At 69.8% G+C, this 110940-nt stretch carries 107 protein-coding genes and 12 pseudogenes (1 of these 119 only partly in view); 64 read left to right on the top strand and 55 right to left on the bottom strand.

The genetic code is table 11. From position 1 onward, the window contains the following. The 4 genes from ACFYZE_RS28725 to ACFYZE_RS28710 form a co-directional block, all read right to left on the bottom strand. Positions 1-990 carry the 5' portion of a DEAD/DEAH box helicase gene (locus ACFYZE_RS28725; protein ID WP_389000053.1) on the bottom strand. It extends 627 nt beyond the left edge of the window, so 990 of the gene's 1617 nt are visible here — the first part of the coding sequence; its start codon is at positions 988-990; its stop codon lies off the left edge, out of view. Between the two features lie 88 nt (positions 991-1078). Beyond that, positions 1079-1282: a cold-shock protein gene (locus ACFYZE_RS28720; protein ID WP_103845202.1), complete on the bottom strand. Its 204-nt coding sequence runs from the start codon at positions 1280-1282 to the stop codon at positions 1079-1081. A 258-nt stretch (positions 1283-1540) separates the two neighbouring features. Further along, positions 1541-2452, bottom strand: coding sequence for an NAD-dependent protein deacetylase (locus ACFYZE_RS28715; protein ID WP_389000049.1), 912 nt, complete (start codon positions 2450-2452; stop codon positions 1541-1543). Between the two features lie 159 nt (positions 2453-2611). Beyond that, positions 2612-4684, bottom strand: coding sequence for a SpoIIE family protein phosphatase (locus ACFYZE_RS28710; RefSeq protein WP_389000046.1), 2073 nt, complete (start codon positions 4682-4684; stop codon positions 2612-2614). 391 nt (positions 4685-5075) lie between these two features. Here ACFYZE_RS28710 and ACFYZE_RS28705 point away from each other — a divergent pair, with 391 nt between their 5' ends. Further along, positions 5076-6284, top strand: a complete 1209-nt coding sequence (locus ACFYZE_RS28705) for a PP2C family protein-serine/threonine phosphatase (RefSeq protein WP_389000043.1) — start codon at positions 5076-5078, stop codon at positions 6282-6284. Positions 6285-6502: 218 nt separating this feature from the next. Next, the gene (locus tag ACFYZE_RS28700) at positions 6503-7462 is read left to right on the top strand and encodes an aminoglycoside phosphotransferase family protein (protein WP_389000040.1); all 960 of its coding nucleotides are present in this window, start codon (positions 6503-6505) and stop codon (positions 7460-7462) included. A gap of 208 nt (positions 7463-7670) precedes the next feature. Here the strand turns inward: ACFYZE_RS28700 and infA are convergent, their stop codons facing one another. Both infA and ACFYZE_RS28690 read right to left on the bottom strand, forming a co-directional pair. Beyond that, on the bottom strand, positions 7671-7895 hold the full coding sequence (infA, locus tag ACFYZE_RS28695) for a translation initiation factor IF-1 (RefSeq protein WP_389000037.1): 225 nt from the start codon (positions 7893-7895) through the stop codon (positions 7671-7673). A 67-nt stretch (positions 7896-7962) separates the two neighbouring features. After that, positions 7963-8727, bottom strand: a complete 765-nt coding sequence (locus ACFYZE_RS28690; RefSeq protein ID WP_389000034.1) for a GNAT family N-acetyltransferase — start codon at positions 8725-8727, stop codon at positions 7963-7965. 414 nt (positions 8728-9141) lie between these two features. Here ACFYZE_RS28690 and ACFYZE_RS28685 point away from each other — a divergent pair, with 414 nt between their 5' ends. From ACFYZE_RS28685 to ACFYZE_RS28670, 4 genes are all read left to right on the top strand, one after another. After that, the gene (locus ACFYZE_RS28685; protein WP_389000032.1) at positions 9142-10287 is read left to right on the top strand and encodes a molybdopterin-dependent oxidoreductase; all 1146 of its coding nucleotides are present in this window, start codon (positions 9142-9144) and stop codon (positions 10285-10287) included. Next, positions 10284-10688, top strand: a complete 405-nt coding sequence (locus ACFYZE_RS28680; RefSeq protein WP_389000029.1) for a hypothetical protein — start codon at positions 10284-10286, stop codon at positions 10686-10688. The genes ACFYZE_RS28685 and ACFYZE_RS28680 overlap by 4 nt, the downstream gene beginning before the upstream one ends. A gap of 121 nt (positions 10689-10809) precedes the next feature. Next, the gene (locus tag ACFYZE_RS28675; RefSeq protein ID WP_389000026.1) at positions 10810-11406 is read left to right on the top strand and encodes a hypothetical protein; all 597 of its coding nucleotides are present in this window, start codon (positions 10810-10812) and stop codon (positions 11404-11406) included. A 53-nt stretch (positions 11407-11459) separates the two neighbouring features. Next, entirely contained in the window at positions 11460-12512 is a 1053-nt protein-coding gene (locus tag ACFYZE_RS28670; protein ID WP_389000023.1) for an NAD-dependent epimerase/dehydratase family protein, read from the top strand. Positions 12513-12594: 82 nt separating this feature from the next. Here ACFYZE_RS28670 and ACFYZE_RS28665 read toward each other — a convergent pair whose 3' ends face one another. Together ACFYZE_RS28665 and ACFYZE_RS28660 are read right to left on the bottom strand one after the other, a co-directional pair. Further along, on the bottom strand, positions 12595-13707 hold the full coding sequence (locus tag ACFYZE_RS28665; protein WP_389000020.1) for a sensor histidine kinase: 1113 nt from the start codon (positions 13705-13707) through the stop codon (positions 12595-12597). Beyond that, positions 13697-14422: a response regulator transcription factor gene (locus tag ACFYZE_RS28660; protein ID WP_389000018.1), complete on the bottom strand. Its 726-nt coding sequence runs from the start codon at positions 14420-14422 to the stop codon at positions 13697-13699. Before ACFYZE_RS28660 ends, ACFYZE_RS28665 begins: the two co-directional genes overlap by 11 nt. Before the next feature lie 113 nt (positions 14423-14535). Between ACFYZE_RS28660 and ACFYZE_RS28655 the strand changes: the two genes are divergently transcribed. The 4 genes from ACFYZE_RS28655 (at position 14536) to ACFYZE_RS28640 (ending at position 18276) form a co-directional block, all read left to right on the top strand. Then, on the top strand, positions 14536-15255 hold the full coding sequence (locus ACFYZE_RS28655; protein ID WP_389000015.1) for a glycosyltransferase family 2 protein: 720 nt from the start codon (positions 14536-14538) through the stop codon (positions 15253-15255). Further along, positions 15252-15932 (top strand): DUF2064 domain-containing protein, encoded by a 681-nt coding sequence (locus ACFYZE_RS28650; RefSeq protein ID WP_389000012.1) that lies wholly within the window; start codon positions 15252-15254, stop codon positions 15930-15932. The genes ACFYZE_RS28655 and ACFYZE_RS28650 overlap by 4 nt, the downstream gene beginning before the upstream one ends. A 116-nt stretch (positions 15933-16048) precedes the next feature. Next, the gene (locus tag ACFYZE_RS28645; protein WP_389000133.1) at positions 16049-16792 is read left to right on the top strand and encodes a class I SAM-dependent methyltransferase; all 744 of its coding nucleotides are present in this window, start codon (positions 16049-16051) and stop codon (positions 16790-16792) included. Next, positions 16789-18276, top strand: coding sequence for a glycosyltransferase 87 family protein (locus tag ACFYZE_RS28640; RefSeq protein ID WP_389000009.1), 1488 nt, complete (start codon positions 16789-16791; stop codon positions 18274-18276). The genes ACFYZE_RS28645 and ACFYZE_RS28640 overlap by 4 nt, the downstream gene beginning before the upstream one ends. A gap of 119 nt (positions 18277-18395) precedes the next feature. Here the strand turns inward: ACFYZE_RS28640 and ACFYZE_RS28635 are convergent, their stop codons facing one another. After that, the gene (locus tag ACFYZE_RS28635) at positions 18396-18824 is read right to left on the bottom strand and encodes an ATP-binding protein (RefSeq protein WP_389000006.1); all 429 of its coding nucleotides are present in this window, start codon (positions 18822-18824) and stop codon (positions 18396-18398) included. A 168-nt stretch (positions 18825-18992) separates the two neighbouring features. On the opposite strand from ACFYZE_RS28635, the gene ACFYZE_RS28630 reads away from it, so the two are divergent. Then, entirely contained in the window at positions 18993-19364 is a 372-nt protein-coding gene (locus ACFYZE_RS28630) for a VOC family protein (protein ID WP_389000003.1), read from the top strand. A gap of 169 nt (positions 19365-19533) precedes the next feature. Further along, complete coding sequence (locus tag ACFYZE_RS28625) at positions 19534-19908, top strand: VOC family protein (protein ID WP_389000000.1); 375 nt, start codon at positions 19534-19536, stop codon at positions 19906-19908. 141 nt (positions 19909-20049) lie between these two features. On the opposite strand, the gene ACFYZE_RS28620 is transcribed toward ACFYZE_RS28625, so the two are convergent. Next, positions 20050-20763 carry a DUF1990 family protein gene (locus ACFYZE_RS28620; protein WP_388999997.1) on the bottom strand — a complete coding sequence of 238 codons (714 nt, stop codon included), beginning with the start codon at positions 20761-20763 and terminating at the stop codon, positions 20050-20052. 15 nt (positions 20764-20778) lie between these two features. Next, positions 20779-20991, bottom strand: coding sequence for a hypothetical protein (locus ACFYZE_RS28615; protein WP_388999995.1), 213 nt, complete (start codon positions 20989-20991; stop codon positions 20779-20781). Positions 20992-21136: 145 nt separating this feature from the next. Here ACFYZE_RS28615 and ACFYZE_RS28610 point away from each other — a divergent pair, with 145 nt between their 5' ends. Next, positions 21137-21823 carry a DUF1990 domain-containing protein gene (locus ACFYZE_RS28610; RefSeq protein ID WP_388999992.1) on the top strand — a complete coding sequence of 229 codons (687 nt, stop codon included), beginning with the start codon at positions 21137-21139 and terminating at the stop codon, positions 21821-21823. A 143-nt stretch (positions 21824-21966) separates the two neighbouring features. Here ACFYZE_RS28610 and ACFYZE_RS28605 read toward each other — a convergent pair whose 3' ends face one another. Then, positions 21967-22920 (bottom strand): LysR family transcriptional regulator, encoded by a 954-nt coding sequence (locus ACFYZE_RS28605; protein ID WP_388999989.1) that lies wholly within the window; start codon positions 22918-22920, stop codon positions 21967-21969. A 96-nt stretch (positions 22921-23016) separates the two neighbouring features. Here ACFYZE_RS28605 and ACFYZE_RS28600 point away from each other — a divergent pair, with 96 nt between their 5' ends. Together ACFYZE_RS28600 and ACFYZE_RS28595 are read left to right on the top strand one after the other, a co-directional pair. After that, complete coding sequence (locus ACFYZE_RS28600; protein ID WP_388999986.1) at positions 23017-24237, top strand: nuclear transport factor 2 family protein; 1221 nt, start codon at positions 23017-23019, stop codon at positions 24235-24237. Positions 24238-24557: 320 nt separating this feature from the next. After that, complete coding sequence (locus tag ACFYZE_RS28595; protein ID WP_388999984.1) at positions 24558-25493, top strand: Gfo/Idh/MocA family protein; 936 nt, start codon at positions 24558-24560, stop codon at positions 25491-25493. A 213-nt stretch (positions 25494-25706) separates the two neighbouring features. Here ACFYZE_RS28595 and ACFYZE_RS28590 read toward each other — a convergent pair whose 3' ends face one another. The 5 genes and pseudogenes from ACFYZE_RS28590 to ACFYZE_RS28570 all read right to left on the bottom strand — a co-directional run bounded on the left by ACFYZE_RS28590 (position 25707) and on the right by ACFYZE_RS28570 (position 29931). Continuing rightward, positions 25707-26675, bottom strand: a complete 969-nt coding sequence (locus tag ACFYZE_RS28590) for a phosphotransferase family protein (protein WP_388999981.1) — start codon at positions 26673-26675, stop codon at positions 25707-25709. 179 nt (positions 26676-26854) lie between these two features. After that, positions 26855-27214: pseudogene (locus ACFYZE_RS28585) on the bottom strand (family 1 glycosylhydrolase); the annotation flags it as partial. A 23-nt stretch (positions 27215-27237) separates the two neighbouring features. Beyond that, on the bottom strand, positions 27238-28221 hold the full coding sequence (locus ACFYZE_RS28580) for an acetylxylan esterase (protein WP_388999978.1): 984 nt from the start codon (positions 28219-28221) through the stop codon (positions 27238-27240). A 775-nt stretch (positions 28222-28996) separates the two neighbouring features. Next, positions 28997-29440 carry a MarR family transcriptional regulator gene (locus tag ACFYZE_RS28575; RefSeq protein WP_388999975.1) on the bottom strand — a complete coding sequence of 148 codons (444 nt, stop codon included), beginning with the start codon at positions 29438-29440 and terminating at the stop codon, positions 28997-28999. Further along, positions 29437-29931 carry a MarR family winged helix-turn-helix transcriptional regulator gene (locus ACFYZE_RS28570; RefSeq protein ID WP_388999972.1) on the bottom strand — a complete coding sequence of 165 codons (495 nt, stop codon included), beginning with the start codon at positions 29929-29931 and terminating at the stop codon, positions 29437-29439. The genes ACFYZE_RS28575 and ACFYZE_RS28570 overlap by 4 nt, the downstream gene beginning before the upstream one ends. A 179-nt stretch (positions 29932-30110) precedes the next feature. On the opposite strand from ACFYZE_RS28570, the gene ACFYZE_RS28565 reads away from it, so the two are divergent. Then, positions 30111-30953: a phosphotransferase gene (locus tag ACFYZE_RS28565; RefSeq protein WP_388999969.1), complete on the top strand. Its 843-nt coding sequence runs from the start codon at positions 30111-30113 to the stop codon at positions 30951-30953. Between the two features lie 300 nt (positions 30954-31253). Here the strand turns inward: ACFYZE_RS28565 and ACFYZE_RS28560 are convergent, their stop codons facing one another. The 5 genes from ACFYZE_RS28560 to ACFYZE_RS28540 all read right to left on the bottom strand — a co-directional run bounded on the left by ACFYZE_RS28560 (position 31254) and on the right by ACFYZE_RS28540 (position 36114). Then, on the bottom strand, positions 31254-32399 hold the full coding sequence (locus ACFYZE_RS28560; RefSeq protein ID WP_389000130.1) for an RNA polymerase sigma factor: 1146 nt from the start codon (positions 32397-32399) through the stop codon (positions 31254-31256). A gap of 8 nt (positions 32400-32407) precedes the next feature. Further along, a complete protein-coding gene (locus ACFYZE_RS28555; RefSeq protein ID WP_388999966.1) occupies positions 32408-32815 on the bottom strand; it encodes a YciI family protein in 408 nt (135 codons plus the stop codon). A 434-nt stretch (positions 32816-33249) separates the two neighbouring features. After that, a complete protein-coding gene (locus tag ACFYZE_RS28550) occupies positions 33250-34227 on the bottom strand; it encodes an L-threonylcarbamoyladenylate synthase (RefSeq protein ID WP_388999963.1) in 978 nt (325 codons plus the stop codon). After that, positions 34224-34844 carry a putative quinol monooxygenase gene (locus tag ACFYZE_RS28545; protein WP_388999960.1) on the bottom strand — a complete coding sequence of 207 codons (621 nt, stop codon included), beginning with the start codon at positions 34842-34844 and terminating at the stop codon, positions 34224-34226. Before ACFYZE_RS28545 ends, ACFYZE_RS28550 begins: the two co-directional genes overlap by 4 nt. 244 nt (positions 34845-35088) lie before the next feature. Continuing rightward, positions 35089-36114 carry a zinc-binding alcohol dehydrogenase family protein gene (locus ACFYZE_RS28540; RefSeq protein WP_388999957.1) on the bottom strand — a complete coding sequence of 342 codons (1026 nt, stop codon included), beginning with the start codon at positions 36112-36114 and terminating at the stop codon, positions 35089-35091. Between the two features lie 98 nt (positions 36115-36212). On the opposite strand from ACFYZE_RS28540, the gene ACFYZE_RS28535 reads away from it, so the two are divergent. Next, positions 36213-36374, top strand: a complete 162-nt coding sequence (locus ACFYZE_RS28535) for a hypothetical protein (protein ID WP_388999954.1) — start codon at positions 36213-36215, stop codon at positions 36372-36374. Here the strand turns inward: ACFYZE_RS28535 and ACFYZE_RS28530 are convergent. The 3 genes and pseudogenes from ACFYZE_RS28530 to ACFYZE_RS28520 form a co-directional block, all read right to left on the bottom strand. Continuing rightward, positions 36332-36820 carry a hypothetical protein gene (locus ACFYZE_RS28530; RefSeq protein ID WP_388999951.1) on the bottom strand — a complete coding sequence of 163 codons (489 nt, stop codon included), beginning with the start codon at positions 36818-36820 and terminating at the stop codon, positions 36332-36334. The two genes, ACFYZE_RS28535 and ACFYZE_RS28530, sit on opposite strands and share 43 nt — an antisense overlap. A gap of 62 nt (positions 36821-36882) precedes the next feature. Further along, positions 36883-37422 carry a hypothetical protein gene (locus tag ACFYZE_RS28525; RefSeq protein ID WP_389000158.1) on the bottom strand — a complete coding sequence of 180 codons (540 nt, stop codon included), beginning with the start codon at positions 37420-37422 and terminating at the stop codon, positions 36883-36885. A gap of 184 nt (positions 37423-37606) precedes the next feature. Continuing rightward, a pseudogene (locus tag ACFYZE_RS28520) lies at positions 37607-38191 on the bottom strand (LamG domain-containing protein); the annotation flags it as partial. On the opposite strand from ACFYZE_RS28520, the gene ACFYZE_RS28515 reads away from it, so the two are divergent. Genes ACFYZE_RS28515 through ACFYZE_RS28505 form a run of 3 tightly spaced genes read left to right on the top strand, consistent with a single transcriptional unit; the run spans position 38132 to position 38861 of the window. Further along, the gene (locus ACFYZE_RS28515) at positions 38132-38374 is read left to right on the top strand and encodes a hypothetical protein (protein WP_389000156.1); all 243 of its coding nucleotides are present in this window, start codon (positions 38132-38134) and stop codon (positions 38372-38374) included. The pseudogene ACFYZE_RS28520 and the gene ACFYZE_RS28515 sit on opposite strands and share 60 nt — an antisense overlap. Positions 38375-38418: 44 nt before the next feature. Beyond that, the gene (locus ACFYZE_RS28510; RefSeq protein ID WP_388999948.1) at positions 38419-38547 is read left to right on the top strand and encodes a hypothetical protein; all 129 of its coding nucleotides are present in this window, start codon (positions 38419-38421) and stop codon (positions 38545-38547) included. Continuing rightward, on the top strand, positions 38544-38861 hold the full coding sequence (locus tag ACFYZE_RS28505) for an NAD(P)-dependent oxidoreductase (RefSeq protein ID WP_388999945.1): 318 nt from the start codon (positions 38544-38546) through the stop codon (positions 38859-38861). The genes ACFYZE_RS28510 and ACFYZE_RS28505 overlap by 4 nt, the downstream gene beginning before the upstream one ends. Before the next feature lie 171 nt (positions 38862-39032). Here the strand turns inward: ACFYZE_RS28505 and ACFYZE_RS28500 are convergent, their stop codons facing one another. Both ACFYZE_RS28500 and ltaE read right to left on the bottom strand, forming a co-directional pair. Further along, complete coding sequence (locus ACFYZE_RS28500; protein WP_388999942.1) at positions 39033-39890, bottom strand: aldo/keto reductase; 858 nt, start codon at positions 39888-39890, stop codon at positions 39033-39035. A 278-nt stretch (positions 39891-40168) separates the two neighbouring features. Continuing rightward, the gene (gene ltaE / locus ACFYZE_RS28495) at positions 40169-41206 is read right to left on the bottom strand and encodes a low-specificity L-threonine aldolase (protein ID WP_388999940.1); all 1038 of its coding nucleotides are present in this window, start codon (positions 41204-41206) and stop codon (positions 40169-40171) included. A gap of 322 nt (positions 41207-41528) precedes the next feature. Here ltaE and ACFYZE_RS28490 point away from each other — a divergent pair, with 322 nt between their 5' ends. The 6 genes from ACFYZE_RS28490 to ACFYZE_RS28465 all read left to right on the top strand — a co-directional run bounded on the left by ACFYZE_RS28490 (position 41529) and on the right by ACFYZE_RS28465 (position 50742). Beyond that, the gene (locus tag ACFYZE_RS28490; RefSeq protein ID WP_388999937.1) at positions 41529-42782 is read left to right on the top strand and encodes a glycoside hydrolase family 27 protein; all 1254 of its coding nucleotides are present in this window, start codon (positions 41529-41531) and stop codon (positions 42780-42782) included. 517 nt (positions 42783-43299) lie between these two features. Beyond that, entirely contained in the window at positions 43300-46716 is a 3417-nt protein-coding gene (locus tag ACFYZE_RS28485) for an NACHT domain-containing protein (RefSeq protein WP_388999934.1), read from the top strand. Between the two features lie 60 nt (positions 46717-46776). Further along, positions 46777-47106, top strand: a complete 330-nt coding sequence (locus ACFYZE_RS28480; RefSeq protein WP_388999931.1) for a trypco2 family protein — start codon at positions 46777-46779, stop codon at positions 47104-47106. Positions 47107-47309: 203 nt separating this feature from the next. Next, the gene (locus ACFYZE_RS28475; protein ID WP_388999928.1) at positions 47310-47834 is read left to right on the top strand and encodes a PadR family transcriptional regulator; all 525 of its coding nucleotides are present in this window, start codon (positions 47310-47312) and stop codon (positions 47832-47834) included. Further along, entirely contained in the window at positions 47831-48517 is a 687-nt protein-coding gene (locus ACFYZE_RS28470) for an ABC transporter ATP-binding protein (protein ID WP_388999925.1), read from the top strand. The genes ACFYZE_RS28475 and ACFYZE_RS28470 overlap by 4 nt, the downstream gene beginning before the upstream one ends. Then, positions 48514-50742 carry an FtsX-like permease family protein gene (locus ACFYZE_RS28465; protein ID WP_388999922.1) on the top strand — a complete coding sequence of 743 codons (2229 nt, stop codon included), beginning with the start codon at positions 48514-48516 and terminating at the stop codon, positions 50740-50742. The genes ACFYZE_RS28470 and ACFYZE_RS28465 overlap by 4 nt, the downstream gene beginning before the upstream one ends. 854 nt (positions 50743-51596) lie before the next feature. On the opposite strand, the gene ACFYZE_RS28460 is transcribed toward ACFYZE_RS28465, so the two are convergent. Further along, the gene (locus tag ACFYZE_RS28460) at positions 51597-53774 is read right to left on the bottom strand and encodes a SpoIIE family protein phosphatase (protein ID WP_388999919.1); all 2178 of its coding nucleotides are present in this window, start codon (positions 53772-53774) and stop codon (positions 51597-51599) included. 378 nt (positions 53775-54152) lie between these two features. Then, positions 54153-56327 (bottom strand): MMPL family transporter, encoded by a 2175-nt coding sequence (locus tag ACFYZE_RS28455; protein ID WP_388999916.1) that lies wholly within the window; start codon positions 56325-56327, stop codon positions 54153-54155. Between the two features lie 132 nt (positions 56328-56459). Here ACFYZE_RS28455 and ACFYZE_RS28450 point away from each other — a divergent pair, with 132 nt between their 5' ends. Together ACFYZE_RS28450 and ACFYZE_RS28445 are read left to right on the top strand one after the other, a co-directional pair. Then, the gene (locus ACFYZE_RS28450) at positions 56460-57086 is read left to right on the top strand and encodes a TetR family transcriptional regulator (protein ID WP_388999913.1); all 627 of its coding nucleotides are present in this window, start codon (positions 56460-56462) and stop codon (positions 57084-57086) included. Continuing rightward, on the top strand, positions 57083-57811 hold the full coding sequence (locus ACFYZE_RS28445) for an LmeA family phospholipid-binding protein (protein WP_388999910.1): 729 nt from the start codon (positions 57083-57085) through the stop codon (positions 57809-57811). The genes ACFYZE_RS28450 and ACFYZE_RS28445 overlap by 4 nt, the downstream gene beginning before the upstream one ends. A 106-nt stretch (positions 57812-57917) precedes the next feature. Here the strand turns inward: ACFYZE_RS28445 and ACFYZE_RS28440 are convergent, their stop codons facing one another. Then, positions 57918-58781, bottom strand: coding sequence for a class II glutamine amidotransferase (locus ACFYZE_RS28440; RefSeq protein WP_388999907.1), 864 nt, complete (start codon positions 58779-58781; stop codon positions 57918-57920). A gap of 844 nt (positions 58782-59625) precedes the next feature. Between ACFYZE_RS28440 and ACFYZE_RS28435 the strand changes: the two genes are divergently transcribed. The 4 genes from ACFYZE_RS28435 to ACFYZE_RS28420 all read left to right on the top strand — a co-directional run bounded on the left by ACFYZE_RS28435 (position 59626) and on the right by ACFYZE_RS28420 (position 63273). Next, positions 59626-60558, top strand: coding sequence for an alpha/beta hydrolase (locus tag ACFYZE_RS28435; RefSeq protein WP_388999904.1), 933 nt, complete (start codon positions 59626-59628; stop codon positions 60556-60558). Between the two features lie 16 nt (positions 60559-60574). Beyond that, positions 60575-61294, top strand: coding sequence for a helix-turn-helix transcriptional regulator (locus ACFYZE_RS28430; RefSeq protein ID WP_388999901.1), 720 nt, complete (start codon positions 60575-60577; stop codon positions 61292-61294). 464 nt (positions 61295-61758) lie between these two features. Further along, complete coding sequence (locus ACFYZE_RS28425; RefSeq protein WP_388999898.1) at positions 61759-62505, top strand: PP2C family protein-serine/threonine phosphatase; 747 nt, start codon at positions 61759-61761, stop codon at positions 62503-62505. Between the two features lie 171 nt (positions 62506-62676). Continuing rightward, complete coding sequence (locus ACFYZE_RS28420; RefSeq protein WP_388999895.1) at positions 62677-63273, top strand: GNAT family N-acetyltransferase; 597 nt, start codon at positions 62677-62679, stop codon at positions 63271-63273. Positions 63274-63552: 279 nt separating this feature from the next. Here ACFYZE_RS28420 and ACFYZE_RS28415 read toward each other — a convergent pair whose 3' ends face one another. Both ACFYZE_RS28415 and ACFYZE_RS28410 read right to left on the bottom strand, forming a co-directional pair. After that, positions 63553-63780: a hypothetical protein gene (locus ACFYZE_RS28415; protein ID WP_389000153.1), complete on the bottom strand. Its 228-nt coding sequence runs from the start codon at positions 63778-63780 to the stop codon at positions 63553-63555. A 277-nt stretch (positions 63781-64057) separates the two neighbouring features. Beyond that, positions 64058-64219, bottom strand: a pseudogene (locus tag ACFYZE_RS28410) (transposase); the annotation flags it as partial. Between the two features lie 230 nt (positions 64220-64449). Here ACFYZE_RS28410 and ACFYZE_RS28405 point away from each other — a divergent pair. Continuing rightward, entirely contained in the window at positions 64450-64992 is a 543-nt protein-coding gene (locus tag ACFYZE_RS28405; protein WP_388999893.1) for a nuclear transport factor 2 family protein, read from the top strand. A gap of 3 nt (positions 64993-64995) precedes the next feature. Here the strand turns inward: ACFYZE_RS28405 and ACFYZE_RS28400 are convergent, their stop codons facing one another. Beyond that, positions 64996-65169, bottom strand: coding sequence for a hypothetical protein (locus ACFYZE_RS28400; protein WP_388999890.1), 174 nt, complete (start codon positions 65167-65169; stop codon positions 64996-64998). Between the two features lie 404 nt (positions 65170-65573). Between ACFYZE_RS28400 and ACFYZE_RS28395 the strand changes: the two genes are divergently transcribed. Next, positions 65574-66374, top strand: coding sequence for a DUF6042 family protein (locus tag ACFYZE_RS28395; protein WP_388999887.1), 801 nt, complete (start codon positions 65574-65576; stop codon positions 66372-66374). A 153-nt stretch (positions 66375-66527) separates the two neighbouring features. On the opposite strand, the gene ACFYZE_RS28390 is transcribed toward ACFYZE_RS28395, so the two are convergent. Beyond that, a complete protein-coding gene (locus ACFYZE_RS28390) occupies positions 66528-67259 on the bottom strand; it encodes a hypothetical protein (protein WP_388999884.1) in 732 nt (243 codons plus the stop codon). Between the two features lie 743 nt (positions 67260-68002). Here ACFYZE_RS28390 and ACFYZE_RS28385 point away from each other — a divergent pair. Together ACFYZE_RS28385 and ACFYZE_RS28380 are read left to right on the top strand one after the other, a co-directional pair. Next, the gene (locus tag ACFYZE_RS28385) at positions 68003-69334 is read left to right on the top strand and encodes a hypothetical protein (RefSeq protein WP_388999881.1); all 1332 of its coding nucleotides are present in this window, start codon (positions 68003-68005) and stop codon (positions 69332-69334) included. A 25-nt stretch (positions 69335-69359) separates the two neighbouring features. Continuing rightward, positions 69360-69566: pseudogene (locus tag ACFYZE_RS28380) on the top strand (ornithine decarboxylase); the annotation flags it as partial. Positions 69567-69638: 72 nt separating this feature from the next. Here the strand turns inward: ACFYZE_RS28380 and ACFYZE_RS28375 are convergent. Then, positions 69639-70829, bottom strand: a complete 1191-nt coding sequence (locus tag ACFYZE_RS28375; protein ID WP_388999878.1) for an amidohydrolase — start codon at positions 70827-70829, stop codon at positions 69639-69641. 296 nt (positions 70830-71125) lie between these two features. Between ACFYZE_RS28375 and ACFYZE_RS28370 the strand changes: the two genes are divergently transcribed. Continuing rightward, positions 71126-72373: a ThuA domain-containing protein gene (locus ACFYZE_RS28370; RefSeq protein WP_388999875.1), complete on the top strand. Its 1248-nt coding sequence runs from the start codon at positions 71126-71128 to the stop codon at positions 72371-72373. A 296-nt stretch (positions 72374-72669) separates the two neighbouring features. After that, on the top strand, positions 72670-73101 hold the full coding sequence (locus ACFYZE_RS28365; protein WP_388999872.1) for an ASCH domain-containing protein: 432 nt from the start codon (positions 72670-72672) through the stop codon (positions 73099-73101). 497 nt (positions 73102-73598) lie between these two features. Here ACFYZE_RS28365 and ACFYZE_RS28360 read toward each other — a convergent pair whose 3' ends face one another. Beyond that, complete coding sequence (locus ACFYZE_RS28360; protein WP_388999869.1) at positions 73599-74240, bottom strand: carbonic anhydrase; 642 nt, start codon at positions 74238-74240, stop codon at positions 73599-73601. Positions 74241-74564: 324 nt separating this feature from the next. On the opposite strand from ACFYZE_RS28360, the gene ACFYZE_RS28355 reads away from it, so the two are divergent. Further along, positions 74565-75815, top strand: coding sequence for a SpoIIE family protein phosphatase (locus ACFYZE_RS28355; protein WP_388999866.1), 1251 nt, complete (start codon positions 74565-74567; stop codon positions 75813-75815). A gap of 911 nt (positions 75816-76726) precedes the next feature. Here ACFYZE_RS28355 and ACFYZE_RS28350 read toward each other — a convergent pair. Both ACFYZE_RS28350 and ACFYZE_RS28345 read right to left on the bottom strand, forming a co-directional pair. Further along, a complete protein-coding gene (locus ACFYZE_RS28350) occupies positions 76727-77896 on the bottom strand; it encodes a cytochrome P450 (RefSeq protein ID WP_389000127.1) in 1170 nt (389 codons plus the stop codon). A gap of 140 nt (positions 77897-78036) precedes the next feature. Beyond that, entirely contained in the window at positions 78037-78381 is a 345-nt protein-coding gene (locus ACFYZE_RS28345) for a substrate-binding domain-containing protein (RefSeq protein ID WP_388999863.1), read from the bottom strand. Between the two features lie 75 nt (positions 78382-78456). On the opposite strand from ACFYZE_RS28345, the pseudogene ACFYZE_RS28340 reads away from it, so the two are divergent. From ACFYZE_RS28340 to ACFYZE_RS28330, 3 genes and pseudogenes are all read left to right on the top strand, one after another. Beyond that, positions 78457-78789 (top strand): annotated as a pseudogene (locus tag ACFYZE_RS28340) (hypothetical protein); the annotation flags it as partial. A 115-nt stretch (positions 78790-78904) separates the two neighbouring features. Next, the gene (locus ACFYZE_RS28335) at positions 78905-79060 is read left to right on the top strand and encodes a hypothetical protein (RefSeq protein ID WP_389000150.1); all 156 of its coding nucleotides are present in this window, start codon (positions 78905-78907) and stop codon (positions 79058-79060) included. Further along, positions 79057-79257 carry a hypothetical protein gene (locus ACFYZE_RS28330; RefSeq protein ID WP_389000147.1) on the top strand — a complete coding sequence of 67 codons (201 nt, stop codon included), beginning with the start codon at positions 79057-79059 and terminating at the stop codon, positions 79255-79257. The genes ACFYZE_RS28335 and ACFYZE_RS28330 overlap by 4 nt, the downstream gene beginning before the upstream one ends. A gap of 21 nt (positions 79258-79278) precedes the next feature. Here ACFYZE_RS28330 and katG read toward each other — a convergent pair whose 3' ends face one another. Next, positions 79279-81471 (bottom strand): catalase/peroxidase HPI, encoded by a 2193-nt coding sequence (gene katG, locus ACFYZE_RS28325; RefSeq protein WP_388999860.1) that lies wholly within the window; start codon positions 81469-81471, stop codon positions 79279-79281. Positions 81472-81984: 513 nt separating this feature from the next. Then, positions 81985-82566: a PadR family transcriptional regulator gene (locus tag ACFYZE_RS28320; protein WP_388999857.1), complete on the bottom strand. Its 582-nt coding sequence runs from the start codon at positions 82564-82566 to the stop codon at positions 81985-81987. 147 nt (positions 82567-82713) lie between these two features. Between ACFYZE_RS28320 and ACFYZE_RS28315 the strand changes: the two genes are divergently transcribed. Continuing rightward, positions 82714-83106 (top strand): nuclear transport factor 2 family protein, encoded by a 393-nt coding sequence (locus ACFYZE_RS28315; protein ID WP_388999854.1) that lies wholly within the window; start codon positions 82714-82716, stop codon positions 83104-83106. A gap of 534 nt (positions 83107-83640) precedes the next feature. On the opposite strand, the pseudogene ACFYZE_RS28310 reads toward ACFYZE_RS28315, so the two are convergent. Both ACFYZE_RS28310 and ACFYZE_RS28305 read right to left on the bottom strand, forming a co-directional pair. Beyond that, positions 83641-84355: pseudogene (locus ACFYZE_RS28310) on the bottom strand (hypothetical protein); the annotation flags it as partial. A gap of 240 nt (positions 84356-84595) precedes the next feature. After that, complete coding sequence (locus ACFYZE_RS28305; RefSeq protein WP_388999851.1) at positions 84596-85399, bottom strand: maleylpyruvate isomerase N-terminal domain-containing protein; 804 nt, start codon at positions 85397-85399, stop codon at positions 84596-84598. Positions 85400-85688: 289 nt separating this feature from the next. On the opposite strand from ACFYZE_RS28305, the gene ACFYZE_RS28300 reads away from it, so the two are divergent. Beyond that, complete coding sequence (locus tag ACFYZE_RS28300; protein WP_388999848.1) at positions 85689-87113, top strand: hypothetical protein; 1425 nt, start codon at positions 85689-85691, stop codon at positions 87111-87113. A 293-nt stretch (positions 87114-87406) separates the two neighbouring features. Here the strand turns inward: ACFYZE_RS28300 and ACFYZE_RS28295 are convergent, their stop codons facing one another. Beyond that, positions 87407-87985, bottom strand: a complete 579-nt coding sequence (locus tag ACFYZE_RS28295; RefSeq protein ID WP_388999845.1) for a TetR/AcrR family transcriptional regulator — start codon at positions 87983-87985, stop codon at positions 87407-87409. A 91-nt stretch (positions 87986-88076) separates the two neighbouring features. Between ACFYZE_RS28295 and ACFYZE_RS28290 the strand changes: the two genes are divergently transcribed. Next, positions 88077-88523, top strand: coding sequence for an anthrone oxygenase family protein (locus tag ACFYZE_RS28290; protein ID WP_388999842.1), 447 nt, complete (start codon positions 88077-88079; stop codon positions 88521-88523). A 324-nt stretch (positions 88524-88847) separates the two neighbouring features. Then, a complete protein-coding gene (locus tag ACFYZE_RS28285; RefSeq protein ID WP_388999839.1) occupies positions 88848-89273 on the top strand; it encodes a DUF4267 domain-containing protein in 426 nt (141 codons plus the stop codon). Between the two features lie 446 nt (positions 89274-89719). Here ACFYZE_RS28285 and ACFYZE_RS28280 read toward each other — a convergent pair whose 3' ends face one another. After that, a complete protein-coding gene (locus ACFYZE_RS28280; RefSeq protein WP_388999836.1) occupies positions 89720-90190 on the bottom strand; it encodes an ATP-binding protein in 471 nt (156 codons plus the stop codon). Between the two features lie 166 nt (positions 90191-90356). On the opposite strand from ACFYZE_RS28280, the gene ACFYZE_RS28275 reads away from it, so the two are divergent. The 4 genes and pseudogenes from ACFYZE_RS28275 (at position 90357) to ACFYZE_RS28260 (ending at position 92238) form a co-directional block, all read left to right on the top strand. Continuing rightward, positions 90357-90653 carry a hypothetical protein gene (locus tag ACFYZE_RS28275; RefSeq protein ID WP_388999834.1) on the top strand — a complete coding sequence of 99 codons (297 nt, stop codon included), beginning with the start codon at positions 90357-90359 and terminating at the stop codon, positions 90651-90653. 33 nt (positions 90654-90686) lie between these two features. Continuing rightward, positions 90687-90941: pseudogene (locus ACFYZE_RS28270) on the top strand (sugar nucleotide-binding protein); the annotation flags it as partial. A gap of 222 nt (positions 90942-91163) precedes the next feature. Further along, the gene (locus ACFYZE_RS28265) at positions 91164-91775 is read left to right on the top strand and encodes a hypothetical protein (protein ID WP_388999831.1); all 612 of its coding nucleotides are present in this window, start codon (positions 91164-91166) and stop codon (positions 91773-91775) included. 262 nt (positions 91776-92037) lie between these two features. Beyond that, on the top strand, positions 92038-92238 hold the full coding sequence (locus ACFYZE_RS28260; protein ID WP_388999828.1) for a cold-shock protein: 201 nt from the start codon (positions 92038-92040) through the stop codon (positions 92236-92238). A 651-nt stretch (positions 92239-92889) separates the two neighbouring features. Here the strand turns inward: ACFYZE_RS28260 and ACFYZE_RS28255 are convergent. Both ACFYZE_RS28255 and ACFYZE_RS28250 read right to left on the bottom strand, forming a co-directional pair. Continuing rightward, positions 92890-93069 carry a hypothetical protein gene (locus ACFYZE_RS28255; RefSeq protein ID WP_388999825.1) on the bottom strand — a complete coding sequence of 60 codons (180 nt, stop codon included), beginning with the start codon at positions 93067-93069 and terminating at the stop codon, positions 92890-92892. A 46-nt stretch (positions 93070-93115) separates the two neighbouring features. Next, positions 93116-93538 (bottom strand): Hsp20/alpha crystallin family protein, encoded by a 423-nt coding sequence (locus ACFYZE_RS28250; protein WP_388999822.1) that lies wholly within the window; start codon positions 93536-93538, stop codon positions 93116-93118. A gap of 248 nt (positions 93539-93786) precedes the next feature. Here ACFYZE_RS28250 and ACFYZE_RS28245 point away from each other — a divergent pair, with 248 nt between their 5' ends. Beyond that, a complete protein-coding gene (locus ACFYZE_RS28245) occupies positions 93787-94497 on the top strand; it encodes an HdeD family acid-resistance protein (RefSeq protein WP_388999819.1) in 711 nt (236 codons plus the stop codon). 78 nt (positions 94498-94575) lie between these two features. Beyond that, positions 94576-94998 carry an Hsp20/alpha crystallin family protein gene (locus ACFYZE_RS28240; protein WP_388999816.1) on the top strand — a complete coding sequence of 141 codons (423 nt, stop codon included), beginning with the start codon at positions 94576-94578 and terminating at the stop codon, positions 94996-94998. Positions 94999-95539: 541 nt separating this feature from the next. On the opposite strand, the gene ACFYZE_RS28235 is transcribed toward ACFYZE_RS28240, so the two are convergent. Together ACFYZE_RS28235 and ACFYZE_RS28230 are read right to left on the bottom strand one after the other, a co-directional pair. Then, the gene (locus ACFYZE_RS28235) at positions 95540-95692 is read right to left on the bottom strand and encodes a hypothetical protein (protein ID WP_388999813.1); all 153 of its coding nucleotides are present in this window, start codon (positions 95690-95692) and stop codon (positions 95540-95542) included. A gap of 582 nt (positions 95693-96274) precedes the next feature. Beyond that, positions 96275-96655 (bottom strand): STAS domain-containing protein, encoded by a 381-nt coding sequence (locus ACFYZE_RS28230; RefSeq protein WP_388999810.1) that lies wholly within the window; start codon positions 96653-96655, stop codon positions 96275-96277. 241 nt (positions 96656-96896) lie between these two features. Here ACFYZE_RS28230 and ACFYZE_RS28225 point away from each other — a divergent pair. The 6 genes and pseudogenes from ACFYZE_RS28225 to ACFYZE_RS28200 form a co-directional block, all read left to right on the top strand. Beyond that, positions 96897-97094: pseudogene (locus ACFYZE_RS28225) on the top strand (DnaJ domain-containing protein); the annotation flags it as partial. A gap of 145 nt (positions 97095-97239) precedes the next feature. Next, positions 97240-98598 (top strand): annotated as a pseudogene (gene dnaK, locus ACFYZE_RS28220) (molecular chaperone DnaK); the annotation flags it as partial. Then, positions 98595-99146 (top strand): nucleotide exchange factor GrpE, encoded by a 552-nt coding sequence (gene grpE, locus ACFYZE_RS28215; protein WP_388999807.1) that lies wholly within the window; start codon positions 98595-98597, stop codon positions 99144-99146. The pseudogene dnaK and the gene grpE, both read left to right, overlap by 4 nt. 83 nt (positions 99147-99229) lie before the next feature. After that, a complete protein-coding gene (locus tag ACFYZE_RS28210) occupies positions 99230-99622 on the top strand; it encodes a DUF2267 domain-containing protein (RefSeq protein ID WP_388999804.1) in 393 nt (130 codons plus the stop codon). Positions 99623-99667: 45 nt separating this feature from the next. Continuing rightward, a complete protein-coding gene (locus tag ACFYZE_RS28205; RefSeq protein WP_388999801.1) occupies positions 99668-99790 on the top strand; it encodes a hypothetical protein in 123 nt (40 codons plus the stop codon). A gap of 108 nt (positions 99791-99898) precedes the next feature. Then, a complete protein-coding gene (locus tag ACFYZE_RS28200; protein ID WP_389000124.1) occupies positions 99899-100294 on the top strand; it encodes a DUF2267 domain-containing protein in 396 nt (131 codons plus the stop codon). A gap of 63 nt (positions 100295-100357) precedes the next feature. On the opposite strand, the pseudogene ACFYZE_RS28195 reads toward ACFYZE_RS28200, so the two are convergent. From ACFYZE_RS28195 to ACFYZE_RS28185, 3 genes and pseudogenes are all read right to left on the bottom strand, one after another. Beyond that, positions 100358-100861, bottom strand: a pseudogene (locus tag ACFYZE_RS28195) (YhjD/YihY/BrkB family envelope integrity protein); the annotation flags it as partial. 122 nt (positions 100862-100983) lie between these two features. Further along, a complete protein-coding gene (locus ACFYZE_RS28190) occupies positions 100984-101496 on the bottom strand; it encodes a phosphatase PAP2 family protein (protein WP_388999798.1) in 513 nt (170 codons plus the stop codon). A 181-nt stretch (positions 101497-101677) separates the two neighbouring features. After that, positions 101678-102742, bottom strand: a complete 1065-nt coding sequence (locus ACFYZE_RS28185; RefSeq protein ID WP_388999795.1) for a YihY/virulence factor BrkB family protein — start codon at positions 102740-102742, stop codon at positions 101678-101680. A 269-nt stretch (positions 102743-103011) separates the two neighbouring features. Here ACFYZE_RS28185 and ACFYZE_RS28180 point away from each other — a divergent pair. From ACFYZE_RS28180 to ACFYZE_RS28170, 3 genes and pseudogenes are all read left to right on the top strand, one after another. After that, a pseudogene (locus ACFYZE_RS28180) lies at positions 103012-103220 on the top strand (ATP-binding protein); the annotation flags it as partial. A gap of 195 nt (positions 103221-103415) precedes the next feature. Next, entirely contained in the window at positions 103416-104240 is an 825-nt protein-coding gene (locus tag ACFYZE_RS28175; protein WP_388999792.1) for an aldehyde dehydrogenase family protein, read from the top strand. After that, positions 104182-104775: an aldehyde dehydrogenase family protein gene (locus ACFYZE_RS28170; protein WP_388999789.1), complete on the top strand. Its 594-nt coding sequence runs from the start codon at positions 104182-104184 to the stop codon at positions 104773-104775. The genes ACFYZE_RS28175 and ACFYZE_RS28170 overlap by 59 nt, the downstream gene beginning before the upstream one ends. Here ACFYZE_RS28170 and tnpA read toward each other — a convergent pair. Then, the gene (tnpA, locus tag ACFYZE_RS28165) at positions 104669-105037 is read right to left on the bottom strand and encodes an IS200/IS605 family transposase (RefSeq protein ID WP_055626711.1); all 369 of its coding nucleotides are present in this window, start codon (positions 105035-105037) and stop codon (positions 104669-104671) included. The genes ACFYZE_RS28170 and tnpA overlap by 107 nt on opposite strands. Positions 105038-105110: 73 nt before the next feature. Then, positions 105111-105269, bottom strand: a pseudogene (locus ACFYZE_RS28160) (DUF6461 domain-containing protein); the annotation flags it as partial. Between the two features lie 406 nt (positions 105270-105675). On the opposite strand from ACFYZE_RS28160, the gene ACFYZE_RS28155 reads away from it, so the two are divergent. Further along, positions 105676-106890, top strand: coding sequence for an SMI1/KNR4 family protein (locus ACFYZE_RS28155; RefSeq protein WP_240362508.1), 1215 nt, complete (start codon positions 105676-105678; stop codon positions 106888-106890). A 40-nt stretch (positions 106891-106930) separates the two neighbouring features. Here ACFYZE_RS28155 and ACFYZE_RS28150 read toward each other — a convergent pair whose 3' ends face one another. Together ACFYZE_RS28150 and ACFYZE_RS28145 are read right to left on the bottom strand one after the other, a co-directional pair. Further along, positions 106931-107527, bottom strand: a complete 597-nt coding sequence (locus ACFYZE_RS28150; protein WP_388999785.1) for a transposase — start codon at positions 107525-107527, stop codon at positions 106931-106933. Beyond that, complete coding sequence (locus ACFYZE_RS28145) at positions 107524-108336, bottom strand: transposase domain-containing protein (RefSeq protein WP_388999782.1); 813 nt, start codon at positions 108334-108336, stop codon at positions 107524-107526. Before ACFYZE_RS28145 ends, ACFYZE_RS28150 begins: the two co-directional genes overlap by 4 nt. Before the next feature lie 171 nt (positions 108337-108507). Here ACFYZE_RS28145 and ACFYZE_RS28140 point away from each other — a divergent pair, with 171 nt between their 5' ends. Both ACFYZE_RS28140 and ACFYZE_RS28135 read left to right on the top strand, forming a co-directional pair. Continuing rightward, the gene (locus tag ACFYZE_RS28140) at positions 108508-109080 is read left to right on the top strand and encodes a YrhB domain-containing protein (RefSeq protein WP_388999779.1); all 573 of its coding nucleotides are present in this window, start codon (positions 108508-108510) and stop codon (positions 109078-109080) included. Between the two features lie 1184 nt (positions 109081-110264). Then, positions 110265-110828, top strand: a complete 564-nt coding sequence (locus ACFYZE_RS28135; protein WP_388999776.1) for a cysteine hydrolase family protein — start codon at positions 110265-110267, stop codon at positions 110826-110828. The last annotated feature ends 112 nt before the right edge of the window (positions 110829-110940 follow it).

The following is a 110940-nucleotide window of genomic DNA, read 5'->3' as shown; positions in this document are numbered from 1 at the left end:
GACCTGGCCGCTCTTGAACTGCTCCAGGGTGCGATTGCGCTGCGGCTGGGAGCGGCCTCCGTGCAGTGCCGCCGCGCGGACACCGACGGCCAGGAGCCGCTTGGCGAGCCGGTCGGCGGACCTCTTGGTGTCGAGGAAGAGGATGACCCGGCCGTCACGGGCCGCGATGCGCGTGGTGACGGCCTTCTTGTCGGTCTCGTCCAGGACGTGGAGCACGTGGTGCTCCATCGTGGTGACCGCTCCTGCGGACGGGTCCACGGAATGCACCACGGGGTCGGTCAGGAACCGCTGCACCAGGCGGTCGATGTTGCGGTCCAGGGTGGCCGAGAAGAGCATGCGCTGTCCGTCGGGCCGTACCTGCTGGATCAGCTTCGTGATCTGCGGCAGGAAGCCCATGTCGGTCATCTGGTCGGCTTCGTCCAGCACCGTGATGCGTACGTGGTCGAGCACGCAGTCCCCGCGTTCCACGAGGTCGTTGAGCCTGCCGGGGGTCGCCACGAGCACCTCGGCACCGCGCCGGAGCGCAGCGGCCTGCTTGGTGATGGACAGTCCTCCGACCACGGTGGCCAGCCGGAGGTTCACCGCCGTCGCGTAGGGGGTCAGCGCGTCCGTCACCTGCTGGGCGAGTTCACGGGTGGGCACCAGGACGAGGGCGAGGGGCGCTCTGGGCTCCGCGCGCAGTCCGGCCGTGCGGGCCAGGAGCGCCAGCCCGAACGCGAGGGTCTTGCCCGATCCGGTGCGTCCCCGTCCCAGCAGGTCACGGCCGGCCAGTGAGTTGGGCAGCGTGGCGGCCTGGATGGGGAAGGGGGTGGTCACCCCTTGTGCGGTGAGGGTCTTCAGCAGCCCCGCGGGCATGTCCAGACCGGCGAAGTCCTCGACGGCGGGAAGTGCGGGTGTCGTGCTTTCCGGCAGCCGGAATTCGCTCGACGAGGACGCGGACGGCGGGGGTGAGGAGGTACGCCGGTTCGGCTTCTGGGGCCTACGGGGCATGCAGTTATCTGCCTTCCTGGAAAACAGCACAAACCGGGGTCCGCACCATGACGGTGCGGACCCCGGTGAGCGGATACGCGTCCGGCGATCAGGCGGGGAGGATGTTCTCCGCCTGCGGGCCCTTCTGGCCCTGCGTGACGTCGAACGAGACCCGCTGGCCCTCCTGGAGCTCACGGAAGCCCTGGGTCTGGATGTTCGAGTAGTGCGCGAAGACGTCGGGGCCGCCGCCGTCCTGCTGGATGAAGCCGAAACCCTTTTCGGCGTTGAACCACTTGACGGTTCCCTGTGCCATGACCTTTTCCTTCTGTAGGCAGAGGCCCCATCCGGAGATCCCGGAAAACAAATAATGCGCCTGAAGGATAAACATTCCCGTCAGGCGCACATGGGTTCATGGGTACCACAACTGCAACACCGAGACTCTAGCACGGCTCGGTGGCCCGTGGTGGACGATCGAGGCGCGCCGGGGTCTCTCAAAGCCCTCGATGATCGTGACGTTCGCCTGGCCGCCGCCTTCTCTTCCACCCCGGGGTGCGGTGACGCCCCACCACCGTCACGACTTCTCCGAGGCCGCCGCCCGGTCGTCGATGGGGATGCGCAGCCGGCCGGCCAAGGTGGTGAGGGCCGCTCCCAGCGGGAGCGCGACCCGGGTCAGGGCGTGCCGGTCGCCCCGGGTCGGATCCCGGTTGACGATGAGCACCGGCTTCCCGTCCTGGGCCGCCTGGCGGACGAACCGCAGCCCGGACATCACCGTGAGTGAGGAGCCCAGGACCAACAGCGAGGCCGCTTCACGGACCAGCTTGCGGCAGTGCTCGACCCGCTGCGGCGGAACGGCTTCGCCGAAGAACACCACGTCCGGTTTGAGGGTGCCGCCGCAGACCGTGCAGGGCAGCACGCGGAAGTCCCCGACCTGTTCGTCGGTGAGGTCGGCGTCACCGTCCGGGTTGATTCCCGCGGCCGCCGGCTCGAAGCCCGGATTGGCCTCCTCCAGCCTCCGGGCGAGTTCCCGGCGAGGGCTGAAGGCGCCGCAGGAAAGGCAGACGACCCGGTCCAGGCTTCCGTGGAGTTCCACGACGCCCTCACTGCCGGCGGCCTGGTGCAGGCCATCGACGTTCTGGGTGATCACACCCGAGAGCAGGCCGTGCCGCCCGAACGCGGCCACGGCCCGGTGCCCGGCGTTGGGGCGGGCGCGGCCGAAGGTGCGCCAGCCGAGGTGGCTGCGCGCCCAGTACCTGCGCCGGGCCTGGGCGCTGGCGGTGAAGTCCTGGTAGGTCATCGGGGTGTGCCGGCTCAGGCTCCCACCCTCGCCCCGGTAGTCCGGGATGCCCGACTCCGTGGAGATGCCCGCCCCGCTGAGCACCAGCACACCGCCGGTGCTCAGTGCATCGGCGACCGGCTCGAGATCCGTGGTGCCCGGCGGCAGATCCTCGGCAGGGGTCCAGCTCAGGGTGGGGCGCATGCGCATGTCATCAGGGTACGGAACAGGCCGCGTTCGGTGGTTCGCGCGATCAGCAGCGGCCGGCCGCCCCACCCGCGGCCCGGACCCTGCGACAACCCCGTCGACGCTGCCGGGGCAGACCCGCAGCGCAGCCGCGCGCAGCGGGACAGCCGGATGCCGTGACCCTCAGCTTTGAGCTCGCGCGACGAGCAGAGCGACGTCGTCCTCGCCGCCGGGTTGCCGGAGCATGCCCAGGAGGCGGTCGCAGACTTTTCCCAGATCCGAGCCGCGCACCTCCGTGAGGGCGCCCAGAAGGGCGTCCAAACGGGTGTCGATGGGTTCGCTTCGGGTTTCCACCAGGCCGTCGGTGTAGAGGGTGAGCTGATCGCCGGGGCGGAAGGCGATGGTGGTGGTCTCGAAGGGAACGCCTCCGACGCCCAGGGGCACGCCGGTGGGCAGTTCGAGGAGCTCCGCCGGCCGGTCGGGACAGAGCAGGGCCGGGGGCATGTGGCCGGCGAGGCTGATGTGGCACTGGTCCTCGTCGGGGTCGTAGACGCAGTAGACGCAGGTGGCAATGGTCTGCTGGACGCTCTCGGTCAGGTGATCGAGGTGGCGGAGGGCTTCTGCGGGGGCGAGGTCGAGTTCGGCGAAGGCGCGGGTGGCGCTGCGGAGCTGGCCCATGGTGGCGGCGGCGTTGATGCCGCTGCCCATGACATCGCCGACGACCAGGGCGGTCTTGCCGGCGTGCAGGGGAATCGCGTCGTACCAGTCGCCGCCGACCTCGCTCGTGGCGCCGGCGGGCTGGTAGCGGCAGGCGATCCGAAGGCCGGGAAGGTGTGACGGGGGCTCGGGGAGCAGGCTGCGCTGAAGGGTGAGGGCCGTGTGACGCTGGGCCTGGTACCCGCGCGCGTTGTCGATGCACACCGCCGCGCGGGAGGCCACCTCGGAGGCGAGGAAGACGTCGTCGTCATCGAAGGGCGCGGGGTTGTGCGTGCGCTTGAGGGCGATGGCGCCGAGGAGCTCGCCGCGGGCCACGAGCGGTACGGCGAGGTAGGAGTGCACACCGGCCGCCGCGAGGAGGGAGGCGGCCTCACTGTCGCGGGCGATGCGCCGCAGATCGCCAGGGGAGGTGTGGGGCACCAGAACCGGCTTCCGGGTGCGCACGCACTGGGTGATGAGGCGGTCACTGCCGTAGGTGGCGAGTCCCCCCGGTGGGCCGACCGCGCGGACCGCGTCTGTCGGGTGGGCCGCACCGATGGCGAGGACGCAGAAGCGCGTCGGACCCGCGTCCGGCACGGTCCCTCCGTAGAGCAGGCTGTGGAGTACGTCGACGGTGGCCATGTCGGCCAGATCCGGTACGACGGCCTCCGCCAGCTCATGCGCTGTCGTTTCCAGATCGAGGGTGGTGCCCACGGAGGCCGAGACCTTGGCGATCAGGGCGAGGCGCTGCCGTGCCTGTGCCGCATCGATGGCGGCTCGGTGGCGCTCGGTGATGTCGATGACGAAATAGGCCATGCCCAGCACCCGCCCGGCGGCATCCTCCAGCCGGTAGTAGGAAACGGACCAGGCATGATCGTGATCGGGGTCGCCGGGGGGACGACAGACGATGTGCCGGTCCACGACCGGTTCCCCCGTTTCGAGGACGCGGCGGAAACGTGCCTCGACATTCCCCCTGTCCAGGAAGGTCAGCACCTCGCCGGCCGGCCGCCCCACCCGCCTGGCGGCGGGCAGGCCGGTGATGCGTTCCAGGGCCGGATTCACGGTCACGTAACGCAGCTCCGTATCCAGGACGGCCAGTCCGATCGGGGACTGGGACACCAGACGCGCGGTCAGGGCGACGTCCCGCTCGACCCGCCGCACGGTGGCCTGGTCCGCGGCCAGACCGAGGGCATAGGTCTCACCGCGGTCGTCCAGCAGCCGCATGTTGCGGAACTCCACCAGGCGGGTGCTGCCGTCCTTGTGCCGGATCGGGAACGCCCCGGCCCAGTCGGCGCCCGATCCCATGACCTCGGCGAAACGCTTGACCACCTCGTCCCAGTGCTCCTCGTGGACCATCAGCCGCGCGGCGAACCGGCCCAGTGCCTCCGCCGCGGTGTAGCCGAACAGTTCCTCGGCCTGAGGACTCCAGAACACCACCTGCCCATTCGCGTCCAGCACCACAGCAGCGACACTCAGGAGGTCGAGCAGGCCACTCGGTGGAGCGGCAGCACTGGCCACCGGCCGGTCTTGTCCCGCTCCGGAGGAGTCCGCTGTGCTCATGCGCCGACCTCCTGCCCCACTCGGTACCCCGGACCGCGCCGAAGCGCGGCCGCTGCCTCCCTTCATAGTCGCCCCGGGCCGAGGCGGCACGTCCTGGATCGACCGACGGGCCGGGACCGGACGGGATGTGGCGACGGGGGAGAGCTTCGGCTCACGACTTACGATTCGCGATTCCCCTCCCTCGACGCCCACGGCGGTCCGGTCGTCGCGCCCACCGACGGACACGATCACGACCACCTGCGTCACCTCGCTGCAGCTCGGCGCACGGGGTGTGCCCGGTGGAGCTCGGCTGACCGCCCTCCGGCCGACGTTCTCGGCCTCGCCGCGATCGTCCCTGACGTGAGAGAGGACTGGATCGGTGTGAGACTGGGGGCACGGAAGGGGTGATCCCGTGTCGGACCCACCGCACGCGTCCGCTGGTCCCGACACCGCCGTCGACGAGCATCGGCTGGATGAGCTGATCATCGAGGCGCAGACGGCCCTACCAGTCGAACTGTCCGCCCTGGCGAACCGGTGCGCCTCCGCCCTTGGCCTTGACACCGTGTCGATCTACCTCGCCGACCTGCAGCAACGGCTGCTCATCCCCCTCGATGAGGCGTTGAAGCCGCTGCCGGTGGACCGTTCGTCGGCCGGCTGGGCGTACCGTACGGTCTCCCCGCGGGTGGCCGACGCCGACGACGGCTTGATCGTCTGGATGCCTCTGGTGGACGGTGCGGAGCGGCTGGGCGTGCTGGCGGTGCGGACCGCCAGGCTCGACGGGGTGCGGATGCGCCGCAGCCGGATGCTGGCCCATCTGTTCGCCATGCTGATCACCTCCAAGCGCGCCTACAGCGACTGGCTCGCAGCCCGAACCCGCACCGCGACCATGCGGTTGCCCGCCGAGATGCTGCGGGCCTTCCTGCCACCCCGCACCGTCGGCAGCAAGTGGTGCGTCTCCACCGCGGTCGTGGAACCGGCGTACGAGATCGCCGGCGATGCCTTCGACCACTCGGTGGTCAAGAACGTCCTGCACACCATGATCCTCGACGCCATGGGTCACGATCTGACCGCCGGCCTGACCACGTCGGTGGCCATGGCGGCGGCGCGCAACGCCCGCCGCGGCGGCGGCGACCTGGCCGACGTCGTCGGCTCCGTCGACCAGGCGCTCGCCCAGTGGCTGCCCGACCAGTTCTGCACCGGCGTGCTGTGTCGGCTCGACGCGGAGGTCGGGCTGCTGCACTGGGTCAATTGCGGTCACCCCCCACCGCTGCTGATCCGTGGCGAAAGGGTGCTCGCCGGAGCGCTGGACAGCCCCCCGCAGCCGCCGATCGGCCTGGCCGGCTCACTCGCCCCGCTGCCCCGGAAGGTCCACGAGACGGCACTGGAACCCGGCGACTGCGTCCTGCTCTACACCGACGGTGTCGTGGAGGCTCGCGACGCGGACGGAGCGGAGTTCGGCCTCGACCGGTTCACCGACTTCATCATCCGCTCCTCTGCCGCCGGCCAGCGCCCGGCCGAGGTGCTGCGGCTGCTCATCCACGCCATCCTCGATTACCAGCGCAACCAACTGCGGGACGACGTGACGATCCTGCTCTTCGAATGGCACCCTCAGTTCCGGTGACGCCGTATTGACTGATCATTTCAGAATGAGGTGAGCTGCGGGTCCTGTGCCGGCCATCGGCTTGAGGGCGGTGCCGAGTTCCGACAGACCCGGCGAAGCCGAGCAGTCGTGTTCCCTTCGGCCCGCAGCGCGGCAAGTGGCGCACCGTCACGTCCTGCTCCTGCGGGTCCCGGGTTGCCCGACAACCGAGCGCGCCCGTGCGGCTATCGTGGCTCCGCGTGACCCATACCGAGATCGAGATCACCGCAGAGCTGATCCGGGACCTGCTGCACGACCAGCACCCGGATCTGGCCGGTCTCCCTTTGAAGCTCGGTGCGCGTGGCTGGGACAACCAGCTGTGGCGGCTCGGTGACGACCTCGCCGTCCGGCTGCCCTGGGCGACGCTGTCCGCGGACGCGCTGCTGCGCAAAGAGCACGCCTGGCTTCCCGCTCTCGCCCCGCGTCTTCCCTTGCCGGTCCCCGTCCCGCAGCGCCTCAGCGAGCCCTCCGAGCGGTTTCCGCGGCCTTGGCTCGTCACCACCTGGGTGCCGGGAACCCCCGCCGACCGTGCCCCCGCCACGCGAGCAGGGGAGGCGGCCGACACCTTGGCCGCCTTCCTGACCGCCCTTCACCGACCTGCCCCCGACGGGGCGCCGAGCGGCCGCGACCGTGGGGGGCCGCTGACCGACCATGCCGAGCCGTTCGCCCAGGCGCTGGCCTCGGCCACCGAACTGGGGCTGATCCCCGACCCGGACGCCGTCCGCGCGGTCTGGGAAGACGCCGTCACCGCGCCCGACTGGACGGGGCCGGCACGGTGGCTTCACGGCGATCTCCATCCGGCCAACGTCCTCACCGCGGACGGCACCTTCTGCGGCGTGATCGACTTCGGCGACCTCTGCGCGGGCGATCCGGCCTGCGACCTCGCAGCCGCGTGGATACTGCTGCCGGACGGCGCCGTCGACCGCTTCTACGACGCTTATCAGCCTGCCCCGGACCCGGCGACCCGACGCCGCGCCCGTGGCTGGGCGGTGTTGAAAGCCCTCGCCTGCATCTTCATTGGGGAGGCAGGCGTCCACGGCCGTCCGGGTGGCAAGCGCACCTGGGGCCCACCTGCCCAGGCAGCGCTGCGACGCCTCACCGCGACGACCCACCGCCCCAGTTCCCCAAGCGCTGTGGATGGGACCCGGCCCGCCACCTGACGGCGCGGTCCGCGCGGCGCCGGTCCTCGAGTCGTACTGCTGGGCGGTCAGCGTCCAGAGGAATCGGGCGGGGCCGGCGCAGGCGCCCGCTCCCGGATCGCGCGCATCGAAGCGTCCAGGCGCATCGGTCACGACAAGGCCCGCTGGTCTGGCGGGAACGGCGTCCGAAGCGCGCGCCCGGGAGTCTCCCGGGCGCGCTTCCCGCTGCTCAGGTCCGGTACCGGTAAAGGATCCGGCCGCGGGTCAGGTCATACGGGCTGAGTTCCACGATCACGCGGTCGAACGGGAGGATCTTGATGTAGTTCTTCCGGATCTTCCCGCTGATGTGCGCGAGCACGTGGTGCCCGTTCTGCAGTTCCACCTTGAAGGTGGCGTTGCGCAGGCATTCGAGGACGGTGCCTTCGACTTCCAGGCCCTTCGCTGTACTTGCCAAGGTGTCTCGCTTCTCGATTCGATGGGTCGGGTGGGCCGGTCGGGTCGTTTCGGTGCGTCAGCAGGCGTCAGCGGCGCACCAGTTCCAGGTAGCTGCTCGACCGCCGCGCGCCGACGCCCTCTACCAGCGCGATCGCCGCGGTGTTGGATTCGTCCACCTCGGCCCAGGCCGAGTCGATCCCGTCCCGGTGCAGCGCGCCCAACGCATGGGCCAGCAGCGCCCGTCCGATGCCGTGTCGGCGCTGATCGGCCCGTGTCGCAAGCAGCCCGATCCGTGCCCGGCTACGCACCGGCACCACCCGGACCAGACCGACGTACTCACCGTTCCGGACCGCGGCCGCGTACTTCGACGGGTCCACCAGCGTCGACCCCGCCGGGCGGGGCAGCACTTCGGCCGGCATGGTGTGCCAGCCGACGGTGGCTTCGACTTCCGCGCGAATCGCGCGGTCCAACGCGCGCAGCAGGTTCGCATCCGCCTCGCCGGCGGGCAGAGTCGTCACACCTGCCGGGAGTTGCAGCGCGCCGAGCCCGGTTTCGCGCGGGTCGGTGGGCAGAACGTACTCCCACTCACGGCGCCCGACGGTGAAGCCGAGCCGCTCCCAGCTCGACTTCAGGGCGTGGTCGGCCTCGCCGACCAAGGTGTGGAGCGGCGCAGGCAAGTCCGCCAGCATCGCGGCGGCGAGCTGGTTGAAGACCGCGTCCTGCCACACGTCGATGCTGATGAAGAGCCGCCCGTCGGGCCGGTGGGAGACATCGCCCTGGCCGACGATCCGATCGTCGGTCACGGCCTCCCACTGCGCCTCCGCGACCCGCGTGATCACCACAGTGTTCATAGGTGTTCGCCTTTCAGGAGTGCCTTGTTGGAGAGGCGCTCCCGACGACACCTAGATCAGTCGCACACCGTGACGGAAAGGGGGAGCACCCACCTCGATACAGCGTTCACGGGTCTCACCTCCTCCGGCGAAGTCACGGTCGACCGCAAGTTACCAGCCGGATCATCATCCCGCCCAACCTTTTTCCCGGCCACGTGATCAGAACTCAGGAACGGACGAACCAGGGTGTGCATCGAACGCCTCTCACAGCCGCTCGTCGAGGGCCGCCACCGGGGCGTGCATCGGAAGCAGGTCTTGGAGCGGCTCGGTGTCCGGGCAGACAGCCCGTCTCGCAAGATCGGCAGCGCTCGCTGGGTGGGACGTCCGTGTTCCGTAAGACTTCGATGGTTCCGTGACGGCCGGGCGCCGAGTGGGATGGAGGGCATGAAACTGGGTCTCCTTCCGCCGGTGTTCAAAGGCAGACTGCACGATGCCCGCACGGCGACCTCCATCGGCCGGTGGCTGGGGATGGCGTTCGCCGTCTGCTTCGTCACCGGACTGGTCAGTCACTTCATGCAACACCCGCCGGGCTGGCTGGCCGACAGACTCCCGAGCCGCCCGGCGTGGGGTTACCGGTTCACTCAGGGACTTCATGTCGCCTCCGGCATCGCGGCGATCCCGCTGCTGCTGGCGAAGCTGTGGACGGTGTATCCGCGGTTGTACGAATGGCCGCCGGCGCGGTCGGTCAAGCACGCCCTGGAGCGGCTGTCCGTCGGGGTGCTGGTGGCCGGCGCCGTCTTCGAGCTGGCCACCGGGCTGTTGAACACGGCCCAGTGGTACCCGTGGCCGTTCTCGTTCGTGCCCGTGCACTACGCGGTGGCGTGGCTGGTCATCGGGGCGCTGCTGCTGCACGTCGCGGTCAAGGCGCCGGAGATCAAGGCGTACTGGACTCGTCGGTCGCCCGGGACGCTCGCCCTGCCCACGCAGGACGGCCCCGACCGGCGCTCGCTGCTGGCAGCGGTGGGCGCTGCTGTCGGTGCCGTCACACTGACCACCGTGGGCCAGTCCTTCACCCCGCTGAAGGGCTTCCTTCTGTTCGCGCCCCGCCACCCGGACAAAGGCCCGCAGGCGCTGCCGGTCAACCGGACTGCCGACGCTGCGGGGGTCGGCCGGATCACTGCCCTGGAATACCGCCTGGTGGTGACCGGCCCGCAGCCGTACACCCTGACCCTGGACGAGCTGCGCGCCCTGCCGCAGTACGAGGTCGAGCTGCCGATCGCCTGTGTGGAGGGCTGGAGCAAGTCGGCGCGCTGGACCGGCGTACGGATCAGGGATCTGCTGGAGCGTGCGGGGGCGCCGGAGCATGCGCGGGTGCGGGTGGTGTCGCTGCAGTCGAGGGGCGGTTACCGGGTGTCGGAGATGGGGCCCGAGCACGCCCGCGACCCGCTGACCCTGCTGGCCCTGCGCCTGAACGGCGAGGAACTCGACCCGGACCACGGATGCCCGGCGCGGCTCATCGCTCCCGATCGGCCGGGCGTTCTGCAGACCAAGTGGGTGGGCCGACTGGAGGTGCAGGCATGAAGACGCTGCGCGCGCTGGCGGGTACGGCGGGTGTCGCACTCATGGGGGTCGGGGCGTTCTTCCTGATGGACGTCCGCGACCTGGCGGATGTGCTGGTGTGGTTGGGCGGGGCGGTCGTCCTGCACGATGTGCTGATCGCCCCGGCCGTGCTGCTGGTCGGGCTGCTCCTGGTGCGCGGCGGTGCGCGCGGACCGGTCCGCGGGGCCCTGCTGGTCGCGGGTGCGCTGACGGCGGTGGCGTTGCCCGTGCTGCTTCGGCCGGGTAGGACGGCCAACTCGTCGGTGCTGCCGTTGGATTATCCCCGCAACTGGCTGATCGCACTGGTGGCCGTCGCCACAGTGACGGCGCTCTGGCTGGCCGTGCGCGGGTTCGGGCGCGGTCGCCGTCGGCCCGGTGGGTGACCTTCCCTGGTCCGGCGACGGACCAGCGGTCTTACGGGTGTCTTACGCGTTGCGGGCGGGCACGGCGCAGCACCGGAGGGCCGCCTAGCGTGACCGGATGCGATTCCTCCGCACTTGTCGCGTGACGGCCCTGGTGACCGCCGCCCCGCTGTCGCTGGCCGCCGCCGGTCTGATGCACCCCCGGCATCTGACGGCGGCGACGGCAGGTCACTGGGCCGGACTGCACATCGTCCTGCTGCCGGTCTTCCCCTTCCTCGTGCTCGGATTGGTGGTCCCCTTGTGGGGCAGGCCGCGCCGCGATGCAGAAGGGGCCTTGACGGTGGTCTCCTGGGCCGGATGCCTCTGTTTCGCCGCGTACTACTCCGGACTGGACGCGGTGGCCGGCATCGCCGCCGGCACTGTGGTGGACCACGGTGTACGCGGCGCCACCGGACGACTGTTCGCCACCGGGGACGATCTGGGCCGGACCGGGGTGTACGGGCTGGCCGTCGCCTCGCTCGCCACCTGCGTGGTGCTCTGGCGGCGCCATGGTGTGCGGGTACTGCCGGGTGCCGTGGTCCTGTCGGCCGCCTGCTGGTCATTCGTCGACAGCCACATCTTCTGGCCCAAGGGCGTGCTGACCATGCTCGGCTTCGCTGTGGCCTTCGCCCTCCTGGCGGTGGCGACGTCCCGGACCGCCGAGGGCACGCGGGATGCGGAAAGGCTTACGAACCCCTGACATCCTCACACCGAGCGGCCCGCCGCCAGGTGCACCGCATTACGGTCGGTGGCATGTTGATCCTGGTCACCGGCGGTGCGGGTTTCATCGGCTCGCACATCGTCAGCGCCCTCATCGATGAGGGGCATGAGGTGCGCGTCCTCGACGCGCTGCTGCCCGCCGCCCACCGCACGGTCCCGCCGATCCCCGACGGGGTGGACTGGCGGCATGCCGACGTCCGTGACGGGGAGGCGGTGGCCGACGCCCTGCGGGGCGTCGATGCGGTCTGTCACCAGGCCGCGATGGTCGGTCTCGGCAAGGACTTCACCGACGCCCCCAACTACGTGGGCTGCAACGACCTCGGCACCGCCGTACTCCTTGCCGCTATGGCCGAAGCAGGCTTGCGGCGCCTGGTGTCGGCGAGTTCGATGGTGGTCTACGGCGAGGGACGCTACGAGTGCTCGCGGCACGGCGCCGTACGGCCGGGGCCGCGCCTCGTGGCGGATCTGGAAGCGGGAAGCTTCGAGCCTCCGTGCCCGCATTGCGGTGAGCCACTGGCCGCGGGCCTGGTGGGCGAGGACGCCCCGGCCGATCCACGCAACGTGTACGCGGCCACCAAGCTGGCGCAGGAGCACCTGGCCGCCGCGTGGGCGCGGGCGACCGGCGGCCGCGTCGCCGCCCTTCGCTACCACAACGTCTACGGCCCGGGCATGCCGCGGGACACCCCCTACGCGGGTGTCGCCTCCCTGTTCCGGTCAGCGCTCGCGCGCGGCGAGGCTCCGCGCGTCTTCGAGGACGGCGGGCAACGGCGGGACTTCGTCCACGTTCGGGACGTCGCCGGCGCCAACCTCGCGGCGCTGGACGGTGTGGACGGTCTGCCGGAGGGCGGCTTGCGGGCGTACAACGTCGGCAGTGGAGAGCCGCACACCGTGGGTGAGACGGCCGCGGCGCTGGCCGCGGCGCACGGCGGACCGACACCGGTCGTCACGGGGGAGTACCGGCTCGGCGACGTCCGCCACATCACCGCCTCCTCTCAGCGGCTGCGCGACGAGCTGGACTGGAAGCCGCAGGTCGCCTTCGCGGAAGGCATGGCGGAGTTCGCGGCGGCGCCCCTGCGGGCCGGGTGAGCTCGTCCGGTTCCCGGGTGACCGCGCCGGAACGGCCCGGGCGTTTCCCGCCGGGCCGTCCTGCGTCCTCGTCGTCCTCGGATCAGACCGCTGCCGGCAGGTGCACCTCGAACCGGCAGCCGCCCGGAACGTTGCGCACCGCAGCGCGTCCCTGGTGGGCCTCCACGATGCCGCGCACGATGGCCAGGCCGAGCCCCGCGCCGGCCGGCGGGGTGCGGGCGTCAGTGCCGCGCCAGCCGGTGTCGAAGACGCGGGGCAGTTCCTCCGGCGGGATGCCGCCGCAGCCGTCCGTCACCGACAGCACGACCCTGTCGGCCTCACGGCGGGCCGAGACGGCGACCGTGCCGTCGGCGGGCGTCCGGCGGATCGCGTTGACCAGCAGGTTCGCAAGGACGCGGGACATCTCGCGGCCGTCGACCTCCACCGGTACGGGCTCGACTCCGTCGCCCACGAGCCGTACTCCGTGTTCCTTGGCCAGCGCGTCGACGCCGGCGATGGCGTCGCCGACGAGGTCGTAGACCGACATCCGGGCGGGGGACAGTGCGAGCACACCCGCCTGGATACGGGAGAGTTCGAACAGGTCGCTGACCATGGCGCTCATACGGCCGACCTCCGCGCGGATGCGGGTGTGGTAGTCGCGGGGATCGTCGACCATGCCGTCCTCGAGGGCCTCGGTCATCGCCTGCAGACCGGCCAGCGGGGTGCGCAGGTCGTGGGAGATCCAGGCGACGAGTTCGCGTCGGGAGGCTTCCAGGGTCCGTTCCCGTTCCCGGGAGGCGGCTAGCTTGGCGCTGGTGGCAGCCAACTGGCGACTGAGGTGGGCGAGTTCGGCCGTGGGTGCGAGGGCGGGCGGGGTGAAACTGCCGTCGTCTCCGAGGGCGCGGGTGGCCTCGGCCAGCTCCCGACTGCCCTTCACGACGCTGCGGCCCAGGATGAGCGTCACGACGAGCGAGACGACCGCTGCCATGGCGCACACCATCGTCACCACCCACAGGTCGTGGTCGGACAGGAACATCGCCCAGGACACCAGCATGGTTCCGGCGAGCATCGCAGCCACGGTGACGGCGGCGACCACGGCCAGGGAGACGGCGACGGACCGGTTGCGCAGCGCCCGCAGGGCCGCCGCTCCCAGCAGTCCGGAGACCCCCGCGCCGATCGCCGCGTACAGGGCGATGAGGAGTGTGTCACCGATCATGGCCGGCCTCGGCTTCCTGCGGCCGGGGAGGGTCGAAACGGTAGCCGACGCCCCACACCGTGCTGATGAGGCGAGGGTGGGCCGGGTCGTCCTCGATCTTCTCGCGCAGTCGCCGCACGTGCACGGTGACCGTCGACAGGTCGCCGAACTCCCAGCCCCAGACCCGCTGCATCAACTGCTCCCGGCTCGTGGCCTGCCCGGGGTGCCGGATGAAGTACTCCAGCAGGTCGAACTCGCGGATGGTCAGGGCCAGCTCCGAGCCGTCACGGGTGGCGCGCCGGGCCGTGGGGTCCAGCGCGAGAGGGCCGGCCCGCAGCCAGGGCTCCGCCGTCTCGGACCGGACGGCCGTCGACGCGCCGGCCCGGCGGAGCACGGACTCCACCCGCAACACCAGCTCCCGGGGGCTGAACGGTTTGGTCACGTAGTCGTCCGCGCCGACCTCCAGACCGAGGATGCGGTCCTCCTCGTCGCCGCGCGCGGTCAGCATGATCACAGGGAGAGGGCCGGCCGCACGGATGCGGCGGCAGACCTCCAGCCCGTCCATGCCGGGCAGCATCAGGTCCAGCACCACCAGGTCGGGCTCATGGCAGGCGGCCTGGGCCACGGCGGTGGGTCCGTCGGGGGCGACGTCGACGGCGAAGCCCGCCCGGGCCAGATATCCGGCGACGACCTCGGAGACGGTCGGGTCGTCGTCCACGACGAGTACGTGTTTCACACGACCGAGTCTCGCACCCGGGTTCCGCCGCGAACCGACGCACCGAACGACGTCAGCGATCCGTAAGGAGGCGACATCCTTTATGTCTGTTTTGCGTCCGTACTGTGAGTGAGGTGATCGAGACATCCCCTTCTTCTGTGGACGTCGTGCTGCCCTGCCTCGATGAAGCCGAGGCCCTGCCGTGGGTGCTGGAGCGGATTCCGCCCGGTTGGCGCGCGATCGTCGTCGACAACGGCTCCACCGACGGTTCCCCGGACATCGCCCGTGACCTGGGTGCGTACGTGGTCAGCGAGCCGCGGCGCGGCTTCGGCGCCGCCTGCCACGCGGGCCTCACCGCCGCCACGGCCGACGTGGTCTGCTTCTGCGACTGCGACGCCTCCCTCGACCCCGGCCTGCTGCCGACCGTCGCAGGCCCCGTTCTCGACGGCGCAGCGGATCTGGTCCTGGGCCGTCGCCGCCCCACCGCACGCGGCGCCTGGCCCGTCCACGCCCGCCTGGCCAACCTGGAGCTGGCCCGTCTCGTCCGCCGCCGCACCGGCGTGCGCCTGCACGACCTTGGCCCGATGCGCGCCGCCCGCCGGGAGGCGCTCCTGGCGCTGGCCCTGACCGACCGGCGCTCCGGCTATCCGTTGCAGATGGTCGTCCGTGCCGCCGACGCCGGCTGGCGGGTGGCGGAGACCGACGTGCCCTACCGACCTCGTACGGGCCGTTCGAAGGTCACCGGCACCTGGCGCGGTACCTGGCAGGCCGTGCGCGACATGCGTGCCGTCCTGGCCGAGCGGCCGTCTGCGGCCCCGGCCGTCGACGCCGGCGTTGCGGGAGGTGTCCGATGAACGCTCGCGCCACGACCACCAGGACCACTACGACCACCACGACCGCGGGTTCGAACACCTTGCTGGTCATTGCGAAGGCGCCGGTGCCCGGGCGCGTCAAGACCCGCCTCACCCCGCCCTACACCCCGCAGGAGGCGGCTGCCCTGGCCGAGGCCGCTCTGACCGACACGCTCAACACCATGCTCCAGGTCCCCGCCCGCCGCCGGGTGCTGGTCCTCGACGGAGCCCCTGGTCCGTGGCTGCCACCCGGCTTCGAGGTCCTGCCGCAGGCGTCCGGCGGCCTCGATGAGCGGATCGCCGCCGCCTTCGCCCTCTGCGACGGCCCCTCGCTCCTCGTCGGCATGGACACTCCCCAACTCACCCCTCACCTGCTGACCGGCGTCGGCCGCGACGGGCGCGACGCCTGGTTCGGCCCAGCCGCCGACGGCGGATTCTGGGCCCTGGGCTTCGCCGATCCGACCCGCGCCGGCGCCCTCGTCAGGGGTGTCCCGATGTCCACCGACCGCACCGGGGCCATCCAGCGTCGCAGGCTCACCGAGGCGGGACTGGCGGTCGGTGAACTCCCGCTGCTGCGGGACGTGGACACCGCCGCCGACGCCGCCTCGGTGGCCGCCTGCTGCCCGCCCGGATCCCGGTTCGCCGCCACCCTGGCCTCGCTCGCGGAGACCGTCCGGTGAGCGGCACCTCCCACGGGACGCGCACTGCCGGCACCGGACGGACGGAACTGGTGGAGCGAAGCGCGTCAGAAGAGAACGCCCTGCACGTCACGCTGCCTTCCCAGCCCCAAGCCCCCCTGCAGCGCGCTGACAGCCAAGTGTCCGTCGAGCCGGGGGAGCCCTGGACGGACGACCCCTACGGCCGTGCCCTGCGCGTCGGCCGCGGCCCGCTGTATCTGCGCCGTATGACACCGCCCATCGAGGGGGTGGCCGAGCTACTGCCTCTGGACGTCGAGCGCTTCTGCGCCGCGCCCGACCCCGCGGACACAGGCGTACTGCACCGTTGCACCGGCCCCGTCCTGGACGTCGGCTGCGGGCCGGGACGTCTGGTGGCCGCCCTGGCCACCCGGGGCATACCGGTGCTCGGAGTGGACATCAGTCCGGCCGCCGTCGCCCGGACCCGCCGCCGAGGCGGTACCGCCCTGCAGCGGTCCGTCTTCGACCCGCTGCCGAGAGAGGGCCGCTGGGGGACCGCCTTGCTGATGGACGGCAACGTCGGAATCGGCGGCGATCCGGCGGCGCTGCTCGCCCGCCTGCGCCAACTGCTGCGACCCGGCGGGCGCCTGCTGGCCGAAGTCGCCACGCAGGACGTGGACGAACGTCTCACCGTCCGCGTCGAGGACGCCCACGGCCGACACGGACGCCCCTTTCCCTGGGCCCGCCTCGGCGCCACCGCCCTGCTGCACGCCGCCGACGCCACCGCGTGGATCCTCACCAGCCGGTGGACGACCGGCAACCGCACCTTCGTGGAACTCCATCGCCCGAATCCGGGGCTCGACGCCCCACGCGCCATGCCCCATGGAGGGCCGGCCCGCCCATGACCGACACCGCTGCTCAGCACCGGCACGATCCCGGACGTTCCGTTGCACCCCCGCCCTCACGTCCCACCGCACGGGCGACCTCGCGGAAGACCCGGGTCCGAATCGCTGCGAACGCCATCCTGCTTGCCGCCCTCACCGCCATCGTCGTCGCCACCCTCCGTGCAGGCGACAGTCACAGCGCCCCTGGCCGCCTGCTCGGCGGATACGCCGTCGCCTGGATCCTGTTCGCGGCGGCCGTATGGACCGTGCGCAAGGTCCCGGCCCGCGCCGCTACCGTCCTCGTCCTGACAGGTTCGGCCGCACTCGCCCTGGGCGGGCTCACCGCCCAGCCGCGCACCAGCGACGACATGTACCGCTACGCCTGGGACGGTCGCGTCCAGGCAGCCGGAATATCCCCGTATGCCTACCCGCCCGCCGCACCTGAACTGGCCCGCCTGCGCGACCATTGGCTGTTCCCCACACAAGAACCCTGCAAGGGATGGGGGCTCACCCACACCGGCAGTGGTCTCTGTGTCCGCATCAACCGGCCCACCGTCCCCACCATCTACCCGCCCGTCGCCGAGGGCTGGTACCTCGCCGTCCACACGCTGTCCCCGCCGGACAGCCGCCACAAGCCGCTACAGGCGTCGGGCGCCGTCCTGGCCTTCGGCACGACCCTCGCCCTGCTGCGAGTCCTGCGCCGCCGCGCCGACCCGCAGCGGGCTCCAGCTGGGGCCGCACTCTGGGCCTGGTGCCCGGCTGTCGCTCTGGAAGCGGTCAACAACGCCCACATCGACACCCTGGGCGTTCTCCTCCTCGTGCTCGCGCTCGGCACCGCCACAACCGGGATCCGCCGCGGCGCGTTGCTCGGCGCGGCGATCGCCGTCAAACTCCTTCCCGTCCTCGCCCTGCCCGGCGCCTTGTCCGGGCAACGCAGCCCCGCCCAGGTCCTGCGCGTCGTCGCGGCCGCCGTCGCAGCCATCTGTCTCGCCTACCTGCCCTACGTGACGGCCTCCGGCGCGGACGTCCTGGGGTACCTGCCCGGCTACCTCCACGAGGAGGGTTACGAGCCCGGTGACGTACGCCGTTTCGCCCTGCTGCGACTCCTGCTGCCGGGCGCCGCCGCCGGCGTGACCGCCGTCGCGCTGCTCACGCTGATCGGGCTGCACATGTGGTGGCGCGGGGACCCTGCCCGCCCCTGGCGCGGCGCGCTGCTGCTCAGCGGCACCGCCCTGCTCCTCTTCTCCCCGAGCTATCCCTGGTACTCCCTGCTCGTGATCGCTCTCGTGGCCATGGACGGCCGCTGGGAGTGGCTGACGCTGACCCTCGCCGGCACCGCCCTCTACCTCGCAGGCCGCCTCCTGCCCGGATTCCCCCTCCAGGCATGGGCGTACGGCACCGCAGCAATCGTGATCACCGCGGGCGCGTGCCTGCGCTCCGGCCGGGCACGCCGAATCCTGCAGCGCCATGCCCGCAGCCTTCGGTTCGGCGGCGAACGGATCTGACGGTGCCGCGACGACCGACGCGCCTATCCGGGCGCTACCGGCCGGCTGTCGCCGCGGCTCTTCCGGTCCCCCTGCTGTCCTCGGCCGACCTCACGCTGGACCGCATGCCCCCGCGCCGTTCAGGAGTCGTCCGACTCCCGGTCGGAAACCGGCGGGCGGAAGCAGGCATGGACGATCTTGCCATCGGGGCAGGTTCGTGCCTGCCACTCGTCGGCGAGGGCGTCCACCAGCAGCATGCCCCGCCCGCCGAGTTGCTGGGTGCTCGGTGGACGAGGGGTGGGCAGGTCGGTTGAGTTGTCGTGCACGGCGACGTGGAGACAGCGCGTGTCCCAGGTCAGCATCAGCTGGGCTGAGCTGTGCGCGTGCAGGTGCGCGTTGGTCACCAGCTCCGAGACGGTCAGGAGAACGGCGTCCACCGTCTGCGGTGCGCTGTCCGTCCAACCCAGCGACTTCAGATGTGCGCGCGCCCAGTCCCGGGCCGTCTTCACCTCGCTGTTCAACGGCAGGGAGCGCGCCCACCCCACCGCCTTCACCGACGAACCGCTCACGGTGTCCTCCCTGTGGTCGACGTGCCGATGCCGAGTACCCGCTCGGCACGCCTTGACGCAGGCCGGCCGTGCCTCGACGCCACGTAACCTCGGCTCGCTGCGGGATCGTCGGCCCCAGTCGCCTCTAGGGTGTTCGTCGCGGAAGTCCACGATCGGCCCGGAGATGCCATGCCCCTGCAGATGAAGTTGGTCGCGATCACACTTGATTGCCCTGATCCGCCGGCTTTGGCGGCGTTCTATCAGCAGGCCACCGGCCTTGAACCGCACCCGAAGTCGGACGCCGACTTCGCGGGTCTCAACGGTGAGTACGGACTCTTCATCGGTTTTCAACGGGTTGACGACTACCGGGCTCCGAGCTGGCCCGACCAAATCGTTCCCCAGCAGCTTCACATCTGCTTCAAGGTCGAGGACGACTTGGACGAAGCCGAAGCCCGGCTGCTGGAACTGGGTGCGGGCAAGCCGGATCACCAGCCTCATGGGGACAGGGCGCGGGTCCTCACCGATCCGGCCGGGCATCCCTTCTGCATCACCGCGCGCTGATTGCCGGTATGCAACTCGGGGACGGCTCACGCTGCGGGCTCCGGCGGAGTTCCGGCGCCGCCGGAGCGGGTGCGGGAGCGTGCCGCCGCGCATGCCCACCGCGGTGGCGGGTACGACCCCTCCCGTACGGGGCGTCGCGGACGCGTCCGAAGAGCGAGGGGTGTGGGAAGTGATCCGAAAGCTGCAGGCGGTCGCGCTGGACTGCGCTGATCCGGTACGGCTCGCGGAGTTCTACGCGGAGCTCCTCGGCGGCCGGGTGGTCGCGGACGCTGAGGATGCCGACTGGGTCGAGGTGCACGGATTCGAGGGGATACCGCTGGCCTGCCAGCGGGTGGACGGGTACCAACCGCCCGAATGGCCGGGCCAGGAGCGCCCGCAGCAGCTCCACCTGGACTTCGACGTGGACGACCTCGACGGAGAGGAGAAGCGGGCGCTCGCCCTCGGTGCGACCGTGCTGGAGCGGACGGACCAGCTCCGCCCGGGGGCCAACTGGCGGATCTACGCGGACCCGGCCGGCCATCCGTTCTGCCTCTGCCTCCACTGAGCCCGTCAGGGGATGGGCCGTCCGGTGTGGGATCGCCGCCAGGCAGTCCTCCGCGGCCGGCCGCGCCGCGAGCACGTCCTGGCCCGGATGAGGGGTTGGAAGATCCCCCGCGACTGCCGTTCGAGGGTGACGAACACGATGTCACCCGGGGGCCACCCGGTGGATCGCCAGGGCATCCAGCCGACGTACCTTCGCGTCGGAGGGCGCGTACACCAAGTGCTCGACCATGGCCGGACGGCCGGGCAAGGGGTCCTCACCGGACAGCGCCGTGCTGACGAAGTGCTGCAGACGTTCGCTGCACCTGCGGTAGAACCGCAGTTGAGTGTGGCGGCCGAACAGCCGCCAGCCGAGGGACGTGACCCGATCCAAGGTGGGGGCACCTTGCGAATGACATGAGACCAGGAATTGCACCTCGCCCGTGTCCTGCTTCTTCACGACCTCGTAGGTGGTCTTGCCGCGCTCCAGGTGGCCCTCCAGGGTCTCGTAGGCCCAGCCCCAGACGCGGTCCGTGTCGTCGCGGGTCTCGTCCACCACTTCGGTGACGCGCACACCGCAGTAGAAGTGCATCCCGTGGAAACGGGCCTCGAGCAGCATGTCACGGCCGAGCAGCGGCGCGGCCGGGTCGTACAGCGCTCGGACGATCTCCGGCGGCGAGAACTCGTAGTCGCGCACCAGGCGGCAGGCGTGCTCCCAGCAACCGCCGGGTTCCGGCGGGCCTGGCCGCTCCGCCGGCAGCGCGGTGCGGTAGGTGTCGATGTTCCAGGTCGGCCGGCGAACCTCGTCAACCGAGTAGTTGACGCGTGCGTCTACCAGCCCTCGCCACACGCGCGCGGCATGGGGCCGTCCGAAGGTCAAGTCGCCCAATGGAGATCACTTCGGTTCCCGCAGCGCTTCGCCGATCAGCCACAGCATCGGCGGCCAGAGGCCTACGAAGAGCGCACGCCGCTCGGCGTTCCCCCGCTGCTCCTGGTCGATGGTTTTCGCGCGCACCCACAGCGTCAGACACAGACCGATCGCGCCGAGCGAGGCGAGATGCAGGTGATCACTGCGCGCGCCCGCTCGGCGCAGGAGCCGGAGCACCATGTGCGCCTCCAGATTCGTCCGCCTGTGTGTCGACTGCGCCATTACCGGCTATACCAGGGTATTCACGTATTCATTCTTGTTTGTCATGTTTTTGTGATCCGAAGGGGCGCGAATGTCGCGATCGCACTGTCCTCGGGTACTTGCCGTGCTGGCGCGCTGGCTCCTGGGGACCGTGCTGGTCACCTGGCGTTATCTCTGGGAGACGACTCCCTTGTACCGGGGTGGCGAGTGCCGGGGTGACGAGCGGGACCGTCCGCCCCCGCTGCCCGGTGAGACGGTCGACGGCCGGGTGCAACGGGTTGAGGACGGCTGTGGATCCCTGTTCCATCGCCTTTTTCGTGTACGCATCGTCGAGGCCGAGATCGACGCCGGCCGGCTCATCGAGCTGATCTGCCGGGATTTCAAACGTTTCATCCCCTCCGAGGTCGTCACCATCCGGGCGGGTGAACTCCGCGTGCAAGGCCTGGACGTGGCGGACGAGCTGCTGGTGGAGATGCCGGGCCCCTGGAACGGACCCGTCCGGGTCGTACACCGCGACGCCGAGTCCCTGCACCTGGCGACTCTGCGCGGTCACATGGAGGCCGGTCAGGTCCAGTTCCGGGCGCGCAACGACGATGACCTGCTCGTGTTCGAGATTGAGCTGTGGGCACGATCCGGCAGCCGCTTGGTGCACCTGCTGTACACGCGCCTGCGTCTGGCCAAGGAAGTTCAGCTCAACATGTGGGTCCGTTTCTGTCTGTCCGCCGTCACGGCCTCGGGTGGCCGGCTCAGGGACGGGGTGCACATCTCCACCCGCTGGCTCGACTCTCCTGCCACGGCACGTCCGTCCTGAACCACGGGGAGCACCCCCGGAACCGACGTGCAGCCCGGAACACGGCCCTGTTCGGCATGGCCGATGAGGTCGCACCCATCATCCTCAGCGACCTCTTCGGCATCCCCAAAAACCGCCCATTCCGTGTGCCTTCCGTGGCCGGGTCAGGGGCGTTCCGAGCGGTCTGTCCACCTCTTGGCGGGGTGCTGCCGCTGCGCGGCTCGACCAGGACGAGCCGAGCCGAAGGCTGTCGCGAGCTGGTCGAGGAGGGGCGCCGTGGACGGGTGGGCATCGCGACACGGCGTGATCGTGTAGATACCGCGAGTCGGAGGGTCGAGGAGGGGCACTGTGGTGACGTCGGTCCGCAGCGCGCCCGCCAGTACTCCGGGTATCAACGCGATGGCGTGGCCGGTGGCGACCAGGGCCATCTTGCCGAGCAGATCGGCCGCTGTGAGGTCGATACGGGCGGTGACTCCGGCGCGGGCGGCGTGCTGGCGCAGCAGCGTCGCCGAGCCGTCGTTGTCCTCGACCCAGGTCTCATCGGCCAGCGCCTGAATGTGCACCGGACCGTGCCCGGCGTGCGGGTGGCCGACGGGCAGCACGACGACCATCTCGTCCATGCCCAGGAACCGCCGTTCGACACGCGGGTCGTTGGGCACCCCCGGTGGCGCGTCGGTGACGACAGCGACGTCGAGAGTGCCGGCGATCACACGGTCGTGCAACTCCGGGCTCAGCTCGGGCAACAAGCTCCACCGGAGGGGCCCGGCCGCCTCCAGCAGGCGGCGGATCGCCGTCGGCACGATCCCGGCGGCCAGGGACGGCGTGGCGCCTACGGCCAGTGGCCGACTGGGCGCATCGTGACGAACGTCCCGTACAGCACGCATGGCGCGGTCCGCTTCGTTGAGCGTGGCCAAGGCGTGGTGAAGGAACACCTCCCCAGCTGGCGTGGTGCGCACACCGCGCACATGCCGCTGCACCAGCGGCACCCCGAGTTCACGCTCCAACCCGGCGATCTGCCGGGAGACGGCCGACTGCGTGTAGCCGAGCTCGACGGCCGCTGCCGACAGCGATCCCAGCCGACACACCGTCACGAACGTCCGCCATGCAGTCAATGCCATGCCAGGAGTATGCCTGCTCGGTATGCGGATACCGCATCCCTGCTCTGCAAGATCTGCGCTTGTCGCAGACCTCTGCAGGACACCACGCTGGGACGCATGACACCGCACTCAATCGCCGTTCTCGGCTTGGGCCGTATGGGCACGGCGATCGCGACACGACTCATCGACCAAAACTGGGACGTTGTCGGCTGGACACGCTCCGGGCGCACGGCAGGCGCTGTCGAGACGACCGACGACCCGAACGCTGCCGTGGCGAAGGCCGACATCGCGCTGCTGGCGTTGTTCGACGGTCGGGCCTGCCGGCAGGTCCTCGACCAGGTCCGCGACTCGCTGCACACGGACACGATCGTGCTGAACACCAGCACGATCGCCCCCGCAGAGGCGGCGAGCCTGGCCCGGCAACTCGGCACTCGTTACGTCCACGCACCCGTGCTCGGCTCCGTGCCGGCTGCCGCCGTCGGCGCCCTGCAGGTTCTGGCCGCCGGCGACCAAGACGCGCTCGATCGAGTGGGATCGGTTCTGGAAGTGCTCGGCACCGTGCGGCGCGTCGACGACGCCGCAACTGCCGCCGCGCTCAAGCTGATCGCCAACAGCAGCCTTGCCGGCGCCGTCCTCACACTGCGCGACTCGCTGCGGCAAGCCGACGCTCTGGGCCTTACCCGTGCCCAGGTGCTGGACGTGCTCGAACTCGGCCAGCTCGGCGGGCTCGTGGCCCGCAAAAGGTCCTTCCTCACCGACACGCCGACCGCCGGCACGACCGAGTTCACGATCGGCGCGCTGGCCAAGGACATGGCACTGCTCGCCACCGCGTCAAACACCCCCCTGCGCAGCGCAGCCGACCTCGCCGACACTCCCGCCGAACCTGAGGCCGACATCGCCGTCGCCGCCACGGTCCCCGCCGTGGATGTCGCCGTGCTCGAACCTCTGCGCGCCTACATCCGCGGACACGCCACTGGCGACCCCACCCATTTCCGCGATGCCTTCCTGCCCACTGCCCACATCGAGGGCATCCGGAACGGCGCATTCGTCTCCTGGCGCCTGGGGGAGTACTGCGCTCTCTTCCACGGCCGGCCGGCCCCGGACGAACCGACCCGCTCACGCCGCATCGACGCCATCGACGTCCACGGCACCGTCGCCACCGCGTCCATGACCCTCTGGCACGGCGCGGACACCTTCACCGACATGTTCCTGCTGGTCCACGTCGACGGAAGCTGGCGCATCGCCAACAAGGCCTATCACCGACACTCCCGAAGTGACGGGGAGAGCCCCGGCCGTCGAGGGGATGAGCGCCGCCCCTTCGTCGGTGAGCCTGCGTAGGGCGGCGCCGCTCCCCAGGTCCACTGGGGCACCGGCTGCTCCGCGGCGGCTTCGCGTTCGGTCCACTCGCGCAGCGCAGGCGCGCCCCGCACGTCGTCTTCACCGCCTTCACCAGCGGCCACGGCCGGCTCGCCAGACGCGAGCCGGCGCTGGCCCAGGAGTCGTCGGGGAGGGCTGCCGCGCCGGCGCCGGTGGTACTTCGCGACCCCGACAGCAGGGGGTGAGCTGCCGTGTGGCCGGTACATGTGACACGCTCGGCCAGGACCGGTCGCTTCAGGCGCCGGTCGACACCTTGATCGTCAACGTGGAGAGGCAACGGCATGCGCATTGGGCTGCTCGGTACCGGCCCGTGGGCTCAGGCGGCCTACGCACCCGCTCTGAGCGGGCACGACCGACTGGACTTCGTGGGTGTGTGGGGACGCCGGGCGAGCGCGGCCAGGGAGCTGGCCGACCGCCATGGCACGCGGGCGTACGACGACGTGGACGCGTTGCTCGCCGACGTGGACGCCGTTGCCGTGGCCCTGCCGCCGGACGTGCAGGCCGAGTTCGCACCGCGAGCCGCGCGGGCGGGGTGTCACCTGCTGCTCGACAAGCCCTTGGCCGTGACGGTGGCGCAGGGACGGGCAGTGGTCGACGCCGTGCGGGAAGCGGGCGTGGCATCGGTGGTCTTCTTCACGACCCGCTTCCAGACCGAGCCGGATGCCTGGATCAACGAACAGGCGGGCGTCGGGGGCTGGTTCACCGCACAGGCGCAGTGGCTGGGCGCGGTCTTCACCGGTGACAGCCCCTTCGCGGCATCGCCTTGGCGGCGGGAGAAGGGCGCCCTGTGGGACGTCGGGCCCCACGCGCTGTCCGTGCTGCTGCCGGTACTTGGTGACGTGAGGCGGGTGGCAGCCGCTGCGCACGGTCCCGGGGACACCGTCCATGTGGTCCTCGACCACGTCGGCGGCGCATCCAGCACCATGACGTTGAGCCTCACGGCACCGTCCGCGGCGGCGGGAGCGGCCGTCGAGCTGCGCGGAGAGGCCGGAGTGGCGTTGCTCCCGGAGAGTTCGGGCGGCGTGGTTCCGGCCCTCGGCCGGGCAGCGGACGCCCTGTGCGCCGCCGCCCGTTCCGGCCGGCCACATCCCTGCGACGCCGCGTTCGGTCTGCGGGTGACCGAGATACTCGCGGCGGCCGAGCACCTTCTGCGCTCGTCCGCGCAAGGCGCTCCCAGGGACGGACGGCTGGTGCACGAACCGGCGGCGCAGCGCTGAACTTCGTTGTGCGCAGGCCGCATCCGTCACTCGATGCGACACTCAGTACGGTGGAACGGCCGCTGTGTCGCGCCCGCTGTGCCGCCACTCAGCCCGTGCCCGGCCTACGGTGGCGCGAAGCTTTCCTGGACGACGGCTGTCGTCCCTTCCAGGGCCGTCCAGGCGTCGGCGCACCAACCGTCCGGGCGGGCGGCAGCATCGCCTTGCAGGCCGCTAACCCAGGCTCTGCAGCCGTGTCACGGCCTCGGCGAGAGTGCCGCGGCAGAATGCGAGGTGATCGGGACCGTAGCCGCGCGGCCCGCATTCGACGACGAGCAGCAGGCCCAGGTACAGGTGGTAGAGGGCCAGTCGGTGCCGGAAGGCGGGACTGAATTCGAGGTTGCCTCCGGCCTCGACGTAGCCGGCGACGAGGTCGCTGTCGGGGTCGGTGTCGCCGCCGAAGGCCAGGGAGACCAGCTCGGCGGCGGGGTCGCCCCAGAACGCCCGTTCGTGGTCGATGAGTCCGGTGATCCGGGCGGGCGTCCCGTCGACGCCGGGGTCGACGAAGATGTTGCCCGGCCACAGGTCGAAGTGGACGAGCCGGGGCTCGGCGACTTCGTCCAGGGCGTACCGGCCCTCGGCCACCAGCGTCCGAATGTCGGCCGGTGGCACGTCCAGCGGGGACTGCCAGCGATCGGCGTCGTCGAGGAGCGCGTCCACCATCGCGGTGAACGCCGTCCGCCAGTCGGGGGCGGAGAGCCCGGATTCACCGGCCGGATAGCCGAACCGCCCGTCCTCCGGGGCCAGGGTGTGCAGACGCGCGGTGATCGCACCCAGCTCGCGGCGAAGCACCGCTCCCGTGGAGGGGTGGATACGGTTGGGGACCCTGTCCCACAGGATCCCCTCCAGGACTGAAAGGGCGAGGAACTCATCCCCGGCGTACAGCAGTTCGTGCGTCGGCACGCCGCCGTCGGATAGGGCGGCGAGCCGCCGGTAGACCATGGCCTCCGTGGCGAGGATGCCGCGCTCGTACCGCAGGACAGCCGCGCCGGCCGGAGGGGCGACCTTGACGACGGCTGGTCGGCCGTCGTCGAGCAGGACGCGGTAGGCGCTGTTGAACCAGCCGTCGGTCAGCTCGGTCTCAAGGCGGCACCCGATGCCCACAGTGCCGCGCAGCAGAGCATCGAGCTGGGTGGGGGACATGTGGCGCTTGGTCCGGCTCTGCACGGCGGCACCCTTTCGGTTGCGGTCGGGTCATTGACTGGAGTCGCGGACGGCACCGAGGCGGTTCCCCGACGTCCCCTGGCGCGGACACGTCGGCGACCTCGGGGCGTGGCGGGCCGTGCAGCCGGGACGCATCGGCAAGTAGCCGTCCGTGAACTTCAACGGGCAGGTTCCTCCGTACGCGCACGGTGCGCGGTGATCAGGCCCCGGTACCAGTGGTAGCTGTCCTTGGGGGTGCGGGTCAGCGTGCCGTAGTCGACGTGGACGAGGCCGAATCGCTGGTCGTAGCCGCGTGCCTACTCGAAGTTGTCCAGCAGCGACCAGGCGTAGTAGCCGCGTACGTCCACACCGGCGGCGATGGCGTCGGCCACGGCGGTGAGGTGGTCGGAGAGGTAGGCGATACGGTCGGCGTCGTGAATGCGGCCGTCGGGTGCGACGGTGTCGGCCTCCGCCGAGCCGTTCTCGGTGATCCAGATCGGCGGCGCCTGTGGGTACCGGGCGTGGAGGTCGCAGAGCAAGAAGTCTGGCTGCGGCGCAAGGGTCACTGCTCGGGTGCGAGCCTGAGCTCGGCCAGCCAGTCCAGTTGGACGGGTGGATTGGAGCCGTAGCCGCCGCCGTGGTCCGCGAACGGCCAGACGGTCATGGAGCGGTCCTGGCCCGCGTAGTGGTTGAAGGCAGCGTAGACGGTGGAGGGCGGGCAGACGGGGTCCATCAGGCCGACGCTGAACAGTGCGGGAGCAGTGGCCCTCTGGGCGAAGTGGACGCCGTCGAAGTAGGCGAGGGTGGTGAAGGCGTCCGTGACGCGGTGGCGGCTGTGCCAGCGCAGGTACGCGGCGATCTCCTGGTAGGGCCCGTCCCCGGCGGCCTCGACGGCCCGGCGGTAGTGGCAGAGGAAGGGGACGTCCGGCAGGACGGCCGCCACCCGGTCTGGCACCAGCCCTGCGACGGCGAGGGAAAGACCGCCGCCCTGGCTCGCGCCGGTGACGATCACGCGCTCGGGGTCGAGGCCGGGCAGCTCGGCCACCGCGTCCACCGCGCGGACGCAGTCGGTCATCAGCCGCCGGTAGTAGTGGTGCTGGGGCGAGTCGATGCCGCGGGTCATGAAGCCTGAGGCCCACTGCGTTCCGTCGCCCTCGCCGCGGTCGGGGGTGTCATGGCCCTGGCCGCGGGTGTCGACGACGAGCTGTGCGTAGCCTGCGGCGGACCAGAGCAGGTGCTCGGTGGGCAGGCCACGGCCGCCGCTGTAGCCGATGTAGGTGACGACGACCGGCAGCGGCCCCTCGGCGCCGCGTGGCCGGATCAGCCAGGCGGCCACCGGCTCGCCCTGCCAGCCGGGGAACCGCACGTCGTCCACCTCGACGGTGCGCAACAGGTACCGGTCCGTCACCGGCTCGGCTTTGACGGCCTCGCCGTGGCGACGCGCCTCGGCGAGGGTTCGCGACCAGAAGGCGTCGAAGTCCTCCGGGGCTCGGCACTCCGGGCGGTAGCCGACGAGTTCGTCGAGTGGCATGTCTGTCAGCGGCATGGCGTTCCTCGGATGTCGGGAAGGGGCGGCCCGCCGCCTTTACAGGCGGGCCGCCGGTTTCGGTGGCCCGCCGGTCTCGGTCCTCTCTGTGATGGGCAAGGAATCCAAAGCATGCGGCGGCAGCACGATCGTCGAAGCGCTTCGAAAGTGACATGGAGCCGACTGCCTGTCAATCGGCTGGTAATCGTTTCGTCGTCTCGTCGGCGCCTCTCAACTGCTTGAGCCCTGGAGAAGTCTGATGACCGGCAAGTCAGGACCTGTGCCGGGAGAGCAGGAAAGGAGTTGCGTCCGACCGCTTGGTGGGTGTGAAACCCCGAGTTGACGTGAACGCTCGTCGAAGCGCGTCGACTCATTCTGGTGACCTTTCGCCCGCCTCCGAGCGCCCCACCGCGCCTCCCCCTCCGCACCGCTCAAGGTGCGCGGAGACGTGCCTTCCTGTCAGAGCTCTCCGCGTCACAGAAGGGCCACTGATCGCCATGACCACCTCTGTGAACCGCAGATCCGTCGTGCGCACCGCCGTCGGCGCCGGGGGCAGTCGCCCTGAGCACGCTGCTCTCTGCGTGCGGGAGCGGCTCACACCAGAAGACGGGGCCGGCACCGAGTCGGCCTCAAGGTGGCGCTTCCCGCACACCTGCCGAACACGTCCCTCCGCCCGCTGTAGTGGGATGAGGAGGGCGAGTGGTGTCGGATCGGCTCACGGCTGCGGCCGGTGGGGGAGTGCTTTGCCGTGAACGGACGCTGCCGCAGCCGTTGCCGGGCTGAAGCAGGTGTTCGGTCAGGCGGTCAGCGCCGCGAGCTCCGCGTTGGCGCGCTCGGTGACCAGGGAGAGGACGCGGCCGGCGGCGGCCAGGTCCTCGGCGGGTATCCCACCCCAGATGCGGGCGGTGATGGGGGCGGTCTCCGCGCCGACGGCCGCGATGAGCTCGCGCCCTGCGTCCGTGGGGCGAAGGTGCGCTCCACTCTCGACGAGCAGCTGCTTGGCCAGCAGCTCGTCGAGAGTGGCGCGGATATCGGCCGGATCGGCCTTGAGGGAGCCCCGGACCTGGGTGACGACATCGTCCGGCGTCTGCGGAGCGTCTGCGTTGATGGCGGCGCGCAGGGCGATCTGCTGCTGGAACGTGATGCCGTGCCGGGCCAGGACGTGCTCCAGGACGCCTCGGGCGGCATAGTGGGCCAGGCCGAGGACGCGGGCGTCGGCGGCGGGTGCAGTGGTGGTCATGGTGTTCTCCCCTGAGTGCTGTCGGCGTTCGGTACGGCTGGAGCGAGAGGTGCGTCGAGCAGCGTCATCAGTTCGTCGGTGAACGCGCGCGTCCGCGGGGCGTCGAGGCCGCCGAACGGCTCCAGGAACTGCTGAAGCAGTTCCTGGACCACCGCGATGGCCTGCCGCGTGACGGCCTGGCCCTGCTCGGTGAGGGAGAGCTGCACGGCGCGTGGGTCGCGGGGGTCGCGGGTGCGCTCGATCAGGCCGGCCGACTCCAGCGCGCGCGCCAGCTTGGAGACGTACAGCGCCTCCAGGCCGGTGTGGTCGGCGAGTCGGCGTTGACTGGGCCGCTCGCCTGCGCGCTGCATGCCGTGCAGCGACGCGACCAGTGAGTACTGCGCGTGGGTGAGGCCCAGCGGAGCCACCGCGCGATCGACCGCGACGCGCCATTTGTTGGCGAGCCGCCATACCAGGAAACCGGGCGTGGGGCCCGGCGAACCCTTGCTCATGGCGAATAGATTACATGGCATCTATGTACATGGCTACTATTTTTCGCTGGATATGACGGCGCACCGCACGCGGCTCCGCGACGGACCGCCGGCCCTTACGAATCCCGGTGCTGACCGGTGACGTGCTCAACTACTCTCGTCCTGGGCCCTTCACCAGCCCGGAAGCGGGGGAGGACGGTATGGAGCCATTGGAACTCCGTCGCGCAGCCGAGGCAGGACGGGCGACCGCCTCGGAGCTGGGCCTCCAGGTCGACGATGTCGTCGTCATCAACGACTCGGACCGCGTCGTACTGCGCCTGGTCCCGTGCGACGTTCTGGCTCGGGTCGCACCTCCGGGGCATCTGCCTGGTTCTGAGTTCGAAGTGGAGGTTGCCCGCCGTCTCGCCGAAGTCGGCGCTCCGGTGGCTGAACTCGAGCCTCGGGTCGACCCTCGAGTTCATGTGCGTGATGCCTTCGCCATCTCGTTCTGGGTCTACTACGAGCCTCTGGGATCGGAGATCCCCCCGGCCGACTACGCGGACGCGCTCATGCGGCACCATGCCGCCCTGCGCCAGATCGATCTGGACGCACCGCACTTCACCGATCGAGTCGCTGGGGCGCTGAGAGAGGTGAACGACCGGGAGCAGTCCCCCGAGTTGCTCGATCATGACCGGGAACTCCTCCGCAACGCACTCAGTGGACTGAGCGCCGCCATCAGCACGGAGCAAGCCGGCGGCCGGCTGTTGCACGGCGAGCCGCATCCGGGCAACCTCCTCAACACGAGGAGAGGGCCGCTTTTCGTAGACCTCGCCACGTGCTGCCGTGGGCCGATCGAGTTCGATCTCGCCCATGCGCCCGAAGAAGTGGGGAAGCACTATGCGGGAGCTGACCACGGCCTGATCGACCGGTGCCGCGCCCTGAGCTGGGCGATGTTCTCGGCCTGGCGCTGGCGCCGAGACGATCAACTGCCTGACCGGGACCACTGGAGAGCGGAGGGGCTCAACCAGGTTCGTGCTGCGCTCGATCGCTGCGGACTGGGCTGAACTCGAGAGGGGCCGCTGGGTCCACAACCGGCAGCTCGATCACACGCTGCTGTTCGGTGAGTCAGAGACACCGCGCGACCTCGGGAGGTACTGCACGCGCCCGGGTGGCCCTGGCGGACGGTCACGAGGATGTGGCGCACGCCCTGACCTACGCCTTCGGTGAGGCAACCTGCCCACAGTGCGAACGGCGCCTTTCCGTCGTCGGACGGGTCGTCGCTCGCTCGAGCCGAGCAGCCGTTCTCTCCGGTTGTGCGGTTGGTCGCGTGGAACCAGGCGCTGGGTCCATCCGTGCGCGGCCCGTCAGCGGCATCGGCGGGCGTTGAGCCGGGCGGCTTGGCGCGTCAGGTGGTCGCGTTCGGCGAGGTTGGGTGCCTTGTGGGCCGCCTCGGCGTAAAGCCGTGCCGCCGTCGCCAGGTCGCCGTCGCGCTCGTGGAGGTACGCCGCCACCGCGGCGTGGCGGGGCAGGGAGGCGTCCAGCGCCGCGAGCGCCGCCAGCCCGGCGCGCGGTCCGTCGGCCTCCGCGACGGCGACCGCGCGGTTGAGCCGCACGACCGGGCTGTCGGTCAGCCGCGTGAGCTCGTCGTACCACTCGACGATCTGCACCCAGTCGGTCTCCTCGGCGGTGGGCGCGTCAGCGTGGAGTGCCGCGATGGCGGCCTGGGCCTGGAACTCGCCCAGCCGGTCGCGGGCGAGGGCGGCCTGCAGGATCCCGACGCCCTCGGCGATCAACGCGGTGTCCCACCGGCCGCGGTCCTGCTCGGCGAGCGGCACCAGGCTGCCGTCGGACGCGGTCCGGGCGGCGCGCCGGGCGTGGTGGAGCAGCATGAGGGCGAGCAGCCCGGCCACCTCGGGGTGGCCGACGGCGGCCGCGACCTGCCGGGTGAGCCGGATGGCCTCGGCGGCGAGGTCGACGTCGCCGGAGTAGCCCTCGTTGAAGACGAGGTAGAGGACGCGCAGCACGGTGGCGACGTCGCCGGGCCGGTCGAAGCGTACGCCGGCGACGGTGCGCTTGGCCCGGCTGATGCGCTGCGCCATGGTCGCCTCGGGCACCAGGTAGGCCGCGGCGATCTGGCGGGTGGTCAGCCCGCCGACGGCGCGCAGCGTGAGCGCGACCGCCGATGCCGGGGTCAGCGAAGGGTGGGCGCACAGGAAGTAGAGCTGGAGCGTGTCGTCCACCGCGGGCGCCGGCCCGGGCGCCGGCTCCTCCTCGACGCGGTCCTCACGCCGGCGGCGGGTGGCGTCCGAGCGGGCCGCGTCGAGGAACTTGCGCCATGCCACGGTGACCAGCCAGCCCTTGGCATCCCGCGGCGGCTCTGCGGGCCAGACGCGGATCGCCTCGACCAGAGCGTCCTGCACGGCGTCCTCGGCCGCCGCGAAGTCGGCTCCGCGGCGGACGAGGACGGTGAGCACGCTTGGCGTGAGGCTCCTGAGCAGGACCTCGTCCATCGGTGACGTCACTCCGTGATGGTGGGCAGCGCCGCCAGGAACGGGCGCACCTCCAGCCACTCGTGGATCGGCTTGCCGCCCGCTCCAGGGGCGGCCGACAGTTCCCCGGCCAGCTCGACGGCGCGCTCGTAGCTGTCGACGTCGATGATCATCCAGCCGGCGATGAGGTCCTTGGTCTCCGCGAACGGTCCGTCGGTGACGGGCGGGCGCCCCTCACCGTCGTAGCGGACCCACGCTCCCTCGGGGGCGAGCGCCTGACCGTCGACGAACTCGCCGGTCTTCTCCAGCCGGGCCGCGAAGTCCTGCATGTACTGCATGTGCGCCGAGATCTCCTCCGGCGTCCACTGGTCCATGGGCACGTTGTTGACCGGGGCCGGAGCGCCGCGGTAGTGCTTCAGCAGAAGGTACTTGGCCATCGGGGGTTCTCCTCGGTGCTCGTGCGACCCATTGTGGTCGCGTTCACCCCGGGGACGGAGCCGGAACCGGGTTCTCGACATCGCCGTCCGATTTTTTTTGGACTCTCATGGATGAGCTTCGGTGAGCCTCGGCGAGCCGTCTCGTGGTGTCCGGGTCCACAGCGGCGTTGGGGCAGTACGGCGTCGCGGGCTGGGACATGCGCCACCTGCTGTGCGCAGCGGTCGGCTTTGCCCTGCTGGTCGTGTCCGCGTCACGACTGCTGCCTCCGGCACCTGGCGTGCCGCGCTCGGCCTGCCCGCGGACCTTTGCCTGGCTGCACGACCCCGTCGGCAGGGTGCGGCAGGCCGGCTACGGCCCCGTCAGCAAGAAACCGGCCACCTTCACCACGGCCGCAGTCGAGAACGCCTTGCTGACGGCACCGCGTCGTCGCTGGTCACGCGCTGGTCCGGGGGCCCGCGGCGCGGCGGAGCCGGTTTGCGATCGCCAGTCCCAGCCCCTCCTCCACGGGCAAGGAGGCGACGATGAGATCACACCCTCGCTGGTCGAACTCGCGCAGGAACCCGTACAGCCCGCGCGCGTAGGCGGCCATCGAACCGGGAACCGTCACCACGGCGTGCGCCTTCACCGGAACATCGGCGAAGGAGGGCGGAAGGAAGACGCCCACCTGGTGCCCCACCTCCTGCGCAGTCTCCGCTTCGGCGACGACCTTCTCCGGCTCGACGAGGACGACCCGAGCACGCGGTGCGTAGTGAGACGGATGCTGGCCCGGCACCCGAATGTGGCTGGTCGAGGGGACCGCAAGCGGGCGCCCCAGCACCGCTTCGAGGTCCTCGCGCGTCACCCCGCCGGGCCGAAGGATGCTCGGGACATCGCCCGTGGCGTCGACGATGGTCGACTCGACGCCGACCTCGCAAGGGCCGCCGTCCAGCACGAAGTCGACAGCATCGCCGAGCTCGGCACGGACATGGTCCGCCGTGGTGGGGCTGACCGAGCCGAAGCGGTTGGCGGACGGGGCCGTGACACCGCCGCCGAAGGCTGACAGCAGCGCGAGTGCGACGGGGTGGTCGGGCACGCGCACGGCCACCGTCTCAAGGCCACCGGTCGCTGCGAGGGGCACGCGGGAACCGCGCCTCAGGACCAGCGTGAGCGGCCCCGGCCAGAAGTGCTCGGCCAGCAGGCGCGCCGCTTGGGGCACGTCCTGGACCCAGTCGTCCAGATGCTTCGCGCCGCCGATGTGGACGATCAGTGGGTGGGACGGCGGGCGTCCCTTGACCTGGAAGATGCGCGCAACAGCGGCGGGGTCCTCGGCGTTGGCGCCCAGTCCGTAGACGGTTTCGGTCGGGAGGGCCACCAGACCGCCGGCGCGCAGCACAGTGGCCGCCTTCTCGATGTCATTGGTTCTCGCCGTCACCCTCGCAATCCTAGGTGCCTCGACGACCGGCGAGGCACGATCTTCGCCCGGCACCTGAAGTGAGGCCGGGCCGTCGGGGCCGGCGGCAGTCGGTAGGCGGTGCCGGCCAGGATGCCGCTCATCGAGGACAGGTCCCGACCCATCTCGATGGCGGGACCCTCCTCGACGGCGGCGGCCGGCAGCCGGTCGTCTGCGAACCACGGGACGGGACGCGCCCGGAGAAGGTTCGGACACCGACGCCTTCGCCGGGCGCCCACGGCCGGGCGGAGCCGCTTCCGGCGGCCGTTGCCGGCCGGACGTACTGTCCACACGGCCAGCTCGGTCAGCCGCTCGATCTGGATGCCCCCCACCGTCAGCGTCTCCGCGAGCTTCGCGAACTGCCGCAGGTGGTCGCTGCCCGAGTGGGCACGCAGGTGCTCCTCGCTCTGCCACACCTCGTGCATCACCAGCAGCCCGGGGTCGTCCAGACCCTGGTGCGGCACGTAGGTGAGGCAACCGTCCTCCTGCCGGGTGGCGGCCACCAGCGCGGGCAGCGCGTCCCGCAGTTCCTGCTCCTTGCCGGGACGCGCCTGCATGCGCGCGACGAGGACGATGGGCCCGGTCTCAGGGTGGGGCATGGGATTCTCCGTAGGTCGTCGGGTGGCCCAGGGGGGCCGGATGCGGCCGTGCACACCCGCGGGGACCGCCGCACGGCCGGCCGCGGTCCGGAACAACTGTCGTCACCGCGGATCGGTCAGACGAATGATGCTTGTTGCTGATGCCCATTGACGCAGGTCACCAGCGCCTGCGGGCAGCATTGCGCGGCCGGGCCGGCATGTACGACGGGCCACGGTGATGCGGGGCCCGTCGGTGGCGGGCGGCTCAGAAGCCGGTGAGAGTGATCTTGCCGATGGCGGTGCCGGACTCCATGACGCGGTGTGCCTCGCGGAGGTTCGCCGCGTTGATCCTGCCGAGGTCCTTCACGGCGGTTGTGGTGATGATGCCCGCGTCCACCAGGCGGGCGATCTGGGTGAGGATGTGCTGCTGCCGGTCCTGGTCGGGAGTCTGGAACATGGAGCGGGTGAACATGAACTCCCAGTGGTAGGAGATGCTCTTGGCCTTCAGCACTCCGATGGGCAGGGAGTCGAAGTCGTCGATGGCGACGATCCTGCCGAAGGGCCGCAGGGTTTCGGCGTAGGCGCTGAGGTTGCCGTCGGTGTTGGCGGTGCTGAACACGTGTGTCAGTCCGTTCGGGGCCACCTCGGCGATCTGGGGGACCAAAGGCTCGCGGTGGTCCACGATGTGCCGCACACCCATGCGGGTGGCGAACTCGACGGTCTCCGGACGGGAGGCGGTGCCGATGACGGTCAGGCTGGTCAGGGCGCGGGCCAGCTGGGCCGTGATGGAACCGACGCCTCCGGCCGCGGCGGTGATCAGCAGGGCGCCGTCCTGGTTCAGTCCGCCGTTCTCCAGGCCGAGGTGTTCGAACAGACCCTCCCAGGCGGTCAGCGAGGTCAGCGGCAGGGCTGCGGCTTCCGTGAAGGACAACGTGGCGGGCTTGAGGGCCACGATGCGCTCGTCGACCGTGTGGTACTCGGAGTTGGCGCCGGCCCGGTCCAGAGCGCCCGCGTAGTACACCTCGTCGCCGGCCTTGAACTTCTCGACCTTCTCGCCGACCGCGACCACGGTGCCCGCCGCGTCCCAGCCGAGCACCTTGATCGCGCCGCCCGGGTCGTTGTTCTGCCGGATCTTGTAGTCGACGGGGTTGACCGCTACGGCTTCGACCTTCACCAGCAGGTCGTGCGGGCCGGGCTCGGGGACGGGCAGTTCCACGTCGACCAGGCTGTCCGCGTCGCTGACGGGGAGGCTCTTGCGGTAACCGACGGCCCGCATGGTGCTCTTGTTCATGGGGAGAATCTTCGCCTTCCGTGTGCTGCTCGAATGGGCAAGTCGTTGTGCACGGGCGCGCCGCCGCGTCGTCGCGTGGCGTGTCACACGGTCTGGGGTTGGTCGTGCTTCGCGAGGTAGCGGTCGGCGGCCTGCAATGGGGTGAGGCCGTCGACGTTGATCAGGGCATCGATCGCATCGATCTCCTCGACACCGTCATCGCCCAGGTGCAGGCTGTTCAGCCGGGCGAGCGCACCCGCCGCCTGCCGACGGGGGAGTGAGCCGCCAGGCGGCTGGGCGGAGCGCGACGCGCCCACCACGTGTCGGCCGCCCGCTCACTCAGGGCCGCGAGGAAGCTGACGATGTCGGCTGTCGACTGGTCGAGCCAGTTCAGGTCCTCGACCAGCAGCACGACGGAACCTCGCGCCGCGGCTTCCTCCAGCAGCTCGAAGCTGGCGAGCCCGGTGATGAAACGGTCGGCCGGTTCCCCCTCCGCTCCGAACGCGACCTTGAGGGTCATGCGCTGGCGCGGCGGCAGAGCGTCGATACGGTCGAGCAGGGGCAGCAGCAGTTCGTGGAACCCCTCGAAACCGGACGCTTCGGCGCCACGGCTACCGTGACAGGAGAGAATCGTGAAGCCTGATGAGGAGCTCGGTGGGCCCCCTGTGTGGTGAGGCGGGTAGGACGAAGCCCGGCGCAGCGCGCCGGGCTTCTGCTTCGCCTTCACGGCCACACCTCGCCCGCATCACCCGGTCGTCGTTGGGTTGTGGGACAGCGATTCGCCGAAGGTCACACCACCCGTGCCGCGGCGATCGGCCGGTCGGCGACCGTCAGCGTCTCCGCCGTGGTCTTGCTGGTGTTGACGCTCCACCGATAGCGCGAGAACTCCCCAGTGGCGTCGGAGGCGTAGAACATCATGTGACCGATGCCGACGCCCTGGAAGTTCTCGCCGGTGACATTGCTGACCATGCGGCTGTCGGGGTACGCCGGGTAGTTGGACAGGCCGTACACGCCGTGCGGGTCGGACGTGCAGTCGATGACCTCGACGGCGTACTGCGTCTCGCCGGTGAAGTCGGCGGTGCCGGTGAAGGTGCCCTTCACCTCGCGGACCATCACGATGTGGCCGGTGTTGTCCGCGACCTGACCGTTGTAGTCGATAGCGATCAGGTCGCCCGGCCGCAGGTCGGTCACCTTGCGGATGCGCCGGAAGCGGGGGCCGGCCGTACCGTCGGCGAAGGCTTTGCGGTAGTCCGCGGCCTCCGGGATGGTGTCCTGGAAGTACTTCGTGAAGTAGTCGTCCGTCGCCCAGCCGTAGGTGTGCTTCAGCACCCGCGTGAGGAAGGACGAGCAGCGGGCGTGGGCGATCCACGTCGTCGGGAGTGCCCCATGTCACGGACGACGGGGAGCCTATCAAGTAAACGTTGTTGGCGCGGGCCGTCCGGCCGCTGATGACGGCGACCTCGTCGGCGGTCAGTGCGCGGCCGTAGGCGCGAACGTCATCGACGGCGCCGTTGAAGCGGTTCGCCGGGGCGCTGTTCCACTTGGCGCGCCCGATGTTGAAGCCTTCCGTCGCAGCCCAGGACAGGGTCGAGTCCGCGCTGCCCTCGAGCGTGCCGTTGACGTAGAGGTGGATCTGCGTGCCGTCCCAGACACCGGCCAGGTGCGTCCAGAGGCCCCGTGTGGCGGGGTTGGCCGCCAGGGCGGAGACCTTGGTGCTCTGGTCGGCGCTGCGCACTTTGAATGCCCATGTGCCGGCTGTGTCGTCGTACTGGAGGAGGAAACGGCTCACCATCGAGCCGTCCTGGCTTACCGCGGTGTACATGGTGGAGAGACTGGCCGCGTCCGAGAGACGCACCCACGCCGAGACCGTGAACGGTGCCGTCGTGTCCAGGACCGAGCCAGTGGCCGCGTACGCGCCCGACGTGCCGTCCAGGCTCAGCTCCCCGCCGGCCCGAAGCGTGGTCCACGTTGCGCCCGAACCGAGGGTGACGGAGTGTTCGTAGCCCGACCTGTCGGCTGCCGTGCCGTCCAGCGGCCAGTGACCGACCAGACCGTCCGGCAGGTGACCGGCCGCCAGCAGACGCTGGTACTGCACCATCTGCTCGGCCTGCAGTACATGCGGCGCCGACACCGGTGTGAACGGTGTGTCCAGTGGCGCCTCGGCCGCAGCCGTACCGGCGCTCTGTACCACGCCCGCCAGCGCTCCGACTCCCACGAGCGCGGCCCCGCCCAGCAATCCGCGTCTGCTCACCACTCCGGCCATCGCGTCCCCCTCCCCTAACAGGCCGATCGTGCTGTGACCGGCCCGCCCTTTGAATGATCGGGATGAGTCTAGCCAGGTGGGCGAACGCGTGGCTGACCGGTCATCCGCTCTCTGCCGCCCAGCAGGCCATCGACAGCGACTGGACCATCCGCACCGCGCGTTCCGCCGTCCTGGCTTCGACGAGACGGTGACCGCCGACGCGACCGACGCCCTGCTCGGCTGGGCCCGCTGGGTCGTCTCCACGCTGCCGGTGACCTTCGAGACGGAGAACTTCGTCGACGCCGACAGGTTCGACGCCGTGCGGGGCGCCACGCTCATCAACGCCGGTCGCGGCTCCGACGTCGCCCTCGCCGCCCCCGCCACGCGATGGACACAGGCGCGGTGCGCACGGCCGCGCTCGACGTGCGGGGTGAGGGGCCGCCCGAATCCGACGACCCGGTCCGGAGACTGCCGCCCACCGTGGTCGCCTCGCACTCAGCGGGCATCACCGCGCCGGGGCACCTGACCCCTGATTCGCCGCCTGCTGGGAGGAGTTGAGCAAAGGCGCCTTCCCGAGCGCGCCGTGGTTCCTGCCCAAGGCTGAAAGGGCCGACGGGCGACGGCTGCCACCGGCTCGGCGATTCTCGTGGACGCCGGCTCGGTGGCCGAGCCGGCGTCAGGGGCTGGTCGCAAAGTGTCACACGGCGTCCAGCTCGGCGATTTCCTCGTCCGTCAGCTTCAGCTCGGCAGCCGCCGCCGAGTCACGGATGGTCTCCGGCCGGCTCGCGCCGGGGATCGGAACGACGATCGGCGACTTCGCGAGCATCCAGGCCAGGCAGACCTGCTGCGGACTCACCCCGTGGGCCTCGGCCACGCGCGCGAACGGTGCGTAGGCGGAGCCCAGTTCGCGCGCACGGGAGATGCCGCCCAGGGGGCTCCACGGCAGGAACGCGATGCCGAGCTCGTCACACAGCTGAAGCTCCGGCTCACTGGAGCGGAAGGCCGGCGAGAACTGGTTCTGGACGGAGACCAGGCGGCCGCCGAGGATCTCGCCCGCCTGCCGGATCTGGTCGGGGTCGGCGTTGGAGATACCGGCCATGCGGATCTTGCCCTCGTCGAGGAGTTCCCGCACCGCACCGACCGATTCGGCGTAGGGGACCTTGGGATCGGGACGGTGGAACTGGTAGAGCCCGATGGCCTCAACGCCAAGGCGGCGCAGGGAGGCTTCACAGGCCTCCTTGATGTGCTTGGGGGAGCCGTCCTGCGTCCAGCTGCCGTCTCCGGGACGCAGGTGGCCACCCTTCGTGGCGACGAGGACATCCCCGCCCAGCGCGTGGGAGGCGAGAGCCTTGGCGATCAGGGTTTCGTTATGACCGACTTCACCGGCGTCCCGGTGATAGGCATCGGCAGTGTCGATCAGCGTCACGCCGGCGTCGAGCGCGGCGTGAATGGTGGCGAGGGAACGTGCCTCTTCGGGGCGGCCCTCGATCGACATGGGCATGCCGCCCAGGCCGATCGCACTGACCTCGACGTCACCGATGCGGCGAGTGTGCATGTGCTCGAGACCTCTTTCGGCTCACGGAGAACTGATGCCGACCAACACCTGCGGCAGGGGCCCTGCGGCAACGTCGGCACAACCCAGCGTCGTGGAGCAGCAGCCAGGGGTCCAATAGAAGAAAGTGAACGCATTCAGCAGCGAGTCATCTGAATGGGGCGACCTTCACAACGCTCACCGATTGCAGCACGAGCCGGACCGCGCACAGCGACCATGCCGCTGGGCGAGATCCGGCTGCGGAACTCTCGCGGCGACGCGGGTGCGTGCACCGCTGCCCGTCAGGCGGTGCTGTCGGCCAGGGTCTCGCGCACCACGATCGCCGCGCGCTCCGCGTCCTCCCGCGAGACGTCCAGGTGGAACACGAACCGGAACTGCGGTCCGCCCGTGCACAGCACACCCCTGGCGGCCAGCCGCTCCACCAGGTCCTGCGGAGTGACGCCCGCGACGGCCCGTGCGAACACCATGTTGGTGCGCGCCGCGCCGACCTCGAGTCCCGGTACGCCGTCGAGGGTTTCGGCGAACAGCGCGGCGTTGGCGTGGTCCTCGGCCAACCGTTCGACGTGGTGGTCCAGCGCGTACGACGCGGCCGCCGCCAGTACTCCCGCCTGCCGCATGCCTCCGCCCAGAACCTTCCTCCACCGCAGGGCCTCACTGATGAATTCCCCGGAACCGAGCAACACCGAGCCCACCGGTGCCCCCAAGCCCTTGCTGAAACACACCGACACGCTGTCGAAGTGTTCCGCGATCTTCCGCGCTCCCTCGTAGGGATCGCCGCCGCCGGCCACCGCGGCGTTGAACAGCCTGGCCCCGTCCAGGTGCGTCGCCAGTCCGTGCTTGCGGGCCACAGCCGTGGCCGATTCCAGATACTCCGGAGCGATCACCATGCCTCCGAACGTGTTCTCCAGACACAGCAGCCGGGTCCGCGCGAAATGCGGATCGTCCGGTTTGACCGCCGCCTCGACGCGCGTGAGGTCGAGTGTCCCGTCCTCCTGGTGCGGCAACGGATGCGGCTGAATCCCGCCGAGCACCGCCGCCCCGCCGCCCTCGTGGGAGTAGACATGTGCGTTCCACCCCGCGATGTACTCGTCACCGCGCCCGCAGTGACTGAGCAGTGCGCACAGATTGCTCTGGGTGCCCGACGAGACGAAGAGCGCGGCGGGGAAGCCGAGCAACTCCGCCAACCGTTCCTGCAAGGCATTCACCGCGGGATCGTCGCCGAACACGTCGTCCCCCACGTCGGCCCGCGCCATGGCGGTACGCATCGGCTCGGTGGGGCGGGTGACGGTGTCGCTCCGCAGGTCTATGACGTTGTCCATGCCTCCTTCCTACCGGGCCACCGTCCGCGGAGCGTCGGCGGGGCGGCCGATCCGCGTCACGTACTGGCCCAAAGACCCGCACAGGCGCGGCGAGGGGAACGGTCAGGACTACTCTCGCAACCCAGTCGCACGCCACGAGCCGCTTCACACCCACGGCCTGCCCGGTCGAGGATCGTGTGACCGGCCCGGTGTGCGAGCTCCCGCCCTGATCCGTCACCGTTGTGCGCACCCGCACGGAACGCGTTGTGCGCACCCGCACCGAAAGCGATCAGCGATGACCCGGCAGCCACGCCCGATCCCCCCGCACCAGGCGCGTCCGCCGATGGGGTGGAACAGCTGGGACTGCTACGGCACCACCGTCACCGAGGACGAGGTGCTCGCCAACGCGGAGTTCATGCGGGACCACCTGCTGGCGCACGGCTGGGACACCGTCGTGGTGGACATCCAGTGGTACGAGCCGACGGCCCGCGCCCACGGCTACAACCCGGACGCACCCGTGGTCCTGGACGCGTACGGCCGCCAGCTCCCGGCGCCGAACCGGTTCCCCTCCGCCGCACAGGGAGCAGGCTTCGCGCCGCTGGCCGGGCGGATGCACGGTCTCGGTCTGCGGTTCGGCCTGCACATCATGCGGGGCATCCCGCGCCGTGCCGTCGCCGCCCGGCTGCCTGTCGCGGGAACCGGCTTCACGGCCGACGAGATCGCCGACACCGGCTCGGTCTGCCCCTGGAACTCCGACAACTACGGCCTGAACCACGACCACCCGGGCGCCCAGGCGTACTACGACTCCCAGGTCGCCCGGTTCGCCGAATGGGGCGTTGACTTCATCAAGGCCGACGACATGCTCTTCCCGTACCACGAGCGGGAGATCGCCGCCTACGCCCGGGCCATCGAGCGTAGCGGGCGGCCGATCGAGCTGAGCCTCTCGCCCGGCACCGACGTCTCGCTGGCCCGTCTGGACCATCTGCGGGAGCACGCCACGATGTGGCGGATCTGCGACGACCTGTGGGACCGGTGGGAGGACGTCGAAGCCCAGTTCGCCCGCACGGCCCGCTGGGCTCCCTGGCAGAGCGAGCGCGGCTGGGCGGACGCCGACATGCTGCCGCTCGGGCATATCGGCATCCGTGCCGAGCGCGGCGAGGACCGGCTGTGCTCCCTCACCCGCGCCGAGCAGACCAGCCTGCTCACCCTGTGGCTGATCTCGCGCTCCCCGCTGATGATGGGCGGCGACCTGCCCACCAGCCCGCCGGAGACCATCGACCTCCTCACCAACGACGAGGCGCTGGACGTGCTGTGGCACAGCAGGGACAACCGGGAGGTCCTGCGCGAGCGGGACCTCGTCCTGTGGACGGCCGGGGACGTGGACGGCCGCACCCGTTACGCCGCGGTGTTCTCCCTGGCCGACGCCCCGAGCCAGGTGGCCGTACCCCTCGGGTCCATCGGCGCGGGCGCCGGCGACCACGTGCGGGAGGTATGGACGCGCAGGGACATCCCGCACGACGGACGTGACCTGCGTCTCGAACTGCCCGCTCACGGCGCGGTCCTGATACGCCTGACTCCGTCCGGCATATCCGCCTGAGCCGAGCCACGGCCGGGGCCGGACAGGCCACGGCGGGCCATCACCCGTCGACGCTGGTTCGGCGGGGTGGGGCCGAAGATCGGGTTGGCCGGCAGTCCGGCCGCGGCCCAGTCGTAGATCCGCGGTCCCTTCGCGCCGTCGCGCAGGACAGCCGCTGTCAGGTGTCACCGGGTGATACGTCGATGAGCTGTCGATGCGCCAGATCCCGGTCAGGACTTGATCCGCTGGGATCTGGGCACGGCGACCGCGCAGCCGACGTCAAGCTGCGCGCGCAGGCGGCGGAAGTGCCGGTCCCGGCCGCAGGCCTCGTCCGCGATTGATCCAGGCGGCGGCAAGCCCCCAACTGCCCCTGCGGACGCCTGAATCGCCGACGTCACGGTGGTCGATGTCCTAGAGTGGGAGCGGGCGGACCAACAGCGAAAGCGGTGGCGGGATCAGGGCCGGCCCAGCCGACCGCTCGGGCGACTCCACCACCGCAGGCAGCCACCGAACACTACTTCTGCGGAGAATGTGACCCGTGGGACCGGAACGCTTCCGCATCGCCGCCGTGCTGGGCACCCGCCAGGGCAGCGGGTATCTCCTGACACCCCGTCTCGTCCTCACCGCCGGACACGTGGTGCAGAACCGCTACCTGGCGAAGGTCGCGGCGCTCGGCGGTGTCGGAGAGGTCGAATGCCGCGTGGTGTGGTCGCGGCACGACCGCGAGTGCGACGCCGCGCTACTGCTGGCCAAGCGAGACCTGATCCCCGCCGAACTCGCCGAGCAGCTGGAGCCGGTGCGCTGGGGCGTGCCCTCGGGACTCGCGCCGATGGAATCCTGCCAGGCCATCGGCTTCCCGCAGATGCAGCGCGACGGCGAGGACGGACTCGACACGGAGCAGATCGTCGGCACGTTCAAGCCCGGTTCGCGCATGGTCCGCTCCCGATACGTACTCGACAGCCCGTACACGCCGCCTCTCGCGCGGACAGAAGGCGCCTCACCGTGGGCGGGCATGTCCGGTGCGGCTCTGTTCGCGCAGGGAACGATCATCGGTGTGGTGGTGGCCGACCCCGTCGACTGGCAGCACGGTCGCCTTGAGGCCGTACGCAGCCGCGTCCTCTTCGGAGACCCGGAGTTCGTGGAGCGGCTGGTGAAACACACCGGTCATCAGCCGACCGTGGACGAACTCACGGATCCCGAGCACAACCCGCACGCCGAGTTCGAGCGCCGGTACGCGGCGTACGTGGCCGAGTTCTACAACGAACTCAGGATTTTCGGGCTCGACTTCAGCCGCCAGGAACACGCGCAGTGGCCGCTGGACACGGCGTATCTGAGCCTGGAGCTGGCGCCCCACCACAGGCGAAGGCCCGGATCGGAGGACACGGTCGGCGAGCCCGGCGGCCGGTTCCACGATCCGGTCGGCGGCGGCCGACAGCGCGTCGAGACGGCGTTCGCACGCCGGACCCGTATCCTCCTGCGCGGCCACGCCGGTTCCGGCAAGACCACCTTGGTGCAGTGGCTGGCTGTGACCGCAGCCCGGCGGGAGTTTCCCCTGGCGCTCGGGCACCTTCAGGGCTGCCTGCCCTTCGTTCTGCCCCTGCGCACCCTCACCCGACGCGACGCGCTGCCGGAACCACAGGACTTCCTCTCCACCGTCGGCAATCCACTGCACTCCCTGCAGCCCGAAGGCTGGGCCGACCAGGTCCTTCAGTCCGGGCGCGGCCTCCTGCTCATCGACGGCGTGGACGAGATCCAGGAGGGCGACCGACAGCGGACCCGGGACTGGCTCAAGCAACTGATCACCCTCTACCCCGACTGCGTCTTCCTGGTGACGACCCGGCCCTCGGCCGTGGACGACGGCTGGCTGAGCAGCCGGCAGTTCACCGAGCTGAACCTGCTGCCGATGAACCGTCAGGACGTCACCGCGTTCATGCATCGCTGGCACCAGGCGGCCGCCCGGACCGTCGAGCGCTCGGATGACCGGGCCCAGCTGGCGGAGTACGAGCAGGTACTGGCCGATGCCCTGCCCCGTAAGAACGACTTGGGCCGCCTTGCGACCAACCCCCTGATGTGCGCGATGATCTGTGCGCTGAACCGCGACCGCAATTCCTACCTGCCACAGAACCGGCTGGAGCTCTACGAGGCCGCGCTGAGCATGTTGCTGGTCCGTCGCGACGTGCAGCGAAGAGTCGCCACGCATCTGCAGATCAACGAGAGCGCACAGCTGTGGCTGCTGCAGCAGCTCGCCTACTGGATGATCCGCAACGGCCATGCCGAGGCCGACCGCTCCAACGTGCTGCGGGTCGTCGCCGACGCTCTGCGCTCGATGCCTCAGGTCGCCGCGCCCGAGCAGGCCGCAGACGTCCTGGACCACCTGCTGCTGCGCAGTGGAATCCTGCGCGCGCCATCTCCCGACACCGTCGAGTTCATCCACCGCACTTTCCAGGACTACCTCGGGTCCAAGGCCGCCGTGGAGGGCCAGGACCTCAACCTGGTGGCCGCGCACGCCCACGAGCCGCAGTGGGAAGACGTGGTGCGGATGGCGGTCGGGCACGCCCGCGCGGACGAACGCGCAATACTGCTGCGTCGCCTGCTGGAACTGGGCGACATGGCCGCCTCACCGCAGCGCGAGCGGCTGCACCTGCTCGCCGCAGCGTGCCTGGAGCACGCGACGGCTCTCGCCCCCGAGGTTCGCGCCGAGGTCGAGAGGCGTGCGGCAGCTCTGGTTCCACCCGAGAGCCCGGCGGACGCCGAGCTGCTCGCTCAGGCCGGAACGGTCGCACTGGACCTGCTTCCCTCACCCGAGGGGCTCACGGCGGGGCAGGCCGGCGCGGTCGTCCGGACCGCCCGACTGCTGGGCGGGGAGCACGCCTATCAGGTGCTGCACTCCTTCCGGGCGCATCCGGACCAGAACGTCCGACAGGAACTCGCGGACGCCTGGGACGGCTTCGACGCCCGGGCATACGCAGAGGGCATCCTCGTCCACACACCGCTCGCGGGAGTGCGCCTCACCGTAAGCAGTTCGGCGCAGCTCTCCGCACTGTCCACGATCGGTTCTGTCCCCGCGCTCGCCTGCGTGGGCGACTTCCCGGCAGAGGCGCTCTCGCCCGTGCTCCGCCGCGCCCGCCCGGACGACTTCACCCTCGATGCCAACGACGTGCTGCGCGGCCTGGAGTTCCTGGCGGTGGAACTGCCGGAGCTCTCCGCGTTGTGCCTTTCCGACTGCGGCGGCCTAACGGACTACTCGGCGCTGCGTCGCCTCCGTATGAACACCGTCGTACTCCGGAACGTGCCAGGCGGCCCCGACCTGTCCCCGTTGCAGGACGTGGAGACACTCCAGGATGCGACCTTTCGATGGGATCGAGGCGGGGCGGCACGCCGCCTCACATTGGCAGACGTCCCCTTTCCGACAGATCTCCGACGCCTCCGGCTCCTCGGCAACCTGGTCGTCGCCGACCTCCATGCCATCCGTCGCTGGCCGCACCTCACCTCGCTCACCCTGTCCGGCGCACCGGTGCCGGCCGAAGAGCTGGCCGCGCTCAGCCGGCTCCCCTCGCTGAAGGACGTGGACCTCGCCATCGAAGACCTCTGCCCATCGGACCTCGCACAGGTGGTCCGTCTGCCCGGCGTCACCGGCGCGCAGGTGACCACCTGTGCGACCGGAGACCTCTGCACCGCAGATCTCCTTCCCCGGATGCTTCCTTCGCTTCAGAAACTCCGCCTGCACGTACAGTTCACGCAGGCAGGCCCCAGGTCGGCGACCGTGGACCTCTCGGCGCTCGCCGGCATCGCCGACGTCTCGGTCACCCTGAGCTGGGCATCCACAGGCGATCTGCGGGTCACCGGAGCCGAGTGCCTGCCGCCTGGTTCGGTACGCCAGGTGCTGAGGTACGACCCCACGGCCGATGCGCCGAAGCCACCGTCTCCGTGGTGGCGCCGCCTCAGCGGCCGGTGACGAAGACGGGACGCGGCGGCATGCCCTAGCGTCGATCATCAGTCAACGACAGGAGGGGCAGTGCCGGACTTCCAGGACATCGAACTCGCCACTGCGGTGAGGGCGATCAGGGACGGGCTGATGCAGGCGGCAGCGGCCGGGGCCGGGGAAGCGGTGCGCTTCGAAGTCGGCCCGATTCAAATGGAGTTCACGGTCGAACTGCGCCGCGAGGCCGGGGCCAAGGGTGGCGTCAAGGCATGGGTGGTCAACGCCGACGCCGATGCGAGGGCCTCCCGGAGCCGTACCCATCGAATCGCCTTCACCCTCACCCCCAAGGACGCCGCCGGGGGCAGCCTGGAAGTCGGCAACGACAACCACGGGGGCACCAGCCGCTTCCACTCCGTGGAGTGATCGCCCTCCTGCGCCGCGGGATCGCCCTTGCGGACTCTGCATGACGCCGTCTGCCCGTGCGTCAGGAGCGGGTCCCCGTCGGTGAACGGCCTACCACGAGGCGGGGAGCAGCAGGCGACGACCACCGGCCCGTCGACGAAGCCGATGGCCGTACTCTCCGCGTATATACACTCAGAGTATATCTCTGGTGTATGGTCCCTCTCATGAGTGTTCCTCTCACCCTGTTGGGGCTGTTGGAGCGGGAGCCGAGCCACGGCTACGACCTCAAGCGTGACTACGACGCGTTTTTCGGCCGCGGCAAGCCGCTGCCGTACGGGCAGGTCTATACGACTCTTGGCCGGTTGGCGCGGGACGGGAAGGTGATTGCCGGCGAGGCGGAACCCGGGGACGGCCCCGAGCGCAAGCGCTACGTGATCACCGAGGCGGGGGCGACGGAGTTCGAGGCCTGGCTCACCGAGCCGGTGGCACCCGAGCCCAATCTGCAGACCGTGCTGTTCACCAAGGTGGTGCTGGCCCTGATGCTCGGGCGGGATGCCCAGCAGTACCTCGACACTCAGCGGGCCGCCCACCTCGAGCGGATGCACGAGCTGACCCAGCTGCGCCGCACCGGCACGCTCGTCGACGCCCTGCTCGCCGACCACGGCCTGTTCCACCTGGAGGCCGACCTGCACTGGATCGAGCTGACCGCGGCCCGGATGGATGCGCTCGCCGAGGCGGTGCGCGCGTGACCGCCCTCATCGAGGCCCGCGACCTCACGCTTTCCTTCGGTGAGACCCCTGCCCTGCGCGGTGCCGACCTGGCCGTCGAGGCCGGCGAAGTGTTCGCCGTGATGGGCCCGAGCGGCTCGGGCAAGTCCACCCTGCTGCACTGCCTGGCCGGCATCCTCATCCCCGACTCGGGCGAAGTGCACTTCGACGGACGCCGCATCGACACCATGAACGAGGATGACCGCAGCGCGCTGCGCCGCGACACCTTCGGGTTCGTCTTCCAGTTCGGCCAGCTTGTCCCCGAGTTGACCGCCGAGGAGAACGTCGCCCTGCCGCTGCTGTTCTCCGGCGTGCGCCGGGCGGCCGCGCTCGCTGAGGCCCGGCCCTGGTTCGCCCGGCTGGGCCTGGACGGCCTGGAGCGGCGTCGCTCCGGGGAGTTGTCGGGCGGTCAGGCGCAGCGGGTGGCACTGGCCCGCGGCCTGGTGACCCGGCCCAAGGTGCTGTTCGCCGACGAGCCGACCGGGGCGCTGGACTCGCTGACCGGCGAGCACGTGATGGACCTGATGGTGGACGCAGCCCACAAGGAGGGCACCACCGTCGTCCTGGTGACTCACGAGCCCCGGGTCGCCGCGTACGCCGACCGGAAGGCAATGGTCCGGGACGGCAAGGCCGGCCTGCTCACGACCGGACGGATCGCCTCATGATCGCCTTTGCCCTCCGCCTGGCGGTCGGCGGCGGCCGGGAGGCGATCGCCCGCCTGGTCATGATCGCCGCCGCGGTGGCCGTGGGGGTCGGGCTGCTGCTGTCGACTTTCGCCAGCATGAACGCCGTCGAACGGACGAACCAGCGCCAGGTGTGGCTCGACACCGGCGCCGAGAGCCGTACGGCATCGGCGGACCCGTTGTGGTGGCGGCCGCACGGGGACTACTACGACGGCAAATCCCTCACCGAGGTCGATGTCGCCGCGACCGGCCCGACCTCTCCCGTCCCGCCCGGCCTGACGCACCTGCCGGCGCCCGGCGAGTACTACGCCTCTCCCGCGCTGGCCGAACTGATCCGCGAGACCCCGACCGACCAGCTGGGCGACCGCTTCCCGGGCCGGCTCGTCGGCACGATCGGCGACGCCGCTCTGCCCTCCCCGGACTCACTGACCGCCGTCATCGGCCGTACCCCGGCGCAGATCAAGGGTGAACCAGGGGCGAGAGAGGTCACCACCATCGCCACTGCCCGGCCACTCTCCTGCGACAACCAGTGCTGGGACAACGCCGTGCGCGGTGACGCCATGACGCTCATCTCCTCCGTGGTGGCCGGCGCGCTGATCTTCCCGGTGCTGATCTTCATCGGCACCGCGACGCGTCTGTCCGCCGCCACCCGCGAGCAGCGCTACGCGGCGATGCGGCTGGCCGGTGCCACTCCCCGGCAGGTGGCGGTGATCTCGGCGGTGGAGTCGACGCTGGCGGCCGCGGCCGGGACAGTGGCCGGTTTCGGGCTCTACGCCGCACTGCGCCCACTGGTCGCCACCATTCCGTTCACCGGGCAGCAGCGGTTCTTCCTCTCGGATCTGACACTCGGCGCACCGCAGGTCCTCGGCGTCGCCGTCGGTGTGCCGGTGGCGGCGGCGATCGCGGCGCGGCTGGCGCTGCGCCGGATCACCATCTCCCCGCTCGGCGTGACCCGCAGGGTGACCCCGCGCCCGCCGCGCGCCTGGCGGCTGATCCCACTCTTGGCGGGCCTGGCCGAGCTGGCGTACTTCATCCACCGCCGCCCGATGACCGGGAACGGTCAGGCGGCGGCCTACCTCCCCGGCTTCCTGGTGGCGATGCTGGGCCTGGTGATCGCCGGGCCGTGGCTGACCATGACCGCTGCCCGGACGGTGGCCCGGCGAACCCGACGCCCGGCCACACTGATCGCGGTGCGCCGGCTCGCCGACGACCCGAAGGCCGGTTTCCGCGCGGTCAGCGGTCTCATCCTGGCCCTGTTCGTGACCACCGCGACGCTCAGCATCATCGGCACCATCAACCACCACCGCGGCACACTCGGCGGCGACCGGCAGACCCGGACGGTGGTGGAGGACGGCGACCCCGGCGAGGCGCCGTTGGCCGGCACCATCCCGACACGGCTGCTCAGCGAGATCCGGACGATTCCGGGCGTCCGCGGCTTGGCCGCCGTGCACGCCAATCCCGGCGGCGTCGGCAAGGTCCTGGTCCCGGGCGATCACCCCCCGTTGGTACCGGCGCTTGTCTCCTGCTCCGATCTGGCGCAGATCCCGATGGTCGGCCGCTGCCCGGCCGGGGCGAGCGTCGCGCCCGTCGACTTCTTCGCCTTCGGCAGCCTGGTCTCGCAGCCGGACCGCCAGTGGCCTGCCGCCGAGATCACCCCGGCCGCCGTCGCAAGGCTGCCCGTGCAACTGGTCTACGTGGCCACGGACGGGTCGACGGCGGCCAGGGAGCGCGTGCGGACCCTGCTCACCATTGCCTATCCGCAGCAGCAGGCCCGTACGGTCGGCGACTGGGGCACTACCCTGCAGCAGGAGCTCGCCAGTTGGCGGCAGCTGGCCAACGTGGTGCTGTTGACCACGTTGCCCATCGCGGGCTGCAGCCTGGCGGTGAGCGTCGTCGCGGGCCTGTCGGACCGCAGGCGCCCGTTCGCGATCCTGCGGCTCTCGGGCGCGCCGCTGCGGCTGCTGCAGCGCGTGGTCGGCCTGGAGAGCGCGCTGCCGCTGCTGGCGGTCTCCGCGATAGCGATCGGCACCGCCTTCGCCGCGTCGGCGATGTTCCTTACCTCGCAGATGCACTACGGCCTGATCTCACCGGACGCGGCGTACTACGCCCTGGTCGCGGTCGGACTGGCCGCCGCGCTCGGGATCATCGCCTCCACCCTGCCCCTGCTCAGACGCATCACCGGCCCCGAAGCCGCCCGCAACGGCTGACGCGCCTCCCGCTACGGCCCCGGATGCCGCGGCGTCCAGGGCCGTAGCAGCGACGGCGAACCGGTGGACGACTGCCCGTCGTCGTGCCGCCGGACCGGCATCGGTGACGCCGTCGAGGGTGATGTAGCCGCCGTCCCCACCCTCGTGGCTCCAGTAGGTTCCTCCGCAGCTCAGGGGGCGTTCGACCAGGCCGAGCCCGTATCGCCCGCCGGGCCGGAGCTGTTGGACCTCCGCGCTCACGGCGACGGTCTGCTTCAGCTCGGCCGGCTGCCGCGCCGGAAGCAGGCGGCCTGCGAGCAGTGCGCGGAGAAGGGTGTTCTGTCCCGAGTGGTCGTGACGAACGAAAGGTTCTCGTGGTCCACCGGTATCTGGTCGGTGACGTCCACCCGGGAACCGGGCCCGAACAGTTGGTAGGCCTGGGCGTGCGGCCGGGGGAGGGAAGTGGGGCGATCACGCGGTCGGGCCGATGATCCTCACGATCGGCCTTGCCATCGCCACCCTTGGCGTCTGGCTACTGGGACCGTATGACGTCAGGCGACCTGGGCCCCGGACCATTCCCCTGCAGGGATGGCGCCCGAGGTGGCGCTACGGCCAGCAGGAGTTGACCCGAATCAGCCAATGCGGTCTGCGCTGCCGGCTCCGGCATTGAGCTCTGTTCACCCTGAAGTCGCAGGGCCAGGAGCTGATGTGATCGAGGCGGGCACGCGGCTGCCATGGCGGCGGTCGGCCTCGCGTACGACATCCTCGGGCGCGAGCGGCGGGAGCTGAGTGCGCGTGGGCGGTACCCGGGGCGCCCTTGCGGGAGATCGCCGGCAGGATGCGGCACCTGCCCAGGCCGACATACGGCAGGGACGCTATGCCTGCAGTTCGGCCCAGACGGCCTTGCCGGTGTCGGTCCACCGCACCCCCCAACGTGTGGTGAGCTTGTGGACAACGTGCAGGCCGCGCCCGCCGTCGTCGAGCAGCTCACCATGGCGCAGACGTGGTCGGCCGTTGCCGGCGTCGCCGACCTCGCACGACAGGCGGCCTCTGGCCCTCACCAGCCGCACCGTGACAGGCCCGGTGCCGAACCGGACGGCGTTGGCGACCAGTTCGCTGATCACCAACAGCGCACTGTCCCGGGCCTGGTCGCTCATCTCCCATCGCCGCAGGAGTGGGGAGGCCAGGGCACGGGTGCGGGAAGCCGTGTCATCGCGGGCGGGCAGCTGCCAGGTCGCGGTGTCCCGGCTGCGGCGGCCGGCCATACGGGCCAGCAGCAGGGTGACGTCGTCCCGCAGGCGCCCCTGCGGGGCCAGAGCGGAGATCACGCGACGCGCGGCCAGCTGCAGATCGTCCCAGGGATGCACCTCGCGCACCACGTCCGTCAGCCGGCCGATGCCGTCGTCGATCGAGGCCGCTGGATCCTCCACCAGGCCGTCGGTGTAGAGGGCGAGAAGCGAGCCCGGCGGCGCGGCGAACTCCTGCACGTCGAACGGCTCCCGCACAGCGAACTCCGCTCCCAGGCCCGGGTGGGGCTGCGCCGCGATGGTCTTGGCGGATCCGTCGGGATGGACGAGGACCGGGGGGAGGTGGCCGGCATTGGACATCACCATCTTGTTGTCGACCGGATCGTAGACCGCGATGCAGCACGTCGAGCCCAGCGCGCTGTAGCCGGCGGCCAGGCCCGCCTCCGTGTCGTCCAGGAGCGTGACCGTCTCGTCCAGGCGCTCCAGCACCTCCCCGGGGCCCAGCCCCGCCGACAGCAGCGCGCGTGCCTCCATGCTCAGCTGGCCCATGGCCGCCGCGGCCCCCAGCCCATGCCCGACGACGTCACCGACGACCAGCGCGGTACGGTCACACGGCAGGGGAAAGCTGTTCACCCAGTCACCGCCGACGCCCGCACTGTCGGGGTTGGTGGGCTGGTAGACGCTGGCGACCTCGATGGTGTCGCTGCCGGCCCGCGGCAGCAGTCGGCGCTGCAGCGCCAGGACCTGGGCGTGCTCACGCTGATGCTGGCGGGCCAGATCCACATGACGGGCGGTCTTGGCCACGAGTTCTTGCAAGTCGAGCAGTTCACTGTCGCGGAAGAGGCGCTCCGGCCGCCGCCAGACCTCGGCCACGCCCAGCACGATGGGCCCTGGTGTGCCTTCTGGTCCTTCCACAACCAGCGGAATGCAGGCGACACTGACCGGCCGGTCGCCGGGCACCAAGGCGCGCACCAGCTTCGGATCGTCGAGTACACGCTCGATCGCCTCACGGTCGAGAATGACGATGGCCTGCGGCACGTCGTCGCGCATGACCGCACCGGCCAGGAGACGGCTTGCTTCGCGGGGCAGGTTGTCGCCGGGAGTCAGGTACCCCTCGGGCCAGGCGCGGTCCGGCACCAGGGCCGCGCGCCGCAGTCGGATGCGCTCCTGCGCCTGCTCGGTCACGGCCTCGCCCGTCCACACCGCGTAATCGAGGTCGACGGCGGCCACGTCCCCCCACGCCAGCAGGGACTGGGCCAGGGACTGCGCGGTCTCGCCGATGTCCAGTGACGTCCCGATCGCGGCCGCGGAAGCGTACAGATGCAGCCGCTTGGCCATGGCGATCAGGGAGACCGTCAGACCTTCCTGCGGTGATGCGGCCGGCAGGATGCTCATCGAGACCACCAGCTCTGTCCCGTCCTCCCGCCGCAGGCGCTGGACCCGGGCGACGTGCGCCTCCCGCGTCTCGAGCACCTTCTGCAACCGCTGCGTGACCGTCGGTACGTCCCCGGGCGGCAGCAGATCGGCGAAAGCGGTCCCCGGCGCGGCGCTCACCCCCTTGAAGGGAGCAGCGTCCAGATTGCAGCCGGTGATCCTCAAATCCCGGTCGAGATTGACGGCGCCGAGGATCTGTTCCTGATCTCCGCTCTCCATGCCGGCATCTGCGGGCCGACGGGCGCGGTGGTCGTCCGGCGAAGCGGCAGGACCTGTGGCCGCCCTTTTTCCGGCCCTGGGGATGTAATCCGCCAGGGCGTCTCTGATCATGTCGAACGGCGAATGGCAGGAAGAAGGGGGTGTGGGGTCCATGCAGATCACCCAGCTTGCTGACTCCGGCACACGCCGGAAAGCATTCCCGAGTCCATGCGATCAAGCCCCGAGATCCTTTACCGCACACCTCCTGAATAACACAAATACTCTGATCACCGAAGAGGTAAAAGCGGTAAAGGGCTGAACGGTACTGACCGGCCGATACCCCGGACCGGGCAGCAGATCGTCAACCACCCGGTTGGCGGCCCAGTGCGAGTAGTACCGCTGCCAGGCGCCGTTCTCGACCACCACGTACTGCGCTCGCGATCCCACGACAGACGAGGCCGGCGTCGCTGGACGACGGGCGGCGAACGCTTTTGAGGCGACGAGCTCGGGCTGGTCTCTTCGGTCCCCGGAGGACGGGCCGCATCGTGCGGATCAGGCGTGCAGATGGGGCAGGCGGCGCTCGAGCCGGTCGGGGAGCCACCAGTTGGCGCGGCCGAGGAGAAACATGCTGGAGGGAACGAGGACGAGGCGGACGAGAGTGGCGTCGAGGACGACGCTCACGGCGAGGCCGAGGGCGAGCATCTTGACGACGACCGTGGGCGAGCTGGTGAAGGACAGGAAGACGGCGGTCATGATGAGGGCGGCGCTGGAGATGACGCGGCCGGTGGCGGCCAGGCCGGCGCCGACGGAGCGGGTGTTGTCGGCGCTGGTGTGCCAGAGGTCGGCGATACGGGAGAGCAGGAAGATCTCGTAGTCCATGGAGAGCCCGAAGACGATGGCGAACATCATCATCGGGACGTACGACTCGATGGGTACCGGCTCGTGCAGGCCGAGCAGGCTGCTGCCCCAGCCCCATTGGAAGACGGCGGTCAGCACGCCGTAACTGGCCGTGGTGGTGGCCAGGTTGAGCAGGACGGCCTTGAGCGGGATGACCAGGCTGCGGAAGACGGTCATCAGCAGAAGGAAGGCTGCGGCCAGGACGGTCGCGATGATGACGGGCAGGCGCTGCCGGACGGTGTCGCGGAAGTCGATCTGGGCGGCCGTGGTGCCGGTGACGTAACCGTGGGCAGTCGTGCCGTGGAGGGCGCTGGGGAGGGTGTCGTCGACAAGCGTGGTCACCAGGGCGGTGGTGGACGCGTCCTGGGGGCCGTGGACAGGGGTGACGGTGGTGGTCAGGAGCCTGCCGTCCGGTGTGGACGTGGGCGTGGTCACCTGGGCGACGTCGGGGGCGCTCCGCAGGGCCTGCTGCAGGGTCGTGGCGAGGTCGGACGTTCCGGAGCGGTGGGTGCCGAGGTCGATCACGACGGTCAGGGGGCCGTTGGCCCCGGGGCCGAAACCGGGGCCGGTCGCCTGGGCGATGAGGTCGTAGGCGGTGCGGCTGGTGGTTCCGGCGCGGTCCGCGCTCGCGTCGACGTGGCCCAGCCGCATGGACAGGGCGGGGACGGAGAGCAGGGCCAGAGCCGCTGTGCCGGCGGCGAGGCAACGCCAGGGGTGCCGGGCGATGCGGGCTGCATAGCGGTGCCATCCGTCGCGATCGCCGGAGGTTTCGGCTATGGGTCGGCGAAGGGCGATGCGGTCGATGTGACGACCGGTCAGGCTGAGAGCGGCGGGGACTAGTGTGACGGCGGCGGTTGCCGTGATCGCGACGGCGAGGGAGGCGGCGAAGCCCAGTTTGCCGATGAAACCAAGGCCGCAGGCGCAGAGGCCGAGCATCGCCACGATGACCGTCACCCCGGCGACCAGGACGGCGCGGCCGCTGCTCGCCGTGGTGCGCGTGGCGGCCGACACCGGGTCGTGACCGTCCATCAGGTCCTGCCGGAACCGGGTGGTCAGGAAGAGGCCGTAGTCGATGCCGACGCCCAGGCCGATCATGGTGGCCAGGGTGGGGGCGGAGGTGGCGAAGGACACGGTGCCGGCGACGACGCCGACGACTCCGAACCCGGTGCCCACCGCGATCAGCGCGGAGACCAGCGGCAGCAGCGCGGCGAGGACGCTGCCGAAGGCCAGCAGCAGCACGAGCAGGGCGGCGACGATGCCGACGAGTTCGCTGGCACGGTCGTCTGCGGGCTGTCTGGTGACCTGGTCCAGGTCCCCGCCGTACGCGACCTTCAGGCGGGAGTCGCGGGCCGGTTGTGTCGCCCGGTCGAGCTGGCGGGTGTAGTCGTGGCCGAGGGCCTTGGCCTCCACGTCGAACCGCACGGTGGTGTAGGCGGTGTGTCCGTCGTCGCTGACCACCGGAGCGGACACGGAGGTCACATGCGGGAGGTGGGCGAGGCCCGACAGCGAACTGCTCACCGAAGGACTGGACGTCACGGCACCGCTGGGGCCGTGGAAGACGACATGGCCGCTGGAGCCACCGGCGGTGCGTGAGTGAGCGGCGAGCAGGTCCGCGCCGGTGCTGGACTGTGTGCCCGACAGGCTCACCTGGTCGCTGAATGCAGGAGCCACGGCGTGACGGCCGGCCAGTGCCGCCGTCAGGGCCAGCAGCCAGGCGGCCATGACCAGCACCGGGTGGCGTGCGCACCAGCCGCCGAGCCGGGTGAGGCCGCCTGCTGGTCGGGCGGAAACGGAAAGAGCAGGCGTGTCGGTGTCGGATCCCGCAGGCATGGACGGCTCCCGGCAGAGGGTCGGAGGGTTGCAGGCGCCGACGTTAGACCAAAACTGTCACGACTGCCATTTGTCTCGACTGACTTTTGACATGTATGACGTTTGGCAGGACTGACAAGATATGCTGGTGTCATGCCCATTCAGCCTGAGTCGTCGCCGGTCCCGGGACTGCGGGAACGCAAGAAGGACCAGACCCGGCAGCGGTTGCGCACCTGTGCCGCCGAGCTCTTCGCCGAACGCGGCTTCGCCGACACCACCGTCGCCGACATCGCCGCCTGCGCGGACGTGTCCACCCGCACGTTCTTCCGGTACTTCGACAGCAAGGAGGACCTGCTTCTGCCCGACGGCGTCGAACTCTTCGCCGCGGTCGAACGGGCCTTCGGGCATCGCCCCGTGGACGAGCCTCCCTTCGACGCCGTCTGCAACGCGCTGCTGGCCGCCGCCGCCCCTTTCCAGAACAGCAGCCTGACCGCCCTCACTCACCCCCTGGACGGAACCGAACAACTGATCGCGGCGCGGATGATCCAGGCCTTCACCGAGTTCGAGGACCGTCTCACCCGCCTCGTCCTCGACCGGCTGGCACCCAACACGCCGGACGCGGATCTGCAGGCCGCCGTGGTAGCCGGCGCCGCCCTGGCAACCGTCCGCGCCGTTCTGCGCACCCAGCGCAGCCGCCGCGCCGCGGGCACCCACCGGCCGGCCGCCATGCTGCCCCAGGCCTTCCAGATGCTGCGGCAGATGGGGACCGCAGCTCCATGAGCCGCCGACGACTCCTGCTCGTCACCTCCGCGGCCTTCGCCGTCATGGCGCCGCTGGCAGGCAACGCGGTGCTCACGCATCGGGCCGAACAGCGCATCGACCGCGTCGCCGCATGCCGCCTCGCTCCCGTCGCGCAGGTCAGCGCGACGCTCGACAGCCCACTGGCGGCCGTGAACATGCTGGGCGGAAGCGTCGGCGACGTCGACCTCCAGGCCGACGGCCTGCGACGCAACGGGATGGCCCTGCACCTCGATGCGCACCTGCGCCAGGTCACGACAGGCGGTGCCACCCATGGCGGAAGCGCCACCGTGACCATCCCCTACCCGCAGCTGACCAAGCGCCTGCCCCACCCGGACAGCGGCCCCCCGTGGACTCCCGGCACCGACGGCACCGGCCTGATCCTCACCGGCACCGCCGGGACCCTGGGTGTGCCGGTCACCGTCCACACCGACATCGCAGTGCACGCCGGCACACTCGTGGTCACGCCCACCGAACTCACGGTTCTCGGGCGCACCCTTCCCGTCGCCACCGTGCGCGACGACGTCCGCGACACCTCGCTGGCCGAGCGCCTGAAGCCGCGTGTCATACGTTTCCCCACGCTTCCCACCGGCGTGCGCCTGACCGGCGCGCGCGCCGCCGACGACGGCCTCGCGCTCCACCTCCACCTGGCATCCGGGGCCGCCGGCACCCGTCCCAAGGCCGAGGGCGCGTGTGCGGCGAGGTGAGCCACAGCAGGCCCGACCTGCGCGACTTCCGGCCGGCCGCCCGCTCTGGCGATGCACGACGGCGCTCAGCGACGTCTGTCGGCTCAGCCCCGTTGCCCGAGGCGCATCACCTTTGTGAGGCTGCGGCGTCAGGGCGCAGGTCGTCGAGGGTGAGACGGTGGGCGGGGGACTGCGGGAGAATGACGTGGCTGGTGGTGTGCCGGCGCCGGTCGACATGGAGCAGCTCGCCCGGTTCCATGAGGCGCCAGTCGGGGTTGTCGTCCATGCGCTCGCTGGCGATGACGACGGCGGCGTGGTGGGCCAGATCGGCCGAGTGGACGCGCATGTGCCCATGACTGCCGCTGTGGTCGAGGTGCCGGGTGCCGTGGTGCCCGCCTACCGGCCGCTGGAGTACGTACAACTTGTGCGTCTCCGGGTAGCGCAGTGCCCACAGCCCGTCCGGGGTGGTCAGGACGACGTTGAGGGCGTAGACGGGCAGGTTCCGGGCCACCCATTGTGCGGCGTGCCGGATGCCGGCGCAGATGTCACCGCCCTGGTGTTCTATCTCCCGAGTGATGAGGGCGAAGAACCGCTCCGAGTCGGTGTCGCCCTGAACCCGCGCCCGGTCGCTTCCGAGGTGGTTGTCGAGCCTGTCGAGACCCTCGATGACCCCGTTGTGCGCGAACAGCCGTCCTTCCTGCTCGAAGGGATGGGTGTTGCGGAGCTCCAGATCGCCGGTGGAGGCGAAGCGCACGTGGGCGAGGAAGGTCACCGACTCCACCCGCCGGGCTTCCTCCGCGAAGGCCCGGTCCGCGTAGGCGGCGATCGGTGCCTTGTGGACCTGCGGGCTGCCGTCTGACCGGAAGTAGCCCAGTCCGGTGCCATCGGGGTCGCGATGGCTCTGGTCGCTGAGGCTGTCCGGCGCGTCCAGCAGCCAGAACGTCGCGTGGGTACGCCGGGGTGCACTGGTCAGCCCGAACAGGCGGCACATGCCGGTCACCTTTCCTCTCCACACAGTGCCCGAGGCGTCTTCCGCGGCCTCCGGACGTCCCTCGGTCGGGCCAGGTGGCGGCCTGGCCCGCCCGGGTGCTCGGCCTCTGTTCGATGGATCGATGCGCGGCCAGGCTCCTTCGAGCGCTCGGCCGAAGTCGCGGACGACCGCGTCGCTGTGGCCGGTGGCGAGGAGTTGGCCGAGGCCGACAGCTGCGGCGACCGGCCAGTCGAAACTCCAGCCACGGCGAGGAAATCGAGCTGCTTGCGCGGCGGCGAGGCGAGGGCGCCAGCAGGGGCAAGTCCACACGCCCCGACCGGACTGCCGGGGCGGCGCCCTGGCCGCCGGGCGTGAGCCGCGGCGTGATGTCGGCCGGGGAGCCGGGCGGTTGGCGGCGGCTGATGGGTCCGGAGCCTGCGCCTTGTCCTCGAGATGTGAGTCGCTGACATCGGAGCATCCCTTCGAACGGAATGGCCCGTCCCGATCGGGTTTCCCGTCCGCACCTCGCCATGCGCCGTCCACCACGATTGCCGAGGCCGGCGGCCTGCGGATCCACGAACGACACCGGCCGGATCCGCCACCCTGCTCTGGGCCCGCGCTGAGCGACCGGGACCCGGTCGCCGCGGTCATCGGCGTGGTCCGGCAGACCAGGACCGTGCGCGAGCGGGTATGCGGTGACAGGGCCGCCAGGCGGCCACTACCGGGCTGTTGACCTCCTCCAGCATCCCCGGCACTCAGTGGCTGGCCGACCAGTTCCGCACCCGCGTGCTGTGCCGGACCGTGAGTCAGATCACAAGGAAAAGGTGACAGGCTGTTGTCGCGGACAGCTGCGACTGTCGTCGGCATGACGATCACAGATGAGGACTGCCTCCCCGAGACCCTGGCGTTCAACGAGCAATTCGAGGCGGCCGCCGCGAGCCGTCCGACCCGCGGGCAGACGCCGAGCGCAGCCGCGCTGGCGGTACTGCGGCGCAACCGGCTCGGCGGCGACACGCCACCGGTGAGACTGCCGCACGGCCAGGACCGCGTCGTTGAGGGCGGAAGGAGGATGCGGGTTTTCGTGCCGGACGACATCAACGGCGTGTACCTGCACATCCACGGAGGTGGCTGGGCCTTCGGTTCCGCGGACGGACAGGACGAACGGCTCTGGCGGCTCGCCGAGCAGGCACGTCTGGCCGTGGTGAGCGTGGACTACCGCCTCGCGCCGGAACACCCGTTCCCCGCCGGGCCCGACGACTGCGAAGCGGCGGCCCGATGGCTGGTGAAACACGCCGCGGCCGAGTTCGGTACCGAACGGCTGCTGATCGGCGGTGAATCGGCCGGTGCCCACCTCAGCGTCGTGACACTGCTGCGTCTTCGCGACCGGCACGGCATCACCGGCGCGTTCCGGGCGGCCCATCTTCTCTTCGGCCCCTACGACCTGTCGATGACGCCGAGCCAGCGGAGGTTCGGCCGCCGACCGCTGCTGAGCAACACCGACACGCTACGGGGAAGCTATGAGCTGTTCACGCCAGGGATGGGAGAAGAGCAGCGCCGCTGTCCGGAGGTTTCGCCCCTGTTCGCGGACCTGAAGGGGCTGCCGCCCGCCCGGATCGTCGTCGGCACCGAGGATCCGCTGCTGGACGACTCGCTCTTCCTGGCCGCACGCTGGCAGGCCGCAGGTGCGCCTGTGCAACTCGCTGTCGTCGCCGGCGCGATGCACGGCTTCACCCTGTTCCCGCTGACCGTCACCGAGCGGGAACTACGGCGGGAGCGGGACTTCCTGGCCTCCGCGTGACGGTAGCGTCGGCGGCATGAACCGAACCGCCCGGCTGTACGCGTTGGTGGAAGAGTTGCGCGCGGCGGCGCCGCGGCCGCTGACAGTCGCGGCGCTCGCCACGCGGTTCGAGGTCAGCGCACGCACGGTACAGCGCGACCTCCAGACACTGATGCACACCGGTGTCCCGGTGCACTCCACACCCGGGCGAGGCGGCGGCTGGTCGATCGACCCGGAGATGACCCTGCCCCCGATCCATCTGACCCCCGACGAGGCCTCGGCGCTGACCGCGGCGCTCGCCGCGGCCGACGCCACCACCCCCTACGCCGGCGCGACCCGTACGGCGGCTCAGAAGATCGTGGCCTCCATGGCCGGCCCCGCCTCGGCGGCGGCACGAGAACTCGCCGCGCGGATCGTCGCCCTGCCGACACATGGCGACTTGTCGATCCGTACGGCGGTGGAGCAGGCTCTCGCGAACAACACGGTGCTGCGGCTGTCCTACACCGACGCGGCAGGACACGAAAGCACCCGTGTCGTGGAACCGGCCGGACTGCTCACCGCCAGCGGCCGCTGGTACCTCATCGCCTGGTGCCGCACACGCCGGGCCGGCCGGGGCTTCCGGCTGGACCGGATCGCAGCAGCGGTTCCAACCGGTGAACAGGCAGAGGCCCGTGGCCTGACCGACCTACTACTCGGCTCGGCCGCTGCCGGCGCAGTACAACCCACCGCACTGGCCTCACTCACACCCGCGCCATGAGAACTGGCCTCAGCTGCCTGGTCCCACCAGCACGACCAGTGAGTCGGCCCCGCAAGGCTTGCCGGCGTACTCGGCACAAGGTGCGGGCGGGCCGTCGACGATGTCGTCCGCAGTCGACAGGACGTGCTCCAGGGCGACAGCTCCGTGTCGGACGCTGCGACGGGCGGACGTGCGATGACGTGCGACGGGCGGACGTGCGATGACGACCCCCGGAGACCTTCTGCGAACCTTCTCCATTCGATCTTGTCGCCGAAGGGCGCGGTGACCTCGTGACACCTGCGCGTCACCACCCCCACCGGGTTGTTCACAGGCTACGGGCGAACGACGATGAAATAGCCCAAACCGGTGGCCGGGATTCCGTACCTCAGGCTGCCGCTCGACCTCGCAGCGATCGCGGTATTCGCCGTCTTCTTCAAAACCGCCTGCTCGGCCGGCGTGCCCATCAGATGGTTCAGGTCCGCTCAGTGGCCGAGACCGCGCAACTGGCCGTGCTGCATCCGGTGCCGCGACACCTCGGGCCCGTCACGCTCGAGAGCCTGTACCTGGCCGCAGCGGCGGAAGCCCGGATCGGCGGCGACCTCTACGAGGCGATACACACTCCGCACGGCGTGCGGCTGCTCATCGGCGACGTACGCGGCAAGGGTCTGCTCGCGATCCAGGCGGCCGCGATGCTGCTCAGCGCGTTCCGCGAAGCCGCCCATGACGCACCTGACCTGCCCCACCTCGCGCGCCGCCTGGAGACGAGCATGAGTCGCCATGCCTGCCAGTACCCGGGGGTCCCGGGCTCGGAGATCGCTGAACGTTTCATCACAGCCCTCCTCGCCGAGATCCCGGACGATGAACCGGTCGTCAGGACCGTCACCTGCGGCCACCCGCCCCCGCTGCTGCTGCATAGCGGCGAGGTCCGGGAGCTGCAGCCCGCCGATCCCTCGCCGCCGCTCAACCTGGGCATGCTGGTGAGCGACGGGTACCACGTCGATCTCGCCCCTTTCCACCCCGGAGACCAGATCCTGCTGTACACCGACGGGGTGACGGAGACCCGCGACCGCTCCGGCGCCTTCTATCCCCTCGCCGCACGCATCCGCTCATGGAGCGGTGAGACGCCCCACCAGCTCCTCGCCCATCTCCACCACGACCTGCTCGCCTACAGCGGCGGCGAGCTCGACGACGACATCGCTGCCCTCGTCGCCCGGCGGCGCCTGAGCGGCTGAGAGGATCCACTTGTGAGCCGCGGTGCGGGTATGCCCATCACTGCGGGACATCGGCGCCGGGCCGGCCGGATCGAACACGCTCGACGGAGGTCTCAGCCACGATCAAGCCCGGTCGGCTGTTGACATCGTTCATGATCAGTACATCTGACATCCGGATGACAAGATGAAGCGATGATCTCTTCGGTACCTGCCGTCGTCCCTGCGGGTCGGATGGGCCAACGCGAACAGCCTGTGTTCCGACTCACTGGGAACGTGGAACTCCGTCCGTGGCGGCAAGACGATGCCCAGTCCCTCGTGGACGCCTGTGCGGACACGGACATCCAGCAGTGGAACCGTCCAGGGCGTGACGTATCGCTGGAGGATGCACAGCAGAGGATCGCCCGCTGGCATGAGCGCTGGAAGTCCGAGCAATCGGCGATCTGGGCCGTCGCGCACCTCGGTGAGCGGCCAGTGGGCTTGATCGGCTGGGGCGACATCGATCTGAAGGGCGGGAGTGCCGAGATCGTTTACTGGCTGCTGCCGGCGGGTCGCGGTGGTGGCGTCATGGTCGACGCCACCATTCGCCTCAGCCGGTGGGCGATGGACGACCTCGGCCTGCACCGGCTCCGCCTGACCCATTCCGTGGCCAACCCGTCGTCCTGCCGGGTTGCGACGAGGGCCGGATTCTCTCTGGAAGGCACCATGCGAAGCGCCCTGCTGCACGCGGACGGGTGGCACGATGAACACCTCCACGCCCGAGTAAGAGGCGACGAATGGCCTGGCGCGTGACATGACGATGTGCCGTGTCGCAGGAGGTTGAGTCCCCGGCGGACGAGGACGCGGTGCACAGTGGCCGGGGCCGGTGTGATGCCGTGCAGCCGCTGGAGGTCGGCTGCCAGGCGGGCCGGACCGTATTTGGTCTGACGGCGCAGTGCCTCCACGAGATCTGCGATGTCTTCTGCCCCTTCGGGTGTGAGCGGGGCGTTGCGGTGCCCTGTCACGTGCCTGGCGTTGGACGATTCTGCGGGCTGGACGACTGGCAGCACCACGATCGTGGTGAGCCGGTCGTCACGTTTCCTCGCGCAGGCTCGGGAACAGGGCACGGGCGCGGTCGGCGTCCGGTGCGACGAACGTGCCGTCCGCCGACACGAGGATTGCCGAGCGGTCGTGGTCGGTGGTGATCGAGCCGGCCAAGAAGATCTTGCGGTCGTCGGTTCCGGTGATGCGCGCCGAGAGGTGCAGGGGTGTCTGCAAGGGTACGGGGCGGTGGTAGCGCAACTGAAGGCCGACGGTCATCCCCGGCAGTCCGGCGGCGGTGCAGGCCCACCCCATGCGGGGCGGGTGCGGGGGCGGCCCACCGGCCCGCGCGCCCAGAACGGCGGTGAAGCGGGGACTGTCGGCGGCCTGGCCAGGGCGTGAGGACGAAGGACAGCGGACGGCAGCGGCGGTCCACCGACAGGTGCACCTTGCTGGTCAACCCGCCACGGGAACGGCCCAGTTCGGTAGCGCGGAGACGGGCCTTGCGACGCCGGCGCAGACGCCGACGCTCCTCACGGGCCTCGTCCGGCCAGGACCCGTATTGCTGGCGCATGTCCCGCCACGGAGTGCCCGTACGGAACCGCCGCATCACGCCGTTCACCAGTCGCCGCAGGTCAGGAATCGGACCGCGCTCGCCCAGCGGCAGCATTGGCTCCATCACCGCCCACTCGTCGTCCGTGAGATCACCCCGAGCCATCCCGCCTGTCTACCGCCCCGGATCCAGCCAGGGCAGCAGAACGTCCAGACTCGTGATCCGAACTCGGTAAACGCCTAAGAGCGCGCGGGGACCCACACCCGCCTATCCTGAATCTGCGGTGTCTTCCTCGCGTCCAGAAGAAGGGGATGCGGCGCAATGGGCAGCGGCGTATGGCTATCTCGAGACCCGAGACACCCGCACAGCCGAGACGCCTACTGTCAGGAGCGGGCATGGCTGATCGCGCAACGATGGAGCGTATCTGGGAAGCCCACACCGCCGGCGAGTTCGTGGCGCAGGACGTGGAGGCTACGATGGCCACGATGGACGACGACCCCATCGTCGTCCATGTGCCGACCGCCATGGGCGGTAGTGGGTACGACGGCGTCAAGGACTTCTACGCACGCTGGTTCATTGGACGGAACCCGGACGATTTCACTGTGCGTTCGATATCCCGCACGGTGGGAGACGACAGCCTCGTAGACGAAATGATCGTGTCGTTCACCCACGACATCGAGGTGCCCTGGATTCTGCCTGGATCGGCACCCACCGGGCAGCAGGTCCGTATACCCGTCATCGCCGTCGTGGACTTCCGAGGCCCGCGTGTGCGGAGCGAGCGCATCTACTGGGATCAAACGGCGGTGCTCGCGCAGACGCAGTTGCTGAACGACGACATCGTCCGGCGCCTGCCCGTGGTCACCACACCGTTGGACGTACTGGACGGCAGGGTCCCCCTCAACCAGCTGACGTCGCCCCGCCTCGATGCCGAACCGTGAAGGTCAACCCCCTCGAATCCGGAACCGGTCGTAGATCGTCGACCAGCATCCGTACCGGCGGGGAACGTCGCGCCAGGGCTCCCCGTACGGAACCTCCACATCACCGCGTTGAAGTAGGTAGCTGCGCAGGTCAGAGAGCGGTCCACGTTCGCCCGACGGCAGATGCGGCTCGATCAACTCCCATCGGCATCAGTCGCATCACCGCGCGTCACAGATCGTTCCTGCAGCAGCCGGAAGCCTCCCGGGAGCCGAAGCAACCCACCAGTGATCTCAACTCAGAACAGGCCCTGGTCCGCATTGGCGCGGCATCCACGAGGCGTTCCCATCGATGGCGCAGCTGGTTCCAGCACCCGTTGCGCGGGTGGCGCTACCCGAGCGTGCGGTGGCGGTCTGAGCACCCGGTTGGCGGCACGAGCGGTGACCAGGGCAATCCGCCCGCGTTGTCCGGCCGTGGCGGGTCCCCGCTCCACTCCACCCGCCTCTGCCGCCCTCGGGACGGTGGCATGGCGAGCGTTTGGCGCCATCGGCACCGCCGAGATCCGAACCACCCACCGACAGAGATGCCGCGGAGGGAAGCCAGCGTGACGACGGAGCCATTGACCGACTGGTCGCAGGACCACCGAGAGCAGCACTTCCACAGTGTGATCGGCGGCGGCTGGCTTCGCATGCCTCCGCCCATGCTGGGGTTGCTGCTGGCGGCCCTCACCGGAAAGGGGAGGCCCTTGACGCGGGGAGAACTGTGCCCATTCGTGCGCAACAGCGCCAACCCTTCCGGTGATTGGCAGGCCTCCTGCTGGGAGGACGGAGGCGAGCGTACTGGGAAGGACTTGGCGGATCTGCGGGCGGCTCAGGCCACTTCAGCCCGATATGCGGCTCACTACGGGTTGCCGCCGCTGTCGACGCTCGACGACATACTGACCCTCATGATCGCTGCCGGGCTCGTTCACGAAATCCCCGACGCGGATGGTCAGATGCGGCTGTACCCCACGTTTCCGCTGCCAGGTCGTCACGAGGTCTTTCCCCTGGACGACGAGGAGTTGAGCGTGCAGCAAGCGCTAAGCCGCCACCATGCCTATGGGGGCGACTCGTCCCGGATCATCGCCTTGTTCGAACCGACGGGCCTGCGACACCAGGAGATCACCACAAGTCTCGACCGCCTGGCACGGGTGATCGACGGCCATTCGCACGATGCCCGTCAAGCGGTCCTTCTCCTTCTGGAAGGACCGGACTTCACGGCCACCATGGATATCTCCGAGATTTCTCCGCAAAAGGTTTTCCAGCTCCGCTGCGACTGGGACACGTTCCACGAGCACCGCATCCGACGCGAGCGGCACGCACGGACCGGGGCCACTGTCCTCCCTGATGGGCATGACAGCTCCTGAGAGGGGACGTGTGGGGGAACACCACATCACGAGTGGGCGGCAACCGGGCCCGAGGAGCCCATGCCGCCCGGCGTGGCGGTCAATGCCTCCTCGTCACTCGGTGAGGACGAGACCGACGTTGTGTCCGCCGAACCCGAACGAGTCGGCCGACGCTCAGTTCCCCGTTTTGGCCTTCACAGCGGTTGCGAGTTTACGTGCGTTCTCCTGGGCCGTCTGTATCGCTTGAGAGCGGGCATCAGTGCAGCTGGAGAAAATGATGTCGTGGCCGATCCGGGAGACGACTGCGGTGTGCCCCATGACAGTGTTGACATCAGAGGTCATGTCGACTTCGAGGCTGTCGTCGCCCGGGCCCGGCAGTGGTTTCGTCGCTGCCGTGACGGTGATCGGTGATCCGTCGGTGTCCTTGAAGGTGGAGCAGCCGCGCGCGTACTTCTTCAGGCGGTCCATGGCGGTCCAGGCGTCGGCGCTGCGGTAGGAGTCGATCTCCTCGAGGTATTCGTCCTGCGCGGAGTTGGCGAAATAGGAGCCGGCATATGAGGCGGGCCCGACGTTGGAGGCCTCGGACCACGTAGTGCTCATGAGCCATTCGCAGCGTGCTTTGACAGGCTTGCTGAACGGACCGCCGAAATGGGTACCGCTGTTTACCGGGTACCCTTTCTGCACCTTGTACCCTTTGCCTTTGGGCAGGTCGCCGACCGAGAGCAGCAGGGTTGACAGGTCTTCCCCGGTCCATACGTCGTGGTCTGGATCCGCGGACTCGGCGGAAGCCCGCGCGGGGGCCTCGGTAGCCTTCGGGATCGAGGAGGATGAGCACGCACTCACGCCGACCGCAAGCGCCGACAACGCCCCGCCGATGACAAACCCTCTGGTCGTTCGACGGAACATGGCTCCCCCCGGGGTCAGCTGACAGAGGCAGATCATAAACGCATCCTCAGCTCGCCGCCGGGCAGAGACTCAAGACGGCTTTTTCGGCAGTCATGAAGTCATTTGCCGATGGGTTTGAACGGGGCTCGGATCCACGGACGGGTGATGGTCGATGTGCGCGGATGGCGAAGGTCGAACTCTACGCGGCGATGCGGCGTGACCATCGTGGCGGCATGTCGGCCGATGCTACCGCCTCACCAGCACCCGAGCGAGGAACCCGCTGGCTTCTTGGTGTTCACGTCCAGCGAGCTTCGTGGGGTGGGGCGGCTGCGCGGCCAGTGGCGTATCCAGTGACGGGGAGACGTCTGTGATCATGTGAGCCATGGTCGGCGGCCGAATGACGCGGACCACAGTCGTGCACCCCTCCGCGCCCCGCGTGCTATGGCGCTGAGACCTGACTGGAGGAGCCATTGAGGGCTCAGCCCGACCACGGGGGCACCGTTCCCCCACGGCAGCCTCCTCAACTGGCTCGCGAGTATGGGCTGCGTGGGCCGGTTGTTCTTCACCGCAGCCGGTCATGAGCGCCACGCCGAACTGGTGGAACCCCGGCGGCACTTGACCCGCTGACGCTCCCGGGACGAGGGGCGCAGGAGCGGTCACTTCCGCTTTGCTTGTCGCACCTTCAGCGTAAGAGCATGTTCGCGTCACGCTGGGTTCGAGTAGAGAGACACCGGTCCATGAAGCACGCTGCGCGCCACAGATGGATGGCTCTCCTTGCCCCGGCCGCGGCCCTCGCAGCCGCCGCGCCGTTCGTCGTCCCGGCTCTGGCGGGCGCAACCCCGGCTCCGGCCGCACGGGCAGCCGTGCAGATCGACGACCGCCAGCAGGTACTCGACGCCGTCGCCGATCAGATCACTCAAGGGTTCTCCGAGTCCGACCGGGCCCGAATACCCGGCTTCGCCGACATCGTGGTCGACCCCGACCACAACCGCCTTCGCCTGTACTGGAAGGGCACCCCGCCCGAGCGGGTCCGGCGCATCCTCGCCCATCTGCCCTCCGGGGTGACCGCCGAGGTCACTCCCGCCCGCTACTCCAAGGCCGAACTCCACGCGGCGCGCACGAAGTTGCTGCGCGGCCGTTCCTCGATGAATCTGCGGATCGCAGGGGTCGCGGCCCCCGTCCACATCACCAGCATCGCGCCAGCGGTGGACGGCAGCGGTCTGGAGGTCGGCTATGACAGCACAGCCGGTCGGGCGAACAGCCCCATGGCGGTCACGGAGGAAAACGTTTCGCGGCGGGTCGCGGCGGCCACCGACCGGCTGGTGGGGTTGCACACCGTCGCGATACACCGGCTGCAGAGCGTGGACCTGGCCTCCCGGCAGCACGACCGCTCGCCCTGGACCGGAGCGTCGGCGCTGAGCAACCCCACCGGCGGCATCTGTTCCGGCTCCTTCAGCGTGAAGAACGCCGCGGGTGGGTACATGCTGATGTCCGCTTACCACTGCGGCTCGGCCGCCGGCGGCCGGTGGACCACCTGGTGGGGCGGCGACCTGGTCGGCACCACCGACGCCTCCCAGCGGTCCGCGCAGGACGACGTGGTGGGCATCAAGCCGGCGTCGCAGTGGACCCGCGGCTGGCTCTATGACGGTCCTGCAAGCCGCACCGACGGCTACGCCAAACCCGTCGTCGGCTGGGGCCACAACAACGTCGGCGACTACGTGTGCACCGACGGCGCCAACGGCGGCGTGCACTGCGGTGTGCGGATCGCTCAGACCGACATCGGCGTCACCGGACCGAACCACGTCTACCGCCCCGATGTCGACCTCGCCTACGCCACCTCTGCGACTCCGGGCGGTGTCGCGGCGATCAACGGCGACAGCGGAGGACCGGTCTTCGCGAGCGTCCGCAACCACACAGCCGATGAGGCGCGCGGAATGATCACAGCTCTCGATCGAACGGTCACCTGCCCGCCCGCATACAACAGGGACACCGTGCTCGACGGTCACCGCAGGACGCCGTGGTGCGTGGCGGGCGTGTACTACGTGCCGATCGGTCAGACCCTGCACGACATGCACTGGACGCTGGTCACAGGCTGACCACCCATGGGCCGGCCGCGTGGCGGAACACGTCCCCGCCGAGCGAGCCGTGGGGCGGATCGCGGCGGAAACGATCAGCCCTTATCCGCCGGGCGTGCCCGCTGTGGCGCCTGGCGAGGTGATCACCGAGGCGGTTGTGGACTACCTTCGCAGCGGGGTCGCACACGGGGTTCTCATTCCCGACGCGGCCGATCCCTCGCTGGAGACGTTCCGCGTGGTCGTCCGCGACTGAGAGCGCGACTGAGAAGGGGGCCGTCCGTCGGCCGGGCGGCCCCTTCCGTCGGCCGACCGGGCCACCGCGCCGTCACCGTCCGGCCGCAGCCGCCTCCCGGTGCCGGGCCCACGCCTCCTCGCGCAGGTCCGCACTGTGCAGGACGTCCGCGGCGGTGCACGCCAGGGCCTCGGCCGCTGCCAGCATCACCTCGCGGGCCCGCCCGGAGGCAGAGGCCGCGGCGAACTCCGGGGTGTGGTCCGATCCGTCCGCGTCCATGACGGCGACGAAGGGATGGATGGCGGGCAGCCGAACGCTGACGTTCCCGATGTCGGAGGAGCCCAGATGGACGCCGGGGACCGGTGCGGTGAGGTCGATGCCCGCGCGTGCCAGGTGTGCGGCGAACCGTTCGGACAGCACCTCGCTGTCGCGGAAGTGGTCGTAGCGGACGGTCGCGCGTTCGACGGTGACCCTGGTGCCGGTGGCCAGAGCAACGCCCTCCGCGCAGGTGCGCAACTGCTCGCCCAGGTCGTCCAGCGCCCGGCTGGTGGCGGCGCGCAGGCCGAACAGTCCCTCGGCGTACTCGGGGACGATGTTGGTGGCGGTGCCGCCGTGCGTGACGATGCCCCGGATGTGGGAGGCCTCCGGCAGCCGACGGCCGAGCGCGGCCAGCACGTTGAACAGTTCGACGAGGGCGGCGAGCGCGTCGATGCCCTCGGTGGGGTTGCCCGTCGGATGGGCGGCCCGCCCGTGGAAGCCGACCCGGTGCTGCTCCTGTGCGGTGAGCGGCGCCCGCCTCCAGCTGTACACGCCGGGATGGAACATCAGGGCGGCGTCGACACCGTTGAACACGCCCGCCGCCACCTCCAGCGCCTTGCCGCCCCCACCCTCCTCGGCCGGACTGCCCACCGCCAGCACCGCGCCGCCGAGCGCGTCCAGCACGGTATGCACGGCGAACGTCGCACCGAGGCCCGCCGCCGCGATCAGATTGTGCCCGCATGCGTGACCCAGCCCCGGCAGGGCGTCGTACTCCAGCAGCAGCGCCACGGTCGGCGGGCCCTCGCCCGAACCCGCGGTGAAGGCGGTCGGCATCCCCGCCACCTCTCGCCGTACGACCAGTCCGGCGCGCTCCAGCTCGTCCGTCAGCAGGGCCGCCGCGTGGTGTTCGGCGAAGGCGTACTCGGGGTCGGCGTGCAACGCCAGGGCGACGTCCCACAGGACATCGGCCCGGTCGGCGACCTCCCTGCGGATGCGGGAGTACACGGCTTCGGGCGTGCGGGACACGGGGCCTCCAGACGGCGGACGGGGTTGCTCAGCGGGCCGGGTTCCACAGAGCGGGTGCGCGACACCGCCGTACGGGGCCGTCCACGCATCGACCCCTCGGAGGGGGCGCCGAAGGTGCTCGAAGCGACCGGAGAACGACTTCCACTTTCGGCCGGCGAGGCAGGCGGCCAGTGAGCGGGGCCGTCCAACTGCCCGGACTTGGCCTAGACCAAGTTGACATGTACGCTCACAGAATCTTGCACTGCGGCACACCCCAGCACGGCTCCCCACGGTCGCGCACGAGGAAGGTCCCCCGCATGACGCCCTCCCGCACGCAAGTTCCCCGGCTCCGCGCTCTCACCAGGCTGCTCGCCCTGTTCGCCGTGCTCCTCGGTGTCCAGGCCGGCCCCTCCCACAGCGCCCACGCCGCCGCGTCCTTCAACGTGATCGCCTTCTACGACGGCACCTACGACGCGGCGCACATCAGCTTCGACCACGAGGCCAACGCGTGGTTCCCGCAAGCAGGCGCACAGAACGGCTTCTCCTACACCGCGACCACCGACTGGAGCCGGCTCAACACGTCGAACCTGGCGAACTACCAGGTCGTCATGTTCCTCGACGACTACCCGCACACCGCCGCGCAGCAGTCCGCCTTCCAGACATTCCTGGCGGGCGGCGGCGGCTTCATCGGCTTCCACGTCTCGGCGTACAACGACAACACGAGCGACTGGCCCTGGTACCACAACACCTTCCTCGGCACCGGCACGTTCCGGAGCAACTCCTGGGGGCCGACCTCCGAGACGCTGCAGATCGACGATCCCGGCCATCCGGCGACCGCGGGTCTGCCCGCCACCATCACATCCTCGGTCAGCGAGTGGTACAGCTGGCAGAACGACCTCCGGCAGAACCCGGACATCGACATCCTGGCCTCGCTGGCCCCGTCCACCTTCCCGGTCGGGACCGACCCCAACCAGACGTGGTACAGCGGCTATTACCCGATCGTGTGGTCCAATCGCCACTACCGGATGGTCTACAACAACTTCGGCCACAATGCCATGGACTACTCCACCAACACCGCCCTGTCGTCGACGTTCGCAAGCGCCCAGCAGAACAAGCTGCTCCTGCAGGAGATCAAGTGGGCAGCGGGGCAGTCCGGGCCGGTGACCCCACCGCCCGCGAACGCCACCGGCCCCATCCACGGGTATGGCGGCAAGTGCGTGGACGTCGCGGGCGGTGGCACCGCCAACGGCACTGCGATACAGCTCTACGACTGCAACGGCACCAACGCGCAGAACTGGACGGCGGGCAGCGCCGGTACGCTCAGCGCGCTCGGCAAGTGCATGGACGTGACCTCGGCCGGCACCGCCAACGGCACCAAGGTGCAGTTGTACGACTGCAATGGGTCGGGCTCACAGGTCTGGCAGCCCGGCGCGAACGGCTCCCTGGTCAATCCGCAGTCCGGCAAGTGCCTGGACGCGACCGGGCCCAGTTCGGCCAACGGCACCCGCCTGCAGATCTGGTCGTGCACCGGAGCGGCCAACCAGAGCTGGACCCTGCCCTCCTGAACAGGGAGGCCCGGCGAGTCGATGGGCTTGCCGGGCCCGAAGGGGGCAGTCGGCCGTCAGCCGCAGGAGTCGTCGTCCTGTTCGGGAAGACCGCGTCGGTTGCGGAGACGATGACGCCGCCCCGGGTCTCGGGCGTCATATGCGGCTGAGGGAGATGCCGTGTGGTCTGGTCGACTGCTGATGCGCCTCGGCGCAGCCGCCTTGCTGGCCGAGTTGTCAAAGTGCTTGCTGCGGGATCGGGAGCGAGCGGAGCGGTGGCCCTTGATCGACGCGGACGGGCTTCATAGCCTCGCTCGATGGGACATGACAACCTTCCGACCCTTGAACTCGCCTTCCCCGGTCCGGAACGTGACCGTGGTGTGGCGGCGATCCTGAGCGGTCAAAAGACCGCGCTCACGGGCCTTCTGGAGATCTACGAACACGCCGGAGAGGCAGTACCGGTGACCGGCCAGCGCTTCTCGGTGCTTGATTCCGAAGGTCGTCCGGCTGTCACGATCGAGCTCGTCGACGTGCGCGTCGTTCCCATGAAGGAGATCGACGACGACTTCGCGCGAGCCGAGGGACGCGGTTATTCCGACGTCGCCGAGTGGCGGGCAGCCCACGAAGAGTTCTTCCGGAGCGATGGCGTGAGCGAGTGCCTGGGACGCTCCCCGGTCATTGATGACGACACTCTTGTGGTTGCGGAACGCTTCCGAGTGGTCGAGTCGGACGACTCGGGTGGTCAGTGACCCGCCTCCGACTCGAGAGAGCCCGGGAGGTTCAGTGGGACAGGTCCTGTGGGTGCTGGGTCAGCTGCTGGGCATAGCCACTCGTTGACGGCTGTGACCAGCACGGTTGCCTCGTAACGAACGGCGAACTCGTCATATCGCGTTGCGACGGCTCGGTGGCGCTTCAGCCGGTTGATCACGGGCTGTACCCCATCCGCGCGATCCTTGGCTCAGTCGTGGCGGTCGAGGAGAGCTGGGTTTCCTGGTCAGTCGTTCCTGGGCGTGTCCGCGTGGGGTGCGGGCTCACCGCTGACCGCGTGCTCGCCTGACCCCTTGATGAGTTTCTGGCCGGTCCGCCGCACCGGCTCTGTCCGAACATGTTCCGGGCACGGGCGCGGACCGGAAGGGCTCGACGGAACTCGGCGGGCGGCCCGGCCGGCGTCTGTGCGCGAAACTGCGCCTGCACGGCCGGCGCACTGCACCGCATAAGGGTGCCTTGCAGGCGCGGCTTCTGTCCCTTACAGAGCCGAGGCTACGGGCATGTCCAGGCCACGGGCCGCGACGAGGCGTGCGGTCCCGTCGGCCAGGTTGTAGCACAGGCCCACCACAGCGGCCCGCCCGGCGGCCACCCGCTCGGCCAGGAGGCGGGAACGGTCCATCAGCAGGTCGACGGTGTGCCCTATGTGCTCCGCGAGGATCTCTTGGTCACTCACACGTCCGGCGGCCCTCGCCGCCAGCACACTGGGAGTAACTCTCTCGACGACGTCCCGGATGTAGCCGGCCGGCGCCATGCCGTCCTCCAGCGCGGCACACGCCGCGCCGACCGCGCCGCACGAGTCGTGGCCGAGGACCACGACCAGAGGGCAGTCCAGGACGTCGACGCCGTACTCGATGCTGCCGATCACTTCCGGGCCCATGACGTGGCCGGCAGTGCGCACTACGAAGAGATCGCCCAGACCGCGATCGAAGATGATCTCGGCGGCCAGGCGGGAGTCGGAGCATCCGAACAGCACGGCGAACGGGCGCTGGGACGGAGCGACCTCGGTGCGGCGGGTGGCGTCCTGGTTCGGGTGCTCCGGGGCACCCGCGATGAACCGCTGGTTGCCGGCCAGCAGCAGCTCGAATGCTTCACGGGGGGTTGCGGCCTGGATCTCTGTCATGGCCGCAGGGTACGGCCGACCCGGCAGAAGCGCGCGGTCGGGTCCACGATCGACGGCCTCCGCACCCCCGTGGCCGGCACGACCGGACGCGGGCAATGTCCCCCTCGGTCCGCCTCCCCGGTGCGCTGCGCAGCTGTCCAGCCCATACCCGACTGCCCGCACCGCCTGGCCAGGCGTGAGCCTCTTCCCGCGACGCCGTCACACACGACCCAACGGACACCGCCGCGGGGCAGGGGTGCACCCCGCTGCCCACGAGCGAGCTCGGCGGGCGCAGGAGCTGGACCTTTCGTAGATTGAAGAGCGAGCGACTGGCAGGGAATGCCTGTGACACCGAAGATCGACTACACAGGGGTGTTCGCAGCCCTTCCGAGCCCGTGCCTGGTGCTCGGCACGGACCTGGTGATCGCCGATGCCAACCCGGCCTTCTGCGAGGTGACCAGGCGGAGTCGGGCCGAGCTGCTCGGGCAGTACCTCTTCGACGCCTTCCCGAACAACCCCGCCGACCCGGAGGCCGACGGGGTGGCGACGCTGAAAGCCTCACTGCACCGTGTCCTGTCCTCCGGCCAGACGGATCACATGGCGTTGCAGAAGTATGACATCCCGGTCGCCGGCAACCCGGAGGTGTTCAAGGAGCGGTGGTGGACCGCGATCAACGTGCCCGTCCTCGGTCCAGACGGAAAGGTCGACTGGATCATCCACCGGTCCGAGGACATGACCGACGTCGTCCGCGCCCACCGCGCGGCGCACCTGCCGTCGGTGAGACCCGGCCGGGAAGCGGCCATGGAAGCCGAGCTGTACGCCCGGGCGCGGCAGTTGCAGCAGCTGAACGAGGAACTGCGGCAGGCCCACGCCCGTGAACGGCGCATCGCCGTCGCCCTCCAAGAAGCGATGCTCCATTCCCCGGACCTGGCCCGGCACCCCAATATCGCCGTGCGCTACCTGCCCGCGACCGGATCACTGAACGTGTGCGGCGACTGGTACGACACGGTCGACCTGACCGCGGACCGCTTCACCGTCGCGGTCGGCGACGTGGTCGGCCACGGCCTGATGGCCGCCACCGTCATGGGCAGGCTCCGCAGCGCACTGAGCGCCGCCACCCGCACCGCCCTCGGCCCCGCCCAGGCACTGGAGGTCCTGGGGCTGTATGCCCGCTCGGTCGACGGAGCACTGGCCGCCACCGCCGTCCAGGTCCTCGTCGACTGCCGCAGCCAACTGCTCGTCTACAGCAGCGCCGGCCACCCCCCGCCCGTCCTGCTGCACCCGGACGGCACCTGCGAACTGCTCGACCAGGCCACCGACCCACCGCTGGGCGCCCGTCCCGAACACGTCCCCCGCCCGCAGGCCAACGCGACCTACACTCCCGGCGACACCCTCATCCTCTACACCGACGGCCTGATCGAACGCCGGGGCGAGGACATCGACGCCGGCTTGACCCGCCTGACCTCCACGCTCGCCACCTGCACCGACTTCGGCGCGGAGCACCTCGCCGACGCCCTCCTCGCCCGCCTCGACGTAGCCAGCGGCGCCACCGACGACATCGCCATCGTCGTCGTCCGCCTGGACCGAACGACCTGACCGTACTGATCATGCCCGATGCGGGACGGTAAATCGTCGGCGCCGGTGGCGTCCGGGATGAGGTGGGCGGGGCAGGGGATCGGCAATCGAGGCCTCGTACATCCTGGTGTACGGCCTCCTCCCGGAGGCCAACCAGGGAGCCATCGCCCACCCGCCGCTGCCCAAGGTCCCACAGCCGATGCAGCCGGGCCGTACGGCCGGCCAGCCGGGGGAGCGGAATCCATGTACGGCTCCGGAAAACCGGGCAGTGACCTGCCGGAGCCAAAGGGGGCTGGAAGGCGTCCTCGTTCCCGTGAGCGAGTACGACGGGGACAACGGTGCCAGATCCGCAACGGCGCAGCCGGGTTCATATGGCGCGGCAGCGACCGCGCCCTGATGCGGTAAGAAGCCCCGGGCCGAGGCCCCAGGGGGCTTCATGGTGGCGGTGCATTCCCGTCGGCATCAGCAGCCCGATCCGCGCCGGGCGCGGATCGCCCGACTCCGAGACCACGACCAGAGAGCGCCGGTCCTGCAGCACAGCAAACCTGTGAATCAACTCCGCATGGCAGTGGGGGGCTTGGGACGCGGCTGACGATGACGTGGCGTGGTCCCGGCACCGGATCCGGGGTTCGGCTCGGGCCAGACCTGCTGGCGGCGGCTGGAGCGGTGGCCGCCGCGGCAGTGCGAGCCGTCATCGGGGCCCCGGTCACGGAAACGCCGTGACCGGGGCCCCGGGATCAGGTACCGCGGAAGGCGCCGACCGCCGCTGGTTCCGGCACGGGAACACGATCCGGCCGCGCGTCAGGTCGTACGGGGGAGCTCCACCAGGCGGAAGACATGGGCCGATGCTCATCGCGATGCGGCAGCACCTTCCACGACGAAACACGCATGAGTCCTGACCGGAACGCATGAGGTGTCACGCAAGCGCGAGGTCAGGACTTCCACCGCACCGGCAGCTGATGCGGGCCCCGGATGAGCATGCCGGGGCGCCAGGTCAGCGCGGCCGGGTGGGCGTCGAGTGTGAGGTCGGGGCAGCGCTCCAGCAGGGCACGGATCGCGATCCGAGCCTCCATGCGGGCGAGCGGCGCGCCGAGGCAGTAGTGGATGCCGTGACCGAAGGCGACATGACCGCCTGCGGGCCGCCGGATGTCGAAGCGCGCGGGGTCGGGGAAGCGCGCCGGGTCACGGTTCGCGTCGGCCAGGGCCACGAGGACCAGCTCACCACCGCCGGGGATCACCGTAGTGCCGATCCGGATCGGTTCGGTGGTGAACCTGAACGTCGGCGTCTCCACCGGCCCGTCGTAGCGCAGCATCTCCTCCACGGCGTTGTCGATGAGCGTCATGTCCCGGCGCAGTGCGGCGAGTTGGTCGGGATGGGTCAGCAGGGCCAGTACGCCGTTGGAGATCAGATTGACCGTGGTCTCATGCCCCGCGACCAGCAGCAGCCAGGCGGTTCCGCGCAGTTCCTCCGCAGACAGCCGGTCACCGTCCTCGTCGGTGGTGCGGATCAGGGCGCTCATGAGGTCCTGGCCGGGGGCCTGGCGCTTGCGCTCCAACAAGTCGGTGAGATACCTGGCGACCTCATCCGTCGCCGCCAGCCGCGCCTCCGGGTCGGGATCGGTGAGGATCGTGCCGGTCCAGGCACGGAACGCCGCCCGGTCGAGCATCGGCACACCGAGCAGCTCGCAGATGACCGATATAGGAAGCGGGAACGAGAGCGCCTCGACGAGATCGGCCCGCCCATCCGGAAGCGCCACCATCACGTCGAGCAACTCGTCGGTGATCTGCCGCACCCGTTGCGAGAGCTGCTCGATCCGGCGCGGAGTGAACTCACGGACGACCAGCTTGCGCAGCCGTTCATGGTCTGGTGGGTCGGAGTTGAGCATGTGGGGCCCCGCAGACGGACTGGGGATCGGAAAGGACGGCGAGGCGTTCTCCCACTGCTTGGACAACCGTGGATCCACCAGCGCGGCCCGCCCGGCCTCGTACCCGACGACAAGCCAGGCCTCCGCACCCTCCGGAATCCGCACCTTGTGCACGGGGCCGCGCTCCCGCAGCGCTGCGTAAACCGGATACGGATCGCGGACGAAGTCCTCGCCCATCGCCACCAGATCGATTACCTCAGCTGCCGCCAACGCCTGCCCCCGTCTCCCGGCTCGCTCCGACGCTAGCAATGGGCGGCGCCTCGGCGAAGGACGCATTCAGCCGAACCTGGGCCGGTCGGTCCCCACGAGTCCATCCCTCAGGTGAGGGAAGCAGTGGTCCGACGCGGCACCAGCGTGGGCGAGAGTTTGACTTGGACCGTCGGCCTTTTGCGGTCGGCGATCCGATCGAGGAGGAGGCGGGCGGCGTTGTCGCCGATCTCGCGGCCGGCCTGGTCGACGCTCGTCAGTGAGAGCGGACCGAACGCGGCGAAGGTCGTGTTGTCGTAGCCGGCCACCGAGATGTCGCCCGGCACGGAGACCCCGGCTTCGGCGAAAGCCTCCAGCACCCCCATGGCGACGATGTCCGCACCGGCGAAGACTGCCGTGGGCCGACGGGCGCGGGCGAGCAGCTCCTTGGCGCCTTGGAGTCCGCCCTTGTACACAGCGACCTTGACGAGACCATCCCCGCATTCCCCCCTCCGCGTTCTGCGGCGTGTCCCTTCGCCCCCTCGCCCGAGATGCAGGCCCTTGCCCATCACGGGCCGGTCACGCGGAACAGAAGCAACTGCTGGCCGACCCGCGTCTCAGCGGCAACTTCGCCGCACCCAACTTTCCCAGCCCCATCGACCCCCGACACAGCCATGGGGGCGCCACCGATCTCAGCTTCGTCGGCATGGACGACCCAGCACCCCGAGCAGATGGAGATGATCCGCGACGCCGAGGACCCGCAGATCGCTGTGAACGCAGTGGAGGAACTACGGCGCTACCTCTCGATCGTGCACCTGGGCCGCCGACGCACCGCGCTGGAAGACATCGAGGTCGCCGGGCACACCATCCCGGCCGGTGACGGCGTCATCCTCCTGGGCGAGCTTGCGAACCGCGACCCCGAGGTGTTCGCCAACCCCGATCAGCCGGACATCACCAGCAACGCCCGCCGGCACCAGGCCTTCGGCGGCTCATCACTGCGTGGGCCAGCCGCTGGCCCGCCTGGAACTGCAGGTGATCTACCCGCCCCTGTTCCGCCGCATCCCCACACTCCGTGCGGCCATCCCGCTGCAGGACGTGAAGTTCAAGTACGACGCGGTGATCTACGGACTGCACGAGCTGCCCGTCACCTGGTGATCGCTGACCTGGAACGACCCTTCGAGGAGGAGTCCACGCCGGCCTGCAGGCGGGGGCTGATCGCCCCGCTGGAGCGGAAGAACGGCTCGACGCGGGCCGAGCAGGCCGACCACTGCGGCCCGGACCGGATCAACCGGCAGGCACCCGGCTCAGCACTGCCAACTGCCACACTTCGCCACGTCCTGGGCGGCCGATGAGGGCCGACCGGGACGTCGGGCTCAGGCGAGGTCGAACCGGTCGAGATTCATCACCTTGTTCCACGCTGCCACGAAGTCACGTACGAACTTCTCTCCCGCGTCCTGGGACGCGTAGACCTCCGAGACGGCTCGGAGCTGGGAGTGCGCACCGAAGATCAGGTCGACCGCGGTGGCGGTCCACTTGACGTCGCCGGTGCCGCGATCCCGGCCTTCGAACACGTTCTCCTCCGTGGCCGACGCCTTCCACTCCGTGCCCATGTCGAGCAGGTTGACGAAGAAGTCGTTGGTCAGGGCTCCCGGCCGGTGGGTGAGGACACCGTGGGGGGATCCCTTGAAGCCGGTGTTCAGGGCCCGCATGCCGCCGATCAGCACCGTCATCTCGGGAGCGGTCAGCGTCAGCAGGTTGGCGCGGTCCAGCATGAGGGTCTCCGGCGACAGCTTCTCGCCCGCCGGAAGGTAGTTGCGGAAAGCATCCGCCTTGGGCTCCAGCACGGCGAACGACGCCGCGTCGGTCTGCTCCTGCGAGGCGTCCGTACGCCCCGGTGCGAACGGAACCGTGATGGCGTACCCGGCGTTCCTCGCGGCCTGCTCGACGGCCGCGCACCCGCCGAGGACGATCAGGTCGGCGAGGGAGACCCGCGTCCCGCCGGTCTGGGAGAGGTTGAAGTCCTGCTGGATCTGCTCGAGCGTGCGCAGTACCTCGGTCACCTCGGGGAGGTCGTTGAGCTCCCAGTCCTTCTGCGGCGCGAGCCGGATGCGTGCTCCGTTCGCCCCGCCGCGCTTGTCGGTGCCGCGGAAGCTCGCCGCCGACGCCCAGGCGGTGGTGACCAGCTGGGAGACGGACAGGCCCGAGGCGAGGATCCTGTCCTTGAGAGCAGCGATGTCCCCGTCCCCGACCAGCTCGTGATCGACGTCGGGAACGGGGTCCTGCCACAGCTGCGGCTCGGGAATCCACGGGCCGAGGTAACGCGAGACGGGTCCCATGTCGCGGTGCAGCAGTTTGTACCACGCCTTGGCGAACGCCACCGCGAGCTCGTCCGGGTTCTCGTGGAACCTCTTCGTGATCGGGCCGTAGACCGGGTCCAACTTCAGCGCGAGGTCCGTCGTCAGCATCATGGGGGCGTGCCGCTTCGACGGATCATGGGCGTCGGGCACGGTGCTCCTGGCCGCGGGATCCTTGGGCGTCCACTGGTGGGCGCCGGCGGGGCTGCTCGTCAGCTCCCACTCGTATCCGTAAAGATTGTCCAGGTAGCCGTTGTCCCACTTGGTCGGCTCGGTGGTCCACGCGCCCTCCAGACCACTGGTGAGCGCGTGGGGGCCCGTGCCGCTGCCGTATGTGTTCCGCCAGCCGAGGCCCTGCTGCTCGATGGGGGCGGCCTCGGGTTCCGGGCCGATATAGCTGGCGTCGACCGCGCCATGACACTTGCCGAAGGTGTGGCCGCCGACAATGAGTGCGACCGTCTCCTCGTCATTCATCGCCATGCGCCCGAACGTCTCCCGAATGTCCTGGGCGGCGGCCATCGGGTCCGGGTTTCCGTTGGGTCCCTCCGGATTGACGTAGATCAGTCCCATCTGCACGGCGGCGAAAGGACCGGTGAGTTCCCTGTCGCCGCTGTAGCGCTCATCTCCGAGCCATGTGTCCTCTGGCCCCCAGAAGATCTCCTCGGGTTCCCAGATGTCCTCTCGCCCGAAACCGAACCCGAACGTCTTGAACCCCATGGATTCCATGGCACAGTTTCCGGCGAAGACCAGAAGATCGGCCCAGGAGATCTTCCGGCCGTACTTCTGCTTGACCGGCCAGAGCAGACGGCGCGCCTTGTCCAGGCTCGCGTTGTCCGGCCAGCTGTTGAGGGGGGCGAAGCGCTGTGCGCCGCTGCCGCCACCGCCGCGGCCGTCCGCGATGCGGTACGTTCCCGCGGCATGCCAGCTCATCCGGATGAAGAGCGGCCCGTAGTGACCGTAGTCGGCAGGCCACCAGTCCTGGGATGTGGTCATCACCTCGAAGACGTCACGCTTCAGCGCGTCGACGTCGAGGGTCGCGAACTCTTTCGCGTAGTCGAAGTCCTCGTCCATCGGGTTGGCTCGGGGCGAGTGCTGGTGGAGAACCTGGAGGTCCAGCTGATTCGGCCACCAGTCCCGGTTCGTCCTGGGCCGCCGAGTCGGTGTGGGCGTCGGCGAAGGGATTACCGGATTCTCGCTTTCACTGCCGGACATGCCCGTCCTTCTTCCTGTCTCGGAGTTCCTTCTGCCGGTTACCGCTCCTGACGTCATTGGCTTTGCTGGTGTCGAGCACGTCGACCCGAACAATCAGCGCGCCATGGCGCCCACCGGCTGGAAAATGCGCTGTGCCGCGTCCGTATGGTCGCCTACCTAGGACCACACCTCTATGAAACACGCAGAGCACCCCGCATGACAGATGCGAGAGAGGGCAGCCTTTCTGCTCCCGTGCTGATTTCCGACGCAAGCCGGATGGAATACGACAGCTCCCGGCTCGCCGGAGGGGACCTGGCTGGTGGCGGCCGTGACAACGGCAGGTGCGCTCGACCACCCGCCGGTGGACGCTCAGGCCGGAGCCGTGCTCGGTGCCGCGCCGTGCGATGGCGCGCAGGATGCCCCGGGCGGCTCATCCGGCACGATCCACGGTGATGCCCTCACGCATCGGACAACGCTCAACTCGCCGTCCAGACATGGACACCACGGCTCGGCCACCTCATCGTGTCAGCCATTTCAAGCCCTGTCGTCGGCCCGAAGCGTGGCCGTGCGCTGGTCGAGCCTGCGCAGCGCCATGTCCCCCCACTGGAGGTTCTCCCGTTCGAAGGCCATCCCGCGCAGCAGGGTCAGGTAGGGGCCGATGCGTTCGGCCTCGGCGAAGTACGCCTCCTCGGAGCGTCCGTCGAGGAGGCGCTGCCGGATTTTCTCGTAGCGGGCGAGCTTGGCAGTGGCCCATTCCATGCGCTCGGAGACGGCCTTTCGGACCGCTTCGATGTCGCCGGCGTCCAGGCACTGCACCTTGACCAGCAACTCGTCTCGGATCACTGCCGGTCTGTCGGGTGGCTCGGCGGTGTAGGCGCGTACGGCCTCCCGCCCGGCCTCCGTCAACGAGAACAGCCGCTTGTTGGGCCGGCGCTCCTGCTCGACGACGCGGGCTGTGACGAGTCCTTCGGCCTCCATACGCTCCAGCTCCCGGTAGAGCTGCTGGGGCGTCGACATCCAGAAGTTGGCGACCGTCGCGTCGAACCCCTTGGCGAGGTCGTAACCCGACGCCTCACCCTCCAACAGCGCGGCCATGACCGCGTTCCGCAAAGCCATGGGCACACGCTAACAGCTTTGTGACTAGTCAACGAAGTGACTGGTCTGATAGTCGCTCCGTCGCTCCATGCGTAGACAGAGCGGGGGAGGCGCCTCTAGCCTTCATCACACTTATTCAAATTATTGAGTACAAGAGAGGGCGGACTCATGCATCCCTTCCGTAAGGCCGTCGAGAGCGGTGACATGGACGCCGTGGCCGCTCTGCTGGCCGAGGACGTCGTCTTCACCAGCCCGGTCGCCTTCAAGCCGTACCCCGGCAAGGCGATCACCGCTGCGATCCTGCGCGGCGTCTCCCGCGTCTTCGAGGACTTCACCTACGTCCGTGAGATCGCGAACCCCGACGGCCGTGACCACGCCTTCGTCTTCACCGCCACTGTCGGCGGCAGGAAGCTCCAGGGCTGCGACTTCCTGCACTTCGACGAGAGCGGCAAGATCGACGAATTCACGGTGATGGTGCGTCCGCTCTCCGCTGCCCAGGCACTGGCCGAGGCGATGGGCGCCCAGTTCGAGCAGATCGCCCGGGAGGCCGCGGGGCAGTGACCGCGGCGACGGACATCGGCGCGGTGGTCATCGGCGCGGGCAACACCGACTGACCGCTGCCACCACCCTGGAACGCCGAGGGGCAGCAATTGGTGACGGCCACCAACCTGTTTTCGCCGCGCCTGGCGGAGCGGACCGGGCGGCGGCCGGTGATCGTCGCCGCCCGGCTGGTGTTAACCGCAGCGATGCCGGCCATGCTGCCGCTGGCGGCGCAGCCACCGGTGTGGCTGGTGCTGGTCCTGCTGCTGCCGCTGAGCGTCGGCGGGGCGCTCGCGGTACCCGCGCTGACCGCGCTGCTGATCGACGCCGTCCCGGAAGAACGCGCGTGGACCGCCGAGATCCGAGGCCCGGCGCCGCACCTGCTGAGGGCTGCGGCTCCGGCCTTGTGGTGTCCCCGGACCGCTTGCGTCGCCCACCCGACTACCCGCCCACCCGATTGCTCGGCCGTGGCGGACGAGGCCTCGGGAGCCGCGAACGCCCGCGGTCGAATCCCGGCAGCCGCAACTGGAGACCGACTGCCCGCTCGGGCCACCCTCAGCGGTGCCGCTGGAGCGGACCGACTGAGCCCGCCTGGGCGCCCTGACCCTTCGGCTGGTGGCCGGAGGCCTCCGAGCCGCGCGACTGGGCCGGTGCTGCGGCTCGGAGGCTCTTTGAGACGTTCATCTCTTGGTGCTGTTCCAGCTGCAGGCACTCGATCATGTAGTCGCCGGTCTCCGGGGCGAGGGTCACCCCGTGGGTTTCGCTGCGGAACCCGGGGAACCGCCGGTCGAAGGACTCCAGCGCGGTGAGGTAACGCAGCAGGGGGCGGTCCTCGGCGCCGACGCTTTCGCCGGGCATCAGCACAGGGATGCCCGGCGGGGTGACGGTGACCATGGCGGCCGCCACCCGGCCGGGCGCATCGGCCAGCCGGACGCGCTCCGTGCCGCCGCGGATCAGGCGCTGGTAGCACAGCTGCGGAGGGGTGACCGGCTCCGGCAGCTGCCGGAAAGCGGTGTCCAGCAGTTCGACCACGCGGACCGAGCGCAGGTGGCCGTGCATTTCCTGGCACAGCTCGCGCACGGTCCGGCCGGCGTAGCGCCTCGGATGCCGGGCGACCAGCGCGCGCAGGCAACCAGGGCGGACGGTCCCCGGCGGCCTCGATGCGCCTGCGGATGCGCACCATCTCCTGGCGGAACCGAACTGCCTCGGTCACCGCCTCGTCGACCAGCCAGCGCCCCTGCGGCCCGTCCATCATCGCGGTGGCCACGTCCCTGCGCCCGCTGCGCGACCCGGACGCGGCCGGACTCGATGACGACGAGGACGGCGCTGAGAACTGACGGCGTCAGGTGCCGACCAGGCGCACCGATCAGCTTGTGAGCCGCCGCCTTGGTCAGCCGCTTCGCAGCCGTGACGGTCTGCTGCCTCCGCGGCCCCGAGGCCACCACGGCGTGGTTGTAGCCGTTGGTGGGAGGCATGCCCCGGGGCGTACGAGGTGGCGCATCGTCACGTCCTACTCATCCGGGTCCCAGGCGCTGAGCTGCTCGAAGACACGTCGGTCGCCGTCGATCTCCAGGGAGTTGACCGGGATACGGTCGTACAGGCTGAGGACCAGCTCGCTGGCCGTGCCCCGAGCGGAGAAGAAGGCGGCGGCCGGGTCCGGGTCTTGGCCGGCAGCGGTGGCCGGCATGGTGCCGGGCCCGGGGAGGCGGGCGCTCCGTGCGCCGTCGGCGGAGAGCGAGAGGCGCCAGGAGCGGCCCTCGGAGGCGTGGAAGTCGACGGCAGCGGGCTTGTGCGGCCAGGGACTTGTCGTTGCGACGCAGGTGGACAGGAACTCGTCGACACCGTCGAGCGCCACCTCGTCCGGCAGTGGCTGCGGGCCACCTACGGTGATCTGGGCGTCGTACGTGTGCACCGCCATCTGCTGGAGCTGGTGCCGAGCTACGGCACCGGAGGTCTGCGGCGACTGCAACGTCTCCCACCACGTCCAGCAACCGCGATCCGGGCCGGCCTTCCGCAATGCGTCCAGCAGTTGCTCCGTGGACTCCGCCAACCAGGCCAGCAGGGCCTCGCGCTCCCGAGGCACAGCCGGGGCACCCTCCACTGCGGACTTGGCCGGAGCAGGCCCCGCGGCGACGGTGGCGGCCCAGTCGCGGCGCCCCTCGCCGATGTGCTGCGCCAGATCGAACAGCGTCCACTCGGGGCAGGTCGGCACCTGTACGTCGAGGCTGGGCGCGGAGGCGACCGCGGCGCGGAAGGCGGTCGACCGTTCGTCGATCAGTCGCAGCAGAACGGGGAACTCGAGTGTCATTGTCACCCTGAATCTCTATCACTGCGTTCCGACAATCGGACAGCGATTTTCATGACGTCGGGCGCAATCGGCCATAATCCAGGGGCGGATTGGGGCGAGAGGCGGGTGTGTCATGCGGATGCGGATCGATGTCCGTGAAGGGGATTGGGTCGCCGTCTCCCACAGTCCCTACGGTGCCCGTGTTTCCAGGGCGTTGGACAAGCTGATCAGCTCGGGGGATTTCGAAGCCACTGACAGCCTGGAGAGGTGGGCAGAGCTTCTTCGGCGTGCGGATGAGGGGACCTTCGAGATCGCCGTGCCCGGCACGGAGATGGAACGGCTGACCGTCGGGGAGTTGAAGGAGCTGTGCATCGCCGAAGCGCGCCGCGTCGGAGCGGCCGAGCCGGTCGCCCGGGCAGCAGGGAACAGATCCGACCGGAGTCTTTGGTTTGGGGACACGATCCTGGACGTCTGGCTCTGCGACCCGGTGACGGACGAACGGCTGCCGGAGCGGAAACGGGTGAGCGACATCGGGTTGGCCGATGGCGACCTGCTGGTGCTGTGCATCGAGCACACCCAGGAAGTCCTCTACTCGCTGTTAAGTCCGCGCAACCCGGCCGAGCTGCTCAACTGGATGCAGCTCGCTGAGAATGCCAAGGCCCCAGCCGGTGGCCCCCGCCTGTGGGGGGTGCTGCTCTACACCGATGCAGACACCGAGCTTGCCACGTACGTGCGGACCCACTTCGACGATCTCAACGCGCTCTCCGGGCCCGCCACACGGGTCTTCGTCGTGGAGCGGCGGGCGCGATGGAAGGACGCCAAGAAGTACTGGCGCCGGCACCTGGAGCCCGAGCTGTACAGGGTCATGTCCACCATGCGTTGGCTCCAGTGGACCCCGTACGAACCGCAGGGCGCCTACGAGATCGCCTCACTGCTCGGTCTCGGACCCGAGCTGCTGCCGTGTCTGGTGCTCTTCCACTCGTCCGAGGGGCCCATCCACGAGGGAGAGAGGATCGTCTTTCCGATCGAGCAAACCTCGACGACCTATCTGCGGACTCTCTTCGGCGGCATCCGCCAGGCGTTGCGGTCGGTCTCGGAGTCCATCGCAACGCCGCAGGCCGAGGAGAACAGGCGACGGCTCAAAACACGCGGACCCACCTCTGAGTACTACCGGTTCAGCGAGCCGTACGAGACCAGGAAATACGCCCCGGCGCCTGCCGCCGTCCGCAACCTCCTGGCGCCCGGCCGTGCCGCCGATGCCGCGGCCTTCGCGGCCGTCCGGGAGGCGGAGCAAGCGATCAAGGCGGCGCTGCGGCCGCTGGTCCCCACGGCGGAGGGGGTCGCCATCAATGACAGTCGCGTCGTCATCGTTTCAGGAAGGGCAGGAGCCCACGTGTCCGAGAATTTCTACTTCCAGGGCGAGAACACCACGTTCATCAACCGGCCCCAAGACACGGTGGTCCAGGACTTCCAGAACACCTACTCCTCGCTGGCCAGCGGCGACGAGCTCACTCGACTCCTCCAACTGATCCTTTCCAGTCGCGACCTCAGCGACGCCGACCGCGAGGAAGCGGCTGGGGCCGTCCACGACCTGGCCCGTATCGGGACCTCCACGTCACCTGACGTTTCGGCCGCCCGCACCCGCATGGAGCGTCTGCGGGAACTGGTGACGTCGAGTGCCGACATCGTCCAGCCGGCGCTCGCCATCATCGCGTCCATCGCGGGGTTCTTCGGGGGATAGCGACCGTGACTACGACGCCGCGAGGGCACATCACATCGCGCCAGCGGCTTGGCAACACAATCGCCCCTGCGCCGTCGTAGCGGCGCGGGGGTGTCCGGAGCGTGCAGGACTGCGACGCCGCCGTCCCAACGCGGTGACAGCCATGGCCAGGACCTCCGAGTTCCGCGACGTCGCCGAACGGCTCATCGCCGCGGGCAATAGGACCGATGTCTTGATTACAGCCGCAGCGGTGCCGCAGGCAGGCGGCGGCGGGGGCCCGAGGGCCCCGGCTGCGTTCCCGCCGGGACGGTGTGTCAGAGCTTGGCGAGCCGGTCCACCAGCAGCTCCACCCTCGGCTCGGCGTCCTCAGGCAGCAGGCGGCCCGCGCGGGTCAGGGTCGCCAGGCCGTGCAAGGAAGCCCAGAACAGCTCGGTGAACAGCCCTGGGTCGACGCCGTCCCCGGCGACCTCGGCGAGGCACTCGAGCAGGGCGGCGAAGGCGTCCTTCAGCGGTTCCGGGGTGTCCTCCTGCGCGTATGGCAGGCCGCCGTCGAGCTGGAACAAGGCGTCGTAGACCGCCGGGTTGCGTACGGCGAAGTCGAGGTAGGCGCGGGCCAGGGCGGCGACCCGGGCGCGCGGGCCGTCCGCGGCGGAGGTCGCGGCCCGCACCGCTGTGGCCAGTTCGGCGGCCCCCTGAAGGGCGACGGCGCCGATGATCTCCCGCTTGCCGCGGAAGTGGCTGTAGAGGACGGGCTGGCTGTATTCGATGCGCTCGGCGAGCCGGCGGGTGGTGACCGCGTCCCAGCCCTGCTGCTCGGCGAGTTCGCGGGCGGTGGCCACGATGAGGCGCTCGCGCTCCGCCCGTTCGCGTTGCTTGCGTTCCTGTACCGACATGACTGGATTCTAGCACCGCTAGACAATCGAGCGATAGCAGTGCTAGCGTTGCATCATCAGCTAGCAACGCTAGATGTCAGGAGGGGTTGTCATGCTCAACGCACTCGAGGTCGTCACCACCGTCGTCGTCGGCCTGATGGTGGGGGTGGAGTTCTCCGTCGCCTTCATCATGAACCGGATCCTGGACGCGCTTCCCGAGGACAGCGGCCAGCTCGGCCACGCCCACGGCGGCCGGATGCTCGGCGCCCTGATGCCGTTCTGGTACATCGGCTCGCTCGTCCTCAGCGCGATCTGGGCCGTCGCCGGATGGCACCGCCACGGCGCCGGACTCGTTGTCACCGCCGCCGGACTGCTGATCGTCAGCGTGGTCATGTCGATGCTGCTGCTTGTCCCGATCAACAACCGAAACAAGACCTGGACCCCCGAGAACCGGCCCGCGGACTGGAAGGAGCAACTGAACCGCTGGGAGCGCTTCCACTACGTCCGCGTCGCCGTCATCATCGCCGCCTTCACCCTGCTCGTCTCCGCCCTCGCCTGATACCACCGCTGCCCCGACAAGCACTGGTTCGCCCCTGTATGTCGAAAGCTTTCGCCCCGTCGGGGTAGGCCGACAGGGCTTCGGATTTCTGACCCCGCGGGCCGACGCCGCGCCGGTGGCGCACAATCCCCACTCCCCAGGCGGCAACTGGCCACCGGAATCCCGACATTCGGGAATGCGGCTGCCGCCGAGAGCCCACAACTGCGATCCCGACAAGCTATGCCCCTCCAACAGCCGCGTCCGCGCGGCCTGATCAGGGCCCACGCGACTCAGCAAGCTCCACGAAGCTCACCAAACCGGCGAAGACTCGCAAGGAGAAGAACAATGTCGCTGAAGAAGATCAACACCGTCCTGGCCGCCGCCTTCATCCTCTTCATCCTCTGGTTCGGGATGGAGTTCATCCTGAGCCCGGAGACGACGGCGCCGGGCTTCGGCCTGCCGAGCTGGCCCTCCGGCGACGGCGGCGGCTTCCTGGTCATCAAGGGAATCCGCGACGTCGTCCTGGCCCTGGTCCTGGGCATCCTGCTGGTGACGGGCCACCGCCGGGCGCTGGGCTGGGTGCTTCTGGTGGAGGCCCTCGCCGCGTACGGCGACATGGCCACCGTGCTGGCCCACCACGGCTCCGTGGCCACCGCGCTCGGCGTCCACGGCTTGACCGCGACGCTGATGGTGGTCAACGGCCTGCTGATAATGCGCGAGACCCGCAGGGTCGCGGCCGCTCCGGCAACACCCGCCCCGCAGCCCGCCTGAGGGTTGTCCGGGCGCAACGATGAGCGAGAGCCGGACGTCCGCTACGTCTGGCAGCCCCGGGCCGATCTGCCATGGTGGCCCGGGCTGGTTGGGACACGCTGCCGTGAAGGCGGTCACCCGAACTCCGGGTGACCGCCTTCACGGCGAGCCATGACGCGCAATGGGCTGGGCCGTGCACCAGCTCGGATGACGTGGTGCACAGCCGAGCACTGCTGTACCTGAAAAGGGCAAGTGTCCAGGTGGGCGCCGATTGGCCCTGCGGCGTGCGTTACCGCTGGTCAGCCGGGTACGGCGTCAGCGCCGAGGTCAGCCGCTCGGCTTGGTGAGCGGCGAGCGAACAGAACGGAAGGATCGCGCTGAAGCTGCTGTCCAAGATCAGTGTCGCGCGGCAGGATCGCCGCGGCCTCGCCGGAGCCGATTGCCGCCCCGAGATCGCGGCGACCTGGTCACAACGCGCGGTTGGCCATGTCTCCGATGGGGTCGCCGGCGAGATCGACTGTTGCCCTTATGCGCTTGCCCACCGGTTCGCGGTGCACCTCAAAGCTCCGGCAGAGCGCCACGACGATCTCCAGACCGTGCTGACCCACCCGGACCGGATCGAAGCCTTGGATCATGGGCGGCCGGGGTTCGCTGTCCCACACGGTAACCGCGACGGCGCCCTCATCGGCCTCCAGCGTCAGCAGATGCGGGCCCGGGGCGTACTTCTGGGCGTTGGTCATGAGCTCGCTCACCACCAGCTGCACGTTGCCCATCGCCCGGACTGACACCGGCACCCCGTGCACGGCCTGAAGAGTGTGCAGGAACGACCGGGCGTAATCACGGGCCTCAGCGATCGCCTCCGTGCCCTCGAACGCGGCAGATAACGAGATCGACTCATCGGCCGGCGCCCAACCTTCGCCGTCAGCAGCCTGCTTCATAAGCCGCCTCGTCCTCGCACCCCTACCTGACACTGGCCCGACTACCCAAAGAATCCCGCCACAGACGTGGCCAACGGGGATCTTGGGGGTTACCACCGTTGTGGCAGGAGCGGCCAACGATGGATCGGCTGCTGCGCCCGGTACAGGGTGGTGACAGGATCGGTGTATGGGCACCGAGACGGACTGGGTGTACCGAGTGTTCGAGCCGCACGGCTCCGAGGGATGGCGCCCCTACGGCGACGCCGAGCGTTGGCATGGAGCGATCACCGCACCCGACTCGGCCGAGGGAGCCAAGCTGGCCATCGGCCGGGTCGTCGGCGAACTGATGACCGAGTGGGAGAGCATCGGCCTCCACCACGCGATGCACGTGCGGGTCTTCCTCTGGCACGACGAGGAGGACAGCACCGAGGAGCCGGACTTCATTGTGGAGGTACGGCCCCGGTCGGACTTCGACGCAGCGTGACGAATCCCAGCCGGATCCGCGTTCCGGATACAGGCCCGGAGAGACCACGACGAGAGCTGCCTCCCTGATCCCGTCACCCCGTACGGGGCAGCGAAGGCGGCGGCGGAGACCGGCGTTCGCGCCGTGCACCAGGAGGCAGTTGTCGCCCGCACGTCACTGATCATCGGCCACGGGCGTTCCGTACATGAGCACGCCGTGCGTGAACTCGCTGCCGGCACCCGGGACGGCGTCCTGTTCACCGACGACATTCGCTGCCCAGTGCACGTCGCCGACTTGGCCGCCGCCCTACCCAACGGAAACTGAACACCACACTGCGCGGTGCTCGCCAGTTCTGCACCGCACCGGTGACCGCCCAGGCCGTCGGCCCATGAGCGAGCGGCCCCCATCACAAACCCGGCCGCGCTGCCGTTCGTCGCCCGGCGGAGCAGGAGTCGCAGCAGATGCCGGTTGGGGTAGGCATGCGGGGAAAAGCCGTGGAAGTAGCGACCGGCCGTCCGCAAGGCTGCCGCCATGGGTTCCCCGAACTTCACCCCGCCGCCCGACCGCGAACCCCCTGCCGTCGATGCGTTCCTCTCTGCCGTCGACCACGCGATGAACAGCAACACCTTGCTACTCACAGCGGAGTGCGACGTACCCGTCGTCGCCGGGAACCGCCAGGATGTCCTGCACGCCTTTCTGCGCAGTGCCCTGTTCGAGCGGCTGATGCGGGCCGCCGACCTGCGCCGCAACTGGCACAACCTGTCGAACGAGTACGACAGTGAGCCCTTCGAGCATCCGCTCCTGCGCGAGGGCTTCCGTGCCACGGTCAGCCCCCTCGACCGTGCAGGCTTCCTGGCACGGCTGCGCTGGATGCTCTGCGAGGCATTCAGCCTCTACGGCCACCACTACCCGGCGGGGGAGGCCGAGCAACTGGTGTGCGGTTTCGCCCGGGAACTGCTCGGGCCAGACGTCCCGGCCTGGTCCTTCGCCGCTGTCAGCCCCGATTTCCTGCGCTCCACCGGCTACTACAGTGGCGAGGAGCCGCAGCGGCCGGTGTACTTCGATGGCAGCGGCTCCGACACCGCCACGTTCGTCTACCGAGGCCGCACCTTCCACCTGCTACTGACGAACGGCTCCCCTTGAGAGGGCGAAGGGTCAGGAGAGCTTGGGCGGTCGACGGCGAACAGGATTCGTGGACGGAAGCCACCTGCGGTAATCCGCCCCGGACCCCCGGGTTGCGGCTGCTGGGCTGGCCAGAGGCCTTGCCGCTCTCTGTCATCCGGTCCGTCGTGCTCGCGATCGGCACGGAACAGCCGTCCCCACGGGCGGGCGTGTCGGCACCCGGCCACAAGGAAGCGTGCGGCGACAATGGCCCCACCGGCACGGGTACGACACAGGAGCGAGCGTGGCGCAGGGCACCGTGAAGTGGTTCAACCCCGATAAGGGCTTCGGCTTCATCGAACAAGACAACGGTCCCGATCTCTTCGTCCACTACTCCGAGATCCTGGCCACCGGCTACCGCAGCCTGGAGGAGGGCCAGCGGGTCGAATACGAGGTAACCCAGGGTCCCGAGGGCCCCCAAGCCACCGGCGTCCGCGTCATCTGATCCCCAGGACGTCCCAGTGCCGGGCAACGCAGGGGACCGATTGCTGACGACGTACGGAGTTCTCGCGCATGGGATGAACCGCCCGGCGGATGCCGTCCTTCACGGGAAGACGTGCGAGGAAGGGCGCCGGTGTGTTCGCGCGGTGCCCCGCCTGCGCCTTTGACGATCGACGCACCACTTCGGGAATATCACGACACCCTTCTGACGGCCTACGTCCCGAGCGAGCCGGGCGGAGAGACTGTGAGTCAGCGCGTTGTCGCTGGGCGCGCGCGATCCGGGTTGTGTGAAGGGCGCCCTGAGGAGGCCGCGGCCACGGAGTTCGGGCTTCTGATCGACTACCCGCCGGGCACTTATACCCGCCGGGTATGGCGTCGCTGAGGCGCGGAACGACGACTCCGCGGACGGCCGTCAGGTGATCTGCTTGCTTGCCAGGCACGGATTCCTCTGCGGCGTCGTTGCCGTCAAGGCCCGCGATGCGCTCGCCGGTGAGGCAGCCCTGACGTTGCGTATCGACGCCGCTCGCAGGAACCCGCAGCCACCGCCACGAACGCGGGGGTCAGCGATGGGTGAACGAACGGACACCCCAGCAACCTCGCCCGCAGCGAGGAGCCCGCAGTGAGGATGTGTCTCGCGGCCTCGCGATCACCTCGCTCACGCCGTCTTGGCGTGTTCATCGGCGCTCAGGACGGTCCGCAGTCGCTGGTATCGGTCGAGGTCTTGCCAGGTGTCATGGTCGGCCGGGCTGGGGTTGCGGCGTCCGGTGTCCCAGGCCCAGACGCTGGCAGCAATACCGGCGAAGAGGGGTATGAGCAGCCACAGCAGGGCGCCCATGGTGTGAGCCTCCTTCGATGCGATGGGTCGGACGGGCCAGTGGAGCTCAGGCGGTCAGCTGCTTGGGTGAGCCGCCGGAGATGGCGATCTTGCGGGGCTTGGCGTGTGCCGCTAGCGGGATGCGCAGGGTGAGGACGCCGTTGTCGTAGGCGGCCTCGGCGGCAGCCGTGTCCAGGGCGTCGGACAGCGCCAGGCGGCGGGTGAACCGGCCGGTGGGCCGCTCGGTGAGTACGGGACGGGCGTCGGCCGGGATCGGGGAGGGCCGCTCGGCGGTCAGGGTCAGCGTGTGATGCTCTGTGGCTAGCTCAATGGTGGAGCGGTCCATACCGGGCAGATCGAACTGCAGGTAGAGCGCTTCGTCGTCGCGCCAGGCATCCGCCGGGATGATGGTGCCGGCCGACGCGGCACCGTTCGCGAGCTGCAGTGTGAGCCGGTCAAGATCGCCCAGAACACCCGCACGCGCAAGCATCTCCCAACTCTCCCTCCCTGAAGGCAGGCCGCAGGGACTGCGGCCTGACGATCGAGTACCTGCCTATCCGTATAACCCGACAGAAGACTCACTGACAAGCTCTGGCTGCACGAAGTTGACAGTGGGAGACTCAATCTCCTATCACGTGCTGTGAGTGTTCGGTTGCGCCGACGTCATCGGCCGCCACGAGGGCGGTCCGGCGGTTGGCGCACGGGATGGCCGGAAGGGAGGCCGCTGTGACGGAAAGGATGAAGCCTGTCTGGCTGCTGGCCGCCCGCGGCGCGGCAGCGGTGGTTTTCGGCGTGCTGACGCTGCTCTGGCCGCAGCTGACGGTGCTGGCCCTGGCCTGGGTGTTCGGTGCGTACACGCTGGTGGACGGCGCGATGCTCATCGCTACGGCGTGGCGGCACCCCCAGGAGCGCCGGCCCGCTGCGGCCTGTGCGGCGGCCGGCGCGCTGGGGGTGGTGGCCGGACTGGTCACGGCCCTGTGGCCGGGTCTGACGGCCCTGGCGCTGGTGGTCATGGCGGGCGCCTGGGCCATCGTGACGGGCTGCCTGGAGCTGTGGGCCGCCACGCGGATGCGGCATGAACTGCGGCATGCGTGGTGGTGGCGGGCCTCCGCCGTCGTGTCGGTGGTGGCGGGTGTGCTGTTGTGGCTGCGCCCGGAGGCCGGTGCGGTGGCCATCGCGCTGGTCCTGGGCGTCTATGCGCTGATCACGGGCGGCCTGTGGCTGGCTGCCGCCTGGCGCCCGGGACACTGGTGCGTGGGCGAGCTCCAGCACGCCCACGGCCTCGACTTCGTTGCCCTGCGCGCCCAAGGCCCAGTGCTCGGGGTGACGACCTTCGGTCGCGACGCCCCGTATACCCGCCTGGCCGTGTCCACCCCTGATCCGGAGGCGGACGCGGCCTGGCTGCAGCAGACCACCGCTCAGAACAGTCGCAACAAGTTGAGCCGATAGTTGTCAACTTTCCAGCGCAGTGGTACATCAGAAGTAGAGCGGATTGGACGCCGGAACGACGTGAAGGAGCGATGACAGATGCTGATGCGTACGGATCCCTTCCGCGAGCTCGACCGGCTCGTCGAGCGGGTCTGGGGCACGGCCGCACACCCGGCGGGCATGCTGCTGGACGCCTGGCGTGAGGGTGACACGTTCTTCGTGGAGCTGGACCTGCCGGGCGTGAACCCGGAGTCGATCGATCTCGATGTCGAGCGCAACGTCCTGACGGTGAAGGCCGAACGCAAGCCGGCGTACGGCGAGAACACCGAGACGGTGGTCACCGAGCGGCCCGCGGGGACGTTCAGCCGGCAGCTGTTCCTCGGCGAGACCCTCGACACCGACAAGATCGAAGCCTCCTACGAGGCCGGGGTGCTGAAGCTGCGGATCCCGGTCGCCGAGCAGGCCAAGCCGCGCAAGATCGCCATCAGCGGTGGCAGCGACCGCAAGGAGCTGGACAGCTGACCGCCACAGCAACTCCGTCTCTTCAAGGGCCTCGGGCATCAGTCCGGGGCCCTGACGCCGTCTTTGGCCCTTCGCGCGTATGCGACCGCGGGGGCGCCGGCAGGTGACAGGTCCCGTGGCGTGCCGTAGGCCAGCCCAGTCCCGCACCGCAAAGCACGACGCCGAAGGCCAGGCACATCGTCCGCCACCACCGATGCCCCTCCTGCTCGGGATGCGGCCTACGGTGCGGGCCGGGATGCCGGGCCGTCTGCTCGCTCAGCCCCTCAAGCAGCCAGCTCCGCCACCGCGGCGCCACCGGTGCGGATCCTCCCGGGCCACCGGGCTCGCGCGTGCCCGTACGCCCACGTCGATGCCGGTCATGCGATCCCCTTCTGCGCGAGCCGTCGGGGCGCCAGGGCACCGACGTGCCACCGTCATCCCATGGAAGCCACGGTCCCTCGCACGGTTACCCGCGCATACGGCGTACAACAGAAGCGACGGTCCCGCGGAGCGTCAGGTGGGAGAACCTTGCCGGCTTCTCGCGTCCGGCGCTGGGAGCGCATCAGGCCGGGGCCGGACCCTCCGGCTTCCCGCCGTTCGCGTCGAACACCTTGGTGAAGGTGGCCCCGCACCGGCAGCGGGAGTGCTCGATCAGTTCTCCCTCGGCCGACACGCTCAGCCCCTGGCTGAGCCGAACGTGCACATGATCACCCATGAGGAGCTGCCTTCCTTGACTCGTCTGGTCCGGTCATCGTGGAGGCCCACCGCGCGGACCGACAATGCCGCAGCTCACAGGTGCATGCCGATCGTGACGCCCCGAGGGGCCGCCGCAGCGCCCAGGAGATCGGAGTGCGAAGTTCCTGGCAGACAGTGCGCGCCCGCCGTCAGGGGGCAGGCGCGCACTGTCCGGATCACCCGGACGGCTTCGTGGACGGCTGGGCTACTCGTGCGCCGGGTTGCGGCTGCGGGTGACCGGCGGCGTGCAACATCGGCGCGGCGTGCCGCTCGGGCCGATGGCCGCCCTCGACCGGGACACGGCTGCGCGGCTCCTCTGAGTCACCGGGCAGCGGCACGGGTCGGCGCGCCACCAGGCGTCCGACCCAGCGGCGGCCGCAGTGCTCGCAGGGTGGGGCGCCCTGCGGCGTATACGGGGAGGGAACCGCGGTGTTGTCCCAGTAGAAAACCTCCCACTCGGCGTCGAGAGCGTCTCGGTAGCGCTGGACGTCGTAGTCGACGCTCCAGCGGTGTCAGCACGAGCCGCACGTGAACTCCACACGTTCGACAGCAAGTTCGGTGATCACTGCACTCCACCTCCCATCCAGTGTGCGGGAACGGTCCGGGGTGTTGACAGGGCCGCGCCGAGGGACGGATACACGGCCAGGTCGGAAGCAGCGCCGCTGCTGTGCAGCAGCCGCTCCGTCCGCCCGTGTGGGCATACCAGGCGCAGCTCCCCCTGATCCTGGTCCAGCAGCGTCCGCACGGACATCAGAGCGTCGAGGCCGTCGGCATCGGCATGGGTCAGTTCGGACAGGTCCAGGATCAGGTGCTGGTGCCGGTGCTGCGCATGGACGGACGCAGCGAAGTCACGCAGTTCACGGGCCGTGGCCGCGTCCAGGACGCCTTTGATCTCTATCACGGCCCAGCCGTTGTGCCAGTGCGCCGCGAGGAACAGCGCCATGATCCGCACCCCCTCTCTGCTTCTCAGTGTGTGCGCGAGCCGCCCACGGTCAGCAACCCTGCATCTCTGCTTCCACTCCTTCGCCCTGCACCGCTCAGCGTTTCGCAATCACGGAGTACTGCGGGCACCACCTCCCCTATACCTCGCCCAGACTTGACAATGCAAGACTCAAGTTTTATCTCAGAAAGCAGGCAAGAGGGTATGAAACCGCAGCTCAGCATGGGCAAGGAGGTGGCCGGACGTGCAGGCGCCGGAGCCAGAATCCGACCTGTACGCGGTGCTGGGGGCGCAGCCCTCGGCGACGGCCGAGGCGATCACCTCGGCCTTCCGCGCCCGGGTGCGGGAACTGCGCCCCGACACCCGAGTGGACGCGGACACCGCCGCCCGGTTCGCTGAAGTCCGGGCGGCGTACGAGACGCTGCGCAATCCCATCCTGCGGGCGGCGTACGACCGGCGCCTCGAGCACACGCTGCCGAGGCCTGATCGAGGAGCTGCCCTTACCGTGCCGGCGCGGTCCGCGTGGCGGTACGCGGTACTGCTCGGGGAAATGCGTCCCGAGCCGCCGCTGCGTGCGGGGCCGGTCCGGCACCTTCGACGTGTCGCTGCTGGAGATGGGCGAGGGCGTCATCGAGGTGAAGGCCACCAACGGCGACGCATCTGGGCGGTGACGACTGGGACCAGCGGATCGTCGACCACTTGGTCAAGCGGTTCAAGAACCACTACGGCGTCGACCTGTCCAAAGACAAGATGGCCGTGCAGCGCCTGAGGGAGGCGGCGGAGAAGGCGAAGGTCGAGCTGTCGTCGTCCACCGAGACGACCATCAAACCGAGACGACCATCAACCTGCCCTACATCACCGCCTCGGCCGAGGGACCGCTGCACCTGGACGAGAAGCTGACACGCGCCCAGTTCCAGCAGCTGACGGCGGACCTGCTGGAGCGGTGCAAGGCGCCGTTCCACAACGCGATCAAGGACGCCGGAATCAAGGTGTCCGACATCGATCACGTGGTGCTGGTGGGCGGCTCGACCCGTATGCCGGCGGTGACCGAGCTGGTGAAGGAGCTGACCGGCAAGGAGCCGCACAAGGGTGTCAACCCGGACGAGGTCGTGGCCGTCGGTGCCTCGCTGCAGGCGGGTGTGCTCAAGGGCGAGGTCAAGGACGTCCTGCTGCTCGACGTCACCCCGCTGTCCCTGGGCATCGAGACCAAGGGCGGCATCATGACCAAGCTGATCGAGCGCAACACCACGATCCCGACCCGGCGTTCGGAGATCTTCACCACCGCGGAGGACAACCAGCCGTCGGTGACCGTGCAGGTCTTCCAGGGCGAGCGGGAGATCGCCGCGTACAACAAGAAGCTCGGCATGTTCGAGCTGACCGGCCTGCCGCCGGCTCCCCGCGGAGTGCCGCAGATCGAGGTCACCATCGACATCGACGCCGACGGCATCATGCACGTCTCGGCCAAGGACCTGGGCACCGGCAAGGAGCAGAAGATGACGGTGACCGGTGGCTCGGCGCTGCCCAAGGACGACATCGACCGCATGGTCCGCGAAGCCGAGCAGCACGCCGAGGAAGACCGCAAGCGGCGCGAGGCGGCCGAGACCCGCAACCAGGGCGAGCAGCTCGTCTACTCGACCGAAAAGCTCCTGAAGGACAACGAGGACAAGATCCCGGCCGATGCCAAGACCGAGACGGAGACGGCGCTGGCCGACCTGAAGGAGAAGCTGAAGGACGAGAACGCGGACACGGCCGCGATCCGGCCGGCCGTCGACCGCACCGCGCAGGCCGCGCAGAAGATCGGCACCGCCCTGTATCAGCAGTCCCGGGCCGAGCAGCCGGCGGGTGCGGCCGACGCGTCCGCGGGCGGTGGTACGAGCGGTGGCTCGTCCGACGATGACGTGGTGGACGCCGAGATCGTCGACGACGACAAGCCGGAGGCTGGATGACGATGACCAGGAGCGGTCCGCAGAGCACCGAACTTCAGCAGCTGCGGCGCCTGGTTCAGGAGCGGACCGCCGACCTGCAGCGGGTCAAGGCCGAGTACGACAACTACCGCAAGCGGGTTCGGCGGGACCGCCTGGCCGTACGCGAGATCGCCGCGGCCAACGTGCTCAAGGCGCTGCTGCCCGTGCTGGACGCCGTCGACCGGGCGTGCGCCAAGGAGCCGCTCACGCCCGGTCTGAAGGACATCGCCGACAGCCTGCAGGAGCAGCTCGGCTCGCTGGGCGCCACCTCGTTCGGCCAGGTGGGTGATCCGTTCGACCCCGCCTGCCACCACGCCCTCATCCACCACGTCTGCGCCGCTGCGGACCGCCTGCTGTGCTCGGCGGTCCTGCGTCCCGGCTACCGTCTTGGCGAGCACCTGCTGCGCCCGGCGACTGTGGAGGTCACCGGGCCGGCCCCGCCCGCGAGGAGCGCACCGGCGTCGGAGTGCGGCGTACGGGGGTCACCCGCCCGAGCAGACAAGCCGCCGTTGCCTGTCGTGCGGAGCTGACAGGCTTGCCCCCACCTGGGTACCGGGGAAGAGGGCATCGCATCCGATGCCCTGAGATCGCTGGCAAGCGGAGGTGACGAACGATGCAGCACCACGAATTCCTCGCTCGCGTACGCGAGCTCGGCGAATACGAAAGCCAGGACGAAGCCGCGAAGGTCACCGACGCGGTGCTGAGCGTGCTGGCCCAGCGCATCAGCCCGGGTGAGGTCGACGACCTTGCCTCCCAGCTGCCCGGACCGCTCGGACAGGCACTGGTCGAGGCCAAGCAGGCGCAGGCGGAGAGTTTTGGGATCGAGGAGTTCTACCGCCGGGTCGCCGAGCGCACCGGCGCCCGGCCGCGCACCGCACAGTGGGACGCCAGCGCGGTCCTGACCACCCTGGCCGGCGCTGTCTCCGGAGGTGAGCTGAACCAGATCATCAGCCAGCTCCCCTCCGGCTACGCCGTACTGTTCGGCAAAGCCGATCTGGCCAGCTGAAACCAAAGACCCCCCGGGCACCCCGAGTACGGTCACGTCGTCGGCGTGCAGACCAGCACTGGTCCGCTGGGCCAGGGCGTGACCACCGCAGCCTGCGCGTCACGATCGCCGAGGCTGTCAAGCCGCGCAAGATCGCCGTCGGGGTGCCGCAAGGAGATCTCCGGCTGATCGATGGCGGCCGGGGCCGACCAGCGGCGGAGGACGGGCACCTGATCTCCCCCTCACCCGCCCTCCGCCCTTACCGGAGCAAAGAGCCGAAGAAGGGTGGCGGCCGACGTGACCCTGCGACGCGAAGTCTTCCTCGAGCAGGTGAAGGAACGCGGTGAGTACGAAACGGAGCACGAAGCAGAGCGTGCGGCGCGCGTGGTCCTCGCCCTGCTGGGTGCGCACCTGATCGGCGAGGTGCGGGCCCAGCTGGCGGCATGCCTACCGGAAGACTTCGCCCTGATCCTGCTCAACCCCCTGCAGAGCGCCGAGCCGCTGACGCCGGAGAGGTTCGTGCGGGCGACGGCAGCCTGGATCGAGGGGGCCACCGAGCAGACCGCGGCCTGGGACGTCAGCGCCGTCCTCAGCACCGTCGCCGACGCTGCGGGCCACGACCTCCTGGGCCAGGTCTTGCTCCAGCTCCCCGCAGGCTACGACCTGCTCTTCGGCCGCCCCCAGTCCACCTGACCAAGCCCCGTCCCGCACACCCACCGGGCACCGGATGCCGGCCACAGAAGGGCAAACGTCCGCCGTGATGATGTAGATCAGGGCGCCGAGGTAGAGCCAGGTGAGCAGGCCGAGCACGATGCCGAACATCCCGTAGGTCGCTGTCGTGCCCTTCAGCACGTGGCCGACGTAGTAGGAGCCGGCCCACTGCAGCATCTGCCAGGCGCACGCCCCGCCCAGGGCGGTGGCGGACATCAGGCGCAGCGGTATCCGCCGCCCGGCCAGGAGCCGGTAGGTGAGCAGCAGCAGGGCGGCGTTCAAGACGATGGCTACCAGGGCGGCGGCAATGCGGACTCCGAGGGCCAGCCGTGTGCCGAACGCGCTGGCGGCTGACGCGGCGGCCGACAGCGCCGTGGTCACCGCCACGCCGACGGGCAGCAGGCCGAGGAACTTCAGGCCGCCCCCACTGGGGCAGGCACAGGCCCTCGGGCGGGAGAGGTCTACCGCACCGAGGGCCTTACCCAGCCACTCCAACTGGGAGCGCTTGGAGTTAACGCACCCACTGTGCCATGAGCAAGATCCTGACACCCGTAGGCGGTGCCCACCGCCACGGTGGCCGCCAGCGTAGAGCGCGGCCTGTCCTGCTTCCCCCCTTTCGGACAGGGCGCACCGCCCATGCGGGTGGTGGCGAGCCGGCGAGCAAGGCGCGACTACGGCAGTCGCCACCGCAGCGCCAAGCGGGGGCTGTGGCGGATGAGCCAGGCGGTGGCCAGGCCGATCCCGGCCCCGGCAGCGACATCGCTCGGATAGTGGGCACCGCTTTGCACGCGCTCGATCGCCACCGCTGCGGCTGGCACCGCGCACACCATGCCCGCCAGCGGCCAGGCGGGCCAGACGGCGGCAGTGAAGGCTGCGGCGGCTGCGGTGTGCCCGGAGGGAAACGAGGACGACTCGGGGCGGTCCTCGACCTCGTCGTGCGGGATCCACTCCTTCGGCGGACGGGCCCGGTCGGCCAGATGCTTGCACAACCCGTTGGAGACCAGCTGCGCCACCGCCAGCGCCGCCAGACCGGCCGCCGCGGCGCGTCGCCCGCGCCAGCCCCCCGCCCACGCCATCACCACGGCCGCGCCGCACCACAACTTGCTGCTCTGCGCGCACTCCTCCACCGCCGACAGCGTCCGGTGCGCATCCGCAGGGGTGCAGGCGGCGAGCCGCCGAGTCAAACGCCGATCAGTCTCACGCAACCCCGCCAACAGCCTCATGAACTGCAAGTATCCCCGTCACCACCGCACCATGCCCCTGCGATCACCGTGCGGAGGAGGGCGCGTGGCGGACGCAGGACTACAAGCGCACCAGAACGGCAAGACAGCCGCTTCCCCCATCGCGCCCGGAAGCCAAATCTGCTCAGTCATCGTCCAGGCGCCGTAGGTCGTCCTCGTCCCACTTCCTGGTGTCACGAGGCTGGGTGTACGGCTCGGCCTCGGCGGGATGGCCGCCGGCGATAGCTCGCTGCCGCACGGTCTCGGCATCGAATTCCAGCCCCAGCAGGATGGCGAGGTTGCTGATCCACAACCAGACGAGGAAGACGATGACGCCGGCCATGGTGCCGTAGGTCTTGTTGTAGGAGGCGAAGTTCGCGACATAGAACGCAAAGCCCGCGGAGGCGGCCATCCAGATCACCAGCGCCAGGAAACTGCCCGGGGTGACCCAGCGGAACCCCTTCACCCTCGCATTCGGGCTCGCCCAGTACAGGATCGCGATCATCACGGTGACCAGCAGGACCAGCACCGGCCACTTCGCGATTCCCCACACCGCCAGCGCCGCGTCCCCGGCCCCGAGCGCCTGCCCGGCCTTGCGGGCTAGGCCACCGGTGAAGACCACGATCAGCGCGCTGGCCACCGCCAGCACCATCAGCACCACCGTGACGCCGAGGCGCACCGGCAGGATCTTCCACACCGGCCGGCCCTCCGGCATGTCGTAGACGGCGTTCGCCGCGCGAATGAAGGCGGCCACGTACCCGGACGCCGACCACACCGCCAGCACGACGCCTACCAACGCCATCACCGATCCGGTCCCAGCTCTGCCCTGAAGCTGTTCCACCGCCCGGGTGAGGATGTCCCGCGCCGAGCCGGGAGCCAGCTGTTTGAGGTTGGCCAGCACCCTGTCGGTCGTCGACCTGCCGGTGACCCCCAACAAGGAGACCAGCACCAGAAGGGCCGGGAACAAGGACAGCACCCCGTAGTAGGTCAGCGCCGCCGCCCGGTCGGTCAGCTCGTCGTCCTTGAACTCCTTCAGGCTGCCCTTGAGGACCGCGCCCCAGGCCTGTTTCGGCAGCCTCGTCGGCGCATCCGGCGCCGCCTGCTCAACCTGCGGGTCCGGCCCCGCCTCCTGCGGCGACGGCACCCGGGAGGCCGGGTCCTGCGCGGCGCCGTGGTGATCCTTCTTGCCTGGAAGATGCAGCTTCGCCATACCGTGACGGGTAACCCGACAGCACCCAGGTCAACACCGGATCCTTCGCGTATCGGCGCGCCCGACGTTCACTCGCTTTCCCACATATCACCGTCGCCGTTCCCGGCAGGACGGGAACCCGGTCGGGACTGCTGCCGAGGAAGGGACCGCTCCGTCGTGATCGTCACAGCGGTTTTGCTGCCGCCCGGACTGGTTGTGCTGCTGCTCGTGATGGACAGGATCGAGAACTGGCTGACTCCCACCACGACTGTGCCGCGGCACCGAACTGTTTGTTCCAGATTCTGGCCGAGCGGGAGGAGAAGGCCTCCGTGGCCATCGCCTCGAACGAATCGTTCGGAGGCTGGAGGAAGACCTTCACTGACCACCTGCTCTGCGCGGCGATCATGGAGACCGGCTCACGTTCGGCGGCAACATCATCGAAACCGGCACCGAGTTCTACCGCCTCGCCCACACCGAGAACCAGCAGGGCAACGGCTGACCGCACGCACGAGAAGCCGGATTACCGGCCCGCAACCGCGCCGACGCGTGCCAGCACGTCGTCGGCCAACTCCCGCGGGCTCAGCTCGCCGTCCAGGAACACGGTGTCACGGGGCAGCGTGTCCACTGCTGCCACACACGACATCATGAAAGCGCTCCTCCAAGGCCGGCAACAGGCGCAAGGGGCGTCGCAGACGTGGCCCACCCGCAGATTCGACGCGCCGGGCCACCACGCAGGAAAACCATGACCGTCAGCGGCCTGCGTACCGCGCTGAGCACCCTCGTGCCCGCTGGTCATCCACCCGTCGAACACCACGGAGTGTCGTGGTCCCATGGCATGCCGTGGGGAGAGTTCACCATGGATCCCAACCATCTGCTCGTCGGAGGACGCTGGGTGCACACGTCCAGCGACCGTGTCATCGACGTCGCATCCGCGAGTACCGGCGATCATCTCGCTACCGTGCCGGACGGTTCCCAGGACGACATCGACCGAGCGGTCGGAGCCGCTCGTGCCGCATTCGACGCACCGGCCGGCTGGGCCTCCTGGGGCCCTGAACATCGCGCGGCCGCCATGATCCGTCTCGCGGACGCGCTCGAGGCGAGGAAGGAGGCGACGTCCACCGCCGTCAGCGCGCAGAACGGCATGCCGATCACTGTCGCCCGGTCCTTCGAAGGTGTGGTGCCATCAGCCCTGCTGCGCTACTACGCGGGTCTGGCCGACAGCATGACGTCCGAGGAACTGCGCACCGGACTGCCCCGTGGCACCACCCTGGTCCGCCGGGAACCCGCAGGCGTCGTAGCCGCCATCATGACCTGGAACTTCCCTCAGACCATCGCCTTCTTCAAGATGGCCCCGGCTCTGGCGGCCGGTTGCGCGCTCGTCCTCAAGCCGGCTCCGGAGACGGTCCTCGACTCGGTTGCTGTTGGCAGAGGCGGTCGAGGAAGCGGGGATCCCCGACGGCGTGATCAACATCGTTCCGGGCGGCCGCGACACCGGCGCGTATCTGGTCTCCCATCCTGACATCGACAAGGTGTCGTTCACTGGGTCCACCAGTGCGGGGCGTCAAGTGGCCGCCGCATGCGCCGAATTGCTGCGACCGGTGACCCTGGAGCTGGGAGGTAAGTCCGCGGCCGTCGTCCTCGACGACGCCGACCTCACCGCGACCGCAGAGCAGTTCTTCATGGCCAGTCTGCTGAACAACGGTCAGACCTGTTACGCCAGTACCAGGATCCTGGCTCCGCGCAGCAGGTATCGGGAAGTGGTCGGGTTCTGTACGGCGATGGCCCGTGACGCCGTCGTCGGTGACGCGCTCGACCCCGGCACCCAGATCGGCCCCGCTCGTCAGCCAGCGTCAGCGCGAACGGGTGCTGGCTTACCGGGATTCTTGCAGAAAGCCCCGGCGTTCACGGAGGGGGTGAATGCATCTCAGGACTGCTCTGACGTGCACGTTAGAGCGGACGTTTTTGCTGCTCGATGTACTGGCGGACGATCGCCAACGGTGCTCCGCCGCACGATGCGGAGAAGTATGAGGGGGACCACAGGTGCCCGTGCATGATGGCGCGGTTGATCCGGCCGGTGAACTCCTGCCGTATCCGGCGGGCGGAGACGCCCTTGAGGCTGTTGACCAGCTTCGAGACGGCGACCTTGGGCGGGTAGTGCACCAGGAGGTGGACGTGATCGCGCTCGCCGTTGAACTCCTTCAGCTCCGCCTCGAAGTCCTCGCACACCTTGCGCATGATCTCTTCGCAGCGCGTCAACATCTCGTCGTCGAACACCCCGCGCCGGTACTTCGTCACAAAGACCAAGTGCACATGCATCGCCGAAACAACGTGCCTGTGTCCAGTCACCGTTCCCGCCCCGAGCGCTGAAGGCGCCCGCGACGTAGGACTCGTCCCAGTAGTCGTAATCCACCTCGGCACGGTGAGCGTCGTCCGCCTCGATCAGCCCGGCCGTTCCCTCCCCGGTGCCGCGTGGTTGCGCCTCCATCGCGCGCAGCACCTCGCGCGGGGTCCGCCCCCGTATCAGTGTCAGGGTGTATCCGCTCCCCATCATGTGGCGAAAGAGCGGCGAGGTACGGATCCAGGCGTAGTCGTGCGCGGTCACCGAGTTCATACGGCGCAGTGTGCCTGATGCCTCTGACAACGCCCGGTGCAAGCCGGCTCTTACCGCGGGAGCTGGTCCTCGGGTCGCGCCGCCGAGGCCATGTCAGAAACATGATCGTGTTACGAGCTCTACGGCAACACCGTTGCGTTAACGCTGTGACCTGCGAGGCAAGGGGGTTGGGCGAGGCAATGAGGTCATGGTAGTCCGGCCGGTCACGCGCGCTGTGGCACCGCCCGGGAGCCGAGCGATTCAACCCGAGGACAGCTGAAGCGTCAGTCAGTGGGCTGGTCAGACCCCCGAGCGGTGCCAGGTCCCAGTCTCAATGTCGGTGGGGGATGTCATCCTCAGCTCCATGGATCACTCTGCGCGGATCACCGCGTTCACAGGTCTCGTCGGACCGCCGCCCGGCCCGGCGCCCGCCGTCGACTGGGCGGCGGTCGAGGGCTGGCTCGGCACCCCGCTGCCCGGTGACTACAAAGCGCTCGTGTCGGCGTACGGTGCGGCCGAGATAGGCGGCCCGGGTGCGGCGATCCGGCTGCACCCCCCGTGCGTCAGCACCGACGGCCGCTTCGAGTACGCAGCATGGATCGTCGAGACGCACCGGCACTCGGCGATCCGACCCGGCATGTTCACCGCGCGTCGGCGCCCCTTCCTGCCCGAGGAGGGCGGCCTGCTCGCCTTCGCCACGACGAGGAGCGGCGACCACCTCTTCTGGAACACGGGCGCGTCGGACGACCCCGACGAGTGGCCGGTCACGCTCATGACCACGAATGTGGCAGTCGGGGTGAGCGAGCCCTGGGTGGACTACGAAGTCCCTTTCCTGGAGCTGCTGTTCACGCTGCTGCGCACCGGCGTGCCGCACCCGGGCGAGCCCGGCGGGCTGCTGGGCCCGCTGTCCTCACAGATACGGGTCTGGCCGCCGCTGGCCGGGGCCGCACCCTGGTCGCCACCGCCTGCGGGCACCGCCGTGGACGCGCGGCAGCACGCGGCGCTCACCGAGGGCTCGGGCCTCGACGCCGTCATGGCGCTGGTTCCACCGCCCCTGGAGCCGTATCTGGGCGAGGGCACATGGGAGCAGGTCTTCGAGCGGCTCGGCACCCGGCTGCCGCCGGACTTCGTGGCGCTCGCGGAGCGGTACGGGGCGGGCAACTGGAGCTGGTGGCTGGACATGAGCGCCCCACTGTCCCTGGACCGGCCACGGGAGCAGGGGCTCGCGGCCACCGTCGAGGGCATGCTTGACGGATACCGCCAACTGCGCGCCGCCCATCCCCAGTACTACCCGATGCCCGCGTGGCCCGAGCCCGGCGGCTTCCTGCCGTTCGCGTCGACGATCGACGGGGACCAGATCGGCTGGTGCGCGGACGGCCCGCCCGAGACATGGCGCGTAGCCGTCAACCCACGCCACTGCGACCAAGGACCGCCCCTGCCAGGCGACTTCACGGCAACCCTGCTCACGTGGTTGCGCGGCGGCCCCGCCGAATCCGGCTTCCCCGGTCTGACCGGCCGGGACCTGCATCCGCTGGACGTCATGTTCTTCGAACCGTTCGGGCCGGGCGCGCCGTGGTGAAGGCCCCAAGACGACGGGCTGGGGCCTCAGCACCGTTGCGTTAGGGCCATGAGCGGCTGTTGAGGCCGTCGGCGAAGAACACGACGGTGGTGCGGACGGTGTAGTTCTGGGCCTTGTGGGGGTGTTGTCCCGCGTTCGGGCCGTACTTGCTGGTGGGGTTCCTTCGGGTGCGGGCCTTCACCCGTTGCCGTCGGTGGGCGGGCAGGAGGTCGCCCAGGGCCGCGCGGCCGATCGTGCCGACCAGGTCGACGAGGGTGCTGGGGAAGATTCCATGGCTCGCGGTGACGGTGTCGGTTGCGGCGGCCAGCAGGACGGTGAAGCTGATCCGTTCCATGGGTATGTCCGGCCGTCCGGTCAGGGCGTCGTCGCCGGCGCGGATCAGGGCCTGGTAGGCGGTGAGCAGGGCGTAGACCTGCTGGTCAAGGCCGTCGATGCTGCGGGAGCGCAGGACACGGCCGTCGAGCATCGTGGCCTTGATCGAAAAATATGCAGTTTCTGCCTGCCACCTGCGGTGATAGAGATCAACGAGCTCGGTGGCCGGATACTTGACGGGGTCCAGCAGATTGATGATCAGCCGCCACTGCTCGGTGCGGACGGTGCCGTCGGCCAGGGTGACGGTGAGGGTCGCCTCGATCACGCGGACCGGCAGCAGTACCCGGAGGACGCCGTAGCCGATGCGGGCGATGTAGGAACCGTCGCCCAGGTGCTCGGCGGAGGCGGGGACACGGGGGCCCCGGAACACACGAGGAACCTCGCCCCGCTTTGATGGACGGCATGAAGGAACTCGTTGCCGTCGAAGGCCGCGTCGGCCAGCAGGAGCATCGTCTTGTCCAGGGCAGCCAGAAGCCGCTTGGCATAGGGGAGTTCTCCCTCCGACTCCGGTCCGAAGGCGGCGGTAATGAGCGCTCGGGTGCCACACTCGACCAGGGCCAGCAGCCGCAGCAGCGGATAGCCGAACCCCAGACTCTCCCCGGCCCACTTGGGGTAGCGCCAGGTGAGCGTCTCGTCGTCGGGGGTGTGCAGCAGGGTCCCGTCGACAGCCACCGTGCGCAGGCCCTGGTAGAAGGACCCGTCCTGCCCGGGGCGGGCGACGGGCCCGGCAAGCGTCTCGAACAGACCCCGCAGAGGCGCGGCCCCCACCCTGCGCCTGGCCCGTGTCAGCGAGGAGACCGAGGGACGCACCAGAGCCAGCGGGGTCAAGGCCGCCGTCAGCTTGGACCACACCATGCGATAGGAGTGGCGCTCGAACAGCGCGAGAGCGAGCACGAAGTACACCACCACCCGCGAAGGCAGCAGCCGCAGCCGCTTCTCGCGCCGACCGGTCTCCTCCAGCACCGCGCCCACCAACGCGAAGTCCACGATCTGGGTCAACTCGCCCAGGTGCCCCGGAGCGAACACCCCCGCGGCTGTCTCGACCGTAGACGTGATGACAGACTTCTCCTGCATCGGGACCCCTGACCTTGACCGACTTTCTCGCCGATCGTTGATCTACAGAAGTCCCATTGCCTCGCCCAACCCCCTTGCCCCGCAGGTCACAGCGTTAACGCAACGGTGTTGAGCTCTACGGGCCGCGGGAAATCACTGGCTGGTCCTAGGCACGTACGGGATGCTGCAGGCGTGATCGAGCGAGAAGCCGCAGTTCGGGCCGTCGAGGAACAACTGGAGCGCGACTATCAAAGGTGGCGTGCTGGGGGTGCGGAGGCACTGCGCATGGCTGTGGTGGACGTCGAGGAGCACGAACTGGTGTGGATCGTCTACTGGACGTCCGAGCAGTTCGCGCGCACTCGGAATCCGGAGTTCATGCTCGCAGGCAACGGGCCGTACCTGGTCGACCGTGTCGACGGGGGACTGCATCAGGTCGGCGTCGTCTCCGCGGTGACCGGAGCATGGGAGGACGACTACCGGGCCCGTATACGTGGGTTGCCGGTGCGCACTGCGGTGGACGATCTACACGATGTGCTCCGCGAAGTCGCCGCTACGCGCGGCCGCATGCACGCTGTGCGGACACTGCGTCAGAGGCTGCCCGGGCTCTCGCCTGCGGAGGCCATCGAGTACGTGGGCGCGTTGCTGGAGGGTGATGCACCGGCGAGCCTCGTGGCCGTCGCCCACAAGGAACTCGTGGAGCCTCTCAACCAGGTACTTGCCGTGAAGACCATTCTGAATGGGGCGGCGATTCGAGCGGGTCAGTGACCCGACGGATGACTGGAAAGCCAGTCGGCATGCCGATCGCGCATCCGGTCCCGCTCGTCGGAAGGGGCGAGGAAGACGTCGGTGCCACCGTCGAAGGGGTGGTGGATGCACTGCATCCGGCTGTCGGTGATGAGGACTCCCGCCGCTTTGTCGTCGACGATGTCTCGGAGCGTCTCGCCGATGCAGCCACGCGGCCAGGTCCGGCGTACGGCGGAGAGGGAGCAGTACCTGCGGAAGCCAGAGGGTGTGTGCGTGCGGTTGGGCTGGGCGCGGTCGGCGTCGACGTGGTGTGGCTCGGGCGCGGGTCCTGCGACTGCTGGTCGGGGGGCCCGTGCAGGTGGGTGCCCCTCAGGGAGCCGATTGGCAGTCCGCCGACGCCGTATTGTGCCGGTTCGCCTTCCGCCAGGGGGGCGGGGTCTGATCCGTCAGCACACCTATGAGGCCGCGAGTTCTCCAATCAGTGGGGGACAGGGGGGTGCGGGAGGCCGGCCGGTCTGTCCGATCCTCGCCCACCGCGCCGGGAGCGGGGTGGGCGGGGACCAGGCGGAGCGTCCGTAACGAGGGGCGGACGTCTTCTACACGGCCGGCAACCGCGACGACCGCACGGCATTCGCCGACGTGGTCGGCAGCGGCCACGTCCAGCCCGAGGCGGTGTACGAGGGAGCGGCGGATGAGCGAGCAGGGGCAAGCTCCATCGTCGGATGGCGGCTGATTACGCCGGACACGCTCGTTCCGGAGCGCATGGATCTAACCGCTCGGCCCGGCACCGAGCGCGCTGTCCACGGTCCGTCAGCCTCCCTCGTGCAGCTTGGAACACCCCACGGGCCACTTATCCACACGCTGCATGTCCGTGACCCTGGCTGCGACTTGTGCGGTCGAGCCGCCTCATGCGCCTTCGGCGTCCACACGCTCCGCTGACTCGAGTAGGTACTTTGGCAGCTTCGAACTGGCTGCCGGCACCTCGATACCGACGAGGCGGCCCTGCTCTGGGTTCGTAACTGACGTGCGACACCGTTTGTCACCGAGTCCGGGCAGCACTTGGTGATTGCAGGGCAAGAAAATGTCGATGAGAACTGACACCGGTCGTGGGGGCACTGCGGCGCGACGCTGCGAAGATCTCCGAAACCTCCACCGCAGCTCGGTTGATCCACCAGACTTGTCCCAACGGAGAAGGGGCGGAAAGCATGGCAAACAGCGCACTTCTGGTGATGGACGTCCAACGGGACGTCGTGGCCATCGCCGATGACGGTTCCGGATATCTGCCGCGCTTGCGAAGGGCGATCGACGGTGCCCGGGCTGCGCGTATCACCGTGATCTACGTGGTGCTCAGGTTACGGCCGGGCGATTCAGAAGTCAGCCCCCGCAACAAGGTGATGACAAACGCTGTGCGGGCCGGCTTGTTCACCGAGGGAGCCCCTGGCACCGAGATCCATGACGACGTCGCGCCCCAGCAGGGCGACGTCGTGGTCACCAAGAGGCGGGGGAGCGCGTTCTCGGGCAGCGACCTCGACCTGGTACTCAGGGCTCGCGATATCGACAGCCTTGTTCTCACCGGCATCGCCACCAGCGCTGTAGTGCTGTCCACCCTGTGGCACGCCATCGACCTGGACTTCGGCCTCACCGTCCTGGCGGATGCCTGCCTCGACACCGACCCCGAGGTGCACCGGATGCTCACCGAAAAGCTGTTCCCGCAGTGGGCAGATGTCCTCGCGGTCGAGGACTGGGTCAAAACCATCGCACCGCAATAGCGGAAGGCAGCCCGGACTGAGCTGCCCCGAGTTTCGTGGAGTCCGGTGATCTTGTTTTAGGCGGACTGGGGGGTGGCTTCCTGTTGTCGCCACCACTCGCGTTCGTACTCGG

Source organism: Streptomyces sp. NPDC001796, from assembly GCF_042892355.1.
GTDB lineage: Bacteria > Actinomycetota > Actinomycetes > Streptomycetales > Streptomycetaceae > Streptomyces.
The sequence above is the reverse complement of the archived record's forward strand: the minus strand, read 5'-3'. Positions and strand labels throughout refer to the sequence as shown.

What these genes read in the sequence shown, in the direction of transcription:
- ACFYZE_RS28680 (WP_389000029.1), top strand. Translation starts at nt 10,284, where the DNA reads ATGAAGACGCTGCGCGCGCTGGCGGGTACGGCGGGTGTCGCACTCATG.
- ACFYZE_RS28650 (WP_389000012.1), top strand. Translation starts at nt 15,252, where the DNA reads ATGAACGCTCGCGCCACGACCACCAGGACCACTACGACCACCACGACC.
- ACFYZE_RS28135 (WP_388999776.1), top strand. Translation starts at nt 110,265, where the DNA reads ATGGCAAACAGCGCACTTCTGGTGATGGACGTCCAACGGGACGTCGTG.
- ACFYZE_RS28315 (WP_388999854.1), top strand. Translation starts at nt 82,714, where the DNA reads ATGCATCCCTTCCGTAAGGCCGTCGAGAGCGGTGACATGGACGCCGTG.
- ACFYZE_RS28210 (WP_388999804.1), top strand. Translation starts at nt 99,230, where the DNA reads ATGCAGCACCACGAATTCCTCGCTCGCGTACGCGAGCTCGGCGAATAC.
- ACFYZE_RS28630 (WP_389000003.1), top strand. Translation starts at nt 18,993, where the DNA reads ATGCCCCTGCAGATGAAGTTGGTCGCGATCACACTTGATTGCCCTGAT.
- ACFYZE_RS28570 (WP_388999972.1), bottom strand. Translation starts at nt 29,931, where the DNA reads ATGAGCAAGGGTTCGCCGGGCCCCACGCCCGGTTTCCTGGTATGGCGG.
- katG (WP_388999860.1), bottom strand. Translation starts at nt 81,471, where the DNA reads ATGTCCGGCAGTGAAAGCGAGAATCCGGTAATCCCTTCGCCGACGCCC.
- ACFYZE_RS28385 (WP_388999881.1), top strand. Translation starts at nt 68,003, where the DNA reads ATGGCTCTCCTTGCCCCGGCCGCGGCCCTCGCAGCCGCCGCGCCGTTC.
- ltaE (WP_388999940.1), bottom strand. Translation starts at nt 41,206, where the DNA reads ATGGACAACGTCATAGACCTGCGGAGCGACACCGTCACCCGCCCCACC.
- ACFYZE_RS28435 (WP_388999904.1), top strand. Translation starts at nt 59,626, where the DNA reads ATGACGATCACAGATGAGGACTGCCTCCCCGAGACCCTGGCGTTCAAC.
- ACFYZE_RS28350 (WP_389000127.1), bottom strand. Translation starts at nt 77,896, where the DNA reads ATGGGCGAGGACTTCGTCCGCGATCCGTATCCGGTTTACGCAGCGCTG.
- ACFYZE_RS28235 (WP_388999813.1), bottom strand. Translation starts at nt 95,692, where the DNA reads ATGGGTGATCATGTGCACGTTCGGCTCAGCCAGGGGCTGAGCGTGTCG.
- ACFYZE_RS28690 (WP_389000034.1), bottom strand. Translation starts at nt 8,727, where the DNA reads ATGAACACTGTGGTGATCACGCGGGTCGCGGAGGCGCAGTGGGAGGCC.
- ACFYZE_RS28250 (WP_388999822.1), bottom strand. Translation starts at nt 93,538, where the DNA reads ATGCTTGCGCGTGCGGGTGTTCTGGGCGATCTTGACCGGCTCACACTG.
- ACFYZE_RS28265 (WP_388999831.1), top strand. Translation starts at nt 91,164, where the DNA reads ATGGGTTCCCCGAACTTCACCCCGCCGCCCGACCGCGAACCCCCTGCC.
- ACFYZE_RS28255 (WP_388999825.1), bottom strand. Translation starts at nt 93,069, where the DNA reads ATGGGCGCCCTGCTGTGGCTGCTCATACCCCTCTTCGCCGGTATTGCT.
- ACFYZE_RS28450 (WP_388999913.1), top strand. Translation starts at nt 56,460, where the DNA reads ATGCCCATTCAGCCTGAGTCGTCGCCGGTCCCGGGACTGCGGGAACGC.
- ACFYZE_RS28280 (WP_388999836.1), bottom strand. Translation starts at nt 90,190, where the DNA reads ATGAAGCAGGCTGCTGACGGCGAAGGTTGGGCGCCGGCCGATGAGTCG.
- ACFYZE_RS28440 (WP_388999907.1), bottom strand. Translation starts at nt 58,781, where the DNA reads ATGTGCCGCCTGTTCGGGCTGACCAGTGCACCCCGGCGTACCCACGCG.
- ACFYZE_RS28595 (WP_388999984.1), top strand. Translation starts at nt 24,558, where the DNA reads ATGCGCATTGGGCTGCTCGGTACCGGCCCGTGGGCTCAGGCGGCCTAC.
- ACFYZE_RS28145 (WP_388999782.1), bottom strand. Translation starts at nt 108,336, where the DNA reads ATGCAGGAGAAGTCTGTCATCACGTCTACGGTCGAGACAGCCGCGGGG.
- ACFYZE_RS28245 (WP_388999819.1), top strand. Translation starts at nt 93,787, where the DNA reads ATGAAGCCTGTCTGGCTGCTGGCCGCCCGCGGCGCGGCAGCGGTGGTT.
- ACFYZE_RS28370 (WP_388999875.1), top strand. Translation starts at nt 71,126, where the DNA reads ATGACGCCCTCCCGCACGCAAGTTCCCCGGCTCCGCGCTCTCACCAGG.
- ACFYZE_RS28360 (WP_388999869.1), bottom strand. Translation starts at nt 74,240, where the DNA reads ATGACAGAGATCCAGGCCGCAACCCCCCGTGAAGCATTCGAGCTGCTG.
- ACFYZE_RS28715 (WP_389000049.1), bottom strand. Translation starts at nt 2,452, where the DNA reads ATGCGCATGCGCCCCACCCTGAGCTGGACCCCTGCCGAGGATCTGCCG.
- ACFYZE_RS28590 (WP_388999981.1), bottom strand. Translation starts at nt 26,675, where the DNA reads ATGTCCCCCACCCAGCTCGATGCTCTGCTGCGCGGCACTGTGGGCATC.
- ACFYZE_RS28565 (WP_388999969.1), top strand. Translation starts at nt 30,111, where the DNA reads ATGGAGCCATTGGAACTCCGTCGCGCAGCCGAGGCAGGACGGGCGACC.
- ACFYZE_RS28720 (WP_103845202.1), bottom strand. Translation starts at nt 1,282, where the DNA reads ATGGCACAGGGAACCGTCAAGTGGTTCAACGCCGAAAAGGGTTTCGGC.
- ACFYZE_RS28640 (WP_389000009.1), top strand. Translation starts at nt 16,789, where the DNA reads ATGACCGACACCGCTGCTCAGCACCGGCACGATCCCGGACGTTCCGTT.
- ACFYZE_RS28670 (WP_389000023.1), top strand. Translation starts at nt 11,460, where the DNA reads ATGTTGATCCTGGTCACCGGCGGTGCGGGTTTCATCGGCTCGCACATC.
- ACFYZE_RS28320 (WP_388999857.1), bottom strand. Translation starts at nt 82,566, where the DNA reads ATGGCTTTGCGGAACGCGGTCATGGCCGCGCTGTTGGAGGGTGAGGCG.
- ACFYZE_RS28575 (WP_388999975.1), bottom strand. Translation starts at nt 29,440, where the DNA reads ATGACCACCACTGCACCCGCCGCCGACGCCCGCGTCCTCGGCCTGGCC.
- ACFYZE_RS28155 (WP_240362508.1), top strand. Translation starts at nt 105,676, where the DNA reads ATGGATCACTCTGCGCGGATCACCGCGTTCACAGGTCTCGTCGGACCG.
- ACFYZE_RS28475 (WP_388999928.1), top strand. Translation starts at nt 47,310, where the DNA reads ATGAGTGTTCCTCTCACCCTGTTGGGGCTGTTGGAGCGGGAGCCGAGC.
- ACFYZE_RS28545 (WP_388999960.1), bottom strand. Translation starts at nt 34,844, where the DNA reads ATGCCCCACCCTGAGACCGGGCCCATCGTCCTCGTCGCGCGCATGCAG.
- grpE (WP_388999807.1), top strand. Translation starts at nt 98,595, where the DNA reads ATGACGATGACCAGGAGCGGTCCGCAGAGCACCGAACTTCAGCAGCTG.
- ACFYZE_RS28420 (WP_388999895.1), top strand. Translation starts at nt 62,677, where the DNA reads ATGATCTCTTCGGTACCTGCCGTCGTCCCTGCGGGTCGGATGGGCCAA.
- ACFYZE_RS28685 (WP_389000032.1), top strand. Translation starts at nt 9,142, where the DNA reads ATGGAGGGCATGAAACTGGGTCTCCTTCCGCCGGTGTTCAAAGGCAGA.
- ACFYZE_RS28405 (WP_388999893.1), top strand. Translation starts at nt 64,450, where the DNA reads ATGGCTGATCGCGCAACGATGGAGCGTATCTGGGAAGCCCACACCGCC.
- ACFYZE_RS28290 (WP_388999842.1), top strand. Translation starts at nt 88,077, where the DNA reads ATGCTCAACGCACTCGAGGTCGTCACCACCGTCGTCGTCGGCCTGATG.
- ACFYZE_RS28295 (WP_388999845.1), bottom strand. Translation starts at nt 87,985, where the DNA reads ATGTCGGTACAGGAACGCAAGCAACGCGAACGGGCGGAGCGCGAGCGC.
- ACFYZE_RS28275 (WP_388999834.1), top strand. Translation starts at nt 90,357, where the DNA reads ATGGGCACCGAGACGGACTGGGTGTACCGAGTGTTCGAGCCGCACGGC.
- ACFYZE_RS28710 (WP_389000046.1), bottom strand. Translation starts at nt 4,684, where the DNA reads ATGAGCACAGCGGACTCCTCCGGAGCGGGACAAGACCGGCCGGTGGCC.
- ACFYZE_RS28560 (WP_389000130.1), bottom strand. Translation starts at nt 32,399, where the DNA reads ATGGACGAGGTCCTGCTCAGGAGCCTCACGCCAAGCGTGCTCACCGTC.
- ACFYZE_RS28240 (WP_388999816.1), top strand. Translation starts at nt 94,576, where the DNA reads ATGCTGATGCGTACGGATCCCTTCCGCGAGCTCGACCGGCTCGTCGAG.
- ACFYZE_RS28540 (WP_388999957.1), bottom strand. Translation starts at nt 36,114, where the DNA reads ATGAACAAGAGCACCATGCGGGCCGTCGGTTACCGCAAGAGCCTCCCC.
- tnpA (WP_055626711.1), bottom strand. Translation starts at nt 105,037, where the DNA reads ATGCATGTGCACTTGGTCTTTGTGACGAAGTACCGGCGCGGGGTGTTC.
- ACFYZE_RS28555 (WP_388999966.1), bottom strand. Translation starts at nt 32,815, where the DNA reads ATGGCCAAGTACCTTCTGCTGAAGCACTACCGCGGCGCTCCGGCCCCG.
- ACFYZE_RS28445 (WP_388999910.1), top strand. Translation starts at nt 57,083, where the DNA reads ATGAGCCGCCGACGACTCCTGCTCGTCACCTCCGCGGCCTTCGCCGTC.
- ACFYZE_RS28465 (WP_388999922.1), top strand. Translation starts at nt 48,514, where the DNA reads ATGATCGCCTTTGCCCTCCGCCTGGCGGTCGGCGGCGGCCGGGAGGCG.
- ACFYZE_RS28285 (WP_388999839.1), top strand. Translation starts at nt 88,848, where the DNA reads ATGTCGCTGAAGAAGATCAACACCGTCCTGGCCGCCGCCTTCATCCTC.
- ACFYZE_RS28430 (WP_388999901.1), top strand. Translation starts at nt 60,575, where the DNA reads ATGAACCGAACCGCCCGGCTGTACGCGTTGGTGGAAGAGTTGCGCGCG.
- ACFYZE_RS28460 (WP_388999919.1), bottom strand. Translation starts at nt 53,774, where the DNA reads ATGGACCCCACACCCCCTTCTTCCTGCCATTCGCCGTTCGACATGATC.
- ACFYZE_RS28580 (WP_388999978.1), bottom strand. Translation starts at nt 28,221, where the DNA reads ATGCCGCTGACAGACATGCCACTCGACGAACTCGTCGGCTACCGCCCG.
- ACFYZE_RS28510 (WP_388999948.1), top strand. Translation starts at nt 38,419, where the DNA reads ATGAGTCTAGCCAGGTGGGCGAACGCGTGGCTGACCGGTCATCCGCTC.
- ACFYZE_RS28605 (WP_388999989.1), bottom strand. Translation starts at nt 22,920, where the DNA reads ATGGCATTGACTGCATGGCGGACGTTCGTGACGGTGTGTCGGCTGGGA.
- ACFYZE_RS28615 (WP_388999995.1), bottom strand. Translation starts at nt 20,991, where the DNA reads ATGGTGCTCCGGCTCCTGCGCCGAGCGGGCGCGCGCAGTGATCACCTG.
- ACFYZE_RS28185 (WP_388999795.1), bottom strand. Translation starts at nt 102,742, where the DNA reads ATGGCGAAGCTGCATCTTCCAGGCAAGAAGGATCACCACGGCGCCGCG.
- ACFYZE_RS28365 (WP_388999872.1), top strand. Translation starts at nt 72,670, where the DNA reads ATGGGACATGACAACCTTCCGACCCTTGAACTCGCCTTCCCCGGTCCG.
- ACFYZE_RS28665 (WP_389000020.1), bottom strand. Translation starts at nt 13,707, where the DNA reads ATGATCGGTGACACACTCCTCATCGCCCTGTACGCGGCGATCGGCGCG.
- ACFYZE_RS28390 (WP_388999884.1), bottom strand. Translation starts at nt 67,259, where the DNA reads ATGTTCCGTCGAACGACCAGAGGGTTTGTCATCGGCGGGGCGTTGTCG.
- ACFYZE_RS28230 (WP_388999810.1), bottom strand. Translation starts at nt 96,655, where the DNA reads ATGGCGCTGTTCCTCGCGGCGCACTGGCACAACGGCTGGGCCGTGATA.
- ACFYZE_RS28415 (WP_389000153.1), bottom strand. Translation starts at nt 63,780, where the DNA reads ATGACCGTCGGCCTTCAGTTGCGCTACCACCGCCCCGTACCCTTGCAG.
- ACFYZE_RS28455 (WP_388999916.1), bottom strand. Translation starts at nt 56,327, where the DNA reads ATGCCTGCGGGATCCGACACCGACACGCCTGCTCTTTCCGTTTCCGCC.
- ACFYZE_RS28490 (WP_388999937.1), top strand. Translation starts at nt 41,529, where the DNA reads ATGGGGTGGAACAGCTGGGACTGCTACGGCACCACCGTCACCGAGGAC.
- ACFYZE_RS28600 (WP_388999986.1), top strand. Translation starts at nt 23,017, where the DNA reads ATGACACCGCACTCAATCGCCGTTCTCGGCTTGGGCCGTATGGGCACG.
- ACFYZE_RS28500 (WP_388999942.1), bottom strand. Translation starts at nt 39,890, where the DNA reads ATGCACACTCGCCGCATCGGTGACGTCGAGGTCAGTGCGATCGGCCTG.